Annotated in this window: 127 protein-coding genes (2 of these 127 running past the window's edge); 77 read left to right on the top strand and 50 right to left on the bottom strand. The window is 61.5% G+C overall.

Going from position 1 to position 108,400, the window contains the following annotated elements; all coding sequences use genetic code 11:
- Together ACSQ3G_RS22695 and ACSQ3G_RS22690 are read left to right on the top strand one after the other, a co-directional pair.
- Positions 1-666 carry the final stretch of a hypothetical protein gene (locus ACSQ3G_RS22695; protein WP_436111638.1) on the top strand. 681 nt of this gene lie to the left of the window's left edge, so the window shows 666 of its 1,347 coding nt (coding positions 682-1,347); its start codon lies off the left edge, out of view; the stop codon is at positions 664-666.
- Positions 653-1,429, top strand: a complete 777-nt coding sequence (locus tag ACSQ3G_RS22690; protein ID WP_436111637.1) for a COG3904 family protein — start codon at positions 653-655, stop codon at positions 1,427-1,429. Before ACSQ3G_RS22695 ends, ACSQ3G_RS22690 begins: the two co-directional genes overlap by 14 nt.
- 33 nt (positions 1,430-1,462) lie before the next feature.
- Here the strand turns inward: ACSQ3G_RS22690 and ACSQ3G_RS22685 are convergent, their stop codons facing one another.
- From ACSQ3G_RS22685 to ACSQ3G_RS22675, 3 genes are read right to left on the bottom strand one after another with little or no spacing between them, the layout of a single operon-like run.
- A complete protein-coding gene (locus ACSQ3G_RS22685; RefSeq protein ID WP_436111636.1) occupies positions 1,463-2,017 on the bottom strand; it encodes a glyoxalase superfamily protein in 555 nt (184 codons plus the stop codon).
- A gap of 43 nt (positions 2,018-2,060) precedes the next feature.
- Positions 2,061-2,219 carry a hypothetical protein gene (locus tag ACSQ3G_RS22680; RefSeq protein WP_436111635.1) on the bottom strand — a complete coding sequence of 53 codons (159 nt, stop codon included), beginning with the start codon at positions 2,217-2,219 and terminating at the stop codon, positions 2,061-2,063.
- A gap of 21 nt (positions 2,220-2,240) precedes the next feature.
- Positions 2,241-2,600: a hypothetical protein gene (locus ACSQ3G_RS22675; RefSeq protein ID WP_436111634.1), complete on the bottom strand. Its 360-nt coding sequence runs from the start codon at positions 2,598-2,600 to the stop codon at positions 2,241-2,243.
- A gap of 127 nt (positions 2,601-2,727) precedes the next feature.
- Here ACSQ3G_RS22675 and coaBC point away from each other — a divergent pair, with 127 nt between their 5' ends.
- On the top strand, positions 2,728-3,933 hold the full coding sequence (gene coaBC / locus ACSQ3G_RS22670) for a bifunctional phosphopantothenoylcysteine decarboxylase/phosphopantothenate--cysteine ligase CoaBC (RefSeq protein WP_436111633.1): 1,206 nt from the start codon (positions 2,728-2,730) through the stop codon (positions 3,931-3,933).
- A 3-nt stretch (positions 3,934-3,936) separates the two neighbouring features.
- Here coaBC and ACSQ3G_RS22665 read toward each other — a convergent pair whose 3' ends face one another.
- Positions 3,937-4,731 (bottom strand): class II glutamine amidotransferase, encoded by a 795-nt coding sequence (locus ACSQ3G_RS22665; protein ID WP_046630369.1) that lies wholly within the window; start codon positions 4,729-4,731, stop codon positions 3,937-3,939.
- A 195-nt stretch (positions 4,732-4,926) separates the two neighbouring features.
- Here ACSQ3G_RS22665 and otsB point away from each other — a divergent pair, with 195 nt between their 5' ends.
- On the top strand, positions 4,927-5,742 hold the full coding sequence (gene otsB / locus ACSQ3G_RS22660; protein ID WP_436111632.1) for a trehalose-phosphatase: 816 nt from the start codon (positions 4,927-4,929) through the stop codon (positions 5,740-5,742).
- 17 nt (positions 5,743-5,759) lie between these two features.
- Complete coding sequence (gene otsA / locus ACSQ3G_RS22655; protein WP_436111631.1) at positions 5,760-7,136, top strand: alpha,alpha-trehalose-phosphate synthase (UDP-forming); 1,377 nt, start codon at positions 5,760-5,762, stop codon at positions 7,134-7,136.
- Between the two features lie 100 nt (positions 7,137-7,236).
- Here the strand turns inward: otsA and ACSQ3G_RS22650 are convergent, their stop codons facing one another.
- Complete coding sequence (locus ACSQ3G_RS22650; RefSeq protein ID WP_436111630.1) at positions 7,237-7,944, bottom strand: glutathione S-transferase family protein; 708 nt, start codon at positions 7,942-7,944, stop codon at positions 7,237-7,239.
- A 110-nt stretch (positions 7,945-8,054) separates the two neighbouring features.
- Here ACSQ3G_RS22650 and ACSQ3G_RS22645 point away from each other — a divergent pair, with 110 nt between their 5' ends.
- Positions 8,055-8,948 carry a LysR substrate-binding domain-containing protein gene (locus ACSQ3G_RS22645; RefSeq protein ID WP_436111629.1) on the top strand — a complete coding sequence of 298 codons (894 nt, stop codon included), beginning with the start codon at positions 8,055-8,057 and terminating at the stop codon, positions 8,946-8,948.
- 62 nt (positions 8,949-9,010) lie between these two features.
- Entirely contained in the window at positions 9,011-9,955 is a 945-nt protein-coding gene (locus tag ACSQ3G_RS22640; RefSeq protein ID WP_436111628.1) for a threonine/serine dehydratase, read from the top strand.
- On the opposite strand, the gene ACSQ3G_RS22635 is transcribed toward ACSQ3G_RS22640, so the two are convergent.
- Entirely contained in the window at positions 9,956-10,483 is a 528-nt protein-coding gene (locus tag ACSQ3G_RS22635; protein ID WP_436111627.1) for an Lrp/AsnC family transcriptional regulator, read from the bottom strand.
- An 81-nt stretch (positions 10,484-10,564) separates the two neighbouring features.
- Between ACSQ3G_RS22635 and ACSQ3G_RS22630 the strand changes: the two genes are divergently transcribed.
- The gene (locus ACSQ3G_RS22630) at positions 10,565-10,951 is read left to right on the top strand and encodes a RidA family protein (RefSeq protein ID WP_436111626.1); all 387 of its coding nucleotides are present in this window, start codon (positions 10,565-10,567) and stop codon (positions 10,949-10,951) included.
- Positions 10,952-10,957: 6 nt separating this feature from the next.
- On the opposite strand, the gene ACSQ3G_RS22625 is transcribed toward ACSQ3G_RS22630, so the two are convergent.
- A complete protein-coding gene (locus tag ACSQ3G_RS22625; RefSeq protein ID WP_436111625.1) occupies positions 10,958-12,541 on the bottom strand; it encodes a peptide chain release factor 3 in 1,584 nt (527 codons plus the stop codon).
- A 98-nt stretch (positions 12,542-12,639) separates the two neighbouring features.
- Between ACSQ3G_RS22625 and dut the strand changes: the two genes are divergently transcribed.
- Both dut and cysK read left to right on the top strand, forming a co-directional pair.
- Entirely contained in the window at positions 12,640-13,110 is a 471-nt protein-coding gene (gene dut, locus ACSQ3G_RS22620) for a dUTP diphosphatase (RefSeq protein ID WP_436111765.1), read from the top strand.
- 129 nt (positions 13,111-13,239) lie between these two features.
- Positions 13,240-14,208: a cysteine synthase A gene (gene cysK, locus ACSQ3G_RS22615; RefSeq protein WP_436111624.1), complete on the top strand. Its 969-nt coding sequence runs from the start codon at positions 13,240-13,242 to the stop codon at positions 14,206-14,208.
- 99 nt (positions 14,209-14,307) lie between these two features.
- Here the strand turns inward: cysK and ACSQ3G_RS22610 are convergent, their stop codons facing one another.
- The 9 genes from ACSQ3G_RS22610 to rsmI form a co-directional block, all read right to left on the bottom strand.
- Positions 14,308-15,843, bottom strand: coding sequence for a YifB family Mg chelatase-like AAA ATPase (locus ACSQ3G_RS22610; protein WP_436111623.1), 1,536 nt, complete (start codon positions 15,841-15,843; stop codon positions 14,308-14,310).
- A gap of 195 nt (positions 15,844-16,038) precedes the next feature.
- Positions 16,039-16,989: a glutathione synthase gene (gene gshB / locus ACSQ3G_RS22605; RefSeq protein WP_436111622.1), complete on the bottom strand. Its 951-nt coding sequence runs from the start codon at positions 16,987-16,989 to the stop codon at positions 16,039-16,041.
- 75 nt (positions 16,990-17,064) lie between these two features.
- A complete protein-coding gene (locus ACSQ3G_RS22600) occupies positions 17,065-17,568 on the bottom strand; it encodes a cupin domain-containing protein (protein WP_046667352.1) in 504 nt (167 codons plus the stop codon).
- A gap of 109 nt (positions 17,569-17,677) precedes the next feature.
- The gene (locus tag ACSQ3G_RS22595) at positions 17,678-18,778 is read right to left on the bottom strand and encodes a sn-glycerol-3-phosphate import ATP-binding protein UgpC (RefSeq protein ID WP_436111621.1); all 1,101 of its coding nucleotides are present in this window, start codon (positions 18,776-18,778) and stop codon (positions 17,678-17,680) included.
- A 1-nt stretch (position 18,779) separates the two neighbouring features.
- Positions 18,780-19,628 (bottom strand): sn-glycerol-3-phosphate ABC transporter permease UgpE, encoded by an 849-nt coding sequence (gene ugpE / locus ACSQ3G_RS22590; protein WP_105417290.1) that lies wholly within the window; start codon positions 19,626-19,628, stop codon positions 18,780-18,782.
- A gap of 9 nt (positions 19,629-19,637) precedes the next feature.
- Positions 19,638-20,522: a sn-glycerol-3-phosphate ABC transporter permease UgpA gene (gene ugpA, locus ACSQ3G_RS22585; RefSeq protein WP_105402466.1), complete on the bottom strand. Its 885-nt coding sequence runs from the start codon at positions 20,520-20,522 to the stop codon at positions 19,638-19,640.
- 77 nt (positions 20,523-20,599) lie between these two features.
- Positions 20,600-21,922: a sn-glycerol-3-phosphate ABC transporter substrate-binding protein UgpB gene (ugpB, locus tag ACSQ3G_RS22580; RefSeq protein WP_436111620.1), complete on the bottom strand. Its 1,323-nt coding sequence runs from the start codon at positions 21,920-21,922 to the stop codon at positions 20,600-20,602.
- A gap of 123 nt (positions 21,923-22,045) precedes the next feature.
- Complete coding sequence (locus ACSQ3G_RS22575; RefSeq protein WP_105402464.1) at positions 22,046-22,444, bottom strand: YraN family protein; 399 nt, start codon at positions 22,442-22,444, stop codon at positions 22,046-22,048.
- Positions 22,431-23,348 carry a 16S rRNA (cytidine(1402)-2'-O)-methyltransferase gene (gene rsmI, locus ACSQ3G_RS22570; RefSeq protein ID WP_105402463.1) on the bottom strand — a complete coding sequence of 306 codons (918 nt, stop codon included), beginning with the start codon at positions 23,346-23,348 and terminating at the stop codon, positions 22,431-22,433. Before rsmI ends, ACSQ3G_RS22575 begins: the two co-directional genes overlap by 14 nt.
- 270 nt (positions 23,349-23,618) lie before the next feature.
- On the opposite strand from rsmI, the gene dnaN reads away from it, so the two are divergent.
- From dnaN to ACSQ3G_RS22535, 7 genes are all read left to right on the top strand, one after another.
- Positions 23,619-24,737, top strand: a complete 1,119-nt coding sequence (gene dnaN / locus ACSQ3G_RS22565) for a DNA polymerase III subunit beta (protein WP_046630337.1) — start codon at positions 23,619-23,621, stop codon at positions 24,735-24,737.
- A gap of 121 nt (positions 24,738-24,858) precedes the next feature.
- Positions 24,859-25,452 carry a phospholipid N-methyltransferase PmtA gene (gene pmtA / locus ACSQ3G_RS22560; RefSeq protein WP_046667346.1) on the top strand — a complete coding sequence of 198 codons (594 nt, stop codon included), beginning with the start codon at positions 24,859-24,861 and terminating at the stop codon, positions 25,450-25,452.
- A 2-nt stretch (positions 25,453-25,454) separates the two neighbouring features.
- Positions 25,455-26,048, top strand: a complete 594-nt coding sequence (locus ACSQ3G_RS22555; protein WP_436111619.1) for a histidine phosphatase family protein — start codon at positions 25,455-25,457, stop codon at positions 26,046-26,048.
- A complete protein-coding gene (gene pyrF, locus ACSQ3G_RS22550) occupies positions 26,045-26,737 on the top strand; it encodes an orotidine-5'-phosphate decarboxylase (protein ID WP_436111618.1) in 693 nt (230 codons plus the stop codon). Before ACSQ3G_RS22555 ends, pyrF begins: the two co-directional genes overlap by 4 nt.
- A 148-nt stretch (positions 26,738-26,885) precedes the next feature.
- The gene (locus tag ACSQ3G_RS22545) at positions 26,886-27,173 is read left to right on the top strand and encodes a DUF1330 domain-containing protein (RefSeq protein WP_037079589.1); all 288 of its coding nucleotides are present in this window, start codon (positions 26,886-26,888) and stop codon (positions 27,171-27,173) included.
- A 102-nt stretch (positions 27,174-27,275) separates the two neighbouring features.
- Positions 27,276-28,256: a complex I NDUFA9 subunit family protein gene (locus tag ACSQ3G_RS22540; protein ID WP_436111617.1), complete on the top strand. Its 981-nt coding sequence runs from the start codon at positions 27,276-27,278 to the stop codon at positions 28,254-28,256.
- A 260-nt stretch (positions 28,257-28,516) separates the two neighbouring features.
- Positions 28,517-28,669 (top strand): hypothetical protein, encoded by a 153-nt coding sequence (locus ACSQ3G_RS22535; protein WP_007763306.1) that lies wholly within the window; start codon positions 28,517-28,519, stop codon positions 28,667-28,669.
- 40 nt (positions 28,670-28,709) lie between these two features.
- Here ACSQ3G_RS22535 and ACSQ3G_RS22530 read toward each other — a convergent pair whose 3' ends face one another.
- Positions 28,710-29,516 (bottom strand): undecaprenyl-diphosphate phosphatase, encoded by an 807-nt coding sequence (locus ACSQ3G_RS22530; RefSeq protein WP_436111616.1) that lies wholly within the window; start codon positions 29,514-29,516, stop codon positions 28,710-28,712.
- A 156-nt stretch (positions 29,517-29,672) separates the two neighbouring features.
- On the opposite strand from ACSQ3G_RS22530, the gene ACSQ3G_RS22525 reads away from it, so the two are divergent.
- The 13 genes from ACSQ3G_RS22525 (at position 29,673) to guaA (ending at position 43,066) form a co-directional block, all read left to right on the top strand.
- Entirely contained in the window at positions 29,673-30,365 is a 693-nt protein-coding gene (locus ACSQ3G_RS22525) for a glutathione S-transferase family protein (RefSeq protein WP_046667341.1), read from the top strand.
- Positions 30,346-31,521, top strand: coding sequence for a tRNA epoxyqueuosine(34) reductase QueG (gene queG / locus ACSQ3G_RS22520; protein ID WP_436111615.1), 1,176 nt, complete (start codon positions 30,346-30,348; stop codon positions 31,519-31,521). The genes ACSQ3G_RS22525 and queG overlap by 20 nt, the downstream gene beginning before the upstream one ends.
- Positions 31,521-32,393 carry an SDR family oxidoreductase gene (locus ACSQ3G_RS22515; RefSeq protein ID WP_436111614.1) on the top strand — a complete coding sequence of 291 codons (873 nt, stop codon included), beginning with the start codon at positions 31,521-31,523 and terminating at the stop codon, positions 32,391-32,393. Before queG ends, ACSQ3G_RS22515 begins: the two co-directional genes overlap by 1 nt.
- Before the next feature lie 382 nt (positions 32,394-32,775).
- On the top strand, positions 32,776-33,186 hold the full coding sequence (locus tag ACSQ3G_RS22510; RefSeq protein ID WP_046630324.1) for a septal ring lytic transglycosylase RlpA family protein: 411 nt from the start codon (positions 32,776-32,778) through the stop codon (positions 33,184-33,186).
- Between the two features lie 97 nt (positions 33,187-33,283).
- Complete coding sequence (locus ACSQ3G_RS22505) at positions 33,284-34,573, top strand: RsmB/NOP family class I SAM-dependent RNA methyltransferase (RefSeq protein ID WP_436111613.1); 1,290 nt, start codon at positions 33,284-33,286, stop codon at positions 34,571-34,573.
- A gap of 134 nt (positions 34,574-34,707) precedes the next feature.
- On the top strand, positions 34,708-35,985 hold the full coding sequence (locus ACSQ3G_RS22500) for an imelysin family protein (protein ID WP_436111612.1): 1,278 nt from the start codon (positions 34,708-34,710) through the stop codon (positions 35,983-35,985).
- 52 nt (positions 35,986-36,037) lie between these two features.
- Positions 36,038-37,576 carry a di-heme oxidoreductase family protein gene (locus ACSQ3G_RS22495; protein WP_436111611.1) on the top strand — a complete coding sequence of 513 codons (1,539 nt, stop codon included), beginning with the start codon at positions 36,038-36,040 and terminating at the stop codon, positions 37,574-37,576.
- On the top strand, positions 37,576-38,679 hold the full coding sequence (locus ACSQ3G_RS22490; RefSeq protein WP_436111610.1) for an imelysin family protein: 1,104 nt from the start codon (positions 37,576-37,578) through the stop codon (positions 38,677-38,679). The genes ACSQ3G_RS22495 and ACSQ3G_RS22490 overlap by 1 nt, the downstream gene beginning before the upstream one ends.
- Before the next feature lie 4 nt (positions 38,680-38,683).
- A complete protein-coding gene (locus ACSQ3G_RS22485; protein ID WP_436111609.1) occupies positions 38,684-39,766 on the top strand; it encodes a DUF1513 domain-containing protein in 1,083 nt (360 codons plus the stop codon).
- 37 nt (positions 39,767-39,803) lie between these two features.
- A complete protein-coding gene (locus tag ACSQ3G_RS22480) occupies positions 39,804-40,256 on the top strand; it encodes a TspO/MBR family protein (protein WP_436111608.1) in 453 nt (150 codons plus the stop codon).
- 71 nt (positions 40,257-40,327) lie between these two features.
- Positions 40,328-40,777, top strand: a complete 450-nt coding sequence (locus ACSQ3G_RS22475; RefSeq protein WP_105402451.1) for a PaaI family thioesterase — start codon at positions 40,328-40,330, stop codon at positions 40,775-40,777.
- The gene (locus ACSQ3G_RS22470) at positions 40,774-41,427 is read left to right on the top strand and encodes a 5'-methylthioadenosine/S-adenosylhomocysteine nucleosidase (protein WP_436111607.1); all 654 of its coding nucleotides are present in this window, start codon (positions 40,774-40,776) and stop codon (positions 41,425-41,427) included. Before ACSQ3G_RS22475 ends, ACSQ3G_RS22470 begins: the two co-directional genes overlap by 4 nt.
- 61 nt (positions 41,428-41,488) lie before the next feature.
- Complete coding sequence (guaA, locus tag ACSQ3G_RS22465; RefSeq protein WP_436111606.1) at positions 41,489-43,066, top strand: glutamine-hydrolyzing GMP synthase; 1,578 nt, start codon at positions 41,489-41,491, stop codon at positions 43,064-43,066.
- A gap of 435 nt (positions 43,067-43,501) precedes the next feature.
- On the opposite strand, the gene ACSQ3G_RS22460 is transcribed toward guaA, so the two are convergent.
- Positions 43,502-43,933, bottom strand: a complete 432-nt coding sequence (locus ACSQ3G_RS22460; protein WP_436111605.1) for a LysR substrate-binding domain-containing protein — start codon at positions 43,931-43,933, stop codon at positions 43,502-43,504.
- 162 nt (positions 43,934-44,095) lie between these two features.
- Here ACSQ3G_RS22460 and ACSQ3G_RS22455 point away from each other — a divergent pair, with 162 nt between their 5' ends.
- Together ACSQ3G_RS22455 and ACSQ3G_RS22450 are read left to right on the top strand one after the other, a co-directional pair.
- Positions 44,096-45,235, top strand: coding sequence for an epoxide hydrolase family protein (locus tag ACSQ3G_RS22455; protein WP_436111604.1), 1,140 nt, complete (start codon positions 44,096-44,098; stop codon positions 45,233-45,235).
- Positions 45,236-45,835: 600 nt separating this feature from the next.
- Entirely contained in the window at positions 45,836-46,468 is a 633-nt protein-coding gene (locus ACSQ3G_RS22450) for a tyrosine-type recombinase/integrase (protein WP_436111603.1), read from the top strand.
- Positions 46,469-46,628: 160 nt separating this feature from the next.
- On the opposite strand, the gene ACSQ3G_RS22445 is transcribed toward ACSQ3G_RS22450, so the two are convergent.
- The 6 genes from ACSQ3G_RS22445 to ACSQ3G_RS22420 all read right to left on the bottom strand — a co-directional run bounded on the left by ACSQ3G_RS22445 (position 46,629) and on the right by ACSQ3G_RS22420 (position 50,544).
- Positions 46,629-47,036 carry an alpha-hydroxy-acid oxidizing protein gene (locus ACSQ3G_RS22445; protein WP_436111602.1) on the bottom strand — a complete coding sequence of 136 codons (408 nt, stop codon included), beginning with the start codon at positions 47,034-47,036 and terminating at the stop codon, positions 46,629-46,631.
- A 94-nt stretch (positions 47,037-47,130) separates the two neighbouring features.
- Positions 47,131-48,144 carry a zinc-dependent alcohol dehydrogenase family protein gene (locus ACSQ3G_RS22440; RefSeq protein WP_436111601.1) on the bottom strand — a complete coding sequence of 338 codons (1,014 nt, stop codon included), beginning with the start codon at positions 48,142-48,144 and terminating at the stop codon, positions 47,131-47,133.
- Entirely contained in the window at positions 48,141-48,302 is a 162-nt protein-coding gene (locus ACSQ3G_RS22435) for a hypothetical protein (RefSeq protein ID WP_436111600.1), read from the bottom strand. Before ACSQ3G_RS22435 ends, ACSQ3G_RS22440 begins: the two co-directional genes overlap by 4 nt.
- Positions 48,303-48,342: 40 nt before the next feature.
- Positions 48,343-49,344 carry an MFS transporter gene (locus ACSQ3G_RS22430; protein WP_436111599.1) on the bottom strand — a complete coding sequence of 334 codons (1,002 nt, stop codon included), beginning with the start codon at positions 49,342-49,344 and terminating at the stop codon, positions 48,343-48,345.
- Positions 49,345-49,356: 12 nt separating this feature from the next.
- The gene (locus tag ACSQ3G_RS22425; RefSeq protein WP_436111598.1) at positions 49,357-50,160 is read right to left on the bottom strand and encodes an NAD(P)H-dependent oxidoreductase; all 804 of its coding nucleotides are present in this window, start codon (positions 50,158-50,160) and stop codon (positions 49,357-49,359) included.
- A 72-nt stretch (positions 50,161-50,232) separates the two neighbouring features.
- Entirely contained in the window at positions 50,233-50,544 is a 312-nt protein-coding gene (locus ACSQ3G_RS22420) for an EthD family reductase (RefSeq protein ID WP_436111597.1), read from the bottom strand.
- Between the two features lie 176 nt (positions 50,545-50,720).
- On the opposite strand from ACSQ3G_RS22420, the gene ACSQ3G_RS22415 reads away from it, so the two are divergent.
- Positions 50,721-51,644: a LysR family transcriptional regulator gene (locus ACSQ3G_RS22415; protein WP_038548460.1), complete on the top strand. Its 924-nt coding sequence runs from the start codon at positions 50,721-50,723 to the stop codon at positions 51,642-51,644.
- Between the two features lie 527 nt (positions 51,645-52,171).
- Here the strand turns inward: ACSQ3G_RS22415 and ACSQ3G_RS22410 are convergent.
- The 3 genes from ACSQ3G_RS22410 to ACSQ3G_RS22400 are packed head-to-tail and all read right to left on the bottom strand — an operon-like array spanning position 52,172 to position 53,721.
- Complete coding sequence (locus ACSQ3G_RS22410; protein ID WP_436111596.1) at positions 52,172-53,011, bottom strand: protein NO VEIN domain-containing protein; 840 nt, start codon at positions 53,009-53,011, stop codon at positions 52,172-52,174.
- A 42-nt stretch (positions 53,012-53,053) separates the two neighbouring features.
- A complete protein-coding gene (locus tag ACSQ3G_RS22405) occupies positions 53,054-53,479 on the bottom strand; it encodes a type II toxin-antitoxin system VapC family toxin (protein ID WP_436111595.1) in 426 nt (141 codons plus the stop codon).
- Complete coding sequence (locus ACSQ3G_RS22400; protein ID WP_436111594.1) at positions 53,479-53,721, bottom strand: type II toxin-antitoxin system Phd/YefM family antitoxin; 243 nt, start codon at positions 53,719-53,721, stop codon at positions 53,479-53,481. Before ACSQ3G_RS22400 ends, ACSQ3G_RS22405 begins: the two co-directional genes overlap by 1 nt.
- A 195-nt stretch (positions 53,722-53,916) precedes the next feature.
- Here ACSQ3G_RS22400 and ACSQ3G_RS22395 point away from each other — a divergent pair, with 195 nt between their 5' ends.
- The 5 genes from ACSQ3G_RS22395 to ACSQ3G_RS22375 all read left to right on the top strand — a co-directional run bounded on the left by ACSQ3G_RS22395 (position 53,917) and on the right by ACSQ3G_RS22375 (position 57,599).
- Entirely contained in the window at positions 53,917-54,534 is a 618-nt protein-coding gene (locus ACSQ3G_RS22395) for a hypothetical protein (RefSeq protein ID WP_436111593.1), read from the top strand.
- 454 nt (positions 54,535-54,988) lie between these two features.
- Complete coding sequence (locus tag ACSQ3G_RS22390; protein WP_436111592.1) at positions 54,989-55,798, top strand: CE1 family esterase; 810 nt, start codon at positions 54,989-54,991, stop codon at positions 55,796-55,798.
- Positions 55,799-55,931: 133 nt separating this feature from the next.
- A complete protein-coding gene (locus ACSQ3G_RS22385; protein ID WP_436111591.1) occupies positions 55,932-56,486 on the top strand; it encodes a hypothetical protein in 555 nt (184 codons plus the stop codon).
- Positions 56,487-56,548: 62 nt separating this feature from the next.
- A complete protein-coding gene (locus ACSQ3G_RS22380) occupies positions 56,549-56,971 on the top strand; it encodes a DoxX family protein (protein ID WP_436111590.1) in 423 nt (140 codons plus the stop codon).
- Between the two features lie 169 nt (positions 56,972-57,140).
- The gene (locus ACSQ3G_RS22375; RefSeq protein WP_436111589.1) at positions 57,141-57,599 is read left to right on the top strand and encodes a YHS domain-containing (seleno)protein; all 459 of its coding nucleotides are present in this window, start codon (positions 57,141-57,143) and stop codon (positions 57,597-57,599) included.
- 158 nt (positions 57,600-57,757) lie between these two features.
- Here ACSQ3G_RS22375 and ACSQ3G_RS22370 read toward each other — a convergent pair whose 3' ends face one another.
- From ACSQ3G_RS22370 to ACSQ3G_RS22350, 5 genes are all read right to left on the bottom strand, one after another.
- Positions 57,758-58,969, bottom strand: a complete 1,212-nt coding sequence (locus ACSQ3G_RS22370) for a CaiB/BaiF CoA transferase family protein (protein ID WP_436111588.1) — start codon at positions 58,967-58,969, stop codon at positions 57,758-57,760.
- Between the two features lie 9 nt (positions 58,970-58,978).
- The gene (locus ACSQ3G_RS22365) at positions 58,979-60,187 is read right to left on the bottom strand and encodes an OpgC family protein (protein ID WP_436111764.1); all 1,209 of its coding nucleotides are present in this window, start codon (positions 60,185-60,187) and stop codon (positions 58,979-58,981) included.
- Positions 60,108-61,739 (bottom strand): thiamine pyrophosphate-binding protein, encoded by a 1,632-nt coding sequence (locus ACSQ3G_RS22360; RefSeq protein WP_436111587.1) that lies wholly within the window; start codon positions 61,737-61,739, stop codon positions 60,108-60,110. The genes ACSQ3G_RS22365 and ACSQ3G_RS22360 overlap by 80 nt, the downstream gene beginning before the upstream one ends.
- A 124-nt stretch (positions 61,740-61,863) precedes the next feature.
- Positions 61,864-62,346 carry a hypothetical protein gene (locus ACSQ3G_RS22355; RefSeq protein ID WP_038548437.1) on the bottom strand — a complete coding sequence of 161 codons (483 nt, stop codon included), beginning with the start codon at positions 62,344-62,346 and terminating at the stop codon, positions 61,864-61,866.
- 27 nt (positions 62,347-62,373) lie between these two features.
- Positions 62,374-63,702: a tetratricopeptide repeat protein gene (locus ACSQ3G_RS22350; protein ID WP_436111586.1), complete on the bottom strand. Its 1,329-nt coding sequence runs from the start codon at positions 63,700-63,702 to the stop codon at positions 62,374-62,376.
- A gap of 254 nt (positions 63,703-63,956) precedes the next feature.
- On the opposite strand from ACSQ3G_RS22350, the gene ACSQ3G_RS22345 reads away from it, so the two are divergent.
- From ACSQ3G_RS22345 to ACSQ3G_RS22295, 11 genes are all read left to right on the top strand, one after another.
- Entirely contained in the window at positions 63,957-64,676 is a 720-nt protein-coding gene (locus ACSQ3G_RS22345; protein WP_436111585.1) for an SDR family NAD(P)-dependent oxidoreductase, read from the top strand.
- A 9-nt stretch (positions 64,677-64,685) separates the two neighbouring features.
- On the top strand, positions 64,686-64,901 hold the full coding sequence (locus ACSQ3G_RS22340; protein ID WP_436111584.1) for a hypothetical protein: 216 nt from the start codon (positions 64,686-64,688) through the stop codon (positions 64,899-64,901).
- Position 64,902: 1 nt separating this feature from the next.
- Positions 64,903-65,067, top strand: a complete 165-nt coding sequence (locus ACSQ3G_RS22335; protein ID WP_436111583.1) for a hypothetical protein — start codon at positions 64,903-64,905, stop codon at positions 65,065-65,067.
- A complete protein-coding gene (locus ACSQ3G_RS22330; protein ID WP_436111582.1) occupies positions 65,064-66,161 on the top strand; it encodes a Rieske 2Fe-2S domain-containing protein in 1,098 nt (365 codons plus the stop codon). The genes ACSQ3G_RS22335 and ACSQ3G_RS22330 overlap by 4 nt, the downstream gene beginning before the upstream one ends.
- Positions 66,161-66,931: a hypothetical protein gene (locus ACSQ3G_RS22325; protein WP_436111581.1), complete on the top strand. Its 771-nt coding sequence runs from the start codon at positions 66,161-66,163 to the stop codon at positions 66,929-66,931. Before ACSQ3G_RS22330 ends, ACSQ3G_RS22325 begins: the two co-directional genes overlap by 1 nt.
- The gene (locus tag ACSQ3G_RS22320) at positions 66,928-67,137 is read left to right on the top strand and encodes a hypothetical protein (protein ID WP_436111580.1); all 210 of its coding nucleotides are present in this window, start codon (positions 66,928-66,930) and stop codon (positions 67,135-67,137) included. The genes ACSQ3G_RS22325 and ACSQ3G_RS22320 overlap by 4 nt, the downstream gene beginning before the upstream one ends.
- A 118-nt stretch (positions 67,138-67,255) precedes the next feature.
- Positions 67,256-67,864 carry a TetR/AcrR family transcriptional regulator gene (locus ACSQ3G_RS22315; protein WP_105402431.1) on the top strand — a complete coding sequence of 203 codons (609 nt, stop codon included), beginning with the start codon at positions 67,256-67,258 and terminating at the stop codon, positions 67,862-67,864.
- 115 nt (positions 67,865-67,979) lie between these two features.
- Complete coding sequence (locus ACSQ3G_RS22310; RefSeq protein WP_436111579.1) at positions 67,980-68,534, top strand: sigma-70 family RNA polymerase sigma factor; 555 nt, start codon at positions 67,980-67,982, stop codon at positions 68,532-68,534.
- The gene (locus ACSQ3G_RS22305) at positions 68,531-69,166 is read left to right on the top strand and encodes an NrsF family protein (RefSeq protein ID WP_436111578.1); all 636 of its coding nucleotides are present in this window, start codon (positions 68,531-68,533) and stop codon (positions 69,164-69,166) included. Before ACSQ3G_RS22310 ends, ACSQ3G_RS22305 begins: the two co-directional genes overlap by 4 nt.
- A 6-nt stretch (positions 69,167-69,172) precedes the next feature.
- Positions 69,173-69,730, top strand: coding sequence for a chlorite dismutase family protein (locus tag ACSQ3G_RS22300; protein ID WP_436111577.1), 558 nt, complete (start codon positions 69,173-69,175; stop codon positions 69,728-69,730).
- A gap of 85 nt (positions 69,731-69,815) precedes the next feature.
- On the top strand, positions 69,816-70,451 hold the full coding sequence (locus tag ACSQ3G_RS22295) for an NrsF family protein (protein WP_436111576.1): 636 nt from the start codon (positions 69,816-69,818) through the stop codon (positions 70,449-70,451).
- 191 nt (positions 70,452-70,642) lie between these two features.
- On the opposite strand, the gene ACSQ3G_RS22290 is transcribed toward ACSQ3G_RS22295, so the two are convergent.
- Positions 70,643-71,272, bottom strand: a complete 630-nt coding sequence (locus ACSQ3G_RS22290) for an NADPH-dependent F420 reductase (RefSeq protein ID WP_436111575.1) — start codon at positions 71,270-71,272, stop codon at positions 70,643-70,645.
- Positions 71,273-71,362: 90 nt separating this feature from the next.
- Complete coding sequence (locus ACSQ3G_RS22285; protein ID WP_105402425.1) at positions 71,363-72,097, bottom strand: SDR family NAD(P)-dependent oxidoreductase; 735 nt, start codon at positions 72,095-72,097, stop codon at positions 71,363-71,365.
- 264 nt (positions 72,098-72,361) lie between these two features.
- On the opposite strand from ACSQ3G_RS22285, the gene ACSQ3G_RS22280 reads away from it, so the two are divergent.
- On the top strand, positions 72,362-73,258 hold the full coding sequence (locus ACSQ3G_RS22280) for a LysR family transcriptional regulator (protein ID WP_436111574.1): 897 nt from the start codon (positions 72,362-72,364) through the stop codon (positions 73,256-73,258).
- Between the two features lie 68 nt (positions 73,259-73,326).
- On the opposite strand, the gene ACSQ3G_RS22275 is transcribed toward ACSQ3G_RS22280, so the two are convergent.
- Together ACSQ3G_RS22275 and ACSQ3G_RS22270 are read right to left on the bottom strand one after the other, a co-directional pair.
- Positions 73,327-73,788, bottom strand: coding sequence for a GFA family protein (locus ACSQ3G_RS22275; protein WP_436111573.1), 462 nt, complete (start codon positions 73,786-73,788; stop codon positions 73,327-73,329).
- 41 nt (positions 73,789-73,829) lie between these two features.
- The gene (locus ACSQ3G_RS22270) at positions 73,830-75,257 is read right to left on the bottom strand and encodes a coniferyl aldehyde dehydrogenase (RefSeq protein WP_436111572.1); all 1,428 of its coding nucleotides are present in this window, start codon (positions 75,255-75,257) and stop codon (positions 73,830-73,832) included.
- A 97-nt stretch (positions 75,258-75,354) separates the two neighbouring features.
- Here ACSQ3G_RS22270 and ACSQ3G_RS22265 point away from each other — a divergent pair, with 97 nt between their 5' ends.
- A complete protein-coding gene (locus ACSQ3G_RS22265; protein WP_436111571.1) occupies positions 75,355-75,966 on the top strand; it encodes a TetR/AcrR family transcriptional regulator in 612 nt (203 codons plus the stop codon).
- Between the two features lie 54 nt (positions 75,967-76,020).
- Here the strand turns inward: ACSQ3G_RS22265 and ACSQ3G_RS22260 are convergent, their stop codons facing one another.
- Positions 76,021-76,578, bottom strand: coding sequence for a methylated-DNA--[protein]-cysteine S-methyltransferase (locus ACSQ3G_RS22260; protein ID WP_436111570.1), 558 nt, complete (start codon positions 76,576-76,578; stop codon positions 76,021-76,023).
- Positions 76,579-76,714: 136 nt separating this feature from the next.
- Between ACSQ3G_RS22260 and ACSQ3G_RS22255 the strand changes: the two genes are divergently transcribed.
- From ACSQ3G_RS22255 to ACSQ3G_RS22235, 5 genes are all read left to right on the top strand, one after another.
- Complete coding sequence (locus ACSQ3G_RS22255) at positions 76,715-77,491, top strand: helix-turn-helix domain-containing protein (RefSeq protein WP_436111569.1); 777 nt, start codon at positions 76,715-76,717, stop codon at positions 77,489-77,491.
- 96 nt (positions 77,492-77,587) lie between these two features.
- Complete coding sequence (locus tag ACSQ3G_RS22250) at positions 77,588-79,006, top strand: nuclear transport factor 2 family protein (protein ID WP_436111568.1); 1,419 nt, start codon at positions 77,588-77,590, stop codon at positions 79,004-79,006.
- A gap of 18 nt (positions 79,007-79,024) precedes the next feature.
- Positions 79,025-79,519: a nuclear transport factor 2 family protein gene (locus ACSQ3G_RS22245; RefSeq protein ID WP_436111567.1), complete on the top strand. Its 495-nt coding sequence runs from the start codon at positions 79,025-79,027 to the stop codon at positions 79,517-79,519.
- A 196-nt stretch (positions 79,520-79,715) separates the two neighbouring features.
- Entirely contained in the window at positions 79,716-80,279 is a 564-nt protein-coding gene (locus ACSQ3G_RS22240) for a 2'-5' RNA ligase family protein (protein WP_436111566.1), read from the top strand.
- A gap of 76 nt (positions 80,280-80,355) precedes the next feature.
- The gene (locus tag ACSQ3G_RS22235) at positions 80,356-80,838 is read left to right on the top strand and encodes a VOC family protein (protein ID WP_436111565.1); all 483 of its coding nucleotides are present in this window, start codon (positions 80,356-80,358) and stop codon (positions 80,836-80,838) included.
- An 18-nt stretch (positions 80,839-80,856) separates the two neighbouring features.
- Here the strand turns inward: ACSQ3G_RS22235 and ACSQ3G_RS22230 are convergent, their stop codons facing one another.
- Both ACSQ3G_RS22230 and ACSQ3G_RS22225 read right to left on the bottom strand, forming a co-directional pair.
- Positions 80,857-82,299: a methyl-accepting chemotaxis protein gene (locus ACSQ3G_RS22230; RefSeq protein ID WP_436111564.1), complete on the bottom strand. Its 1,443-nt coding sequence runs from the start codon at positions 82,297-82,299 to the stop codon at positions 80,857-80,859.
- 128 nt (positions 82,300-82,427) lie between these two features.
- Positions 82,428-82,592 carry a hypothetical protein gene (locus ACSQ3G_RS22225; protein WP_167336294.1) on the bottom strand — a complete coding sequence of 55 codons (165 nt, stop codon included), beginning with the start codon at positions 82,590-82,592 and terminating at the stop codon, positions 82,428-82,430.
- A 174-nt stretch (positions 82,593-82,766) separates the two neighbouring features.
- On the opposite strand from ACSQ3G_RS22225, the gene ACSQ3G_RS22220 reads away from it, so the two are divergent.
- From ACSQ3G_RS22220 to ACSQ3G_RS22200, 5 genes are read left to right on the top strand one after another with little or no spacing between them, the layout of a single operon-like run.
- Positions 82,767-83,114 (top strand): ArsC family reductase, encoded by a 348-nt coding sequence (locus tag ACSQ3G_RS22220; protein WP_436111563.1) that lies wholly within the window; start codon positions 82,767-82,769, stop codon positions 83,112-83,114.
- Positions 83,115-83,154: 40 nt separating this feature from the next.
- A complete protein-coding gene (locus tag ACSQ3G_RS22215) occupies positions 83,155-83,583 on the top strand; it encodes a putative toxin-antitoxin system toxin component, PIN family (RefSeq protein WP_105438711.1) in 429 nt (142 codons plus the stop codon).
- Complete coding sequence (locus tag ACSQ3G_RS22210) at positions 83,580-83,810, top strand: ribbon-helix-helix protein, CopG family (RefSeq protein WP_436111562.1); 231 nt, start codon at positions 83,580-83,582, stop codon at positions 83,808-83,810. Before ACSQ3G_RS22215 ends, ACSQ3G_RS22210 begins: the two co-directional genes overlap by 4 nt.
- Before the next feature lie 6 nt (positions 83,811-83,816).
- Positions 83,817-84,290, top strand: a complete 474-nt coding sequence (ybaK, locus tag ACSQ3G_RS22205) for a Cys-tRNA(Pro) deacylase (protein ID WP_436111561.1) — start codon at positions 83,817-83,819, stop codon at positions 84,288-84,290.
- 8 nt (positions 84,291-84,298) lie between these two features.
- Complete coding sequence (locus tag ACSQ3G_RS22200) at positions 84,299-85,186, top strand: MBL fold metallo-hydrolase (protein ID WP_436111560.1); 888 nt, start codon at positions 84,299-84,301, stop codon at positions 85,184-85,186.
- Positions 85,187-85,204: 18 nt separating this feature from the next.
- Here the strand turns inward: ACSQ3G_RS22200 and ACSQ3G_RS22195 are convergent, their stop codons facing one another.
- Entirely contained in the window at positions 85,205-86,014 is an 810-nt protein-coding gene (locus ACSQ3G_RS22195) for an Ivy family c-type lysozyme inhibitor (RefSeq protein ID WP_436111559.1), read from the bottom strand.
- A gap of 79 nt (positions 86,015-86,093) precedes the next feature.
- Here ACSQ3G_RS22195 and ACSQ3G_RS22190 point away from each other — a divergent pair, with 79 nt between their 5' ends.
- From ACSQ3G_RS22190 to ACSQ3G_RS22180, 3 genes are all read left to right on the top strand, one after another.
- Positions 86,094-87,347, top strand: coding sequence for an aminopeptidase (locus tag ACSQ3G_RS22190; RefSeq protein WP_436111558.1), 1,254 nt, complete (start codon positions 86,094-86,096; stop codon positions 87,345-87,347).
- A 62-nt stretch (positions 87,348-87,409) separates the two neighbouring features.
- Complete coding sequence (locus tag ACSQ3G_RS22185; protein WP_105402410.1) at positions 87,410-87,697, top strand: addiction module antidote protein; 288 nt, start codon at positions 87,410-87,412, stop codon at positions 87,695-87,697.
- A gap of 110 nt (positions 87,698-87,807) precedes the next feature.
- The gene (locus ACSQ3G_RS22180; RefSeq protein ID WP_436111557.1) at positions 87,808-88,749 is read left to right on the top strand and encodes a cyclase family protein; all 942 of its coding nucleotides are present in this window, start codon (positions 87,808-87,810) and stop codon (positions 88,747-88,749) included.
- On the opposite strand, the gene ACSQ3G_RS22175 is transcribed toward ACSQ3G_RS22180, so the two are convergent.
- Together ACSQ3G_RS22175 and xseA are read right to left on the bottom strand one after the other, a co-directional pair.
- Positions 88,750-89,343 (bottom strand): NAD(P)H-dependent oxidoreductase, encoded by a 594-nt coding sequence (locus ACSQ3G_RS22175; RefSeq protein WP_436111556.1) that lies wholly within the window; start codon positions 89,341-89,343, stop codon positions 88,750-88,752. It lies immediately after the preceding gene.
- The gene (gene xseA, locus ACSQ3G_RS22170) at positions 89,343-90,950 is read right to left on the bottom strand and encodes an exodeoxyribonuclease VII large subunit (RefSeq protein WP_436111555.1); all 1,608 of its coding nucleotides are present in this window, start codon (positions 90,948-90,950) and stop codon (positions 89,343-89,345) included. Before xseA ends, ACSQ3G_RS22175 begins: the two co-directional genes overlap by 1 nt.
- A gap of 302 nt (positions 90,951-91,252) precedes the next feature.
- On the opposite strand from xseA, the gene ACSQ3G_RS22165 reads away from it, so the two are divergent.
- The 3 genes from ACSQ3G_RS22165 to ACSQ3G_RS22155 all read left to right on the top strand — a co-directional run bounded on the left by ACSQ3G_RS22165 (position 91,253) and on the right by ACSQ3G_RS22155 (position 92,178).
- Complete coding sequence (locus tag ACSQ3G_RS22165; protein WP_046603024.1) at positions 91,253-91,516, top strand: spike base protein, RCAP_Rcc01079 family; 264 nt, start codon at positions 91,253-91,255, stop codon at positions 91,514-91,516.
- Between the two features lie 18 nt (positions 91,517-91,534).
- Positions 91,535-91,807: a hypothetical protein gene (locus tag ACSQ3G_RS22160; RefSeq protein ID WP_436111554.1), complete on the top strand. Its 273-nt coding sequence runs from the start codon at positions 91,535-91,537 to the stop codon at positions 91,805-91,807.
- Between the two features lie 140 nt (positions 91,808-91,947).
- Positions 91,948-92,178, top strand: a complete 231-nt coding sequence (locus ACSQ3G_RS22155) for a hypothetical protein (protein ID WP_436111553.1) — start codon at positions 91,948-91,950, stop codon at positions 92,176-92,178.
- 19 nt (positions 92,179-92,197) lie between these two features.
- On the opposite strand, the gene ACSQ3G_RS22150 is transcribed toward ACSQ3G_RS22155, so the two are convergent.
- The gene (locus tag ACSQ3G_RS22150; RefSeq protein ID WP_436111552.1) at positions 92,198-94,039 is read right to left on the bottom strand and encodes a hypothetical protein; all 1,842 of its coding nucleotides are present in this window, start codon (positions 94,037-94,039) and stop codon (positions 92,198-92,200) included.
- Positions 94,040-94,176: 137 nt separating this feature from the next.
- On the opposite strand from ACSQ3G_RS22150, the gene ACSQ3G_RS22145 reads away from it, so the two are divergent.
- From ACSQ3G_RS22145 to ACSQ3G_RS22130, 4 genes are read left to right on the top strand one after another with little or no spacing between them, the layout of a single operon-like run.
- A complete protein-coding gene (locus tag ACSQ3G_RS22145) occupies positions 94,177-95,184 on the top strand; it encodes a glycosyltransferase (RefSeq protein ID WP_436111551.1) in 1,008 nt (335 codons plus the stop codon).
- Positions 95,181-95,879, top strand: a complete 699-nt coding sequence (locus tag ACSQ3G_RS22140; RefSeq protein ID WP_436111550.1) for a class I SAM-dependent methyltransferase — start codon at positions 95,181-95,183, stop codon at positions 95,877-95,879. Before ACSQ3G_RS22145 ends, ACSQ3G_RS22140 begins: the two co-directional genes overlap by 4 nt.
- A 9-nt stretch (positions 95,880-95,888) precedes the next feature.
- Positions 95,889-96,251 carry an EamA family transporter gene (locus ACSQ3G_RS22135; RefSeq protein ID WP_105424632.1) on the top strand — a complete coding sequence of 121 codons (363 nt, stop codon included), beginning with the start codon at positions 95,889-95,891 and terminating at the stop codon, positions 96,249-96,251.
- Positions 96,252-96,258: 7 nt separating this feature from the next.
- Positions 96,259-96,624 carry a hypothetical protein gene (locus ACSQ3G_RS22130; protein WP_105424633.1) on the top strand — a complete coding sequence of 122 codons (366 nt, stop codon included), beginning with the start codon at positions 96,259-96,261 and terminating at the stop codon, positions 96,622-96,624.
- Here ACSQ3G_RS22130 and ACSQ3G_RS22125 read toward each other — a convergent pair.
- The gene (locus ACSQ3G_RS22125; protein WP_436111549.1) at positions 96,621-97,607 is read right to left on the bottom strand and encodes a Gfo/Idh/MocA family protein; all 987 of its coding nucleotides are present in this window, start codon (positions 97,605-97,607) and stop codon (positions 96,621-96,623) included. The genes ACSQ3G_RS22130 and ACSQ3G_RS22125 overlap by 4 nt on opposite strands.
- A gap of 192 nt (positions 97,608-97,799) precedes the next feature.
- On the opposite strand from ACSQ3G_RS22125, the gene ACSQ3G_RS22120 reads away from it, so the two are divergent.
- The 3 genes from ACSQ3G_RS22120 to ACSQ3G_RS22110 all read left to right on the top strand — a co-directional run bounded on the left by ACSQ3G_RS22120 (position 97,800) and on the right by ACSQ3G_RS22110 (position 100,243).
- Positions 97,800-98,750 (top strand): aldo/keto reductase, encoded by a 951-nt coding sequence (locus tag ACSQ3G_RS22120; protein WP_436111548.1) that lies wholly within the window; start codon positions 97,800-97,802, stop codon positions 98,748-98,750.
- Positions 98,751-98,811: 61 nt separating this feature from the next.
- Positions 98,812-99,807, top strand: a complete 996-nt coding sequence (locus tag ACSQ3G_RS22115) for an aldo/keto reductase (protein ID WP_436111547.1) — start codon at positions 98,812-98,814, stop codon at positions 99,805-99,807.
- Positions 99,808-99,883: 76 nt separating this feature from the next.
- On the top strand, positions 99,884-100,243 hold the full coding sequence (locus ACSQ3G_RS22110; protein WP_046630269.1) for a nuclear transport factor 2 family protein: 360 nt from the start codon (positions 99,884-99,886) through the stop codon (positions 100,241-100,243).
- Positions 100,244-100,258: 15 nt separating this feature from the next.
- On the opposite strand, the gene ACSQ3G_RS22105 is transcribed toward ACSQ3G_RS22110, so the two are convergent.
- The 6 genes from ACSQ3G_RS22105 to infC all read right to left on the bottom strand — a co-directional run bounded on the left by ACSQ3G_RS22105 (position 100,259) and on the right by infC (position 106,014).
- Positions 100,259-100,876 (bottom strand): hypothetical protein, encoded by a 618-nt coding sequence (locus tag ACSQ3G_RS22105; protein WP_436111546.1) that lies wholly within the window; start codon positions 100,874-100,876, stop codon positions 100,259-100,261.
- Positions 100,877-100,954: 78 nt separating this feature from the next.
- Complete coding sequence (gene pheT / locus ACSQ3G_RS22100; RefSeq protein ID WP_436111545.1) at positions 100,955-103,378, bottom strand: phenylalanine--tRNA ligase subunit beta; 2,424 nt, start codon at positions 103,376-103,378, stop codon at positions 100,955-100,957.
- 13 nt (positions 103,379-103,391) lie between these two features.
- Complete coding sequence (pheS, locus tag ACSQ3G_RS22095) at positions 103,392-104,474, bottom strand: phenylalanine--tRNA ligase subunit alpha (protein ID WP_436111544.1); 1,083 nt, start codon at positions 104,472-104,474, stop codon at positions 103,392-103,394.
- Between the two features lie 157 nt (positions 104,475-104,631).
- Positions 104,632-105,036, bottom strand: coding sequence for a 50S ribosomal protein L20 (gene rplT / locus ACSQ3G_RS22090; RefSeq protein WP_046627769.1), 405 nt, complete (start codon positions 105,034-105,036; stop codon positions 104,632-104,634).
- Positions 105,037-105,075: 39 nt separating this feature from the next.
- Positions 105,076-105,279 (bottom strand): 50S ribosomal protein L35, encoded by a 204-nt coding sequence (gene rpmI, locus ACSQ3G_RS22085; protein WP_007751830.1) that lies wholly within the window; start codon positions 105,277-105,279, stop codon positions 105,076-105,078.
- Between the two features lie 198 nt (positions 105,280-105,477).
- Positions 105,478-106,014 carry a translation initiation factor IF-3 gene (gene infC / locus ACSQ3G_RS22080; protein ID WP_038548290.1) on the bottom strand — a complete coding sequence of 179 codons (537 nt, stop codon included), beginning with the start codon at positions 106,012-106,014 and terminating at the stop codon, positions 105,478-105,480.
- 182 nt (positions 106,015-106,196) lie between these two features.
- Here infC and ACSQ3G_RS22075 point away from each other — a divergent pair, with 182 nt between their 5' ends.
- The 3 genes from ACSQ3G_RS22075 to ACSQ3G_RS22065 all read left to right on the top strand — a co-directional run.
- Positions 106,197-107,000, top strand: coding sequence for an alpha/beta hydrolase (locus ACSQ3G_RS22075; protein ID WP_436111543.1), 804 nt, complete (start codon positions 106,197-106,199; stop codon positions 106,998-107,000).
- A 130-nt stretch (positions 107,001-107,130) separates the two neighbouring features.
- Positions 107,131-107,745: a transglutaminase-like cysteine peptidase gene (locus ACSQ3G_RS22070; RefSeq protein ID WP_436111542.1), complete on the top strand. Its 615-nt coding sequence runs from the start codon at positions 107,131-107,133 to the stop codon at positions 107,743-107,745.
- A gap of 139 nt (positions 107,746-107,884) precedes the next feature.
- Positions 107,885-108,400 carry the 5' portion of a sensor histidine kinase gene (locus ACSQ3G_RS22065; protein WP_436111541.1) on the top strand. The gene runs 1,065 nt beyond the window's last position, so only the first 516 of its 1,581 coding nucleotides appear in the window; it begins with the start codon at positions 107,885-107,887; the stop codon falls past the right edge of the window.

Here is a 108,400-nt window from a genome sequence, read left to right as displayed (position 1 = left end):
GAGCCGCGTGCCGACCAGTTCTCCACGGAAGCCGTAGCACTGACCGGCGTCATCACCTCGCTCGCCCAGACCTCGATCGCACCGTCGATCCGCCGCGCGGCAGACGACCTGTCGCTCGGCTTCATTGCACCGGTTCCGGATGGCGGCGCTGCCGATCTCGTCAACCGGCAGAACCAGGTGATGGATACCGTCCGCACCTCGGTCACGGCGCAATCCAAGGCGCTCGCCAAGGCCGCCGACGAAATCCTCGCCCGGCCGCCGGTGCAGGAGCGTCGCTTCGTGCCGCTCTCCTCCGCCGAAGCCGTGCTGCATTATGCGCAGGACTTCATTCCCGCCTGGGCCGGCGCTATTTCCATCGACCTGCTGCCCGGTGTGATGGTGTTCATTCTCGCCACCGTGCATGGTGCGATCCGCCGCCAGGAGGAAAACCTGCCCTTTGCGGAGCGGATCACGGCGGCCGAGCTTCTGAGAGCGCTGGAAGTCCAACGTGCCGTCAGGGCGAGCGGGGTGAACGTCGAGCAAATCGCCAAGGCGGAAGCCGACGACAGGACATCGGGGAAAGAGCCGGAATTGGCACCGGAACCAACGTCTGAAGCCGAACCGAACAACATCACCGCCATCGACCTCAAGTCACGTAGCCGGGACCGGTCGCATGAGGATCGGTGAGGCGATCAGCAAACTCGATGAAGGCGTGCTGATGCGCGGCGCCTTCTATATTCTTCTCTCGGCTGCCGCGGTTTTCCTCGTCGTCGATATTCGCGACATGACGATGATGAACGCCGCCTTGCCCGGCTTCGATCCGATGCACGAAGATCAGCCCGTACTGCCGCCGGCCTTGACCGAAGGCGTGCCCGCCGCACCGCCGGTGCAGCCTGCCAGCCCCAAGGAAGTGCTGAGAAAGCCAATCACCTTCGAGCTCACCACGGGCGGCGTGCTGCTCGCCGAAGGGACGATCGACCCAGGCGCCGCCGCCCGCTTCTCAAAGGAGATCGAAACGCGCGGGGAATATGTGAAGACGGTGACGCTCAACTCCCCCGGCGGCTCGGTTGACGATGCTCTCGCCATGTCGAAGCTGATCCGCGACAGGAAGCTCGACACGAAGGTCGCGTCGAAAGCGCTCTGCGCCTCTTCCTGCCCGATCGTATTTGCCGGCGGCGTCGGGCGTTTGGCGGAGAAGGATGCGGTGATCGGCGTGCACCAGGTGTTCAACGGAGCCAAGGACCGGCCGTCGGCGGAACAGGCGATGGCCGCCGCGCAGGCGACCACCGCGCGGGTCGCCCGCCATCTGAACCAGATGGGCATCGGCGCGGGCCTCTGGATCCACGCGCTCGAAACGCCTCCGGACCGGCTCTATTACCTGACGCCGAAGGAAATGACGGATTTCAAGCTGACGACCGAGCCGCTCGCGACAGCCAGGAAGAAGATCTAGCATCCCGTTGAGCCTTGAGGGGCCAAGTCAGGCTTAGGGCTTGATCTCCCGCTCGCAGAAGGTGATGCGGTTGCTGAACGGGTCGGTGACCGTCACTTCCAGTCCCCAATCCGCCTGTTCGAGCCCTGGCTTCATATAGGGGTAGTTCTTGCCGATCAGCTCCTGCTGGAAGGCGCGGGCGCCCGTCATCGGCACGAAGACCCTGGCTGCCGGCGACGCATCGCCCGCATGTTCGGAGAGGTGCATCAGCATGCCGCTTCGCGAGATCTGGCAATAGAGCGGGAAGTTTTCGCCGAAGCGATGCTCCCAGTCCACGGTGAAGCCTAAGAAATCGCGGTAGAATTCCATCGCCTTGTCGACGGAGAAGATCCGGAAGATCGGGATTGCCGGCTGGATCGACACCGCATCCGGCTTCCGTTGCTGCGGCTCCGACGCGTCGATCTTTGCAGCAAGGATATTCCAGTTGTCGTAGCCGAACTGCGCCGCAACCAGTTCCAGGACCTGGCTATGCGTCAGCTCGACCTTACGTTCGGCAAGCGCCTCACGCAGGCTTTTGGCCATCAGTTTTGCATCGCGGAAATCGCGCATCTCATCATCCTTTCAACAGACGAACAAGGACCGGCAGGTCCCCTCAATCAGCGCCCGCATTGCTGATCCGTTCGTCATCGCTGGCCGGATTGGCAAAGGATGAGAGGCGGTGGATGCGTTCACCTTGGCGCTTGAAGGCGCCGCGGGCGGCTGGCCGCATCCGGCCGCAAACAGGAGTAACGCAGTCCAGAAATTCGCGCAAGATGTTCGGATTGCTCCCGCGTCAGTGCGTGACCGGTTCCGGGAAAATCCGGCCCTCCTTCGCCTTGGCGCTTGCCTTGAAGAGCGGGCGCGTCGGACTGGTGACGACATCGATGGCTGCGGCAGTCGCGCTCTCGATCGCCTCACCGGCCACGCTTGCGGCAAGGGCCTGCCTGCGGCCGCTTGCCTTGCCGGGCTTACGGACATCGGCCCGCTCGTCGGTCAGGGCGGTGGCGGCAGCATTGGCACCGGCGACGAGCGCTCTCGCCAAGATCTGCCGGCCGGTGCGGCTCGCCAGCATGTTGCGCAGCAATGACGACCTGCGCACGGATTTCGGCACCTTGAACCCTGCTATCTTCTTCGGAATAAAATTCTTTTTCATGACGGCTCTCCTTTGCAGCCGAACTCCCGTCAGCTGCAACTGTTCCGTGGCGCCGTCAGTGGGGAAGGCAATTGCAACTCGGCGGCCAAAGGCTTAGCTTCCCGCCATTCTGGCATCGGGTAATGGCATGGAACTCTCCGGCAAGCGCATTCTTCTGATCATCTCCGGCGGCATCGCGGCCTATAAGAGCCTCGATCTGATCCGCCGGCTTCGCGAGCGGGGCGCATCGGTTCGTCCGATCATGACCAGGGCGGCCCAGGAATTCATCACACCGCTCGCGGTCGGCGCGCTATCCGCCAGCCATGTCTATATCGATCTGTTTTCCCGCGAGGACGAGCAGGATGTCGGCCATATCAGGCTCGCCCGCGACAACGACCTCGTGATCGTCGCACCCGCCAGCGCCGATCTGATGGCCAAGATGGCGCATGGGCTGGCGGACGATCTTGCAAGTGCCGTGCTGCTTGCCACCGACCGGCCGGTTCTTGTTGCGCCCGCCATGAACCCGAAAATGTGGGCAGCGCCCGCGACCAGGCGCAATGTCGGGACGCTGGCGGCTGACGGCATCCATTTTATAGGCCCGATGGCCGGTGAGATGGCCGAAAGTAACGAGAGCGGCACCGGCCGCATGGCCGAACCGCTGGAAATCGTCGCGGCAGCCGTCCAACTGCTGGACGGCGCACCGAAACCGCTCGCCGGCAAAAAGGTGATCGTTACATCAGGCCCGACGCATGAGCCGATCGACCCGGTGCGTTATATCGCCAACCGCTCCTCCGGCCGCCAGGGCCATGCGATTGCCGCGGCACTCGCAAAGCTCGGCGCAGACGTGACGCTCGTCTCCGGACCGGTGACCATACCCGATCCGGTCGGCGTGAAGACCGTACATGTGGAACGCGCCGAGGAAATGCTGGAGGCGGTGATCTCCCGCCTGCCGGCCGATATCGCCGTCATGGTGGCGGCGGTCGCCGACTGGCGCGTCGCATCGTCGGCCGGCCAGAAGATCAAGAAGCAGCCCGGCGAGGCCCCGCCTCCCCTGTTGCTGACCGAAAACCCGGATATCCTGAAGACCGTGGGGCATCACGAAAAGCGGCCCAAGATCGTGGTCGGCTTTGCTGCAGAGACCCAGGACGTCGAAAAGAACGGCCGCTCGAAATTGGAACGCAAGGGCGCCGACCTGATCGTCGCCAACGACGTGTCGCCGGAAACCGGCATTATGGGTGGCACCCGCAACCGGGTGAAGATCATCAGCGCCAAGAGCGTCGATGAATGGCCCGATCTCGACAAGGACGAGGTGGCGGAGCGCCTTGCGGCACTGATCGCCTCGAAGCTCGGATAGATTTCAAGCCGCTTCGGACAGGGCCTTCGGCCGGAAGAGCGCGACCTGCATGCCATCGGCATCCACGACGACGGCGCTGCCGTCCGGGATTTCCACCCAGGTATCGACCTCGTCGTTCAGCGGTTCGGACACCAGGCAATAACCCGTTTCGCCGCCCATCGGCGCCGCGTAGAGCGTTGGCGGCTTGTGGTCGGTGGCGTAACGCACCGCGTAGAGTTCCCGGCCGTTGGAATAGGCGGCGGTGAAGCGCACCAATGCCTCACCCGATTTTTCGATCGACAGGTCCTCGACCGTGGCGATCGCCTTTTCCATGGCCTGGAACGGATCGGTATCCAGGCCGAACTGCAAGGCGAGCAGGAAGAGAAGTTCGGAATCCGTCGTGCCGTTGCGGGCATCGAACAGCGCGTCCGAGAGCATGCCTTCCATATGCCGACGGATGCGCTCGAAGCCGGAGATCTGGCCATTATGCATGAAAGACCAGTGGCCCTGGACGAACGGATGGCAGTTGTCGCGCCGCGTCGCGCCATGGGTTGCCGCCCGCACATGGGCGAGGAAGAGCGGCGAACGAATCTGCCGCGCCAGGCTCTTCAGATTGCAGTCGGACCAGGCAGGAAGGATGTCGCGGTAACGGCCGGGTTCCGGCCGGTCTCCATACCAGGCAATGCCGAAACCATCACCATTCGTCGCGGTCTTGGCGCGAGTGGCGCAATGAGACTGCTCGATCAGGGAATGGGCCGGCGAGGAGACGAGTTCTTCGAGATAAAGAGGTTCGCCGCGATAGGCTGCCCAACGACACATGGGGTCTTTCTGCTCCGACATTGCCGCCCGTCCGCGGCCCGAAAATCCAGGAACTTCAAGGTCTCTACAAAGGCTTAATGAAACATGAATTCGAGGGTTACATGCCGGTTTCTTGCTAAAGAATGTATCACTTTTTGCGACAAGGCGTGATCTTTCGAGGTTGCCGCCGGAATTTGGCGGCCTAGATAGAGGCTCATGTCGCGTAAAGAACAGTCGAGCCCAGCTACAGCAGAAGCGCCCCTTCCGGGGGATCCCGTTCTCGCCAGGCTCATGCTCGAACCCGAGCGATGGGCGCTGTTTCTCGATATCGACGGCACGCTGATTGAGCTTGCCGAAACACCGGACGGGATCGTCGTACCGGCGGAGTTGCCTGACAACCTGCATCGTCTTTCCATGAGGCTTGGCGGCGCTCTGGCGCTGGTCACAGGCCGGGCACTTCCCTATGCCGACCAGCTTTTCACCCCGTATCAATTCCCGATCGCCGGCCTGCATGGCTCCGAGCGCCGCGATCCCTCCGGGGCGATAAGCCGCGTCGAGATCAGCGCCGCGTTCGAGGATCTGAAGGCGGCTCTTGTCCGCGAAGCCCGCCAATGGCCGGGCGTTCTGGTGGAGGACAAGGGTGCGGCCGTCGCCGCGCATTATCGCCAGGCGCCGGAGCAACGGGAGGCTGTCGAGGCGGCCATGCCCCGCTACCTCGATATGGCGGGGCCGGACTTCACGCTCCAGCACGGCAAGATGGTGATGGAAATCCGGCCGGCCCAGGCAAGCAAGGGCCACGCCTTGCGGGCCTTCCTCGATCAACCGCCCTTCAAGGGCCGCAAGCCGGTCGCGATCGGCGACGACGTGACCGACGAGGCGATGTTCCGCACCGCCAACGAACTCGGCGGCCATTCTATTCGTATCACCGAGACACCAGGTGACACGCAAGCCAAATCCATCCTCCCCTCGACCGCTGCCTTGCGCGCGGCAATCAAAGCGCTTGCGAGTGGCGTCAAGCCCGACGCCGCGTGAGCTGAAAGGACAATACCTTGAGCCGACTTGTCGTCGTTTCGAACCGTGTCTCCCTGCCGCAGAAAAGTGGCGATGCTCCAGCCGGCGGGCTGGCTGTCGCGCTACAGGCCGCCCTGGAAGAGCACGGCGGCATCTGGATGGGATGGTCCGGCAAATCCAGCGGCGCGAAGGAACCGGCCCCGCTCGACATGCAGCAGCATGGCAACATCACCTATGCGCTCACCGATCTCACCAAGACGGACGTCGAAGAATATTACCATGGGTTTGCCAACCGCGTGCTCTGGCCGATCTGTCATTACCGGATGGATCTTGCGGAGTATGGGCGCAAGGAGATGGCCGGTTACTTCCGCGTCAATCGCTTCTTCGCCCATAAGCTGGCGCCGCTCATCCAGGAAGACGACGTCATCTGGATACACGACTACCACCTGATCCCGCTGGCCGCGGAACTGCGCCAGATGGGCCTCAAGAACAAGATCGGCTTCTTCCTGCACATTCCCTGGCCGCCGGCTGACGTGCTTTTCACCATGCCCGTTCACGAGGAGATCATGAAAGGGCTGTCGTATTACGATCTGGTCGGGTTCCAGACGGATCACGATCTTGCGAATTTCGCGGGCGGGCTGGTGCGCGAGGGCATCGGCGAGGCGCTTGAGGGCGGAAAGCTTACCTCATACGGACGCACCTTCAAGGGCGGTTTCTATTCGATCAGTATCGAAACTGCCGCCTTTGCGGAATACGCAAAGAAAGCGGCGAGCAATATCATCGTGCGGAAGGCCAAGCAGAGTATCGAAGGGCGCGACCTGATCATCGGCGTCGATCGGCTAGATTACTCGAAGGGCATCACCCAGCGGATCGACGCCTTCGAGCACTTCGTCAAATCCAACCCCGCCCACCACAACCGTGTCACCTACCTGCAGATCACCCCGAAATCCCGCTCCGAAGTGCCGGAATACGAGCAGATGCAGCGCATGGTGGCCGAGCAGGCAGGCCGCGTGAACGGTGCGATCGGCACGGTCGACTGGGTGCCGATCCGCTATATCAACCGCTCGATCGGCAGGCCTGTTCTGGCAGGCCTTTATCGGCTCGCCAAAATCGGGCTCGTGACGCCGCTACGCGACGGCATGAACCTGGTCGCCAAGGAATATGTCGCGGCACAGGATCCGGAAAATCCGGGCGTCCTGGTGCTCTCGCGTTTTGCGGGTGCGGCGCGGGAACTGCGCGGGGCGCTGCTGGTCAATCCCTATGACATCGAGGGAACGGCAAACGCGATCGCGCGCGGCATCAACATGCCGATCGAGGAGCGCAAGGAGCGCTGGGGCCGCATGATGGAACATCTTCTCAAACACGACGTGACGCGCTGGTGCGACGACTTCCTCAAGGATCTCACGGCGGCGTAAGCTCCTCAAAACCCTGAAGGTCAACCCCGGCGTCATGTCCGGCAAGTGCATTAGTCATGGCGTTCTCAAGGACGCCATGACTGTGCATGAAGATAGGCGATCACGCCGCCTGCTTCAGAGATCCGAGCGCTTCGTCGAGGCTCACATGGCCGAGGAACTGTCCGCTCGTCAGCGCTTCTTCCTGATGTTCGATGGCCCAGGCGAACCGCACCGCCGGGTCCTGCTGCAGACGCTCGTAGAGCGCATTGAGCCCCGGAAACTGCCTCCGGTCGACGACCTGGTGGAAATCGTTCCAGCGGGCGATGCCGGCGAAATAGGCATCCGCAAAGCTCTTCTCGTCGCCGAGCAGCCATTCGCGGCCACCAAGGAGCGTTTCGAGCTGCGCATGCGCCTTCTCGACCTTGGCGATACCATAGGTGCGAAGCGCCTGCTTGGCCTGCGGGTCGAGTTCATGCTCCACCGTGTGCCAGAGCGGACCGAAGGCGTTGAAAAAGGCGGTATTGAGGAAAGCCAGCATCTGGTTCAGCCGGTCGAATTTTTCCGATTTCGGATCGAAACCCCAGCCCTTCCCCACCGTGCGCGCGGCGATGTGATTGAGGATCGCCATGCTTTCGCTCATCACCCGGCCATCCGGCAACATCAGCGACGGTGTTTCGCCGATTGGATTGACTGGCTTGTAGGCCTCGCTCGAAACCACGGCCGGCATTTCGACGCGGCATAGCCGATAAGGCGCGCCGGTCCATTCGAGCGCAACGATCGAACCGAAGGAACATCCTTCCGGAACGCCGTAAAACAGGATCGGTGTCATTTCATACTCCCTGGATTGAAACTTTGAGACACTGTCAATATGATTTCGTGGACGCCGGCTCGGTAGACGTCAATTTTCCGCCTTTAAGTCTACAAGCATGGAAGCTGAGGATGACTTTGCCCAACCTCAACGATCTCTATCTCTTCGTGCAGGCAGTGGAGCACGGCGGCTTTTCCGCGGCAGGGCGCCGGCTCGGCGTGCCGAAATCCACCGTCAGCAAACGCGTGGCGGAACTCGAGGACCGGCTCGGCGTGCGGCTGATCCAGCGGACGTCCCGCAGTTTCTCGCTGACCGATCTCGGCCGGGATTTCTTCCGGCACGCGCAGGCATCGGTGATCGAGGCAGAGATGGCGGAAACCATCGTGCGTACCCATCTCGGGGAGCCGAGCGGCATCGTGCGGATGACGGCGGCGGTGCCGACCGCGCAATTCATCCTCGCCGATCATCTGGCAGAGCTTTCGGCACGATATCCGAAACTGCATCTTTCGCTGCATGTCAGCGACCGGTTCGTCGATATCGTTCAGGAAGGTTTCGACATCGCCGTACGCAGCCACCAGGCGCCGCTGCCGGATTCGACGCTGCTACAGAAGAAGCTTGCGACCGACCCTTTTTTCGTGGTCGCCTCACCGGATTATGTTCGCATCCATGGTGAACCCTTTCGGCCGGAGGATCTCGCCGGGCATAGGGCGGTCACCGCCGGCCCGACGGACATGGTCTGGAAGTTGGCCTCCGAGGATGGCGAAGCGGTCGTCGTGACACCCAGATCCGTGCTTTCCGCCGACGAGCCGTTGGTGATCATGAAGGCAACGATGGCAGGCCTTGGCCTGACCTGCCTACCGACTTCCGTCTGCCGCGGGGCGCTTGCCGAAGGCAGGCTGATCCGCCTGTTGCCCGATTGGACGGCCGGCAGCATCACCACGACGATCCTGATGCCGCATCGACGCGGGCAGCTTCCAGCGGTGCGCGCCGTCGTCGACTTTCTCAGCGAACGGATCGGCGCCTAAAAGGACTTTCATTTCGGCGGCCTGGCGGCTACCCATGACCGTTCCATTCCCAAGAGGTCATCATGTCGATCGAACGCACCGTCACGCCCGAACGCATCGCGGAAACCGAAACGCTCATCCGTCCGCATATCCGCCGCACGCCGGTCATGCGCGTCGACATGCGGGATTTCGGCGGGACACTGTTGCCGATCGACCTGAAACTCGAGCTGCTGCAGCATTCCGGCTCGTTCAAGGCTCGCGGCGCCTTCACCAATCTTTTGACGCGCAATGTCCCGGCGGCCGGCGTCGTCGCCGCGTCCGGCGGCAATCATGGAGCGGCCGTCGCCTACGCAGCGATGCGGCTCGGCGTTCCTGCGCATATTTTCGTGCCGAGCGTGGCCTCGCAGGCGAAGATCGACCTCATTCGTTCCTATGGCGCGGAACTGGTGGTCGGCGGCGACCGATATAATGATGCACTGGCGGCGAGCCAGACCTATGTGGCGACGAGCGGTGCAATCGCGGCCCATGCTTATGACCAGGTGGAAACCCTGCTCGGCCAGGGCACGCTTGGCAAGGAGATCGAGGACGACCTGCCGGAGATGACGACGCTGATCGTTGCCGTCGGCGGCGGCGGGCTGATCGGCGGTATTGCCTCCTGGTTCCGCGGCCGGGTGAAGATCGTGGCGGTGGAATCCGACGGTGCGCCGACCCTTTACGAAGCCTTCAAGGCCGGCCGGCCGGTGGATGCGCCGGCCGGCGGCATCGCGGCCGATTCGCTGGCGCCGAAGCAGGTTGGCGAGCTGATGTTCCCCGTTGCCCAGAAATTCCTCCAGCCGCCGATCCTGGTGACCGACGACGAGATTCTCGCCGCTCAGAAGGCACTGTGGGCCGGCGCCCGTATCGTTGCCGAACCCGGCGGTGCCGCAGCCTTCGCCGCCCTCCTTTCTGGCAAATATGTTCCCGGCCCGGATGAACGCGTCTGCGTGCTGGTCTGCGGTTCCAACACGACGGCGGTCAAGTTCGACTGATCATTCCGGCGGCAGGGGCACGTTCGGCCATTCCGTCGTGACCTCCGCCTGAACCGGTCGGTCGAGATAGGTGGAAAGTGCGATATAGCTGCGGGTGCCGCGCACGCCGGGCAGCGAATGGATCTGGCCGAGCAGGAATTCCAGCGCCTGCGGATTTTCCATCCGCACCTTAAGGATCACGCTCGCGTCGCCGGCAACGGAATGCAGCTCCTCCACTTCCGGAAAACGGGCGATCTGCATGAGCCGCTCGCTCTTGCCCCAGCCCGCCGCCTCCACATGCACGAAGGCTGTGAGAGGCTTGCCGACCGCCGTGCCATCCAGCCGCGCTACCGTATCGCGGATCACGCCCGAGCGCTTCAATCGCTTGACGCGCTCATGCACCGCTGGCGGTGACAGGCCCACCGTTTCTCCCAGCGCCGCGTAGCTCCGGTCCGCATCGGCGGCGAGTGCTGCTAATATCCTTCGGTCAAAAGCGTCCAGCGGGGCAGGCCCCCGCCGCTTTGGCCGAACATCCTCTGTATTTTCCATCCCATCGCCTCTTCAGCTTTTCTGCCGAATAGTATTCGGCAAGAATGCGGCATTACCAGATGAAATTCCAAAGGAAGCAAGATGAAGATGATCGCCCATAACCCAAAGGATGACATCTATGCCGCGACGCCTGACTATGTGCACGCCATGGAAGTGCGCAGCCCCGACCGCTTTCTTTTCGTCAGCGGCACGATGGGCCTCGACGAAAACGGAGCGACCGGCGCCGACCTGGAAAGCCAGCTCCGCCTGATCTGGTCGAACCTCAACCGGATTCTGGCCGAAGCACGTATGACGACCGACAATATCGTGCGGCTGACCAGCTATCTGCGGCATGCCTCCTATGTGGAGGCAAACCAGAATGCGCGGCTTTCAGCACTCGGCGGCCGCCTCGTGCCGACGACCGCCATCGTCGTCGAGACCCTGCGCGACGACTGGCTGGTGGAGATCGAGATCATTGCCGCGGCGTGAGCAGTCTCACGCCGCCTTGGCAACCTGATATTCCTTGATCGCGACCATCTTGATGGCCGGATAACGCTCCGACTCATAGCGCAGCGAGAAACTGTCCTGCGCCAGGAAAACCGGATCGCCATCGAGATCGCGGGCGATATCGCCGCGCTTTACCGTCAGGAACTTGTCGAGATCGACCTGATTTTCGGCCGAGATCCAGCGGCAGATCGAAAAGCGCGACATTTCGAAGGAAACCGGCAGGCCGTATTCGCCCTGCAGCCGTTCCTTCAAGACGTCGAGCTGCAGCGCGCCGACGACCCCGACGATGGCCGGCGAGCCGTCTTCCGGCGAGAAGAGCTGCACGACGCCCTCTTCCGCCATCTGCTGCAGCGCTTCCTTGAGCTTCTTCGCCTTCATGGCATCCTCCAGCCGCACGCGGCGGAGGATTTCCGGCGAGAAGTTCGGCACGCCCTGGAACACCAGTTGTTCGCCTTCGGTCAGCGTATCGCCGATGCGCAGCGTGCCGTGGTTCGGGATGCCGACCACGTCACCCGCGTAGGCGGTATCGGCCAACTGGCGCTGGGACGCGAAGAAGAACTGCGGCGCGGTCAGCCCGAGCTGCTTGCCCGTGCGCGACAGCCGCGCCTTCATGCCACGCTCCAGCTTGCCCGAGCAGATGCGCGCAAACGCGATGCGGTCGCGGTGGTTCGGGTCCATGTTCGCCTGGATCTTGAAGACGAAGGCCGTCATCTTGTCGTCGGTCGCGTGCACGGTGCGGATGTCCGCCACCTGGTCTCGCGGCGGCGGGGCGAAATCGCCCAGCGCATCGATGAGGTCGCGCACGCCGTAATTCCGCAGTGCCGAGCCGAAGAAGACCGGCGTCATGTGGCCTTCGAGGAAAGCCTTACGATCGAAGGGCCGGCAAGCCTCGATCGCCAGCTCGGTTTCCTCGACGAAGGCCGCGCGTTCGTTTTCCGGCAGGCGGTCGGCAACGCTCTGCGGGCCGTTGACCGGGGTCGCCTTGACGTCCGTATCCGAGCCGCGGACGGTATTGTCCGCCAGGTTATAGGAACCGCAAAAACTCTTCGAACGGCCGATCGGCCAGGTGACTGGGGCGGTGTCGAGCGCCAGTTTCTCCTCGACTTCATCGAGGATCTCGAAGGGATCGCGGCTTTCACGGTCCATCTTGTTGACGAAGGTGATGATCGGGATATCGCGCATGCGGCAGACTTCGAACAGTTTCAGCGTCCGCGGCTCGATGCCTTTTGCGGCGTCGAGGACCATGACCGCGGCATCAACCGCCGTCAGCGTGCGATAGGTGTCGTCTGCGAAGTCTTCGTGACCGGGCGTATCGAGGATGTTGAAGACGTTGCCGTCATATTCGAAAGTCATCACCGAGGTGACGACCGAGATGCCGCGTTCGCGCTCGATCTTCATCCAGTCGGACCGCGTCTGGATACGGTCCTTCTTGGCTTTCACTTCGCCGGCGAGCTGGATCGCGCCGCCGAACAGCAGCAGTTTTTCGGTCAGCGTCGTCTTGCCCGCGTCCGGATGGGCAATAATTGCGAATGTGCGGCGGCGGGAAACCGCCTCGGCAATCGTTTCGGGCATTTTTTCTAGATCCTTTACGTTGCCGCGTATCTAACGACTCCGTGGATAACTTTCAATTCGTGTTTGACCGGAGCGACCGTGGGTCGACAAATGACATGATGAACATTCACGCCCCCTCCTCGCCGAAGCTCAATCTCGTCCGTCTCCCGCACGGCGCCGGCATCGATCTGCCGGCCTATGAAACCGCGGGCGCTGCCGGCATGGACCTGCGCGCCGCCGTCGAGGACGGCATGCCGCTGACGATCGCACCCGGCAAACGGGCACTGGTGCCGACCGGCCTCATCTTCGAAATTCCTGAAGGGTTCGAGGCACAGGTGCGGCCGCGCTCAGGCCTTGCCTTCAAGAACGGCATCACCTGCCTCAACACGCCGGGCACGATCGACAGCGATTATCGCGGCGAGGTGAAGGTGCTGTTGATCAATCTCGGCGACGAGGATTTCGTCATCACCCGCGGCATGCGGATCGCGCAGATGGTGATCGCGCCGGTGACACAGGCTCGGGTGACCGAGATTACGGAAACCTCCACGACCGCCCGCGGTGCCGGCGGCTTCGGCTCGACCGGTCTTTGAACGCAAAGGCGTTTTCGTTCCCGACCACTTCCGGGAACAAAATTTCCATTTCTCTTTCCGTCCGGTTCCGCCTTGCTGGCATTCGTGGGGAACACGCCCTAACTTCTCTCCAAACTTAGGGAGAGCACCATGCCAGAGACCAGAAAGCCGGGCCGCGGCCGAATCTATTCCTCGATCACCGAAACCATCGGCGACACGCCGATCGTGCGCCTCGACAAGCTGGCCAAGGAAAAGGGCGTGAAGGCCAATCTTTTGGCCAAGCTCGAATTCTTCAACCCGATCGCTTCAGTCAAGGACCGTATCGGGGTGGCGATGATCGAAAGCCTGGAGGCCGAGGGCAAGATCGCGCCTGGCAGGACGACGCTGGTTGAGCCCACGTCCGGCAATACCGGCATCGCGCTCGCCTTTGCGGCAGCCGCCAAGGGCTACAAGCTGATCCTCACCATGCCGGAAACCATGTCGATCGAGCGCCGCAAGATGCTGGCCCTGCTCGGCGCCGAACTGGTGCTGACCGAAGGTCCGAAAGGCATGAAGGGTGCGATCGCCAAGGCGGAAGAACTCGCCGCTTCGCTTCCGGATGCAATCATCCCGCAGCAGTTCGAAAATCCGGCCAACCCCGAAATTCATCGCAAGACGACGGCCGAGGAAATCTGGAACGATACCGATGGCAAGATCGACATCTTCGTCTCCGGCATCGGCACCGGCGGCACGATCACCGGTGCCGGCCAGGTGCTGAAGGAGCGCAACCCGGCACTCAAGATCATTGCCGTCGAACCGGAAGAATCACCTGTCCTCTCCGGCGGACAGCCCGGGCCGCACAAGATCCAGGGCATTGGTGCAGGTTTCGCTCCGAAAATCCTGGACACGCACATCTATGACGAGATCATCACCGTCAACAGCGGTGAGGCCATGGAAATGGCCCGCCTGGTGGCCAGGCTCGAAGGCGTACCGGTTGGCATCTCCTCCGGTGCGGCGCTGCAGGCCGCCATCGAAGTCGGCAGCCGCGCGGAAAATGCCGGCAAGACCATCGTCGTCATCATCCCTTCCTTCGCAGAGCGCTATCTGTCGACGGCGCTGTTTGAAGGGTTGGGGAATTAATGGGTAGTGGGTAGTGGGTAGTGGGTAGTGTCGGGCAAAGCCGGCGGCATACAGCTGCCGAAAGCTCCATCCACTACTCACAATCACTGCTCACTTCCTTCACGCCGCGGCCGTCGCCAGCCGCTCGCCGACCATGCGATAGGAAATGGCCTCGGCGAGATGAATGCGGCCGACCGTGTCCTTGCCGTCGAGATCGGCGAGCGTGCGGGCGACTTTCAATATCCGATGGTATCCGCGGGCCGAGAACTTGAGCTTTTCGGCCGCATCCCTGAGCAGCTGGAGACCGCCGGGATCGGGTTCGGCGATCTTCTCGATCAGGGCCGTCGAGCAGCGGGCATTGGTGAGCACGCGCGGATAACCGGCCTGTTCGAACCGCTCCCGCTGTCTGTCACGCGCAGCCGCCACGCGCCTGGCGACATCCGCGCTGCTTTCCGCCGGCCTCGGGCGAATGAGATCGGCGGCCGAGACTGCCGGCACGTCGATACGGATATCGATACGGTCCATCAGCGGCCCAGAAATCCGCCCCTGGTAGTCCGACATGCATTTTGGCCCGCGTGCGCAGGTATGGCCGGGTTCGCCCGCCATGCCGCAGCGGCAGGGGTTCATGGCGGCAACCAGTTGGATGCTGGCGGGATAGGAAACCCGATGATTGGCGCGGGCGATAATGCACTCGCCGGTCTCCAGCGGCTGACGGAGCGCGTCCAGCGCCTGTGGCGAGAATTCCGGGAATTCGTCGAGGAACAGCACGCCATGATGGGCAAGCGATGCCTCCCCCGGCCTTGCGCGCAGGCCGCCGCCCACCAGCGCTGCCATGGTGGCCGAATGATGCGGCGTGCGGTAAGGCCGGCGGTCGGAGAGCTTGCCGCCCGAAAGCTGGCCGGCGATCGAATGGATCATCGAAACTTCCAGCAGTTCGGCGGCTGAAAGCGGCGGCAGGATGGACGGTAGCCGGGCGGCAAGCATGGATTTGCCGGAGCCGGGAGGGCCGACCATCAAAAGATTATGTCCACCGGCGGCGGCGACTTCCAGTGCGCGCTTGGCCGATTCCTGGCCTTTGATGTCGACGAGATCGGGCAAATTGGCAGGCAAGGCGCGAATTGCCGGCTGCGGCCGGGAGATGACCTGGGTGCCGCGGAAATGGTTTGCGAGCGCGATCAGGCTTCGTGGTGCGACGATATCGATCTCGGCCCCTGCCCAGGCGGCTTCCGCGCCGCTGTCGGCCGGGCAGATCAGCCCCTTTCCCAAAGCGTTGGCGGCGATTGCCGCCGGAAGTGCGCCGGCCACCGGCGCAAGCGTGCCGTCGAGGTTCAGTTCCCCAAGCACCACATAACCGGTGAGTGCATCGCCGGGAACGGCGCCCAGCGCCGCCATCAGTGCCAGTGCGATCGGCAGGTCGAAATGAGAACCTTCTTTCGGAAGGTCGGCCGGCGCCAGATTGACGGTGATCTTCTTCGGCGGCATGGCAAGACCGGAGGCGTGCAATGCCGCCTGCACCCGCTCGCGGCTCTCGGCCACCGCCTTGTCCGGCAGGCCGACGATATGCATGTTGATCTTGCCCGGCCCGACCATGACCTGAACGTCGACCGGAACGCCTTCTATGCCCTGGAATGCGACTGTGCTGACGCGCGAAACCATATCCACCCCGCCCCTAACTTCATGTCCGGGACGCCAGCGATACACGCTTTCCGTGCCAGGAATTGCAATCTGGCATAGAAATCAGAATGAAACAAGAACATTAACCGAACAATTTCACGCATCCGCTGCAAATGGGTTGCTGGCGGTTGTATCGTGAGAACAAAGGCGATCCGTATCCGAAACGCCTTGCCTTCATCAGGCGCATTTTGCCTCGATTGCGTCCCAAAGGAGGCCTGCGACGTCGGCGCCGCCGAACTTCTTGACTTCGCGGATGCCCGTCGGGGATGTGACGTTGATCTCGGTCATGTAATCGCCGATGACATCGATGCCGACGAAGATGAAGCCGCGCTCGCGCAGGGCGGGTCCGATGCGGGAGCAGATTTCCTTCTCGCGCGGCGTGATCTCGGTCGCCTCGGCGCGGCCGCCGACATGCATGTTGGAGCGGCTGTCGTGTTCGGCGGGAACCCGGTTGATCGCGCCGACCGGCTCGCCGTCCACCAGCAGGATGCGCTTGTCGCCCTTGCGCACGGCCGGCAGATAGGCCTGGGCGATATAGGGCTCTCCGCGATACATCTGGCCGAACATTTCGAGCAGCGACGTGAAATTGCGGTCGTCGCGGGCGGAATGGAAAACCCCGGCGCCGCCATTGCCGTAGAGCGGCTTCAGGATGATATCGCCCATCTCTTCCCGGAAACGGGCGATTTCGCCCGGATCGCGGCTGATCAGCGTTGCCGGCATCAGATCGGCGAATTCGGTGACGAAAATCTTCTCCGGCGAGTTCCGCACCCAGGCGGGGTCGTTGACGACAAGCGTTTTCGGGTGGATGCGCTCGAGCAGATGCGTCGAGGTGATATAGCCCATGTCGAAGGGCGGATCCTGGCGCAGATGGACGACGCCCATCGCCGACAGATCGACGCGCTCCTTGTCGCCGAGCGTGAAATGATCGCCCTTGACGTCGCGCACCTGCAGCGGTTCGACAGCGGCGAAGATCTTGCCGTCACGCATGGTCAGGCGGTCGGGAGTGTAGTGAAACAGCTCGAAGCCACGCGCCTGCGCTTCGAGCGCCATGGCGAAGGTGGAATCGCCGGCAATGCTGATGCCGGAAATATGGTCCATCTGGAACGCGACCTTGCGGATTTTCGCCATGACTTCAGCCCCCTAGGATTGGCCCGCCTGATGTAGGATGGCGGGCCGTCAAAGGCAACTGCAATCGGGCCGATATCACGCGGAGATGCCGACCTGCGTCTTTGCCCGCAACATGTTGCGCAGGCGGAAAAGCATGGCGATCGGCTTCGGGAAAGGCCGGCGGATGAAGGCGACCTTCTTCAGATATTTGTCGATGCGCCAGGTGGCCCAGGTCCGTCCCTTGAAATAGGCGACATCGCCCGCCTGGAGAACGCGCTGCGTGCCGTCTTCGGCAGTCACATGCACTTCGCCCTCAAGGATCACCACCGTTTCGTCCCAGTGGAAGTACCAGCGGAACTCGCCCGCCGTGCATTCCCATACACCGGTCGTGGCGCAATCGTCCTCGGCGGTGGAATGAGAACCGGCGCGCGCCTGCGGATCGCCGGCGATGACCCAGGTGGGCTCGATCGGCATCGGCTTCATTTCGAGAGAATGCGGACAGGCGCCGACAAACGGCTTCACCTTCGGCTTCTCAGGTGCGTAGGATTTGGACCGAAATGCAATTGCCGCTGCGGTCGCGGCGAGGACGTGCCAACTCATGTTTCCCCCGGAAGCTGTCAATTCCGGGAGATGCTAACGGCAAAGAGTAAGCCCGCTCTTCAGGCCGATGTTAGAATTTTAACGATCCGCCCCAATTTTCGAGTTGAGCTCAGATAACCGGCTCGACCGGCGCGAGCTTTGCCTCCGCCGGAACGTTGCCCGGCAGCCGCTTGCCCGTTTCGATCGAGAAGAAGTGCAGGCGCTTGGCATCGACGGCAACGCGCATTTCCGGCGATAGCACAATCTCCGGCGAAACGGCGGCGGTGATCTGCTGGTCGCCGACGGTGCCGTGGATCAGGCGCTGGGCACCAAGCTCCTCGGTATATTCGAGACGGAAGGGCAGAGCCTCCTCGTCGTCGCGGGCGATGCGCAGATCCTCGGCGCGGACGCCGACGGTGACGGCACCGGAGGTCGGCGCGAAACCGTTGAGGGCGATCATCGCCGGGCCGATCGCCAGCTTGTCGCCATGCAGCTCGCCCTTGACGAGGTTCATGGCCGGCGAGCCGATGAAGCTTGCAACGAAGGTGGAGGCCGGCGCGTGGTAGACTTCCAGCGGTGCACCGATCTGCTCGATCTGGCCGCCGTTCAGAACGACGAGGCGGTCGGCTAGCGTCATGGCTTCGAGCTGGTCGTGGGTGACGTAGATCGACGTGGTACCAAGCCGGCGCTGCAGGCGCTTGATCTCGCCGCGCATGGAAACACGCAGCTTCGCATCGAGGTTGGAGAGCGGCTCGTCGAACAGGAAGGCTGCCGGCTTGCGGACGATGGCGCGGCCCATGGCGACACGCTGGCGCTGGCCGCCGGACAGCTGGCGGGGCTTACGCTCCAGATACTGGGTGATCTCCAGCATGCGGGCGGCTTCGGCGACACGGGCGTCGATCTCGGCCTTCGGCGTGCCGCGGTTCTTCAGACCGTAGGCGAGGTTGTTGTAGACCGTCATATGCGGATAGAGCGCATAGTTCTGGAACACCATGGCGATATCGCGTTCGGCCGGCTCGATCTGGTTGACGACTCGTCCGGCGATCTTCACTTCCCCTGAAGAAATAGCTTCCAGCCCTGCAACCATGCGCAGCAGCGTGGACTTGCCGCAGCCCGAAGGGCCGACGAGGACGATGAACTCGCCGTCGACGATATCAATAGAGACGGAACTTACCGCCTTCACGCCGCCCGTATAAATCTTCGAAACTTCTGAAATGTGAATTCCAGCCATGTTATTTCTCCGTTTCAGTGAGCCCGCGGATGAACAACCGCTGCATGAAAACCACGACGAGGATGGGGGGAAGCATGGCGAGAACGGAACCTGCCATGACCAGCTGCCACTCGATGACACCGTCCTGCACGGTGACCATGCGCTTCATCCCCATCATCAGCGTGTAATAGCCGGGGTCGGTGGTCACCAGGAGCGGCCAGAGGTACTGAACCCAGCCATAGATGAAGAGGATGACGCATAGCGCGCCGATATTGGTGCGCGAGAGCGGCAGCAGGATGTCCCGGAAGAACTTCATGGGGCCTGCCCCGTCCACCCGGGCCGCTTCCAGAAGCTCGTCGGGGACCGTCATGAAGAACTGGCGGAACAGGAAGGTCGCCGTGGCCGATGCGATCAGCGGGACGGTCAGACCGGCCCACGAATTCAGCATGCCGAGGTCGGCGACGATCTTGTATGTCGGCATGATGCGCACCTCGACCGGCAGCATCAGGGTCACGAAGATGATCCAGAAGGCCAGCAGCCGGAACGGAAACCGGAAGTAGACGATGGCGAAGGCGGAAAGGATCGAGATCGAGATTTTTCCGATCGTGATCGCCAGTGCCATGATCAGAGAGTTCAGCGCCATGTGCGAATAATTGGGCAGGCCGTGAGCCGCGGAGGCGCTCGTCAGAATGGTCGAATAGTTCTCGATGAGATGCGATCCCGGCAGAAGCGGGACAGGTCCGCTCATCAGCGTCGAGACGTCATGGGTCGATGCCACGATCGCGACATAGACCGGTAGCGCGACCATCAGAAATCCGAGGATCAGGAAAGCGTGGGTGAGGAAGGTCAGGAAGGGGCGATTTTCAACCATGATCGTTCCTCAATACTGGACGCGGCGTTCGACGAAGCGGAACTGGACGAAGGTCAGCAACATCACGATCAACATCAGCAATACCGACTGCGCCGAGGACGAACCGATGTTGAGACCAACGTAGCCGTCCTGATAGACCTTGTAGACGAGCGTGGTCGTCGCCTGGGCGGGCCCGCCGCCCGTCGTGGCATCGACGATCGGGAAGGTATCGAACATCGTGTAGTTCACGTTGATGATGAACAGGAAAAACGTCGTCGGCGACAGAAGCGGCAGAGAGATGGTGAAGAAACGCCTCACCGGGCCCGAACCGTCGATGGCGGCAGCCTCGATCAGCGACTGTGGCACCGACTGCAACCCGGCCAGGAAGAAAAGGAAGTTGTAGGAGATCTGCTTCCAGGCTGCCGCGATGATGATCAGGATCATGGCATGCGTGCCATTGAGATCATGGTCCCAGCGAATGCCCAGGCGCTCCAGGAAGAAGGGCAGCAGGCCAGTGGATGTATTGAAGAGAAACCACCACAGGACCCCCGCCACGACAGGTGCGACGGCGTAAGGCCAGACAAGCAGGGTGGTATAGACTTTTGCGGACCGCGCCAGGCGATCGACCGCGGCCGCGAATGCGAGGCCGAGCATCATCGAAAGAACGGTGACGGATACCGCGAATACGGCGGTGCGCCAGAGCGCATCCAGATAATTTGGGTCCGCAAACAACTGCCGATAGTGGGTCAACCCTACGAAAACGGTCGAGAAGCCAAACGGGTCCTCCCGCTCGAAGGAGGATTTCACTGCCTGCGCTGCAGGCCAGATGAAGAAGACGAGCGTGATAGCGAGCTGGGGCGCGAGCAGCAGATAGGGCAGCAGGCGGTTGTTGAAGGTTGTTCTTTTGGTATCCACCGGTCCCTCACCACAACGTAACAAGCAAGCAAGGGAGGGCCGGCGACAGCCGGTCCTCCCCGCAGCGATCTGAACAATCAGTTCGAGTTGGCAGCCTCGAATTCACGTAGAAGCGCATTGCCGCGCTGCACCGCGCTGTCGAGCGACTGCTTGGCGTCCTTCTTGTTGGCGAGGAGTGCCTGGAACTCTTCGTCGACAATGGTGCGGACCTGGGTGAAGTTGCCGAACCGCACGCCCTTCGAATTTTCCGAGGGAGTACCGCGGGTGATCTGCTTGATGGCGATGTCGGAACCCGGGTTCTTTGCGTAGTAGCCCTGCTTCTGGCCGAGATCGTACGCCGCATTGGTGATCGGCAGGTAGCCGGTGAACTGGTGCCAATCGGCCTGGACTTCCGGCTTGGAAAGATAGCTGAAGAACTTGGCTACGCCCTTGTAGGTCGCCTTTTCCTTGCCGTTCAGCACCCAGAGGGTGGCGCCGCCGATGATGGAGTTCTTCGGCTCCTTGATCTCGTCGTCGTAGTAAGGCAGCGGGGCGAAGCCTGGTGTGAAGGTCTTGGCGTTGTTGATGACGCCTGCGCGACCTGCGGAGGAGTTCATCGTGATGGCGCATTCCTGGGAATAGAACATGGTCGCCGCCTGGTCGCCACCGACCGGACCGCCATACTTGAACAGGCCTTCGTCCTGCCACTTCTTCAGGTTTGCCCAGTGCTTGGTCTGCAGAGGACCGTTGAAGCTGAATTCAGACTTCACACCGCCGAAACCGTTCTGCAGAGTGCCGAAAGGCTTGTCATGCAGCGCCGAAAGGTTTTCGGTCTGGACCCAGGTGATCCAGGCCGAGGTGAGGCCGCACTTGGCAGCGCCGGAGGAAACGATCTTCCTCGAGAATTCCTCGACTTCCTTCCAGGTCTTCGGGGCAACCTCAGGATCAAGGCCGGCCTTTTTGAAGACGTCCTTGTTATAGTACATGATCGGCGTGGAGGAATTGAAGGGCAGCGACAGGATGTTGCCCTGGGTATCGGAATAGTAACCGGTGACCGGAGACAGGAATGTCTTCGTGTCGAAGGGTTCGCCTTCATCGGCCATCAGCTTGTAGACCGGGTAGACGGCGCCCTTGGCGGCCATCATCGTGCCGGTACCAACTTCGAAGACCTGAACGATGGCGGGCTGCTGGCCGGCACGGAACGCGGCGATCGCGGCGGTCAACGTTTCCGGATAACTTCCCTTGTAGACCGGAACGACCTTGTAGTCGCTCTGGCTCTCGTTGAACTTCTGAGCGATCTCTTCGAGCTTCTTACCGAGCTCGCCGCCCATGGCATGCCACCAGGTGACCTCGGTCGCAGCAAGCGACGAGGTCGCGGACAGTGCGACCGCGATCGCGGCCATCGAAAGCTTTTTGAACATTTTAAGGTCCTCTCCACCTTTGTTGGGGTGAGGACCGCAATAGGGCCAGGCTGTGACAGGCCCTTAACAGTTTTATGTCAGGAATATTACATTGCACACCTATGCAATAATTTCACATCAGCGTCAGAAAGCGTTCGCAAAATGCCGCGGCAGACGGCCGGGAAGCACCGCGATCACGTCGTAACGCCGAGACAATCTGGCGGCATCCTGTCGCTTTGAAAGCCAGACATCGCTTGCTGCGCGAATTCGGCTCTGAGTGACGTAACCGACGGCGTCAATCGCCTCCTGTTCGCCGACCCGCGCCTTGACCTCGACAAAGGCCACCAGATCGCCTTTGCGGACGATCAGATCGATCTCCCCGAGCTTGGTACGGTAACGGATCGCCAGAACTCGATAGCCCTTGACCAGGAGATAAAGCGCAGCGAGATATTCCGAGACATGGCCCCATCGCTGAGCCTTTTGCCGCTGAGCTTTCTGCCGCTCGACCTTGCGGCGCCTTAAGCCTGGGTCAATCTCCGCCACCCGCCTCGCCTTTCAGGTTCAGAAGCCGCTGATAAAGATCCTTGCGCGGAAGTCCGGTGACGCGGGCAGCTTCGGCGGCAGCCTTGGCGGCTGGCATGGAGGTTGAAAGCTCGCGCAGCAGCGCGTCCACCTCGATTTCTCCGGGCGGTTCCTCAGCTTCAGGCGGCGCCAGGAGCAGCACGATCTCGCCCTTCACGACGCGGTCGTCATTGTAATAGGCGGCAAGCTCCTCCAACGTGCCGCGGCGAAACTCCTCGAACGTCTTCGTCAATTCGCGGCAGACCGCAGCGCGTCGGCCCGCCCCGAGCACTTCGGCGGCAGCGCCAAGCGTTGCGCCGATGCGATGCGGCGATTCAAAGAAGATCAAAGTCGCCGGCACTTTCGAAAGCTCGGCCAGCCGGTCCCGCCGGCCCTTGTCCTTGACCGGCAGGAAGCCGGCAAACAGGAACGCATCGGACGGCATGCCGGAGCCGACGAGGGCTGCAAGCGGCGCCGAGGCGCCGGGGATCGGCACGACCTTATGGCCGGCCTCGATCGCCATCTGACCGAGCCGGTAACCGGGATCGGAGACGAGCGGCGTGCCGGCATCGGAGACCAGCGCCACCGATTTCCCCTCCTGCAGCGCCGCGATGAGCTTCGGCCCGACCTCGTCGGAATTATGCTCGTGATAGGCGTAGGGACGGTTGACGATGCCGTAGCGGTCGAGCAGCACGCGGGTCACCCGGGTATCCTCGCATGCGAGCACATCGGCACCTGAGAGCGTTTCGAGCGCCCGCAGCGTGATGTCGCCGAGATTGCCGATCGGGGTTGCGACCAGATAAAGCGCCGGCTCCAGCGGTCGCGCGGGCACGAAAGTATTGGCGACGCGATAGCCGCGCTGGCTGCTCTTCGGTTCATCGGTCAAGGGGTATCACGCGCAGATGGATGGTCATGAGCCTTTATGGGCAAGCCGGCCGGCTTCGGCAAGTAACGGGCAAGCTGTTGAGAACGCATATTTTCTGTGTGCAGTGCGTGAGACAGATGTGAAATGACTTGCTAACGCCTTGTTCACCTCTTGCTTTTCGAACGGGTTGTCTGCCATTTTGCCGGTCCACATCATCCGGCTGGTCCAAAGCCGGCAGAATATCAGGGGTCCGGCCCTGCCGGATCGCCACGGTCGAAAGCGATTGCGTCCATGCGTATTACTCTTGAGCGGTCCAACCTTCTGAAGTCGCTGAACCACGTGCATCGCGTGGTGGAGCGGCGGAACACGATCCCGATCCTTTCCAACGTGCTGATGCGCGCGTCCGGCGCCAGCCTCGACCTGAAGGCGACCGACCTCGATCTCGAAATCACCGAGGTCCTGCCGGCCATGGTCGAGACTGCCGGAGCCACGACGGTGCCGGCGCACCTGCTTTATGAAATCGTCCGCAAGCTGCCGGACGGTTCCGAGGTGCTGCTCGCCACCAACCCGGACGGCGGCTCGATGACAGTGCAATCCGGCCGCTCGAAGTTCTCTCTGCAGTGCCTGCCGGAATCGGACTTCCCGGACCTTACCGCCGGCAGCTTCACGCATACGTTCAAGCTGAAGGCGACCGATCTGAAAATGCTGATCGACCGCACCCAGTTCGCGATCTCCACCGAGGAGACCCGCTATTACCTGAACGGCATCTTCTTCCACACGATCGAAGCCGACGGGGACCTGAAGCTTCGCGCGGTCGCGACCGACGGTCACCGTCTGGCGCGCGCCGATGTGCAGGCACCGTCGGGCTCGGAAGGAATGCCGGGCATCATCATTCCCCGCAAGACGGTCGGCGAGCTGCAGAAACTGGTCGACGATCCGGAGGCGGCTGTCACGATCGAGGTTTCGGACGCCAAGATCCGCGTCACAATGGGCTCGGTGGTGATGACCTCGAAGCTGATCGACGGCACTTTCCCGGATTACCAGCGGGTCATCCCGACCGGCAACGACAAGGAAATGCGCGTCGATTGCCAGAGCTTTACCAGGGCCGTCGACCGCGTCTCGACCATTTCTTCCGAGCGCGGCCGCGCCGTAAAACTGTCGCTGACCGACGGCCAGCTGATGCTGACCGTCAACAATCCGGATTCCGGCAGCGCCACGGAAGAGGTTGCGGTCGGTTACGACAACGACCCGATGGAAATCGGCTTCAACGCCAAATACCTGCTCGACATTACCGCCCAGCTTTCGGGCGACGACGCGATCTTCATGCTGGCGGATGCCGGTTCCCCGACACTGGTGCGCGACACGGCGGGCGACGACGCGCTCTATGTGCTGATGCCGATGCGCGTTTAAATCATGAAGGCGGCCGGAAACCCCGGCCGCCTTTTTCATACGGGTTTCCCAAGTGCGACATTTTTCCTTGCTTTTGCGGCATTGGGGTTCCACATGGGGCAAAATGGGAGAGGATAAGAAAATGGAACTGCGCTTGAAGGAGCGGCTCGGCCGCAAGTTCGATGATGAGATCCGGTTCTTCAAGGGCTGGATCGATGGCCCGAAACGGGTCGGCGCGATCTGCCCCACCTCTTCCGTTACCGCCAAACGCATGGCAAGCGTCATCGACACGGCCTCGGGCCTGCCCGTCCTGGAACTCGGACCCGGCACCGGCATCATTACCAAGGCGATCCTGAAGCACGGCGTCTCGCCGGAAAACCTGGTCTCCATCGAATATTCGACCGATTTCTTCCAGCATCTCGTCCGCACCTATCCCGGGGTCAAGTTCGTCAACGGCGACGCTTTCGATCTCAACCGCACGCTCGGTGCCTTGAAGGACAAGACCTTCGACAGCGTTATTTCGGCAATCCCGCTTTTGAGCTTCCCGATGGAGCGCCGCATCGCGCTGCTCGAAGACCTGCTCAACCGCATCCCGGCCGGCCGGCCGGTGATGCAGATCACCTACGGTCCCGTCTCGCCGATCATCGCCCAACCCGACCGTTACCGGATCAAGCACTACGATTTCGTCGTCAGGAACATCCCGCCGGCGCAGCTCTGGACCTATAGCCGCGGCTGACCATGACGTTCGGCCTCTACATCACTCATCCGCAGGTCCGGATCGATCCCAACGTTCCAGTGCCCCGTTGGGGGCTTTCGGATGTCGGCGCCGCCCGCGCCCGCGAGGCCGCCAAATCCGATTGGGCGAGGAAATTGGGCCGGATCGTCTCCAGCGACGAGGTGAAGGCGATCGAGACTGCGGAAATCCTTGGCCTCGCCTCGGGCATTTCGATCGAGATCGCGGAAGATACCCACGAGAACGACCGGTCGGCGACGGGCTTTCTGCCGCCGCCGCAGTTCGAGGATGCGGCCAACTGGTTCTTCGCCCACCCGGAAGAGAGCTTCAAAGGCTGGGAGCGCGCCGTGGACGCCCAGAGACGCATCGTTTCGGCGGTCGCCAGAATTCTCGCCGATCACGATCCAAGCGTGCCGATCGCCTTCGTCGGCCATGGCGGTGTTGGAACGCTGTTGAAATGCCACCTCACCGGCTCGCCGATCGCCCGCGACCGGGACCAGCCGGGTGGCGGCGGAAATCTCTTCTGCTTCACCCTTGCGGATCGGACGCTCTCATGCGACTGGACGCCCATCGAAAAATGGGAAGGGTTCCAGGCATGAACGCTCGTGATCGCCTCATCGTAGGCCTCGATATTCCGACCATCGGCGAAGCCGAAAAGATGGTCGCCACGCTCGGTGACACCGTTTCCTTCTATAAGATCGGCTATCAGCTCGTATTCGCCGGCGGTCTCGAACTTGCACGCGATCTCGCAAAGGATGGCAAAAAAGTCTTCCTCGACATGAAGCTGCTCGACATCGACAACACGGTCGCGAAGGGCGTCGAGAACATCGTCAAGATGGGCATGACCATGCTCACCCTGCACGCCTATCCGAAGGCGATGCGCGCCGCGGTCGAGGCAGCAAAAGGTTCCGACCTCTGCCTGCTCGCGGTTACCGTCCTGACCTCGATGGACGAGACGGACCTCGTCGATGCCGGTTACGAATACGATCCGCATACGCTGGTTCTGCGACGTTCCGAACAGGCGCTGGTCGCTGGCATGGGCGGCATCGTCTGCTCGGCAGAGGAATCGGCTGCGGTGCGCAAGATCGTCGGCCCCGACATGGCGATCATTACGCCGGGCATCCGCCCTGCGGGCTCGGAAGCGGGCGACCAAAAGCGGGTCATGACGCCTTCGGACGCATTGCGGGCAGGGTCGAGCCACCTCGTCGTCGCCCGCCCGATCGTCAAGGCGCCGGATCCGAAGGCTGCGGCACAGGCAATTCTCGCCGAGATGCAGGGCGTGCTCTGACGACTATTCGTTGCCGGAGACGATTCTCCCTGCCGTGATCCGAGATGAGTTCCGGCGGACCGCAGGATAGGCGCAAAGCCCGTCATATTGACTCGCCCCGGAATTTGCCTGAAGTCATCGCAACCGAAAACACGCTGGAGGAAATACCATGGCCAAGGGATATTGGGTTGCCCGCGTCGATGTCCGCGATCCGGAACGCTACAAGGATTATATCGCAGCCGCCACGCCCGCCTTCGAGAAATACGGCGCCAATTTCCTCGCCCGCGGTGGTGCGATGGCGGCGATGGAAGGCAAATCCCGCGCCCGCAACGTCATCATCGAGTTCCCGTCGATGCAGGCTGCCATCGACTGCTACAATTCCCCCGAATATGCGATCGCCATCAAGATCCGCCAAGAAGTGGCGGATGGCGAAATCGTCGTCCTCGACGGCCTTTAAGAACCGGTTGTCGCGGGCGGTGCGGCAGTGGAGACACTTCCACCCGTGCCGCGATTCGGTTAAACAGCACTCATCTCGTCCCACAGGCTCCCGGAGCACGCCATGACCATCAACAACCTTCCGCCGCTCGTCACCGTTTTCGGAGGGTCGGGCTTCGTCGGCAGGCATGTGGTTCGTACGCTCGCCAAGCGCGGTTATCGCGTCCGGGTTGCCGTCCGCCGCCCGGATCTCGCAGGCTTCCTACTGCCGGCCGGCTATGTCGGCCAGATCTCGCTGGTCCAGGCGAACCTTCGCTACCGCCAGTCGGTCCTGAAGGCCGCCGAAGGCGCTTCGCATGTGGTCAACTGCGTCGGCATCATGTTCGAGAGCGGCCGCAACACGTTCGATGCGGTCCAGGATTTTGGTGCTCGGGCGGTTGTCGATGCGGCACGTGCGGCCGGTGCCAAGCTTACCCATATTTCCGCGATCGGCGCCGATGCCAACTCGGAATCGTCCTATGCCCGCAGCAAGGGCCGCGCCGAGGCGACGATCCTTTCGACGCTGCCGGATGCGGTGATCCTGCGGCCGTCGATCATGTTCGGGCCGGAAGACAGCTTCTTCAACAAGTTCGCCTCCATGGCCCGCACCTTCCCCGCCCTGCCGCTGATCGGCGGCGGCAAGACGAAGTTCCAGCCGGTCTATGTGGAGGACGTCGCCGAAACCGTCGCACGCTCCGTCGACGGCACGATCGCAACGGGAAAAATCTATGAGCTGGGCGGCGGCGAGGTCATGACCTTCCGCCAGTGTCTCGAGACGATGTTGCGCGTCACCAATCGCAGCAATGCGCTCGTCTCGCTGCCCTTCGGCATCGCCTCGCTGATCGGCAGCATCGCGTCTCTGATCCCCTTCGTCCAGCCGCCGATCACCAGCGACCAGGTGAAGTTGTTGAAGATCGACAACGTGGTTTCCGATGCCGCCGTCACGGAAGGCCGCACGCTGCAGGGGATAGGCATCCGCCCGACGCTCGCCTCTTCGATCCTGCCATCCTACCTTGTGCAGTACCGCCCGCAGGGGCAATACACCGGTTCCGGCCGCGCCGCCTGACATTCGTTAACCATATCACGCGATTGATTTCGCTCCGGCATGCCGGCAGTGCCCGCTGAAAATTCGGGCACCCCTTTGTTGTCGCTCATGTTTCGGGCAAGGATTGTGGCACAAAGGTCGCAGTGGCCGATGCAGTCGCGTTAACGGCCGGTTCAGCAAAATCCTTTATTGAATTCTTCTAATCCAACCCATAGATCCTCCCTCACCAAACAAGCGGCGCAACCGTGACGATAAAATCTTCCATCGAAAGGCATTCCTCCATGGGCAAGCCCATCGCCCTCTTTTTTGCATGCGCAGCGCTGATCATCCTCGCGGGCTCCTTCATGGCCCCGACGACGGGCGCAGCCGGCAAGAGCGAATGCACGCCCGCATACGGCGTCGACCCGTGCAGCACGGCATCCATCCATCACTGACATGATCGGGAAGTCGGCGGCCTTTTGAGCCGCCTTCTTTTTACGCTCCCAGCAGCAGGGCGATCAGGCCCGCGGCACCGATGGCGATTCGCCAGTAGGCGAACGGCGCATAGCCCCGGCTCGATACGAAATCGAGCAGCGATCGCACCACCACGATGGCGGTGACGAAGGCGGCGACGAAACCGACAGCGATCACGGCGCCGTCGTCGAAACTTAACGCATTGCGGTTTTTATAAAGATCGAGCACGAAGGCGCCGAGCATGGTCGGCATGGCGAGGAAGAACGAAAATTCCGCCGCCGAGCGCTTGTCCGCGCCGAGCAGAAGCGCGCCGACGATCGTCGCGCCGGAACGCGAGGTCCCGGGGATCATCGCCACGCATTGGAACAGCCCGATCTTGAACGCGAGCGACGGCGGATAATCCATCACGTCGTGGTATTTGGGCTGGAACTTGATCCTGTCGACCACAAGCAGCACGAAGCCGCCGAGGATCAGCATGACACAGATCAGCATGGGTGTTTCGAATAGCACGGCCTTGATGAAGCTGTGGGCCAAAGCGCCGATCACCGCCGCGGGCAGGAACGCGATCAGCACCGTTGCCACGAACCTGCGCGCCTTGGGACTGGTCGGCAGATCGGCCGCGATCTGCAGCAGCTTGCGGGCATAAACGAGCAGGATGGCGAGGATCGCACCGAGCTGGATCAGGACCGCGAAAGTGTTGCCGGGAGATTGGAAACCGAGGAAATGACCAGCCAAAAGAACGTGGGCGGTCGAGGAAACGGGAAGAAATTCAGTGAGCCCCTCGATCAAACCGAGGATGAGCGCACTGATGATGGACTGATCCGCCATTCTTAATCCTTTATTGAGCAGATAAGGGCAGTTTTAAGCAGTTTATGAGCCGTTGCTTGTCTTGGGACTACCAAATCCATATAGCTGCCATATGTCAGGCGGGCGCGCGAGGCGCCCCTGCCCCTCCTATACGAAGTTCGTGAAGTTCAAGTATCCATGCCCACGCTCTATCATCATTCCATGTCTTCGGCCTCCCGGTTCGTCCGGCTGATTCTCGCCGAATACGGCTTTCAGGCGGACTTGCTCGAGGAGCAGCCGTGGGAAAAGCGGCGGGAATTCCTGACGCTCAATCCTGCGGGCACGCTCCCGGTCTATGTCGACGACAGCATGAGAGTGCTTTGTGGCCCTTCCGTGCTCCTGGAATTCCTCGACGAAACCCATGGCGTGCTGAAGCGTGACCGCCGGCTGCTTGCCGAAGACCCGTGGCAACGCGCCGAGATCCGGCGCCTGACGGAATGGTTCCTGCAGAAGATGGAGCAGGATGTCACCCGGCCGCTGACCCGGGAGCGGGTCTACAAGCTGCAGATGACGACCGCCCAGGGCGGCGGCGCGCCGGACTCGAAGGTGCTGCGCACATCCCGCGCCAACATCCGCCAGCATATGAAATATCTCTCCTGGCTTGCCGGATCACGGCCATGGCTCGCGGGCGACCGCCTGAGCTATGCCGATCTCGCCGCTGCCGCTTCGATTTCGATTCTCGATTATCTTGGCGAGATCGACTGGTCGGAGACGCCGGTCGCCAAGGACTGGTATCAGCGGCTGAAATCGCGACCCTCCTTCCGGCCGATGCTTGCCGAACGCATCCGCGGCCTCACCCCGGTATCTCATTATGCGGACCTTGATTTCTGACGCGACCTCGCGGGAGGAAGAAAAGACGCTCCGGCGGCGAGAGAAGCTGACCGCCTTCATCCGCGAGGAGGCGAAGGCGCAGGGCTTCGATCTCTGCCATGTTACCGGCCCGGACAGCATCCCGCGGGCGCCGGAGCGGCTGGAGGTTTTCCTGGCCGACGGCCATCACGGCAGCATGGACTGGATGGCGGAGACGAGGCTGCGCCGCGCCGATCCGAAGGTGTTGTGGGAGCAGGTGCGTTCGATCGTGATGTTCGGGCTGAACTACGGGCCGGACGAAGATCCGCGCGGCGTTCTCGAAAAGCCCGACAAGGCGGCGATCTCGGTCTATGCGCGCAACCGCGATTATCACGACGTCATCAAGGGCCGGCTGAAGGAGATCGCGACGCGCTTTGCCGCGCGCGCCGGCGAGGACGTGAAGGTCTTCGTCGATACCGCACCGGTGATGGAAAAGCCGCTGGCGGAGGCGGCCGGTCTCGGCTGGCAGGGCAAACATACCAATCTCGTCAGCCGCACCCATGGTTCCTGGCTTTTCCTCGGCAGCCTGTTCACCACGGCAGACCTTATTATAGACGCGCCCGAGACCGATCATTGCGGCTCCTGCCGGGCCTGTCTCGACGCCTGTCCGACGGCTGCCTTTCCGGCTCCCTATCGGCTCGACGCGCGCCGCTGCATTTCATACCTCACGATCGAACACAAAGGTCCGATCGATCCGGAATTTCGGCCGCTGATCGGCAACCGCATCTATGGTTGCGACGACTGTCTTGCCGCCTGTCCCTGGAACAAGTTTGCGGCGAGCGCCTCGGAAATGAAACTGCAGGCGCGCGAGGACCTGAAGGAGCCGTCGATCGCGTTTCTGCTGACCTTGGACGATGCGACTTTTCGAACCTTCTTCAGCGGCTCGCCTGTCAAACGCATCGGCCGCGACCGGTTTATCCGGAACGTGCTGATCGCAGCGGGCAATTCCGGTGATGCCAGCCTCATCGGGCAATGTCTCGAGCTTGCGGGCGACCCCTCGCCCGCGGTGCGCGGCATGGCTATATGGGCCCTGAAGCGCCTGATGACGGATATGGACTTCGCGCGGTTTGCAGAGGCACGCGGCGCCGAAGAGGATACGGAAGTGCTGGAAGAATGGCGATTGGCGGGAGCGGCCTGATGAATGTGATGATCTTCGGATGCGGCTATTCGGGCCAGGCAATCGCCGAGGCCTTCAAATCCGAAGGCCATCAGGTCTCCGGCACGGTCAGAACGGCCCATAAGGCACTGGAGCTCGCGGCCCGTGACATCAAGGCCTTCGTGTTCGACGGCAGCCCGTTCAGCGAAGAACTGCTGACAGAGCTTCGGGAGACGACGCACCTGGTGCAGTCGATCCCGCCCGGCACCGAGGGCGACCCGCTGCTGAAGCTCATCTCCGGACGGCTACGCGCGCTTTGCCCGAAACTCGAATGGGTGGGCTATCTCTCGACCGTCGGGGTTTATGGCGACCATGGCGGCGGCTGGGTCACCGAGGAGACCCCGGGCAGCCCGATCCACGGCCGGTCGATCGAACGGGTCGATACGGAAGATACCTGGGCTGCCAAAGGGCGGGCCGCCGGTCTGCCTGTGGCGAGCCTGCGCCTCGCCGGCATCTACGGGCCCGGCCGCAACGCTTTCGTCAATCTCGCACGCGGCACTGCGCGACGTATCATAAAGAAAGAGCAGGTCTTCAATCGCATCCGCGTCGAAGACATCGGCGGCGCGGCGCTCTTCCTCGCCAAGGGCAATGTCGGCGGAATATATAATGTCACCGACGACGAGCCCGGCCCGCCCCAGGATGTCATCGTCGAAGCGGCCCGGCTGATGGGTGTCGAGCCGCCACCGGAACTGGACTTCGAGACCGCTGACATGACGCCGATGGCGCGTTCGTTCTACGGCGCCAACAAGCGGGTTTCGAATGCCAAGATCCGCGCTGCGGGGTTCCAGTTCCAGTTCCCCAATTACCGCATGTCGCTCGCCGAAATGTGGGCCTCGGGCCGTTGGCGAGGATAAAATTCCCATTTTGAAACGGTTGAAATTTCCATCTTCTGGCGCCTTTCCGGTTATAATTTCTTAATACCTGAGGCTTGAGATCACAAAATTTGCCCAAATGAGGCAAGGAATCTCGCAAAGCAACAAATTTTTTTCTGCGATTTACGTGATCGCAGACTCTCTCCGAGTCTTACCGGAACCATATTCCTCTTTCTGACTGTTTTTAAAGGTTTTCTTCCTCAGAAGCTTAGCTGGCTTCTTAAAAATATCGACGGCAATCTAATCACAAATGTTACAGAGTGTAACGTTCCGTGATCGAGAGTCCCACTTTTTCGCCACTTTTCGCCCCGCTTAGCCATTTTGCACGCAACGTGCAGGGACAAAACGAACGGGGACGACCGACTTGACAACAATTCGACGCTCGACTTTCGCCGCGGCCTCCATTGCTGCTTTTGCAACTCTCGGCGCCGCGCAAGCCAATGCTGCGCCTGGATGCGGTCACGCATCCTGGTATGCCCTCGGATCCAAGACGGCATCCGGGGAGCGAATGAACCCCTCTCTGATGACGGCGGCCCACCGGACGCTGCCATTCGGCACCAAGGTTGTCGTGACCAACAAGCGCAACGGCAAAAGCGTCGTCGTTCGCATCAACGACCGCGGGCCATTCATCCGCGGCCGGGTGATCGACGTTTCCAAGGCCGCCGCCAAGAACATCGGCATGATCAGCTCCGGCACCGCCCAGGTCTGTTACCAGATCGTCGACGCCGGCGATCAGAAGGTCCCGGGCAAGGGCCTGAAAGCGATCGAAGGCTGAGGCTGGCCGGAGAGACGGTTTAGACCGACCTATTGCCCTATCGCGCGATCACGGTTACGACCCGTGCCACACGGGTGCAACCGACACGGAGAGCGACATGCGATTGGGCGGACGAATTGCCGGAGCCATTGAGGTGCTGGCCGATATCGAGACGCGCAGGCGCCCTGTCGCCGACGCTCTCAAAGACTGGGGCCTTGCCCATCGTTTCGCCGGTTCCGGCGATCGTGCCGCAATCGGCAACATCGTCTACGACGCATTGCGCATGCGTCTGTCGCATGCCTGGCTCATGGACGACGAAAGCCCGGCGGCCCTCGCCTACGCGGTCCTGATCCGGCAATGGGGCTTCACACCCGAGGCGCTCCAGGCCGAGTTTACCGACGACCGTTTCGCGCCGCCGGCTCTGACCGACGCGAACCTCTCGTCGCTCGCTTCCCGCAATCTCGGGGACGCGCCCCTGCATGTGCAGGGCGACATACCCGACTGGATCCAGCCGTCCTTCGAAGCCAATTTCGGCGAGGACTGGCTCGTTGAGGCCAAGGCATTGGCCGACCGCCCGACCCTCGATCTGCGCGCCAACACGCTGAAGGCGTCTCGCGAGAAGGTCGTCAAGGCGTTGGAACGCTCGAACGCAAAGGCTTCGCGCATCGCCCGCAACGGCATCCGGATTGCAGCCGGCGAAGGGGCGTCCCGCCTGCCCAACGTCACCGCCGAGCTTTCGTTCCAGAAAGGCTGGTTCGAAGTCCAGGACGAAGGCTCGCAGATCGTCGCCGAGCTCGTGCAGCCGGGCGAACACGACCAGGTTCTCGATTACTGCGCCGGCGGCGGCGGCAAGACGCTCGCCATGGCGGCCGCCATGCACAACAAAGGCCAGATCCACGCCTATGACGCCGACCGCAAGCGACTGGCGCCGATCATCGAGCGGCTGCGGCGCGCAGGCACCCGCAATGTGCAGGTGCATGACGACGCGCGCCAGCTCAACGCCCTGAAAGGCAAGCTGGATGCGGTCCTGGTCGATGCGCCCTGCACCGGCACCGGCACGTGGCGCCGCCGACCGGACACCAAATGGCGGCTCACGCCCAAAAACCTCGACGAGCGCATTGCCCAGCAGCAGGAGGCGCTTGCCGAAGCCGCCGTCTTCGTGAAGCCGGGCGGTGCACTTCTCTATGTCACCTGCTCGATCCTGCCGGAGGAGAACGATGCCCAAGTCTCGCGCTTCTGCGCCGAGAATCTGGAGTTTTCCATCGCACCCGCAGCGGAGCATTGGGACGGCATTTTCGGAAAGGACGCGCCGCGGCCTCGCTCGAAAGATGCACTGACCGTAACTTTGACGCCCGCAAGTACCGATACGGACGGATTCTTTTTCTGTCGCATGCAACGCAAAGTTTGAGTGCGACAGGATCAAAGTCAAAGTCGAGTTCTACTTTCAAATTATTCTAAACTAGATAGTTTGACACCAGTTTCCAATTGCGCGATGAACCCCTTGACGGCCGGGGAGAGATCCGGGCCGTGAAGGAGAGGGACATGATCCGCAAGACCGTTCTCGGCGCCGCCCTGGCGCTTTTCGCCGCCTCCGCGGCGTTCGTCGTGACAGAGGCGCAGGCCGCCACCACATCCGCCGCCGTCCTCAAGCATTATGCCGAGCTGGCGCATGCGAAATACGAGGACTCGCTGACAACAGCGCAGGCCCTCGACAAGGCAATCAACGCATTCCTCGCCAAGCCCGGCGAAGAGACGCTGAAGGCTGCCAAGGACGCATGGATCGCCGCCCGCGCTCCCTACCAGCAGACGGAAGTCTACCGTTTCGGCAACCCGATCGTCGACGATTGGGAAGGCAAGGTGAATGCCTGGCCGCTCGATGAAGGCCTGATCGACTATGTCGACGCCTCCTACGGCAAGGAGAGCGACGAGAACGCGCTCTATACCGCTAACGTCATTGCCAACCCGAAGATCAAGGTCAACGGCAAGACGCTCAACCTTTCGAAATTCGACGCCAAGACGCTGCGCAGCCTGAACGAGGCCGGCGAGATCGAGGCGAACGTCGCGACCGGCTACCATGTCATCGAATTCCTGCTCTGGGGCCAGGACCTGAACGGCACCGGGCCGGGTGCCGGCAAGCGTCCCTATACGGACTACGACAAGGCAAATTGCACCAACGGACATTGCGACCGCCGCGCCGAATACCTGAAAGCCGCGTCTGCGCTGCTCGTCTCCGATCTCAAGGACATGGTCACCGCCTGGGGGCCGAAGGGCAAGGCGACCAAGAACGTCGAGGCCAATTCCAAGAAAGGCCTGACCGCCATCCTGACCGGCATGGGCTCGCTCTCCTATGGCGAGCTTGCCGGCGAGCGCATGAAGCTCGGCCTGCTGCTGCACGACCCGGAAGAAGAGCATGATTGCTTCTCCGACAACACCTACAACTCGCATCTCTACGATGCGATCGGCATCAAGTCGGCCTATACGGGCGAATATATCCGCGTCGACGGCACCAAGATGACCGGCCCGTCGCTCTCCGAGCTGGTTGCCGCGACCGACAAGGCGCTCGATACCGAAATGCTCGGCAAGCTGGATGCGACGCTCGCGGCCATGAACGCCATGGCTGACCGGGCGAAGAAGGTCGAGGCCTACGACCAGATGATCGGCGAAGGCAATGCCGAGGGCAATGCGGTCGTCCAGAAGGCGATCGATGGCCTGATCGACCAGAGCAAGAGCGTCGAGCGCGTCATTGCGTCGCTGAAGCTGGGCAAAGTAGAGCTTGAAGGTTCCGACAGCCTCGATAATCCTGACGCCGTCTTCAAATAAGCAATGAAAAGGCGGGCCGCGGCTGACCTTCAGCCTGCGGCCCGGTATCCCAATGAGAACGCCCAAGCCTTTCGTCTTCCTGCTGCCGATCCTTTCGGGCGCTCTCTTTCTCATGCCGCTGATCGCGACCGGCGGCGATACGCTTTTTCCGACCGCCCGCACGGATCTCAATCCGAAGGACCAGAAACGCGTCGAGAGCGTCACGCGGCCGACGACGGATTTTTCCAAGCCCGAGCAGTTCGAGACCATGTCGGGCGGGGCCGCGACCAGCCGCGCCGATGTCAATGGCGATGCCTTCTCGCATTTCTCCGCCAACATCACCTTCGAGGAAGAAGGGACGTTCAAGCTCGGCAATGCGCTGTTCACCAAGCTCTGGGTCTCGGCGCCGTCCTCGACCCAGGCGTCCGACGGGCTGGGGCCGCTCTTCAACGCCCGCGCCTGCCAGAGTTGCCACCTGAAGGATGGCCGCGGCCACCCGCCGGAAGGCGGTGCCGACGCGACCTCGATGTTCTTCCGACTCGCCCGCCCGGCGCGCACCGACGATGAGCGCGAAGCTGTTGCCGATTACAGGAAGCTCAATTTCCCCGACGCGATCTATGGCGAGCAGTTGCAGGACCTCGCCGTGTCCGGCCTCGCCTCCGAAGGCCGGATGCAGGTTTCCTACGAGGAAATCCCGGTCAAGCTTGGCGACGGCGAAGTGGTCAACCTGCGCAAGCCGAGCTATTCGGTCGCAGACCTCGGCTACGGTGCCATGGAAGGCGACGTGACGCTTTCGCCGCGGATCGCGCCGCCGATGATCGGCATGGGTCTGATCCAGGCTATCCACGATGCCGACATTCTCGGCCGAGCCGACCCGGACGACAAGGACGGCGACGGGATTTCCGGCAAGCCGGCCATGGTGCGCGACCACAAGACCGGCGAACTGAAGCTCGGCCGCTTCGGCTTCAAGGCACAGAATGCCTCGGTCCGCGACCAGAGCTCGTCCGCCTTCGCCGGCGACCTCGGCATCTCCACTCCCGACAATCCGTTCGACCACGGCGACTGCACGAAGGCGGAGGCTGCGTGCCTCGCCATGCCGACCGGCGTACAGCAGCGGCTCGGGCCGGTCGAAGCACCCGATCCTGTCCTGCCGCTCGTCACCTTCTATTCCGAAAACCTTGCGGTGCCGGCCCGCCGCGATATCGCCGACAAAACGGTCCTGAAGGGCAAGGAACTGTTCTATCAGGCCGGCTGCACCGCCTGCCACACGCCGAAATTCGTGACCAGCCGCGATGCCGGCAACAAGGCGCAGGCTTTCCAGCTGATCTGGCCCTATTCGGATTTCCTGCTGCACGACATGGGCGAAGGCCTTGCCGACGGCCAGCCGGTGGGCGTCGCGAGCGGCAGCGAGTGGCGCACACAACCGCTCTGGGGCATCGGCCTTACCGAAACCGTCAATGCCCACACGTTCTTCCTGCATGACGGCCGGGCAAGAAACCTGACGGAGGCTGTCCTCTGGCATGGCGGCGAGGCGCAGAAGGCCCGCGATGCCTTCGCCGCGCTCGGAAGACAAGACCGTGCCGCCCTCCTCAAATTCCTGGAGTCGCTCTGATGCGCAAGATTCTTTTTGCAGGCCTCGTCTCGCTGCTTCCCGCCGCCGCCTTCGCGCAGGAAGGTGAACCTGCTCCCTCGGTGGACCTGCCGATGGCTGACGTCACCAAGGTGATGACGGCGGCGGTGGACGGGTTCATCCGACCCGGATACGACGCCTTCCACGAGTCCGCGGGCAAGATGACGACGGCGATGAAGGCGCTCTGCGAGGCACCCTCCAGGACGAACTACGATGCCGCGAAAAGCGCCTTCCGCGATGCGGCGGTCAGCTGGGCGCATATCGAGGTGGTACGTGTCGGTCCTGTCATCGAGCAGAACCGCTTCGAGCGCATCCTGTTTTATCCCGACCGCAAGAGCACCGGGTTGAAGCAGGTCCAATCGGTCCTCTCCAAGGTCGACGAGACCGCCACCGATCCCGCCACGCTCGGCACCAAGAGTGTCGCCATGCAGGGTTTCGGGGCGCTGGAATACGTGCTTGCCGGCACTGGCTCCGACGAACTTCTGAACGTGAAAAACAGTTACCGCTGCCGCTATGGCACGGCCGTCGCCGGCAATATCACCAATGTCGCCAAGGAGCTTTCCGATATCTGGGACGCGCCCGACGGCATACAGAAGACGTGGGAACAGCCGGGGCCTGACAACCTCAATTTCCGCACCGGCGGCGAGGCGATCACGGCGCTACTCGGCATTCTCGTGCATGGCGCCGAAGCGGTGCGCGACCAGCGGATCGAGACCTTCTACAAGGGCGCCGACAAGGCGAAATTCCCGAAACAGGCACTGTTCTGGCGCTCGGAGAACACCTGGACGGCCATCAAGGGCAATCTCGAAGGCCTTTCGACCCTGCTCGAAAAATCCGGGATGGTGGAACTGCTGAAGGAAAAGGACCGGCCGATCGTCGCCGCGACCCAGGCGAAGCTGACGTCGATGATCGAGCTTTCGGCGAAGATCACGCCGGACCTCGAAAAGGCGGTCGAGAGCGCTGCCGAGCGCAAGAAGCTCGACACGCTGCTGGCGGACGGAAAGGACGTGATCACCAAGCTGAACGACGGTTATGGCGGCGCGATCGGGCTCAGCTCCGGCTTCTCGTTTGCGGACGGCGACTAAGACCATGTGGCGCGGCGAGGCCATCGACCGGCGGGGTTTCCTGAAGGCGGCGGGGACCGCCTTCACGACCGCGCTAGCGCCCCGCTCGCTGATGGCCCTCGAACGTGCGGATGCGGTCTATGCCTCGGGTTTTCGCGCGCCGGACGGCTCGTTCGGCGTCGCCACCGTTTCGGAGCGCGGCGAGATCATCGACCGCGTCGCGCTTCCCGCCCGCGCCCACGGCATGGCCTATAGCACCGCCACTGGCCGCACCGTCGCCTTCGCCCGCCGTCCCGGCACGTTCGCCATGGTGTTCGATCCGTCGCGGCAGGCCGAACCGGTGATGATCACCTCCCCGGAAGGCCGGCATTTCTACGGGCATGGCCATTTTTCACCAGACGGAACCCGGCTCTATGCCAGCGAGAACGATTTCGACGGCAATCGCGGCACGATCGGCGTCTACGACGCCCGAGACAAATTCCGCCGCATCGCAGAGTTCGACGCCCACGGCATCGGCACCCATGACATGACCGTCTCCGACGACGGCAAGCTGTTGGTCATCGCCAATGGCGGCATCGAGACTCATCCGGCTTTCGGGCGCACCAAGCTCAATGTCGATCGCATGGAACCGTCGCTGGTTCTGCTTGAGGCGAAGACCGGCCACCTCATCCAGCGGCACCGCCTGCCCGCTTCGCTCAAACAGCTTTCGACCCGCCATCTCGATATCGCGGAAAACGGCCGCATCTGGTTCGCCTGCCAGTGGGAAGGGGCGCGCAACGCGCTGCCGCCGCTTGCCGGCTGGTTTGCCAAGGGCGAGGACCTGTCCTTCGTCTCGCTGCCGGAGGAAACAACGGTCCGGCTTGGCAACTATGTCGGCGCCATCGCCGTCAACCGTCGTGACAACGTCGTTGGCCTCACCTCCCCGGTCGGCGGGGCCGCGGTCACGCTCGACGCGAAAACCGGGGTCGTGGTGAAGGAAGAAACCATCCGCGATGCCGCCGGCGTCGCGCCCGCAGATCATGGCATTGCCGTTTCGTCCTATGATGGACGGTTCAACGAGAGGCATAGCCAGGTCGCCTGGGACCAGCACATCGTCCGGCTGGGCTGACCTTTACCCGCTACGGAAGCGCCCTAGTTGCGGCGGGATGAGCAAAACCGTCGTTATGATCCTCTTCATCATCGCCTGCGTCGCACTCGGCGCCTTGAGCGGCGCAAGCAACCAGCCTGGCGAGTGGTACCAGTCGCTCGACAAACCCTTCTTCAATCCGCCGAGCTGGATTTTCGCTCCCGTCTGGACGATCCTTTACGTCCTGATCGGCGTCGCACTTTCCGAGACATGGTATGACGAGAACAACAGCCGCCGCCTCGTTCTCTTTGCCGTTCAGGCTGCGCTCAACCTTCTGTGGTCGCCGGTTTTCTTCGGCCTGCAGAGCCCTGTTCTCGGCCTCGTCGTCATCGTGCCGCTGCTGGTCTCGATCCTGCTGTTCATCGTCGCCAGTTGGCGGGAAAACCGCAGGGCTGCATGGCTTTTCGTGCCCTATGCGCTCTGGGTCGCGTTCGCCACGCTCCTCAACCTGTCGATCGTCCTCATGAATTAAGCACGCTCCATCGTACGACTTGCCGAACATCGCCCGCCATGCCAATTTCGCATCTGCGAAAGGGACGGGACATGGACGGGAGAGACACGGGCGATTTCCGCGAACGGGTGCGCCAGAGTTTTGGTCGACAGGGCGCGATGGCGATGCTTGGCGCCGAGCTGACACGCGTCGAACAGGCGATCGTCGAGATCGAGCTGCCTTTCGACATCAAGCTCACCCAGCAGCACGGTTTCCTGCATGCCGGCGTGATTTCCGCGGCACTTGATGCCGCCTGCGGTTATGCCGCCTATACCGTCATCGAACCGGAAGCCTCGATCCTCACCATCGAGTTCAAGGTGAATCTGATGTCGCCCGGCCGCGGCGATCGTTTTCTGTTCCGTGGCGAAATCACCAAGCCGGGCTCGACGATAATAGTCGCCGACGGCCGCGCCTATGCGATCGGCGACGGCCCCGCCAAACTCATCGCTTCCATGACCGGCACCATGATGGTGATACGGGGCCGAGAGGACGTAACTGGATGACTTCTCCCCTTCCCCTCGGCGAGCCGAGCCTTGCCGGCGGTAAATCCATTCTCTTCGTGATGGCGGTCGATGCCGAGTACGGCCCGGCGCTGAAATCCCGCATCAAGCCGCTGATGACCGGCGTCGGCCCGGTCGAGGCGGCTGTCGTGCTATCCCATGCGCTGACACGCCTGGAAGCGACGGACGATCTGCCCAATCTCGTTGTCTCGCTCGGCTCGGCCGGTTCCCGCAATCTCGAACAGACGGAAATCTATCAGGCCTCGTCGGTCGCCTATCGGGACATGGACGCCTCGCCGCTCGGGTTCGAGAAAGGCCGCACGCCCTTCCTCGACCATCCGGCGATCATGCCGCTTCCCTTGCGCATCCCCGGCGTCAGGGAAGCCTCGCTATCGACCGGGGGCAACATCGTCTCCGGTGCCGCCTATGATCTCGTCGGCGCCGACATGGTCGATATGGAGACGTTCGCGGTGCTGCGCTGCTGCCAGCTTTTCGGCCTGCCGCTGATCGGCCTGCGCGGCATTTCCGACGGCAAGGAAGAGCTGAAGCATGTCGGCGACTGGACCGAATACCTGCATGTGATCGACAAAAAGCTGGCGGATGCGGTCGACAGCCTGTTCGAGGGGTTGGAGGATGGCGCCATCGTCCTCTGAAGGCGCGATTTTCGCCGCGTTCCCCGTTGCCAGAAAGGCGAAGTTTCTTTAAAGGCTCGCCATGACCCAGATAGCTCATCCCGACAGCATCCTCATCATCGATTTCGGCAGCCAGGTGACGCAGCTCATCGCGCGTCGCATCCGTGAAGCGGGCGTCTACTGCGAAATCCACCCCTTCCAGAACGCGGGCGCCGCGTTCGAGAGGCTCCAGCCCAAGGGCGTGATTTTCTCCGGCGGCCCGGCATCGGTCACCACCGAAGGCAGCCCCCGCGCACCGCAGGCGGTGTTCGACAGCGGGGTTCCGATCCTCGGCATCTGTTACGGCCAGCAGACGCTTGCAACCCAGCTCGGCGGTGTCGTCGAAGGCGGGCATGCCGCGGAATTCGGCCGCGCCGACGTGGAGATCAAGGCGAAGAGCCCGCTGTTCGAAGGTTTCTGGGAAGTCGGCGGCCGCTATCCCGTCTGGATGAGCCATGGCGACCGCGTCACGCAGCTTCCGGACGGTTTCGAAGTCATCGCGACTTCGGAGAATGCGCCTTTTGCGATCGCAGCCGACGAAAGCCGGCACTACTACACCACCATGTTCCACCCGGAAGTGGTGCATACGCCCGACGGCGCCAAGCTGCTCTCCAACTTCGTGCACAAGATCGTCGGGTTGAAGTCCGACTGGACGATGTCGGCCTATCGCGCCGAGATGATCCGCAAGATCCGCGAACAGGTCGGCAAGGAACGGGTCATCTGCGGGCTCTCCGGCGGCGTCGATTCCTCGGTTGCGGCGGTCCTGATCCACGAAGCGGTCGGCGACCAGCTGACCTGCATCTATGTCGACCACGGCCTGATGCGCCAGGGCGAGACCGAGCAGGTCGTCGGCATGTTCCGCGACAACTACAATATTCCGCTCGTCCATGTGGACGCGTCCGACCTGTTCCTGACCCAGCTTGCCGGCGTTTCCGACCCGGAAGTGAAGCGCAAGACGATCGGCCGCCTGTTCATCGAGGTGTTCGAGGCGGAAGCCGCCAAGATCGCTTCCGATGGCAAGGGTTCTCCGGCCTTCCTGGCCCAGGGCACGCTCTATCCGGACGTGATCGAAAGCGTCTCCTTCTCGGGCGGACCTTCGGTGACGATCAAGAGCCACCACAATGTCGGCGGCCTTCCCGAGCGCATGAACATGAAGCTGGTCGAGCCGCTGCGCGAGCTCTTCAAGGACGAAGTGCGCGCGCTCGGCCGCGAGCTCGGCCTGCCGGAGAGCTTCATCGGCCGCCATCCCTTCCCGGGTCCGGGCCTTGCGATCCGTTGCCCCGGCGGCGTCACCCGCGAAAAGCTCGACATCCTGCGCAAGGCCGATGCGATCTATCTCGACGAAATCCGCAAGGCCGGCCTCTACGACACGATCTGGCAGGCGTTCGCGGTGCTTCTGCCAGTGCAGACAGTCGGTGTCATGGGCGACTACCGCACCTACGATTTCGTCTGCGCATTGCGCGCCGTCACCTCAGTCGACGGCATGACTGCGGACTTCTATCCCTACGACATGAATTTCCTCGGCCGCACGGCCACCCGCATCATCAACGAAGTCCGCGGCATCAACCGCGTCGTTTACGACGTGACCAGCAAGCCCCCCGGCACGATCGAGTGGGAATGACGGATACAAACGGCGGCAATAGCGTAGTTTCGGCGGTGGTTTTCGCCTTCGCTTGACTGCCGTTCGCGTCCGTCTTTCACTCGCATCGAGCTGGCCTACTCCATTTCTGTCTCACGGCACCGATCTGTGCGCACTATCAGGATGATGTAAATCCGCTTCGATGGGTGGAAGTGCTCTGGCGTAGAATAGCGTGCACAAAGGCGGGTCAGCTTTGCGCCCAATTGCTGCCGTCGCGCCTGCCGGCCAGTCATTCCGAAACCGGTCGTTCGTTCACCTTGCTCGCCGCTCGCATATAACGGCTCATATTGGGGACTTTTCTGCCAGGCGGCTATCAGGAGCCTCGCAGCGAATAGCTGCCGCTCGCTACCCCGGCAGTTGTCTCGAAAACGATGGCGTTTCGGGAAACGTCGTGCGCAGCCTTCAGTTCAGTCGGAATTACCCTTCGGCGGCCAACATCGTCAGCCGTTCACGCAGCCAGCGTTTTGCCGGATGGTTGGTGGTCCGGTCGTGCCAGACACTCGCGATAGTAAAGCCAGGAATGGTGAGTGGCGGTTCCACCACCTGCACCTGATCCGACCAGCCATCGGCGATCCGCCGTGGGATCAAAGCGATCATGTCGGACTGTGACACGACCTCTGGCACGATCAGAAAGCCCGACGTGGACAGGGCTACTGTGCGGCGGCGGCCGACGGCCTCAAGTGCTGCATCGGCAGGCCCTGAGAACCCGCCGCCCTTGGGAGACACGACAACGTGCTCCAAAGCGCAGAACACATCTAGGCTGAGACGGCCTTGCACGGCCGGGTGTCCCTGCCGAGCGATCACCGCGAGCGTGACGAGCAGGCCGAGATCGAGGTTTCTGGTATCCATTCGTTGGATAACAACATGCAGAAGGTTCGATTTCAACCTCGGCGACGTACCGAGTAGTATGCCGAGCGGCCTTCGGCTCTCAAACATTCATCGATAATACGGATAGCCGATTGGTGGACGCCCTCTCCCTCGAACCGCATCCCAGCTTAAGCGGAAAACATCATGATTTCACCCTACACGATCAACATCCCTGACGAACGGCTCGCCACGATCAGAGCCAAGGTCGAGGCTTATGACTGGAGCCAGCTGCCGGATGCGGGGGGCTGGTCAGCGGGGGTCGGGGTTGATGACCTCAAGCGGCTCGCCGCGTATTGGCGGGACAGCTACGACTGGCGTGCGGTCGAACGGCGCCTCAACGCACTCCCCAACTTCACGGCCGACGTGGAAGGCGAGCACCTCCACTTCGTTCATGTGAAAGGCGACGGCTCCAAGCCGCCCGTCCTGCTTCTCCACGGCTGGCCGGGCTCGTATCTCGAGTTCGAGCGGCTGTTGGAGCCGCTCGCGGCGGACGGGCACGATGTTGTCGTCCCCTCGCTTCCTGGCTTCGCGTTCTCCAACCCGATCACGCGCCCGATTGGCCCGCGGCGGGCTGCTGTGCTCGTGCATGGGCTGATGATCCAACTGTTCGGCGACGCGCGGTATTTCATTCAAGGGGGCGATTGGGGCCACGGCATCGCGGCCTGGGCAGCGCATGATCGACCGGACGCTCTGCTTGGCATCCATATCAACATGATGACCGTGCGTGCGGAGGACGCCGCTCCCACGACCGGCGAGGAGAAGTCCTTCGCCGCCAAGCGCGCCGCGATTGCCGACCGGGAGAGCGCCTACTTTCACGAGCAGGCGACCCGTCCGCAAACGCTCGGCGTCGCGATGGCCGACAGCCCGGTCGGAGCGGCGGGCTGGATACTCGAAAAGTTCGGCAAGTGGGCCGATTTTCCGACAACCGCCGATGGCAACCCCGACGTCTGGAGCAAGTTTTCCGAGGAGGAACTCCTCACCAACATCATGCTCTACATCGCGCCGGCATCGTTCGTGACTGCAACCTGGATCTACTACGGCAGCCGGCTTGAGGAGTCGCTGATGCTTCCGGCCGGCACCCGCATCCAGGTGCCGACCGGCGTTGCGGCCTTCCCCGATCCGGTGTTCTTGCCGCCGCCGCGCTCGTTCGCGGAGAAGACCTACAACATCGTGCATTGGACCGACATGCCGCGGGGCGGCCATTTCGCCGCGCTGGAAGAGCCGGAACTGATGCTGGCCGACCTGCGCGCCTTTATCGCGACGGTGTCGGGAGCGCGCTCCTGAAGGTGGAGCTCTCCGTTTCCGAAGCGCGGCGCGTGGCGCTGGCGGCGCAGGGCTTCAATGCTCTGCGTCGTCACGACCGCATCGGCGCGGGCTATGGCTGACCGGCCGTGGCAGCCTGATCCCCTGCATCAGGCTGCATGGGCTGGTGAACGCCGTTGGCGGAATGGCCTTTGACCGCAGCCTGTGGACGAGCCACTGGTCGCCGGAAGCCAGTACGCGCCATTTCGCTATCACCGCAGCTCTCCCCGCCGCCTTCCTGTTCTGGGTTACACGGTCGAAACCACAATACTGAGATACCAGTGCGAGGGCTTCCCGATTGGGAAGGCCTAGCGGGACAGGCACGGCAGAATTGGTCGTCCGGTGCCTCCGGGTTGGGCCGTTTTCCCGAAACCTGTTCCCGTTTGCGTTTTCCCGAAATGGTCCGTCGGACATGGAGAAACGGGACTGCTGCGAGTTGCCGGAACGGCCGGTTTCGGGACGCCACGCCGATTTATCTAACGGCCGGGAATGGGTCGGAAGCGGCGGTTGCCGGTTTTCCCCGGAATCCAAACACATTAGCGCGACCCTCTTCGCGGCCAATCGTGGACGAGGAGAAGAACAATGGGACATTCGCGATACGATCCTGCGATGCAGGCGCGGCCGGCGTGGAACGCTGGCAAAATGGTCGGCACCAAACGACCGCTGACGCAGAAGCAGATTTGGGCCGTCCGTTTCTTTCTCGAGCGCGAGGGACGACTTCGCGACCGGGCGTTGTTCGACCTCGCGATCGACAGCAAGCTGCGCGGCTGTGACTTGGTCAAAATCAAGATCGGCGACCTCGTATCGGGCGCTGAGATCAGATCCCGCGCGATCGTCGTCCAACAAAAGACCGGTCGGCCGGTGCAATTTGAACTGACTGCTGATGTCCGGGCTAGCCTGTTGACCTGGCTGGAGCGACGCGGCGGCACGATTAACGATTACGCCTTCCCGAGCAGAGTCGATCACGCCGGCCATCTAAGTACCAGGCAATACGCCCGCTTGGTACACGAATGGGTGACGGCGATCGGACTGAGGTGCGCCGAATATGGTACGCATTCGATGCGCCGAACCAAGGCCTCAATGATCTATAAGGCGACCGGCAATCTCCGAGCGATCCAGATTTTGCTCGGTCACACCAAAATCGAAAACACGGTCAGGTACCTCGGTGTCGATATTGAAGATGCGCTGACACTTGCAGAGCGAACGGAAATCTAAACGGAGCGGCCTGTCCGTAAATGGATGGGCCGCATTCGAGCGAGGCAGCAAAGCGCCCCATAATCGGCCGTTCAGTCGGATTGTGTGCGTTCCTGGAAGCAGTCGTCGTTTAGATAGTCAGTGAACAGCGCTTTGGATGCGGTTTGCGCCTGCTTAGTCATCAGTCGTAGCGGGGCGTCATCATTAGAGCGAATGCGCTGGTCGCGAACGTCACAGCGGATGCGGTAGACGACCCCGAATTGATGAAGGAGACGATCGCGAAGGAGGACGCAGCATCGCTGCCGCTCGCTTCGATGTTCGTCGTGCCCACGGTCGACAGGCCATAGGGAACGTTCGCTGCCCGCGCCGCCGCCGCCAGCATGTTATCAGCGCCGGGCCACAGCGCGTTGACAATACCAACGGGCGAGATGCCGATCGGCAGGTTATAATCGCCGCCGAACAGTGCGGCGCGGTCGAGCGGCCGCTGGTATCGCGCATGTAGCGCGGTGCGAGCGTGATCGCGTCGAGCGCGGCGCGGTTGCGCCCGAGCGCCAGCTCGGCGCCGGTCCCGCTTTCGAGATAGCCGCATGCGATCGCCGGCATGCGCCGCCGTGCGATCCACGCCAGAGCCTCGATCGTCGCCGCGTTCGCGAGCCCGAGCCGAATCATGGATCAGTCTCCGCCTACCATTCGGCGCATATCTTGCCGAAATGCGCGCCGCTTAGTTGGTAGCGAAAGGCGTCGGCCAGCTCTTCGAAGGCAAAGCTCCTGTCGATGACCGGGCGGATGCCGGTCACCTCCAGCGCCGTCACATAATCCTGCTGATCGCGCCGGCTGCCGACGATCAGCCCCTGGAGCCGCGCCTGCTTACGCATCAGCTCCATTGTCGGCACCTGCCCCTCGCGCCCGGTGAGGACACCGATGAGCGCGATATGCCCGCCGACGCGCACCGCCGCGATCGATTGCGGCAGCGTGCCCGGTCCGCCGATCTCGACGACATGATCGACGCCGAGACCGCCGGTCAGATCACGCACCGCGGGGCTCCATTCGGGCATCTCGCGGTAGTCGAGGGTATGATCGGCACCGAGCGCTGTGAGGCGTTCGCGCTTCGCGCCCGAGGACGAGGTAGCGATCACCGTCGCGCCCATCGCTTTGGCGATCTGAAGCGCGGCGATCGAGACGCCACCGGCGCCCATGATCAGCACTGTCGCGCCCGCGCGCAGCCCGCCGTCGACGACGAGCGCGCGCCACGCGGTGAGACCTGCCGTAGTGATCGTCGCCGCCTCGGCATGGCTCCACCCGGCTGGCGCACGGGTGAAGGCGGTGGCGGCGCGCACGACATGGGTTGTTGCCATACCGTCGATGCCATCACCCGGTGTGCCCGCGAAATTCCCGACCGCATCGAACGGCGCGCCTGCCGGCCAGTGCGGGAAGAAGGTCGACACAGCGTGATCGCCGGGCGCGAATTCGGTGACACCCAAGCCGACCGCCTCGACGACACCCGCACCGTCAGCCATCAGCACGCGGCCGTCGGCGGCCGGAATGCCGCCATTGGCAACGAGCAGATCGTGGAAATTGAGCGAGGTGGCGTGGATCGCGACACGGATCTCACCCGGGGCAGGGACGCCGGGATCATCGCGCTCGACGATTTCCAGGCGGTCGAACCCACCGGGCGCGCGGACTACCCAAGCTTTCATACGATTTCCTTTCCCTTGATCGGCAGAAGAGCAGGCGCGCTTTCAGCCATGCCGACAGCACCAACGAATGGGGTGATGGCGAGAGCGGTTGCGGCGGCGGCGATAGCTGCAAACGGCGTCACCATCACGCCCGGCCCGGCGAGGATCACTCCGCCCAAAGCCGAAGCGCCAGCAATGCCTAGATTGAAGGCGGCGATGTTAAACCCTGAAGCGGTGGCGACCGCATCGGGTGCCCTCTTTCTCCGCCACAGCAATCACGCCTGCCTGTACGATCGGTCCGGTGCAGAAGCAGAAGACCGACCAGAAGAAGATATTGACGAACATCACGCCGGCGTGCGGCGCAGTATAAGGCAGCGCCGCAAGCGCCAATAGAAGGCCGATGAGCGCAAAGGCGAGGCCACGCCGCGTCCCGAGCGCGTCCCCCAATTGTCCGCCGACCAGATTGCCCACCACCGCGGCGGCGCCGAATACCATCAGCGCCAGGCTCACGCTCGTCTCGGACACATGCGTGACTGTGGTCATGAGCGGCGACAGAAAGGTGAAGACCGCGAACGATCCGCCGTATCCTAGCGCCGCGATGGCATACAGCGTGAGCAACTTGGGTTGTTGCAACAGCCTGAACTGAGAGAGCAAGCCCGCCGACGGCTCAAAGGAAATCTGGCGCGGCAGCAAAATGTGCAGAAACGTCGCCGCCAGCGCGCCCAGCCCGGCGATGACAAAGAAGGGCGCGCGCCAATCAAGTCGCTGGCCGATGAATGTTCCTGACGGAACGCCGACCACCATGGCGACGGTGAGGCCGGCGAACATCAGTGCGACGGCACGGGCCCCGCGTGACCGTTCCACCAACGACATCGCGATTGTGGCGCCGATGGAGAAAAAGACGCCGTGCGCCACGCCAGTGATGATGCGTCCCGCCAGCATCGCGCCATAGCCGGACGCGAAGCCGCTCAGGAGATTGCCGAGCGCGAACAGCAGCATCAATCCAACCGCTAGCGGCCGGCGCGGCAGATGCCCGACTAACGCCGTGACCGTGGGGGCACCGATGGTCACGGCGAGGGCGTAGCCGGAAACGAGCAGACCAGCCGCCGGGAGCGTTGTCCCGAGATCGCGCGCGATCCCGGGAACCAGGCCAATGATCACGAACTCAGTCGTGCCAATGGCAAATGCTCCGGCGGCCAGCGCGATCAGCGCAGGCTTCATAATCGTCGTGCCTCACGCGTCAACCATCTCGACCACCCTTTCGGCGACATGCGCGACGATGCCGGTCTGGCCCGGCGCGACGTCATCCGCCATGGTGTGGCGATCGGGGAAATCGCCTCCGTTCTGCGCACGGAACGGGATTGGCGCGTCGGTGAACAGCCCGGCGAGTCGCGCGCGCCAGCCCGCCTTGATCGCCTCGACCTCTTCGGCGGTGGAGACATGGCCGGCGCTGTAGACAGCGTGCGTGGGCAGCACATCCATGCCCGGATAGAAGAGCGCGCCGTGGGTCAGCGGAAAGAGCAGCTGCTCAATCGGCGCGTTGATCCCGCGCGGGCCATAGTCCGCCACAGGTCCACCGGCCTGAACATTTACCAGCGCGCGCTTGCCCTTCAGGATGCCGTCCCCGAAGCGAAACTCGTTGGTGCCGTTCTGGTAGCCATAAGCGAAACCAAAGGCATAGACGCGTTCGATCCAGCCCTTCAGGATCGCGGGCACGCCATACCACCACAGCGGGAACTGCAGGATGACCGCGTCCGCGGCAAAGAGTTTGGCCTGTTCGGCGACAACATCCGGCGTCTGGTTGCCGGTCGCATAGGCATGGCCCGATTCCATGATGAACGACAGCCGGTCGGGATTGGTGCGGACGGGAAAGTCGTCGGCGTCGAACACTGCTTTCCACTTCATACCGTAAAGTTCGGATTGCACGATCTCGTGTCCGGCGGCGCCAAGCGTCTCGACAGTAACATCGACCAACTGCCGGGTGAGCGAGGTTGCTTCGGGGTGCGCAGATACAATAAGGATATTCTTCTTCATCATGCTTCTCTGGTCTCTATCGTGGAGTGTGGGGGGCGCTTCAGCGCTCGCTGGGATGTACCCAAGCCAGCGGCTTCACCGGATCATCAAGCTCGGTATGGGCAGCGCGTTGGTGAAGTTGGAGATGATCTTTGCGTCGGCCATCAACGTCGCGACGCTCACATTCCCGAGCTGAACGACCGGCGCGATGTCGGTGTAGTTCGGTACGTCGCCGTGAATTTCGGCCGCGTGCGCGTGGAATGCTTTTTGGAAGCTGTCCGGCGACTCGAACAGCGCGTGAAACGCGGCGATGTAGGGCGCGGGGGCACCCGGCTGTGCGCCGCCAAGGCCGGTTTCGACGATCACCCCTCTGACGGCGTCGCCAAGCAGGCCCAGGGCCAAGGGCACATGTTTCTCGAGGCGGCATCGAAGCGTGCCTGCTCAGTATTGGGATAAAGAAAACTGACGATGACATCCTTGCCTCCCGCGGGAGGGATTGGTGAAGCTCCCGCGTCGAGGCTTGCAGGATGAAGGCTTTTCAGCGATATTTGAAATCGATTATATTTTATTCGGAAATAAATGTGGTGGATACCAGCCGCATCGACCTCAACCTTCTGGCAACGCTCGAAGTGCTGCTCGCCGAACGGAACGTCACCAAGGCGGCGGCGAAGCTGCATCTCAGCCAGCCGGCAGTCAGTGCGCAACTCGCGCGGCTGCGGGATTTGTTCGACGATCCGTTGCTTCTTCCTGCCCAGCGCGGAATGACCCCGACCGCCAAGGCAACAGAACTTGCCCCACAATTGCGCGAGGCGTTGGATCGGGTGCGCTCGACACTGCAGTCCCACAGGGACTTCGATCCCGAAACGGCGCAACTCGCTGTGTCGATCGCTTGCTCGGATTATGTCCAGGCAGCCGTTGTGATGCCGCTCGTCTTGGCGCTCCGGCGGATAGCACCAGGCGTGCGCGTGGCGGTTTGGCACCTGTCCCCCGCCCTCATGGAACAGCAGTTGGCGAACGGCGATATCGATTTGGTGATCGCCACACCCGATCCCTCAATGCCGCATCTACGTGCATGTGATCTTTACGAGGAAACATATGTCCTCATCGGCAGGCAAGGCCACCCGGATCTGAAGCCTGGTCTGACGATCGAGAACTATGTCAGGCTGGAACATATCGTCGTCTCACGGCGAGGCGGCAACTTCGAGACACCAGTTGACGACGCCTTGGGAGTTCTCGGTTATCGGCGCAATGTCGTCATGTCAGCGGGCTCGTTCTTGTTCATTCCCGAAATTGTTTCCAGCAGCGATCTTGTCGCTCTCGTACCCAGGCGGCTGTTTCGTGCCCAATCGGAAAGGCTGATGATCATCGATCTGCCCTGGCTGAGCGAACGGTTCGATATCGGCTTGATCTGGCACGAGCGTTGTCACGGCCATGCCGGGCAGCGCTGGGTTCGCGAATTGATCCGAAAGCTGATGGTCGAGGGCGAAGACGACGCGCCGCGCGCCTAGACTAATCGGGCGGCGACAGGTTTCCGCAATCGCCGAGGGCTATCGAGTTCGCCGCTGCTTCACAACCTGCGCCGGTCCGAAGAACGCCCGCACTAGCTCGGCTCCTCGGAAAATCGGGTTGTTGAGCTGAGCCAACGAACCCGGTCCTCAGTTTCCTCAGCGCGGCCCTAGACCGCGAGAAGGGGCCAGAGCGCGTCGACCTAATGGTCGAGGTGAGGCTGCCCGGTGGCTGGATCGCCTCCGCTCGCCGCGAGCGCAAGCCCCCGCCGCAGGATGTGTCTGGCGGCGTTGCCGCTGCCGTCGAGGAGGGGGTTGAGGTAGGAAAGGGCCTACGAGACTTCTTCCAACGGTCGGACGGGTAGTAAGTTCTAGTTGTAACGAGCGGCTGAACAAGCGTCCGCTTCCGGGAAGCGCAATGAGCGCGCTCAGTTTCGTCTTCCGAGCCTTCCTGGCGCGGTCAGCTCTGTGAACGAACGACTGCTTCGCACATTGGGCCGCCCAAAACCTGCCCGTCCGTAACCGGCCCACTATAAGAAGTTCGCCTGATAGCTGGTCGCCATCAGCGACACATGCGCCTCCAACGGCGGACGCAGCTCGAACGCCTTTGGCTCCCGCGCAAAATTCCACAATCGCACCAGCCGCCAATCGCTGCGCCGCTCCTCGGCGACGGCCATCTCATTGCGCGTGATGTGAAACGGCGTGCGCTCCCAGCCGTTGGTCGTCTTCACCTCGATCAGCCGATCGCTGCCATTGGTGTCGAAGCTCAAGATGTCATAGCCGGCACCGTCACCATCGACATGGGACACCCAGCGGATGCGCTCGGCGAGATCGGTCCGGCCGGCGGCGAGCAGGCTGGCTCGCTCATGGGCGAGGACGCGCTCCTCGCCAGCGCGGCCCAGAAACCGATTGCGGGCATCGCGCTCCGCCACATCGTACTTCCGGGCGATGGCGGTCATCTGCTCGAGCTCGGCGGGCGGCGGCGCATTGCTGTGCGTCGGCGGCGGGCCGATCCACAGCATCGCTTCTTCGCGAAGCGCTGATGGCGACGGCCCCATTGCCATCCGCGCGGTCGGTGCGAGCCAATCCGGATGACGCCGTAGCCAGCGCACCACCGCATCGACGAGCGAGGCCTGGAAATTGAAGGCTGGCTTGTAGCCAGGGATCCAGTCCTCACCGAGGCCCTTGAGCACGGCGCTGATGTTCTGATGTTTGTATTCGATCGAGCCGCGTGGCCGATCGATCACCGCCTGCAGCAGCCGGTTATGCTCGGCCTTGCTATAGGGCTGCCCGGCGATGTCGTCGCCAAGCATCGCGAAATAGTCCGCCACGATCGCGTCGTTCTGCTCGTCGGACCAGTCACCGGCCATGGCGGCTCCCGAGCGGGCGGGCCAAGCTGGAGAAGCTCCGGATCATCCCAGCAACCGCGCCGGCACACCTAGCGCTGGCCCGGCCTCGGCGAGCCGCTGGTCGAGCGTATGCACCGTCGCGCCATGCTCCGACGCGATGGCGAGATGCAGCGCGTCGCCAGCACGGAGGCCAAGGGCGTGCTGATCGGCAAACCTCGCCGCCGCCCGGAACTGCCCGCCCGTCACGGGCAGCACCGTGAAGCTCTCGGCGACGAGCCTGTTGAACATGGCGAGTGCCGCCGCGCGCTGCTCCAGGCTGATCTGCCCGGTCCGCAGCTTGATCGCCATGGCCGACGACATCTCGGTGACGGTCCAGTCGCTGATCAGAAGCTGCGCGGGGTCCTGCTCGGCCAGCCAGGTCTGAATACGCGCCGTCATCGCTTCATTGGAGAGCGCCGCAACGATCAGCGACGTGTCGAGATAGAGCATCAGTAGCGATCGCCATCCCGCATCGACCGCACAAGATCGGCGGCACTCTGGGACTGCAGCGGCATCGCTGCCGTCAGTGATTGAAGCAGCGTGGCATCGATCGGCTTGCGCGGCCTAGCGGCGGCAGTGAGCCGCGCAACCGGCTTGCCGCGACGGGTGATATCGATCGAGTCGCCCGCCTCGACCCGGTCGACCAGTTCGCTCAGGTGGGCTTTGGCGTCCGCCAGATTGATCGCATCCATGTCACGCTCCTGACCATGTAGATGGTCATATAACGCAGTCGGCCTGAGAATTCCAGCGCTGCCTCTTCACGTCGGTCCTTCTGGCGAACGCTCTTCGGGCCGGAGGCAGTGCAAAGCCATCCAGATTGCACGTTCGGAAGGCACGTCCTGATCGCTCGCCGGCACGATGCTCGCGAGCCTTTCAGGAGATGTACCATGATACTCCAACAAACTCCCTGTCAGCTCGGCGATGTACGCAACTGGATCAACGACGGGTCCTCGATCCCGGATTGGGTGCGGATGCAGATGTCCGGCGAAATCGCATCCAACGGCACCTTTCTCATCGTTACACCGGTTGGCACCGCACGGATGCATCCGGGCGATGTGGTGATTGAGCATCAGGGCCAACTCTGGTCGCGCTCACCCGACGAAGTCCTGCAACTGATCGATGGGTTCGGCGCAGAGGCTGCACTGCCGATCGCTGCCATCGGTCCTGGCAAGGACGCTCAGTTCGGCACGAAGAGCAAAGCCGGGAAGGGAAGAAGGCGCGGGGGTGAGCGCAAGATCGGATTTCGGCCGCCGATCGGAAAAATGCCCAGCATCGAATGGGTGCATACCGCCGAACTGACCGTGGACCAGTCCTATCAGCGTTCGATCGATAATGAAGGCTCCCGACGTTTGATCGCGAGCATCGCCGCCAATTTCGACTGGCGGCTCTGCGCGCCGCTCGTGGTTTCAAGACGCCCGGACGGATCGAAGGTCATCATAGACGGAATGATTCAAGCCCATCCGGACGCCGCCAAAATCAATCTGCATTGCGACGTAAGCCACTGAAAACAAAATTAAATCATGTCGATAACTATCGACATCTATCGGCGGGTAGAGTTTGGCGCTGACGGCCCGCCTGACGGACCTCGGGCATATTGCTTAGCCGCATTTTTAAAAGTACCGTCAGGGGCAACGAGGCTCGTGACGGTACTTTTTGCATTAAGCCATTGAATACGATAGTGAATATGCAGTCGATAGTGGCCCCGCGCAAAGTCCTCATTATTTTTCGCCGTCGAATGTAACGCTCAGCGACCCATGCGCGAATATCTGCTGTGACCGGACTTTCTACCTCCTTCCCGATCACCGCCCGGCCCGGAGCCGACTTTCCCTCCAGCGCCGGCACGCCACACCAGAATTGAAGACGCGGCCCCGCACGCTATTGCAACATGCCTCGCGCAAACTGCTCGCCACTCATCAGGACTCTGACAGACTTATCATTATAAGCACCGGTGATATCTTCATGCGCACATGCCCACTTGCTGCTCTCCTCCTCATCGCCGTCATGCCTCTTACTGTTTCTTCCGCAATGCTTTGCGGAGCGCAGGCTGCTTGTCCCGTCAAGGACGGAAACTACCGGATCGAGTTGCCGCAAGATGGCGACATTCGCGGCGTCTTTGTCTATTTCCATGGTTTCAAAAGCTCCGCCAGGTTGCAGATGCAGCAACGCTCCCTGGTCGAGATGACGCTCGCGCATCATCTGGCCTATGTAGCCGCCGATGGCATCGAGGGGAGTTGGTCGTTTCCTCATGGTCCCAGCCAGGCTCGGGATGAAAAAGCGTTCATCGCGAATGTCTTTGATGACCTGCGGCAACGCTACGGTTTTACCCCGGACAAGACGGTGATCGGGGGTTTTTCCATCGGCGCATCGATGGCTTGGTACACCGCCTGCCAGCAGGGGGAGAAAGCCGCGGCGATGGTGACTTTCTCCGGCGTGTTCTGGAATCCTCTTCCAAAACCGGATGACTGCGTCGCCGATCTTCCTCCAATGGTCCATTTTCATGGGACCGCTGATCAGACATTTCCGCTCGCCGGTCGCGCGATTGGCACCAAATTCCATCAGGGCGATGCGCTCAAAAGCTTGGCCATTCTGCGTGAGCGCGCCAAATGCGACATGAAGGCTGCGAAGAAAGTCACGCTGGATAACATCGAGTGCGACGATGTCCCGGACTGCATTCGGGGCGACAGTGTCATGTGCATCCATAACGACGGCCATGAGGCACGGGCCGATATGCTTGATGCTGGCCTGACAGCGGTGGGCTTTCCCAAATGAACACTGGGCTGCAAAAAAACGAAGATCCTTTGTAACAACTGCCTGCATTCCCACGAATTAGCAGGCAGCAAGGTCGCAAACCTGATCCGACGCGATGCTGACGGATCGTTCGAGGATGACAAAGGAATCCCTCATGCTGCAGTCAATCACATGTCCAAACATCGGCCATGCCATCGTTCATCATTTCGGAGAAGGTGCGGCCATCTGGGGGCAGGCGATCACGCCGAGCATTGCTCATCTGATTCAGGCGCAGCGGGCGTTAGCGATCGATTTTTCCCGGATACGCCACGGTATCGTGTTCGAGACCGTCTCGAGTGTTGCGATGCTTCCCCATGTCATCGATGGATCCACGTTTCGCATACACGTCGAAAGCACGGCGTTTCGCCGCACCGTTGTCCGACGCGAAGCAGCGGTGGAGGCCTTCGTTCGCTGCGATACAGGCGCCGGTTGCACTCTCCATATTTGGGGCCGTGTCGCGACGGAAAGTCCATCGCAGCAGTCAGATCAACTGGCAGCTATCGACGATAAAACTGCCGCCACCGTACCTGTGATTTTCACCGTGACATTCTGGGAGATATCGCGTGCGCCGGACGCCCGCATGGAGCAGATGATCAGGCAAGTGTCCGAGAAGGACCGCAAAATCCGGGAGCTGGAATTGAAGGTGGCGCTCTTGATGTGTTCGCAATGAACTCATGTTCAGACAGACGCATGCGCAGCCGTAGAATTGATTGTTCCATACCAGGAGTTACCATGCAGAATTCAGACAGCCCGGCGACAAAGAATGAAGCAGCGCCGCGCTGGCGTCAAATCGGACTGTGGAGCGTCAAGCTTCTCCTTGCTGCGGCCTTCATCGCCGCCGGCAGCGCCAACCTCTACGGCCTGCCGATATTGGTTCAGAACTTCGAGCAGATCGGGCTCGGGCAGTGGTTTCGGTATTTCACCGGAACACTCGAGCTGATCGGCGCGGCCGCGCTACTCGTCCCGGCTGTGGCCTCGCTCGGTGCGCTTCTGCTCGCCGCGATCATGGTCGGCGCCACCTTGACCCATCTCTTCGTGCTGCCGGGCTCGCCCGTCCCCGCGATCGTGCTCTTCGCGCTGAGCGTGATGATAGCCTGGGCGCATCGCGACCAGATCGCCGTGCTGGCCAGCAGGATCCTCGTCGACCGCGACTGAGGACACGAAGGTCGTCAACGCCCTCACGGGCGGCAAAGCATGCGTTGCGACGTGGCGTAAGCTGCCTGGGGGTGGGCCATTTCTGGTTATGGCGGAAGCGCGAATGTAACGTCTACGCATCCCGTGACGAGCAAGACAGGCCACTTTCGTTCAACAGGAGGATAACATCATGACGATCTCATTGCGCGCCATTCTGCCGCTTGCAGCGGCTCTCACACTTTCCTTCGTCTCTGTCGGCTATTCCGCGGAGATTTTTACGACGAATGGTGTGGCCATCAACGGCTATGATCCCGTCGCCTATTTCACCGATCATAAGCCGGTGAAAGGGTCGGATAAATACAAGGCGACCTACGAAGGAGCGACGTTCCACTTTGCATCCGCCTCACATCGTGATGCATTCACCGCCAATCCAGGACATTTTGCTCCGCAGTATGGCGGCTATTGCGCCTTTGGAACGGCACAAGGCTACAAGGCGTCGACCGAACCCCAGGCCTTTACCGTGGTCGATAACAAGCTCTACCTTAACTACAATGACAGCGTCCTCAAGACGTGGAGAGAGGATGTCAGCGGGTATATCAAAAAGGCCGACGCAAACTGGGGTAAGGTCAGGGTGCAACCTGATCCGTAAGTCCCGATGCCGACATGAATCACCTATCCGACCCATTGCGGATAGGGACCTTTTCAGGTTGATGACGGCGACGCCCGCCGGCGCTTGCCCTCAACTTTGTCGGCACGTCGCTCTTCGTCATCGGCAAGACAATTTGCGCGACGCGATCAAGCGACAGTTTAAGTCCGGCGAGCAGCTTCGAGCATCGTGAGTTCGCGAAGGATAGCGTCCTTATCCTGATCGACATGCGGCGGTGCCCGATCGAAACGAACCGGGGTTGCGGACATTTTGAGCGGGTTGCCGAGCAGGCGGACGATTTGTCCGTCCACTGTTTCCATGGTCATCACCATTTCGCGCGCCAAGGTATGCGGATTGGCCACGACCTGATCGATCGTGGCGACCCGGCCTGCGGGGATTTCGGCAGCGACAAGCCGCTGCTCCCAGCGTTCGGCGGTATCGGCTTTTAGGGCCTCGGTCACAAGCGGGTCCAGTGCATCGATATTTACAACGCGATCACGGTTATGGCGAAACCGCTCGTCGTCCGCCAGATCAGGACGGCCGATCGCCGTACAGAAGCGGGCGAACTGCTGATCGTTTCCGACTGCGATGGCGATTTCGCCAGCAGCTGTTGTAAAGGTCTGGTAGGGAGCGATGTTGGGATGCCGGTTGCCGATCCGCCCTGGCACCTTTCCCGAAACCAGATGGTTCGTCGCGGCATTGATAAGCCAGGCAACTTGGCTGTCATAAAGCGCCAGATCGATATACTGGCCTTCGCCCGTGCGGTCGCGATGGCGCAAAGCGGCGAGGATGCCGACGGTCGCATACATGCCGCACATGACATCGGCAATGCCGAGGCCGACCTTGAGGGGCCGGCCACCGGCCGTATCGCTTTCGCCGGTGATGCTCATGATGCCGCCCATCGCCTGGACAAGAAAATCATAGCCGGTTCTCTCGGCATAGGGTCCTGTCTGGCCGAAACCGGATATCGCACACCAGACGATATCCGGTTTGATCTTGCGAATATCCTCATAGCCCAGTCCGCGCCGGTCGAGATCGCCCGGCTTGTAGTTTTCGATCACCACGTCCGAGACAGCCGCCAGCCGCTTGACAAGCGTAACGCCTTCATCGCTGCCGAGATCGATGGCTATCGATCGCTTGTTGCGGTTAGCGGACAGGAAATAGGCGCTGAGATCACTGTCGCTGCCATTGGCATCCGGCACGAAGGGCGGTCCCCAGCTGCGCGTGTCGTCGCCAGTATCAGGGCGCTCGACCTTGATGACATCGGCCCCGAGATCGGCGAGCAACTGCGTGCAGGTCGGTCCGGCGAGAATCCGCGACAGGTCGAGGATGCGCAGACCTTCGAGGCTGGCGGGTTTTTGATGGTCAGACATTCGGGATTCTCACGATTTCCAGGGCGAACTCTTGAACCAGCGTACGAGATAGGCGGTTCCTATCAGCACGCCGAAGCCAATCAGGTTTCCAATTGCCTCTGCAGAAGAGGTGCGACCGGCATGATCAAGCGCGACACCGATCGGCTGGGCAATCACAATACCGGTGATGAAGACGGCGAGCGATTGCTGGCCAACGACCGTCAGAACGCGCACGGCAGGGCCACGCAGCCGGGAGCCTTTCTTACCGACGAGATGCACGGCGATGTAGCAGAGCGCCATGAAATGAACGAAGCGCAACAGGCCGAAGTCGGTCTTGTCGGTCAGCGGAGCGATCCGCGCAGCGGTCATCTGGAAAAACGGATGCATCTCCTGAAACCGTACCCAGGCAAAAGGAATTGTTGCTATCAAGGTGATGACGGCCAGCCCCATCAGGCGGCGATCGAAACGGGGCGCTGGCAGGGTGCCGCGCATCAGGAAAAACCCGGTGAAGAACAGGAGCTGCCAGCCGAACGGATCGAAGAACCAGGGGCGATCCGACCATGGCTCGGCCGGGAGCTGTGTCAGCTCGAATTGCGTGGCGAGCCACAGGGTGATCATGGCGGCAAACGGCAGGAAGCGGTGGATTTTTGACGCAAGGATCATCGCCGGCATCAATGCCAGAATGACGATATACATCGGCAGAATGTCGAAATAGTTCGGCACGTAGGTCAGGGTCAGCAGACCGACCAGCAGCTGGCCCGGGTTCTGCATGAACGGCACGAGGTTCAGGCTTTCGACGTAGGTAACGCCATCGTATCGTGTCCCCGCGACGACCATGATGGCTGTGACGGTAATGAAGACGGCGATGTGAGCCCAGAAGATCTGCCAGATGCGTTGCGCCACGCGCGCTATGAGGGCGACCGGACCGTTGCGGTCGAAAGTCGATCCGAAAGCGACGGCAGAAGCCATCCCTGATTGGAAGACGAACATCTCGGTCGCGTCTGAAAAGCCGAAGCGGGCCGGAATCCAGAGCGCCCAATTATTGTTAGGGATATGAGCGAGCAGGATGATGAGCATGCCGACGCCGCGAAAGAAATCGAGGCGCGGATCCCGCGGACGCTTTGTCCTGTGACCGGCCGGCGATGCCGCCTGGGCGGGATCAGAAGGCGCCGTTGTAGGCGCTTGCGTCGAACCTGCAGGCGATGAGACTGAAGGCTGGGCGTTTACCGGCTGCCTCAAGCTCGTTACGGAAGTCATCACAATTCTCCACATTGACGCCATAGCCGCCGAACCCTCGTGCGACGGCTGCAAAGTCAGTTTCGCCGAGCGTGACGCCGGCCGATTTCAGACCGGCGGATGCCTGCTTCAGCGCAATCAGCGCCAGGCTGCGATCCTGAAAAAGCACGATGGTGATAGGCAGATTAAGATCGCGTAGCGTGGCTAGTTCGCCGATTCCCATCTCAAGACCGCCGTCGCCCATCACGGCGAAAACCGGACGTGATGGATCGGCGACCTTGGCACCGATCGCAAGCGGCAAGGCCGCGTTCATGGTGCAAAAGCCCGCCGATTGCAGCAAAGACATCGCCCGTGGCGCAACCCATTTTTGCGACAGGAGAATGCGATGCGCTCCGCTGTCGACGGTGACGATTGCTTCCTGACCGGCGACGGCGTTGAGGGCCTCGATAATTGCGTGCGGTCCCCAACTGCCATTGCTTGCGAATAAACGGGCAAGTTCGTTTTTCACGGCGGCGGGTTCGCCAGCCGTCCAGGTCTTGTGACCCGCGTAAATATCGGCCAGCGCCTGTAGAAAAGAGCGAGGTGCAGCCTGGATTCTGGTGCCGGCATGATGCATGCCGTGGTCCAGGGCAGTGTCGGAAATCTCCACAAGCTTTGCTGGATCTGCTACGAAATCCAGCCAGCCGAGCCGCATTTCGATTGGGTCATATCCAACTGACAGGACCAGATCCGAATCCCGGACTAGGTTCAGAAGAACTTGATCCGCCAGCGGTGACAATCCGGCGGCGCCAAGCGACAGCGGGTGGTTCTCGGGGATGATGCCCTTGGCCTTATATGTCGTGATGACCGGCGCGCCAATTTTTTCGACCAGATGCTGGAGTGCCGGACCGGCATGATCTCGCACGGCGTCAAGACCAGCGATAAAAAGCGGTCGTTGCGCCCGGCCAATCCTCTCGGAAAGTGTGTGAACGGCCGGATCCGTCATTGTTACCGAGGGCTTCAGAAGCTTCGGAGGCGAAATGACGTTCAAGGTTGGCGAGACCGCGGCAGCCGTCGCTGGAGACAGGTCGAGATGGACGGGACCCATCGGCTGCGTCATGGCAAGCGCGAGTGCACGAGCGACCGTGGAAGCAGCGCTCTCGGGCTCGATTTCGAAAGAAGCCTTGACCAGCGGTCGCAGCAACTGCGCATGGTCGATCACCTGATGGGTGTAACGCGCGCGGGTCGAACGGTCGACAATGCCGGATATGACGATCAAAGGCACGCGCTCCTGGGCAGCGTCGGCGATGCCGTTGACCGCATTGGCAAGGCCCGGCCCAACGGTCGTCACGAGAAGTTCCGGGTTTTGCGTCATCGCGCTTGCGCCTGCCGCCATGATCGCCGCCGCGGTTTCATGACGCGCAAGATGAAAGGCAATACCCGAGGCCTCCAGGCCGTCTATCAGCGTGACCACTTCTCCGCCGGGCATGCCAAAGGCATGACGGACGCCGTGGGCATGAAGCGTGCTGGCGACGATGTCGGCAACTCTCGGCGTTAAGAAGCTTTCGGCGGTCACTATCAATCTCTCGAATCAGGTGAAATGGGCAGTGCTCAGCGCTCACTGGCAACTGGACCCTTGCACGGTTAGAAAACCTGCCCGGTGGCTCACGGAACCGGGCAGGCCTAGTCCCACAACGGGTCTAATGTTCCATGCGGCGGACGACGAACGCGACGACCGTACCAAACAGCATGTGGCCGATCAGCGATGCCCAGGTGAGAGTAACAAAACCGAGAAATGCCGGTTGGCCGCCAAACAGGTGTGCCATGACGTAAAGGGCAAAGATCCAAAGACCGATGCCGAAGCCGATACCCGTCAATAGTAACGGCAGCTTGGGGACGATCAGCCGCTGCAACGGGCGGGCGATGAACAGGTAGCCGATCGGATAAAAAACGATGCCCACGATCGCGTGGATCGCTTCGGCCAGAAACAAATTGTTGAACCCGAACACCGATTGAACGAGAGCAGCCGGCTCCAGTGGCCCGCCAACCCACAGTGGGGTGATCAGCCGTGCCCAGATTTCCCAGGTAATATTGGCGGCAAGTCCGGAAAGAATAATCGTCCGGCCGAGGCTTGGTTGAATTTCAGGGAAGACGCTCGTCTTTTGCATTTCCATCATGGACATCGTGTTTTTCCTTTCTTTGAGGTGAGATCAGGCAGACAAACGCATGCCAACCGAATGTTCGATGGACTTGAACAATCGGTCGTCGGCCTTCAGCCGCTGGCGAATTTGGCCGATACGCGAAACACCGACATTATTGCCATCGGTCGCCATCGCCCTGGCGAGCGCGAGGACGAAGAAGTCGCGCTGTGCGTTGCTGCCGCCGATCTTTGGCAGGTTCGCCACCATGCGTTCGAGCATGTGGCGGTCCGCCGGAGCATCGAGACCCGTGAGAACGCGCGCCATCGGTACACCGATCTCGGCGGCGACGCGGCCCTGGTCATCCATGCCAAGCGCCTTGGCTTCTATATGCGATACAAGCTCCACAGTTCCATCGCGGTCGCCAACGGCAACCATGGCGGCGAGATTGTGCAGAGCCGCAAAAATCAAGGTCGTGTCTGTCTTTCGACGATGGGCCATTTCTGCCAGATCGGTCCAGCGATCACCGACATGAGCTCCCGATTGCTCCATCCGCCACAGGAGCGAGACAGCATTCGCCATGTCTCGGAAATCATCGGTTTGCTGTGGGCGAACGTCGTCGTCGTAGATCTGCAGCACCCGATCATGATCGCCGCGTTCCAAGTGTAGCAGACCGAGATGCCAAGCCATATGAAAAGAGAAATTGTTGCAGCGCGACCAGGCTTTGCGGTTCGCCTCGAGCCAGTCAATGCCTTCTTCCGTATCCCCTCGCATCTCGAAGACATGCGAGACGGCGTGAAGGCCCCAGGAATCATCGGGCTGCAGAGCAACCGCGAGCTGTCCCGCGGCAAGCGCCTCGGCATACCGACCATGCTCTTCAAGCGAAAACGCATGACAACCAAGTATAAAGCCCCTCGCCGTCGTGCCGGCCTCAAGGCGCGCGACTGCACGTGTGCTGGCCCGTAGCATGCCGCGGGCATCTCCAAGCATGAAACGCAGAGCCTGCGAAATCTTAAAGGGCAAGAACGTCACCGGCCGATCCTCGAAACCGTCGTCGAGAATGTCCGTCGCACGCGAAAACGAGCCTTCGACGGCGGCCTCCAGTGCTTTCACAAGGGTGCGCTCGTCACCGGTTCCTCCGCCTCTGACCACCAGCGCCGCCTGCGCATCAACGAGTGCCTTGGCAGCCGGTTCGTCGAGCTCCGACCGCGCCAATATCAGATTTGCAAAGCCCTTCAGCGCATGGCCGGCAACATGATGGGGGTCGGCTGCCAATGTGGACTGGATGGCCACGCCAGTACTTGGCCGATGCGCCGCCAGACCAAAGACGGCATTCTCGAATGCCCGTTGTGCCTCGTTGCTGTCAGTGCTGGTCATGAGACCGTAAGCATCGCGCTTCATTCGTTTGCTCCTTCAGGAAGACGCCGATCGGAACCCTCGAGATCCCATTACCCTTCGTCCGACAGAGACCTTTACGGTCGCGTCAGGTGGTTCGTTACAGCCGGTCCTGAATTTTTCGCAGCCGCATCAAAATTTCTTCGCGTCGCATAGCGGGCGGGAATTTTTTAAAAACACATGTAACAAAACCATGTGCTGCCGCGAATTACGGGGGCTGGCCTTTGCAGGCGGCCTCAACTCGAAAGGGCGGGACCATCATGAGTGAAGCAACAGGAACAAGCCCCGTTGTCATGGTTACGGGCGCGGCAGGAAACCTTGGAAGCGCCGTCATCAGGGAGCTTGCGGCAAACGGTACGCGGCTCGTCTGCGTTGAGCACAATTCGGAAGCCTTGGAAAAATTGGCAGAGAGCCTGCCCGAGAGTAACGAAATCCTGCTGATCGGCGGCGCGGATCTCGCCGATTTGACGTCATGCCAGGAAGCCGTCGAAAAAACGCTCGCGAGATTTGGCCGGCTCGACGCGCTCGCCAATACCGTCGGCGGCTTCCAGACAGGACCGGTCGACGAGACGGGCATGCACCAGTGGGATCAGTTGTTTCACATGAATGCCAGAACGGCTTATGCAATTAGTGCGGCGGCCCTGAAACCGATGCAGCAGGCAGGCTACGGCCGCATCGTCCATGTCGCGGCAGCGCCGGGACTAAAGGCCGGCGCCAATCAAGCCGCCTATGCCGCATCGAAGGGGGCGGTGATCCGGCTTACGGAAGCGATCGCGGCGGAAAACCGCGACAAGCGCATTACCGCCAACTGCATTTTGCCGGGCACGATCGACACGCCGCAAAACCGGTCGGCGATGCCGAATGCGAAGAGGGACAGTTGGGTTCAACCAACGGATATCGCCAAGCTCATCGGGTTCCTCATTTCGCCTGCAGCAGGCATCGTCACCGGTGCGGCCATACCGGCGACCGGCCGCACCTGAGAGGGTCCCATGGTTTCGATTTCCGATCCCCTCTCCGCAGGATTGATGCTTTGGGCCGGCATCGGTCTTGCCGTCGCCGTCGCCTTTCTGCTGTTCGGATTCGACAAGGTCGATCCGGGAGCGCGTGACGCCTATGCGGTCCGGCCGCTCCTTATCCCCGGGCTCGTTCTCCTCTGGCCGCTGGTCGTCTGGCGGTGGACCAGACTTTCCAAGGGAGAACGCTAGCATGCAACGCCGTCACCGTCGCGCGCACACAGTGATCTGGACAGGCATCGCGGTCGTTATCCCGATCATGCTTATTGTTATCTTTGCTAGCGTTCCGAAACTGCCGACCGATGCGCAGGCTGTGCGCCTGGATGCCACCGCAACACAGAGGGATAAGCAACCGTGAGCCTATCCTACAAGCCAGTCATCTGGAACAAGACCAAGGTCATCTATGACGCGGTCATGCTGGCCGGGATCTTCATCTACATCCTTATTTTCCTGCGGCTGGGACCAGTCATATCCTCCGCACTCCGGGATACCGACCTGCCGATCCAGCGGATGCGTGCCTTCGGGTCTCTGGCCTTGCTGATGCTGACCATCGTCCTCGTAATCGGGCCACTGGCGCGGATCGATGCGCGTTTCGTTCCGCTCCTCTACAATCGCCGCCATTTTGGCGTGATGACCGCGATCATCGCAGCCACGCACGCCTACTATGTGCTCGGATGGTATTTCTCCTTTAGCCCAACACCACAGCTCACGGCGCTCTTCACCAGCAATACCAGCTTCACGAGCATCGCCGGCTTTCCTTTCGAACTCTTCGGCGTCTTCGCGCTCGTCATTCTGGCGATCCTTGCGGTAACCAGCCACGATTTCTGGCTCTCCTTCCTGACGCCGCCGGTGTGGAAGGCGATTCACATGAGCGTCTACTTCGCCTATGCTGCGGTCATCCTGCATGTGGCGCTCGGCGCTCTGATCGATCGCCGGGATCTTGCTTTGGCATTTTTGTCGCTCGGCGGATTGGCTACGCTGTGCGTCCTGCACCTCATCGCAGGTCGGCGAGAGACATCGGCTGACGCGGCTGCGTCGAAAAAGGCCCCCGAGGCGCCTTGGGTGATCGTCGGTGACGTCAACGAGATTGCCGAAGGCAGGGCGATCATCGGGATGGCACCGGGCGGCGAACGCATTGCCGTCTTCCGTTCAAAGGGTGGTCTTTCAGCCGTATCCAATATCTGCTCGCACCAGAACGGCCCCATCGGCGAAGGCAAGGTCGTCATCGGCTTTATCACCTGCCCATGGCATGGCTATCAGTATCGGCCCGAGGACGGTTGTTCGCCACCGCCGTTCCGGGAGCGGATCCGTAAATATCGCCTTCGCCTGGAGGGATCGAGCATTCTGGTTGATCCGGAACCTTTGCCGCTTGGCACAAAGCTTGAGCCGTTGGCCATCCCCGCGGAGTTGCTTCCCGCGGCTGCCGCGCCGAAGAATGGAGGAACGGTTTGATGCTGAGGCCCGTCGAATGCGGATTTTTTGTCGGTTACTTCAAGAAAGTCCCATCCGATGTCAGGGTGCTGATGATCGGGTTCATCGTGTTCTTCATTGCCGCTATGGCGACGACTTCGGCGTTGCTGTCCCTGAATACCGAAAGTCCAGGCGCGGGCAGCTATGCCGACGATCTCTCCGGCGAGCATTTGATCGGCACCATGGAGGTAAAGCCCTATCCGATTCTTCGTGTTCCCTCCGACGGCACAAAGCCCGCGCGCGCTATCATGCTGGCGGGCGCGGGCAAGTTCGGGGTGGACGACAGGGCGCTGCCGCTTGCGGGCAAAGCCGCCCAGGCCGGTGGCATCTTCGTTAAGCGCGGAGACCTGGTCATGCTGCTGATCGGCGGCGAAGACGACCTGAAAGCAGCCAAACCGCCAATGCCGGCCCTGCCAGTCACGTCCGCGGTGGAGAATCTCGGTCGGTGGCGTTTGACGGGCGAGATCTGCGACGGAAAATGCAGTGCTGGCGCCATGAAGCCGGGAACGGGCCTCGCGCACAAGGCCTGCGCCAATCTGTGTATTTCTGGAGGCGTTCCACCGGTCTTCGTTTCCACTGCACCCGTGGACGGCCACATCTTCTTTCTTCTCGCTTCAAAGGACGGAGGACCGATGCCGGCCGCCTTGCTCGACAAGACCGGTTTACCGGTGGTGCTTGAAGGCAATATCGAACGCCGCGATAATCTGCTGATCTTCAAGGTCGACAGTTTTCGCGAGGAGCCTGGTGCATGACCCAGGGCGTGAAAGGAGCCTGGCGCCATCTGTCCGGCCTATTGCTGGCGCTGATTGCTACCATCCTGATCATCCTCGCATGGCTGTATGGTCTGGACTATCTGAGCGGCACCCCATTCGAAGAGCTGCAATACGTGATCTTCGGGGTTGCCGTTGTCGGGCTGCTCTCCGGCTTTAACAGGCTGACGTCGAGATTTTTTAATTAAAAAGTCGCCAAAGGCTGAATCACATAGGGTTGAGTTTTAGATCGTATGTTCTAAAATGGATTGGCAATAACCTTGGGCATGTCGCCTGTTCCGATCAATGCTCTGGGAGACAGGATATATGGCCAGACCCAGAGAGTTTGATGAAGAAAATGTGTTGCTGCTGGCTGTCGAGCGGTTTTGGGAACACGGCTACGAGGCAACGTCAATCCGTGATCTGGCCCAGGCAATCGGGCTGACCACCGCGAGCATCTACAATACCTTTGGCGACAAGCACGCATTTTATCGCAAAGCCCTCGATTTTTATGTCGAACGGAGCTTCGGCGACCGTGTCGGCCGGTTCGAAACGAAGCCGCCGCGCGAGGCGATCAGCGCATTTTTCAACGAAATTATTGAGCGGTCGTTGAGCGATACCAAGCGGAAAGGCTGCATGTTGGTCAATTCCGCGCTTGAGGTCGCGCCACATGATGATGAGTTTCAGCGTGTGGTGGCTCAAGTCCTGGTGCAGGTTGAGGCTTTCTTCAGGCGCTGCGTCGAAAGGGGCCAGGAAGACGGATCGATCAATCGTTGCCAAAAAGCATCGGACATGGCCGGCACGCTCCTCGGCACACTGCTTGGTATTCGTGTGCTTGCGCGCACGCGTCCTGAAAGAGACCTTCTGGAAGGTCTTATCCGGCCCATTTTTGCACTGCTGGAACCCCAATCACAGTCAGACAATCTTATCTCATGATCGATGACATGAACGTTCAAACCCTTGCACGCTTTGGCCCGATATCCCACACGCAAAAAAATCTGGCTGGTCTCTGTAACAATTGCACGAGAACCACCGAAGAAGGATATGTCGGATGACAGATCTGGCGCGTGAAAAGGAATGGGCATCCTGGCTGCGTTTAGCGATTGCGGGCGACAGCCACGCCTATCACAAATTCCTGACGGCCTTCACACCACATTTACGGGTGATGGCGCGGAAGCGTTGTGACCAGCTCGGTGCGCCGGCCAGCGAGGCTGAGGACGTGGTTCAGGAAGTACTGCTTACTATCCATCTCAAGCGCGGGACATGGGATCCGTCACGGCCATTGGGGCCATGGCTATCGGCAATCGTTCGCAACAAGGTGGTCGATAGCCTGCGGCGCCGTGGCAGGCAGTCAGTACCGCTTGAGGACGTCATTGCTACACTCAAAACAGACGAACGCATCGCAGCCTCCGATCGCATCGATATCGAACAGATTCTGGGCAAGCTCAAGGACCCGCAACGAACGATCGTTCAATCGATATCGATTGAAGGGTCGAGTGTTCGGGAAACCGCCGATCGCCTGGAAATGACAGAGGTGGCGGTACGTGTTTCCCTACATAGGGCATTGAAGGGGTTGGCTGCTCTCTATTCGGGGCGGGCGACATGAAGACTGAGGAGTTGATCGAACTGCTCGTGCAGGATACGCCGGTTCGACTGAATCTTGATCATGCCCTGATGCATGCTGCCACTGCCGCCACTTTGATCGCCGCCATTTCATTTTTCGCGGTCATCGGCTTGCGTGCGGACTTCGGTACGGCCATCGAGACGAGCCGCTTCCTGTTCAAATTCATGATCACGGGATCTCTCACCCTGACCGGTGGGATGGTCATGTTCCGGATTGGAAAACCGGGGGTCCCCGTTCAGTTGACGGCATTCGGTCTATTGGTTCCCGCTCTGTTGATGAGTGCAGCGGCGATCCTTGAACTGTTGGTCATGCCGTCTGAGACATGGGTGACGCGCATGATCGGGCACAATTCCAGCCTCTGCCTGACGATTATCCCCTTCTTATCGGTGGGTCCTCTTGCTTGTTTTCTCTACGCGCTTCGATACGCTGCCCCCACCCGACCGGCGGTCGCGGGAGCTGTTGCCGGGCTCGCAGCGGCAGGGATCGCGGCGACATTCTACGCAGCCAATTGCGATGACGACAGCCCGCTCTTTGTAATGCTCTGGTATCCGATTGCCATTTCGATAGTTGCCGGGACCGGTGCTTTGCTTGGCCACCGACTGTTGCGCTGGTAGGTCACGATGGTAAAACCGACATACTTCGTGGCTGGTGAAGATGGTCAATGGCAGGTAGAGGCAACGCGCGCCATTGCTGGCAAGGGTCTGGATGTTGCGCCTCGTCTTAGTGTCATGGACACCAATCAGGTCATATTACCCGATCCAGTGGCCTGGGTTCTGCGCGGAACAGCTGGCAGCGCGCGATACACGACCCGTGTCGAGCTCGATCGGCTTGCAGAACGCCAACCACCGCTGGGCCGCGTAACGGCGTGCCTCGCGGTCTTGATCCCGATCCGCAAGTCGGATCTTTGGTGGTCTCTTGCGCAGGACGAGCGCCGGGCCATCATTCAGGAGAGGTCGGCGCATTTTCAGATCGGGATGGACTATTTGCCTGCGGTCGCTCGACGCCTCTATCACAGTCGAGATCTTGGCGAGCCTTTCGATTTTCTCACCTGGTTTGAATTCGCGGAGGAAAGTGCCCCTCAATTCGATGCCATGCTCTTTCGATTGCGGGCGACCGAAGAATGGCGTTATGTCGAACGTGAGGTCGAAATCCGCTTGCGGATATGGCGCCATCGTTGATCATGCTAGGATTGCCAATCCTGTGCAAGATCGCTTGACAAAATGGGACCGTCCTCGTCAGGCCAGCCGCAGACGGAGTATTTAAGTGAACACGGAAGACCTGATCAATCTGATATCGGAGGACACACGGCGGCCCGTCAACCTCTCGAGGGCGCTTGCTCTGGCTGCAGCTGCTGGCGCATTGGTGGCGGGATTGGTGTTCTTTTCGGTCTTGGGTGTTCGACCTGATTTTGCTCAAGCCATCCTGACTGCGCGCTTCGCATTCAAGTTCATTGCCACCTTGGCGCTGTTTTTTGTGGCGGCATCGCTGCTGGAGAGCCTTATCCGTCCAGGGGAGAGCGCAACGGCTCGGCGCTGGTTATTGCTGCTGGCACCAGCGCTGTTGATCGCCGCCGCTACCATCGAAATGATCGTCACCCCGGCCGATCTTTGGGGAACCAGACTGTTGGGCCACAATGCGTTGCATTGCCTGACGGTCATCCCGATCCTCTCGTTAGCGCCGACCATGTTCCTCTTTCTGGTGATGCGCCATGGTGCGCCGGATCACCCCGGTCAAGCCGGGGCAATCGCGGCATTGGCATCCGCCGGCATTGCAGCCACCCTTTATGCCTCCAATTGCCCCGACGACAGTCCGTTGTTCGTCGCAACCTGGTATCCAATCGCCATACTGATTGTGGCCGTTGCGGGGTATTTTGCCGGCCGACGCTTTCTAAGGTGGTAGCTGCGACGAAGCAGTTCACGATGTCGGGCTCTATTGGCGTTTGTAGTGCACAATCGACTGGATCAGGATCGCTGGTTGCGAGCTGACAGCTTTAGCCGCCCCTGTTTATGAAGCCATTCGCGAGAAGCCGTCTACAACTTTTCAGCCGCGCCCGACTAGTTCTCGGCGCCGATCACACGGTCGTAGATCGATCACTGCTCCTTCTTGAACAAATCCTGGAAGATGAGCTGGCCCCAGGTGCGGCCGCGTGCGTGTACCAGCGCGCCACCCTCATTGAGCTTTCCGAGCTTGACGGGAGCGAACCCGAGCTGTTTGGCCAAGGCTGCCACTGGAGCGATCGCGTCCTCGTCGTCACCAGACAGAAAGACGACCCGGTGGCCGCCCTCGACGACCGGATCGGTAGCCAGAGTGGCTGCGATCAGGTGATTGAAGCCTTTCACGAACTTGGCGCTGGTGAACGACTTCGCGACGAAGGCGGAGGACGGGAGGCCGTCCAGCTCTTCAGGGGGAACTCCAAACGTATTCGTCGCGTCGATGACTGTCTTGCCTTTCCAGCTCGGCAGAGCCTTCGCAACCTCGCGATGCTCCCCGAACGGGACCGCCAGGATGATCATATTAGCCTCGAGTGCTTCCCGCAGCGACTTAGCGACGACCGTGGGTCCAATCGCCCGAGCCTGCGGCGCCAACGCCTCGGGCGGACGGCGGCTCGCGACGGCCACCTCAATGTTTTTACGGGCGAAGGCGTGGGCGAGAGCCTGGCCTACCTTGCCGAATCCTACAATCGCATAGCTCATAATGTTTCTCCGATGTTGTATTGACATTGATTCCCCGGCCCTCAACGGCGCCGGGCTATTTGCCGAGCCATGCGGCGCTCCCTATAATCGAATGGAGCCCCGCAGAGCGTAGGTGCGTCAGAGTTGCGCAATGCCGCCGTCAACGGCGACCTCGCTGGCGGTCATGAAGCTGCTGTCCGGCGACGCGAGAAAGGCGGCCGCCGCTCCGATCTCCGCCGGATCGGCCATGCGCTGGAGCGGAGCCATCGAGGCGAAGGCCTTCATGCCCTCCTCGCCTACCGCTTCCTTCGCGAGTTCGGTCGCCGTCGGCCCAGGCGACAATACATTTACCCGGATGCCGGTGCCCTTCAGGTCCTCCGCCCAGCTCCGCGCGAGGTTGCGCACTGCCGCCTTACTGGCGCTGTAGGCGCTGAATGCCGGGGCGCCCGTGGTGCCGGCGCTCGATCCGGTCAGGATGATCGAACCGCCTTCGCTCATCAGCGGCAGCGCCTTCTGGACAGTGAAGATCGTACCCTTCACATTGGTGTCGAAGATTTCGTCAATGTGCTCGGCGGTGATCTTGCCGAGCGCGAGGAGGCTTCCCGCCCCGGCATTGGCGAAGACGATATCGAGGCTTCCTCGCTCGGCCTTCACCGCGGCGTAGAGCCGGTCGAGGTCGGCCTGATCGAAGACCGAGCCCTTGACCGCGCGGGCGTTGGGCCCGAGGTCGGCCACAGCGGCGTCGAGCGCTTCCTGCCGACGGCCGAAAATGAAGACGAAGGCGCCCTCCTCGATGAAGCGCTTCGCTGCGGCGAGGCCGATGCCGGTAGCGCCGCCGGTGATCACGGCGGTTTTTCCATTCAGTCTGTTCATGTCATGCATCCTTTGGTCGTTCGGGGACGCCCCCGAGACCCTCGAAATAGGTTTGCCAGCATCAGTTTCTGAGTGTGGAAACGCGCACATCGGTGGTGCAAAATCGATCCGGCTGGAAGACTGACGCCAGCCGCGACGATCAATGTCCGCCGTTCGGAACTGGGCCGTGCTGATCGACAATAGCTATGATAGCCGCCCGCATTGCTGTACGAAGCGTCGGATAGGGACTTTGGGAAGACGCACCGCGCGGTGCCGGATTGCACCATGATCGACTGGGATGACATTCGGTACTTTCTTGCCGTGGCGCGCGGAGGCTCAGTGCGGGCTGCCGCCGAAGGCCTCGGGGTCAATCACTCGACCGTGCTGCGACGCATCGCACAGTTCGAGGAACGCCTCGGGGCGCAGATGTTCGAAAAGCTGCCTTCGGGCTACCGCATGACGGCTGCGGGAGAGGAGGTCCTCGAGCTCGCGAACCAGATGGAAGCGTCGTCGCACCAACTGGAGACGCGCATCTTCGGGCGCGACCAGAGCGTACGCGGGCTTCTACGGGTGACGCTGGCTCCGCCGCTTGCGACACACCTGCTCATGCCGGACTTCGCCGATTTCGCGCGTCTGCATCCGGACATCGAGATGGAAATCCTGTCGTCCGGCGATCTCGCGAATCTGACCAACCGAGAGGCCGACGTGGCGATCCGCGTCGTCTACGACCGCAAGACCCTGCCACTCAATCTTCACGGCCTGAAGGGACCGGAGGTGTTCGGCGGCGTCTACATGTCCCGCGATCGACTGGCCGCATGGCGTGCGGGCGCGCCTGATCCCATCCGGTGGATCGTCATCAGCATTCACGGAATTCCGGATTGGGCGAGCGAGGGTGAGGTTCGAACCACAGGGGTTCCATTCAGGACCACGGACGCAGAGGCGCAGGTCGTTGCTGTACGGCAGGGGCTCGGGATCACGACGCTGCCGTGCTTCGTCGGAGATGCCGACCCCCACCTGGTGAGGGTGCCGGGCACCGACCTGCACATGTACGGAACGCTCTGGCTTCTCACACAGGGTGAGACACGCAAGACGAAGCGCGTGCAACTCTTCACGGAGTTCGTATCCCGCAGGCTCGCCGCGCACGCTCCGCTTCTCGCGGGGCTGTCCATATCGCGCGACTGACGCCCGGCAGGTCGCCGGCGGCGTTTTGGTATCCGGTCGCAAGACGAGCTGCGATCGCTGCCGGCCCGCTACAAGCCACTCATGAGCATTTTCCCGACTGCGAGCTCGCTCGCGAAATAGCCGCTGTACTTGGGCAAGCTATCGGGCATGTCCAGCACCCGACGGTGATAGAATATATCCATCCTAACTGGCGGCAGACGGGCCTCAGGCTCGAAATTGCTAGCCGGGATGAACATCACCTTGAGCGGCCCGGCGCCCGCAACCTCCACAACGGGCTTGCCGCACGTCCGGCAGACCCCGCGATTGAAGTTGGGCGGTGAACGATATTTCCTGAATGAGATATTGGCGGCGTTTTTCAGCACTACGTTACTGGCACGAACAGCGACCACATCCGCGAAGGGCTTATCGTTGAACCCCTGGCAGATCAGGCAGTGGCACCGGAACCTGGCTTTCGGCAACGTGTGCACCTCGAACGAGCAGGCGCCGCATTCGCATGAGCCGCGTAGCGATAGCGGTGTGTGGGTGGTCATGTGCTGATGCTCCCGGGATTGATCGGATGACGGCATGCTGGTCACCGAAGCATCATGTTGAGGATGATATCGATCGGCTGCCTGAACGGGGCGTGGAGCAGGTTTGAGAGGTTCCAGCGGCCCTGCTCGTAGATCCCCTTGGCATGGCTGAGCGTACGGAAGCCCTCGACGCCATGGTAAGCGCCCATGCCGCTGGCGCCGACACCGCCGAAGGGCAAGTCATCCTGGGCGATGTGCATGATCGCCCCGTTGATAGTGACGTTGCCTGAGGTTGTTCGGCTCAGCACCCTCCGTCGGTCTAGATCGTCGGCACCGAAATAGTAGAGCGCGAGCGGCCGAGGCCGGGCATTCACATAGGCAATCGCATCGTCGATATCGCGGTAGGGAAAGATCGGCAGGACCGGACCGAAGATCTCCTCATGAGCGATGCGCATCGTGTCCGTGACGCCAAGCACCACGGTTGGCGCCAGCGTGTTGGGGCGACGGGATGCATCGCCGGGCCGGTTGCCGACTTCGACGATCCGCGCTCCTTTGGCGCTCGCATCCTCCAGAAGGCTCCGGAGTCGGGCAAGGTGCCGCTCGTTGATGATGGAAGTATAGTGTTCGCTCGTCGGCCCGTCCGTATAGAAGGACGCCACTTTCCGGTCATACACCTCGACGAACGACTCGACGTCGTCTTCGTGGACGAGTGCGTAATCGGGAGCGATGCACGTCTGGCCGGCGTTGAGCAGCTTGCCGAAAGCAATGGACGCCGCCGCCTGATCGAGGGAATGGCCTTTGGCGACCATGACCGGCGATTTGCCTCCCAGTTCGAGGGTGACCGGGACAAGGTTGTCGCTGGCAGCCTTCATCACCGCCCGCCCCACTGCGGTGCTGCCGGTGAAGACGAGATGGTCGAACGGCAGGGCCGTGAATGCGGCCCCGACAGTCGCATCACCGGTCACGATCGCGAACTGATCCTCGGAGAATATCTCGCCGAACATTTTTGCGAGTAACGTGTTGGTGGCGGGCGTGAACTCCGAGGGTTTCAGCATCACCCGGTTTCCGGCCGCGATGGCGGTTGCGGCCGGCATCAGCGCGAGGTTCACCGGATAGTTCCACGGCGACATTACGCCGACGACGCCAAGCGGCTGATATTCGATCCGGGCCTTGCCCATCCGCATGTGCAGAGCAACGTGGCGGCGGGTCGGCGCCATGAACTTGCGAAGGTTGCGGATCAGATATTTCGTGCCCTCCGCGACCCCTCCAACCTCCATGATCGCCGTCTCATACCTCGAGCGATGCCCGAAATCGGCGTTGATGGCATCTTCGATCGCCTTGCGGTGCCCAATTAAGGTGGCCCTGAACCTGACCAGATCAGCGCGTCGCTGCGCCAGAGAGGGCGCCCCGTCACGCAGGAACGCCGCGCGCTGGGCCGCGAGGAGACTGCTCAACCGATCAGCGTCGGTGGCATTTGCGGTTGCGTTCATGACCCACTCCAATGTAGACAGGGGAAACTTATGCCATTGACATAGGCGCTTAAGTAGTCACCGTCAACAATGTAGTCGCAAGAAACTTCGAGGTGCCATGCACGACACACCCAGCCGCCCCTATCACCACGGTGATCTCCGTCGTGCGATTATCGAGACGGCGTTGGATATGCTTGCGGAGGAGAAGGGCTGGCAATTCACGCTGCGGGAAGTCGCCCGCCGGGCTGGCGTAAGCCATGCGGCACCTTACAAGCACTTCCCCGACAAGGCCGCGCTGCTGGCAGAACTCGCCATGATCGGGTTCGACCGGCTGCGCGAATCCCTGTCGGCTGCGAAGCCTGAGGCGCCCGAAACTCTGCGCGACGAAATCACTCCGATAGCTCGGGCCTACCTCGCGTTCGGAACGGAGAACCCGGCTCTCTACCGCCTGATGTTTAGCGCGGAGGAGGGAAAAGCGGTGGGAATGCATCTCAATGAGCGGGCGCTGGCGGTATTCGATATTCTCCGCGAAATCCTCCGGCTCGGCCAAGCCGCGGGCAGCATTCGCAAGCGGCCCATAGAAGGTCAGGCGGCAGCCGGCTGGGGGCTCATCCACGGCTTGACCATGCTGGCAATCGATGGGCTGCTGGTGCCAGAGAAGGTGGGATTGGCCCCCTTGGATGCGGCCTTGAGCGCGCTGGTGGAGGGGCTGGGGAGCCCGGCAACATGACACGAACTGGGGTGCCGTCGCGGAGAGATGCCTGTTGTCTTGTCGTTTAGGGTTTCAGAACCCCAGGGATTGCTGTGCCGGCTCCGGCGGCGCCAGGCGTACGCCCTCGAGTTCCAGCATGCGGGTCTTCGACGTCGAGCCACCCGGAGCCGAGAACCCGCCGATCTTGCCGCCGGCGGCAAGCACGCGGTGGCATGGGATGATCAGCGCCACGGGGTTTTTCGCCATCGCCTGGCCGACATCGCGAGCGGCCTCGGGACCGGCGCCGAGTTCCCTGGCGATCGCGCCATAGGTCGTCGTATGCCCCCAGCCGATCCGGCGGGCGGCGGCATAGATCTGCTTGAAGAAATCGTCCTGGCCTTCGAGATCGAGTTTGACCTTCGAGAAATCGACTTCCTCGCCCGCAAAATAACGCCTCACGGCGTCGACAGCCTCCAGAACCTCGGCCGGCGGCGTGCCCAGCTCGGCTTCAGGCAGCCGGCGCAGCAGCAGCTTCTCGGTCGAATCCTCGCTTTTGGTGGGCAGTTGGAAACGAGTGATACCGACCTCATTCCAGGCGATGCCGCAGAAGCCAGCTGCGGTTTGAAAAATCAGGTATTGATGCGTTGTCATGAGGAAACCTCCGCATTGCGATTGATCTTAAAATCGTGCCTTAGGCTCAAGGATTCAACCCGTTTCTTGCCTGCAAAGGCGAAGTTCTCACAGAACTGTTGGTTGAAGTTCCCTTGCCGCTCCTTAAATTTTCCCCATGAGCGGATCGCAAGCATTGGCGCGACTGACGGCGGAGAGGCTGCATACGCCTCCCGGCGGCGGACGCTTTGCGATATCGCGCCTGGCGCTCGGGCTTTTTCTCGTCGATCAGGAGCGCCACCGGATCGCCATCGGCTCTGACAAACGGCTACATGTGCCGCTGAAAGCCGGCGAAGGCTGGATCCTGCCGGCCGGTGCGACGGGCATCTGCGAATACGACGAGGCCCTGTCTTTCCTGAGACTTGAAGTGCCGGAAAACCTGCTCGCCGATGTAGGCTTCGAATATTCGGACTTCCGGCCGGTCGTCGGCGCCTTCGACCCGTTGCTGGCGCAGCTTGCTCACCAAACGGTCTCGGTCGCCGACCATGCATCGGCGCTCTATCGCGAGACGATGCAATTGGCGCTCGCGGCCCACCTCGCCCAGATTCTGGCTCCCACCCAGCCGAGGCTTGTCGGCATCGACGACCGGCGGCTGCACCGCGCGCTCGACTACATTCACGACAACCTCGCGGCCAATCTGTCGCTGGAAGACATGGCAGCCGAAGCGGCGATGAGCCGTTTTCATTTCGTGCGTGCATTTACCAGGGCGCTCGGAAGATCGCCGCTTCAATATGTCATTCGTGAACGGATGGAGCTGGCGAAACTGTTCCTGAAGACCACCCGCCTGCCGATCTCCTCCGTGGCCGCCCGCGTCGGTTATGAAGACGTCTCGCGGTTCGGCCAGCATTTCCGTCGCCAGACGGGCACGACGCCCGCTGCCTTCAGAGCCAATTGAAGCAATAATCGCATAAAGAACGCCAAGAACCGCCCCTGTGCCGCCGCGGCAAAGCTGCCAACCTCCCGTCATTCGACATGAGACAGGAGAAACGCCATGAAAGCCGCAGCTGTTTCAACCTTCTGCATCGCGGTGATGGGCTCTGCCGCCATCGCGGAGGATATCCAGACCCGTAGGGTTTCCTTCGAGAACCGAGGCGCGACGCTCGCGGGGACGCTCTATCTGCCGCCGGACTACCAGCCCGGAGAAAGGCGTCCGGGTGTGGTCGTCAGTGGTGCCTGGACCTCGATCAAGGAGCAGATGTCCGGCCTCTACGCCCGCGAAATGGCGGAACGCGGTTTTGCCGCACTCGCCTTCGATCACCGCGGCTGGGGACAGTCCGGCGGTGAGATTCGCTTCAAGGAGGATCCAGCCGAAAAGACCCGCGACATCGCTGCGGCCGCCGCGTTCATGGCGACACTGCCGGAAGTGGACGCGGTGAACATCAACGGGCTCGGCATCTGCGCGTCGGCGGGATACATGGCAGCGGCGGCGACCGACAACGCAAATTTCGCCGCCGTCGCCCTGGTCGCGCCGTGGCTGCACAACCGGCAGATCGTCGAGCAGGTCTATGGCGGACGGGAAGGTGTTTCCAAGCTGATCGCCACGTCACGCGAGGCGGAGGCCTCCGAGGGTCGAGGCCAGCCGAGGACCATCACCGCCGCCAGCATGAGCGACCAGACTTCGCTCATGTATCGGATCCCTTACTACACAGAGGCGGATCGTGGCCTTGTCCCGCAATATGACAACCGGTTCAATCTCGCCTCCTGGGAGCCGTGGCTGACCTACGATTCCGTCTCGCTCGGGGCGAAGCTCGACAAGCCCACCTTGATCGTCCATTCGGAGGGAGCCGCCGTGCCGCAGGGCGCGCATGCATTTTACGCACTGCTACCGGGTGAAAAATCGGAGCTCTGGCTCGACGATGTCAGCCAATTCGATTTCTACGATCGGGCGGAGCCGGTGACGATCGCGGCGGACGCAGCGGCAGCGCATTTCACCCGCGCCAACGCGTCTCGGCTGATCGCCCCCCAAGACCGTACGGCGATCATGGACACGATCACCGACATCGCGGCCGGCGCCGACCGGCATCAATGGGACCGGGTACGCCGCGCCTTCGCAGACGAGGTGACGCTCGATTACACGAGCCTCTGGGGAGGCACGCCGACGACCCAGGCGGCCGACGACGTAATCCGGCAATGGTCCGGTTTCCTGCCGGGTTTCGACGAGACGCGGCACCTCGTGACCAATCACACGATCACCAACCTTGAAGGCGCGAAAGCAACCGCCGAGGCCGATTTCCAGGCCACCCATCGTATCGGGACCGACCTTTGGGTGCTGACGGGCCATTACCGGTACGAACTGGTCAAGGTTAACGCCGCCTGGAAAGTGTCCGCGCTGACCATGACTGCGACGCACGAAAACGGCGACCGAGGGTTGGTTGCACGTGCGGCCGAACGCGCCCCGAAAATTCGCTGAGCCTTGAAGGAGGACCCTATGTTCAAAACCAGCTTCCGAGCGCTGCTCGTCACCGCCACCCTCTTTTCAGGAGTGCCCGCCATGGCCGCCAGCCCCGAACAGAACCGCAAGGTCATCACCGACTATTATGCCGCCTACGGCAGCGGCGACATGACAAGGGTCGCATCCTTTTTCGCCGAAGACATCGAATGGCATATTCCGGGCCACCACCCGCTCGCAGGCACGAAACGCGGCAAGGCGGAAGTCGCCGCGTTCTTCCAGCAACTCGGAAAGGCCGGCTTTCGCGCGGAGCTGATCGCACTGATGGCCGACGAAAACTGGGTGATCGACATGCATCGGGGCTGGTCGAACCGTGACGGCGCCAATGTCGATACGGTCTGGGTGCTCGCCTTCCGCATCGAGGACGGCAAGATCAAGGAAGCCCGCAACTTCTCCTACGACCAGGCTGCCGCCGACAGCTTCTTCTGGCAGGCCTATCCGCTAAAGCCGTTGCCGGACCGGCTCGCGAATTAACCATGATTGCAATTGTTCCGCATTTGTTCTTTACTCATCCAGGGAGTCCCGCTAGATTTCGTTCAACGGCATGAGGTCGCATTACTATGACGGTAGCAAGATGAGCTTGCGCAAGCACGCTGGCCAGCCTTCGCTCCCCTTTGGCGAAGGCTGGCTTTCTAAACCGGCCCCGCCTGCTCGGCGCAAGAGCAAGCTCATGTTCGTGCTGAAGCCGTCCAATCCCCTCGGTCTCATCATGCATGGCGACGCAATGATCCACGCCGCGAACGAGAATACCCGCGATGCCTATCCAGCCGACCTTCTCCATATGAGCCTGCTCTGCATGGAACAGTTCGAAGAGCCGCCCATGCCGCTTATCGAAGCAACCAAAATGGTCGCAGCCAGCCTCCAGGCGAGACCTGTCCCGATCACGCTCGACAGCAGCGCCCTGTTCGGAGGCAAGCGTCATCTCGCCCTCTATCGCTCCAGGGGCAATCCGGTGGTCGTCCAGTTCGCGCAGATGCTGCGCCGCGCTCTCGCCCGCCACAACCTTCCGAACGACTGGATGGCGGACACTACTCCGCATGTAACGCTGATCTATGGCTGCGGGCGCATAGAGCCCATGCCCATCGAGCGGAATTATGCCTGGATCGCCGGCGAGTTCATGCTGGTCTACAGCCATTACGGCGAGACGCGGCACGAGGAATTCGGGAGATGGAGCTTCGATCCGAATGCTCCTGCCTATCCGACGCGGCCGGAACAACTCCGCATGATGATCTGAAAGAATTCTGCCAGGCGAGTCGGATCGGCGGGCGCCTGAGCGTCCTATGGACGGTCGCCCTTTTGAGGAGAGAACAATGGCCATCCAGAAGCATAAGATCGTTCCGCATCTCTGGTTCGATAACAACGCGGAAGAAGCGGTCAATTTCTACGTCTCGGTATTCGAGAACTCGAGGATCACCGATGTCTCGCGTTTTGGGGATGCCGGTCCCGGGCTCAAGGGTTCGGTGATGGCGATGGGCTTCGAGCTCGAGGGTCAGAATTTCGCGGCGATCAACGGCGGACCTTGGGCGAAGTTCAACGGCGCGGTTTCCTTCCTTGTCCATTGCGAGACGCAGGACGAGATCGATCACTATTACGACAAGCTCGTCGAGGGTGGCCAGCAACAGCCCTGCGGCTGGCTGACGGATCGTTTCGGGCTGGTCTGGCAGGTCACTTACGCGAGGATGCCGAAAATGCTGACGGATAGCGATAGCGCCCGCGCCTATCGCGTCATGCAGGCCATGTTCTCGATGAAGAAGATCTTTATTGCAGCGCTGGACGCGGCCTACGCGGGATGACCGACCCGCCTCCCGATATCAAACCTTGATCGCGAGACGCAGGCCGCCCCAATGGCGCCCGTTGACGGTAATCGGGGCGGAAATGTCCTTCATCAGCACAAACTCACCGCCGCCCATGTCGCGGCGGTAGGTCTGCAGCAGGAAAGGCTCCTTGTTGCGGCCGGCCGCCAGGCCCACGCGATCGTTGAAGATGCGCCGGTTGCGGCAGTTGGCAGTATTCCAGGTCACGTCGCCCGGACGCTGGCGCTGCGAGAATTTTCGATTGTGGGTCGGCAGGTAGCCGTTTTCATCTATGGCAGCGCAGAACGCGACCTGCGCGTCGCCTTCCGCCGCCCGTTCCTGGATAGGCGGCAGCACGGTATCGGTGAACTCCGTAAAACGCGTCATGTACTGGACAGGATCGCTACCGGGGATCGCGACATATTGCCGGTCGAACAATGCGCCAAGATCGATGCGGCCGAATTTCACGCCTGCCTCGAAGGCGGAGGAAACCTCGGCGGCGTAGGCCATGACGGCACGGATATGGGGAGTGTCCGGGGTTTCGATGCCCGCGCTCGCCGTCGTCTGGATCATCCGCTCGGAGATCGTCACCACCTCTCCCACGCGGGACGAGGTCTGCTGCAACTGATCATTGGATTTCAGGATCGCGCTTGCCGCGGAAGCAATCGACGAGGCGAATTCGCCGCATTGCCTGTCGACCGTTTCGGTCGTTCCGGCGAGCGAGGACGCCTTGTCGAGGATCTGAGTCATGACGCCTTCGACGCCCTTGAATGACCCCTGAACCTTCATCGCGGTCGTCTTGACGCCCTCGGCCGACTGGCTGGCACCTTCGCCGGCCGTTACCAGCTTGTCGATGCGGCTGTTCAACTGATCGAGCGTGGCCTGGATCGAACTCGTGGTCTGGGAGGTTTGCAGCGACAGCGCGCGTACCTCCGCGGCGACTACGGCAAAACCCTTGCCGGCTTCGCCCGCACGCGCCGCTTCGATCGCGGCATTCAATGCCAGAAGGTTCGTCTGCCGGGCGATCATGCCGATCGCATCTGCCAAACGTCCGACGTCTCCGAGCGCCGTGGAAAACAGCTTGATCTCGGCGCCGATTTCCTGGGACGCATGGACCATGTGATCGATCGCGGTGATCGATCCGGAAAGCTGTTCAGCCTGCTCACCGAGCACCTTGCGCGCGTTCGCCGTCAGCTTGTCGGATTCCTGAAGGGAGCGGGCAACGTGGCCGTTGGCGTCCGCGATCGATTGAGCGGACTGCGTCAGGCGGCCAAGCAATGTCGCATGTGCGGAGGATTGCGCAGCCGTATCCTGGATAGCACCGGCAATATCGACCAGATGAAGGCCGAGCGCGGAAGCCTCGTTCGCCAGCTTGGCGACGGACCTCTTCAACACATCGCCGTCGACAGGCACAGGCCCCGACGGCGCTTCTTCCCTGACAACCTGCCCGACCAAATCCACATCTCCCGGAATATTAGGAGAATATAGGATGGCATGGTTAACGGACGGTTTCCGCGGGTATTCGGCAAAGCCTTATACTTAAGGCTGAGATGCAAAGCCCCTTCCCAGCCAAGGCCGGGAAAGACAGATCAGCCGAGACGATCGAAAGCCTTCGGGTCGATGCCGAGGGTGGTCAGGTCGCGGTTGCTCGGGCGGCGGTGGTTTTCAACGGCAGCCGAAACCGAGATTGCGGCGCTCATGACTGCGAAGGCGCGGCCAATGGCGCTGCCACGGATTTTTTTCTGTACGGACATGTGAAACTCTCCTTTTTCGTTCTGCTAAAATATGATGCCTGTGCTGTTTTTGTGCAATGCACAACGGAACAGGGGAGCCATGCAACTGTCACATAACAACCGTTAACCACGGCGAAAGGCTTGCACGGCAAGGGGTGCCCTTGGTATCGGTCGAGCCTGAATGAAGAGGCTTCGATGGCAATCACGATCTACGGCATCAAGAACTGCGACACGATGAAAAAGGCGCGCGACTGGCTCGACCGCAAGGGCGTCACCTACACTTTTCACGACTACAAGGCCGAGGGCATCGACCGTGCTCATCTCGATACCTGGACGGACCGCGCCGGCTGGGAGATCGTGCTCAACCGGGCCGGCACCACGTTCAAGAAAATCGATGACGCCGACAAGGCAGACCTCGATCGCGAGAAGGCGATTACCCTGATGCTTGCCCAGCCTTCGATGATCAAGCGGCCGGTCCTGGAAGCCGACGGTAAGCTGATCGTCGGTTTCAAGCCAGAGGTTTATGAAGAGGAAATCGGCTGATCCGTTGACAGAGAGATGATAGCATATATGCTATCATTCCATGAAGGTCGTCATCGACACGAACATATTCGTATCTGCCATCATGAATGCGGAGGGCAGCCCCCGTCAGGTCGTCAGGCTTTGCTTGCTTGAACAGATTACTCCGTTGATGGCGAATGCGCTTTTTTCCGAATATGAAGATGTCTGTCATCGCGACCACCTTTTCGGCCGTGCACCACTTTCCGCTGAGGAGAGAACCGAACTGTTGGATGCCTTTTTGTCATGCTGCCAATGGGTGCCTATCTATTTTCTCTGGCGGCCCAACCTTCGTGATGAGGCGGACAACCATGTCATGGAACTGGCGGTCGGCGGCGGTGCGGAGGTCATCATAACAGCGAACAAGCGGGACTTCGCCCAGGCAGAGCTCGCGTTTCCGAAACTGAAGATCTTCACCGCTGGTGAGTTCCTGGCTTGGAGAAAGAAAACATGAGCACTTTGACTATCCGGCTTCCTTCCGATCAGCATGAACGCCTCAAAGCACTGGCCGCAGCACGGGGGACCAGCATCAATAAGCTTTTCGAGGAATTCTCCTCGAGGGCGCTTGCTGAATTCGATATTGAGACCCGTTTTCGCCTGCGTGCTGCGAAAGGGGACAAGAAACGCGGACTCGCCCTTCTGGACAAGCTCGACCGTGCCCATTCGCAGCCCGATCGGTAACCAGCCATGTCCAAGACAACCCGCGCTACGCAGATGCTCGAAAAGGCAGGCGTCGCCTTTGCCACCGTCACCTATGAATACGATCCGAATGCGGACCGGATCGGGATGCAGGCGGCGGAGGCGATCGGCGAGGAGCCACGTCGTGTCTTGAAGACGCTGATGGCGGAGGTGGACGGCAAGGCGGTCTGCGTCGTGGTGCCGTCGGACCACGAGGTTTCGATGAAGAAGCTCGCGGCCGCATTCGGTGGCAAATCTGCGACCATGATGAAGCCCGCCGATGCGGAACGGGCAACCGGCTATCATGTCGGCGGCATCAGCCCCTTCGGTCAAAAGAAGCTCGTGCCGACCGCGATCGAGATCACCGCGCTCGACGAGCCGCATGTCTTCATCAATGGCGGCCAGCGTGGATTGCAGGTGCGGCTGGATCCGAAGGCGGCCTGCGATGCACTGAAGGCGGTCGCTGCGCCGCTGGTGGCGTGAATGCGATCATGAGTGAAATGACCTCGACCCTTCGAATTCTCGAGCCCTATCCGGGGATCTTTGCCTATTACGATGGGCGGGTGCCTGGCAAACGGCTGCATGCGAAAACCGCGAACTGGCTGGACGACGGCGCCTACTCGCTCGGCGTCGCCTCCTATGCGATCGTCGATCAAGGCGAGGCGCTGGTCTATGACACGCATATCTCGCTCGACCACGCCGAGGCGATCCGCACCCATCTCGAGGGGCTCGGCGTCACGAAGATCCGCGTCGTGCTCAGTCACTGGCACAAGGATCACATTGCCGGGAACGCGATCTTTCCCGATTGCGAAATCATCGCGCTGACGCTGACGGCCGAAAAACTCAAAGAGAACCGCGAGAAGATCGAAAGCGCCAATCCACCGATCTCGCCGCTTGTCATGCCGAGCACCCTGTTCGATGGCCGGCTGGACCTGACGGTCGGCACCCGCCGGATCGAACTGCACCATTTCGCCATCCACAGCGCCGACGGCAACGTGATCTGGATGCCGGACGAACGGCTTCTGCTTGCCGGCGACACCCTCGAAGACACCGTCACCTATATTTCGGAAGCCGCCGAGATCGGCACGCATATCGCCGAACTCGCCCGCATGGCCTCCTGGCCGATCACAAAAATCCTGCCGGCCCATGGCGATGCGGAGCGGATTGCGTCGGGCGGTTATGAGCCGGATCTGATCGATGCCAACCGCGCCTATCTGCGCCACATGGCAGGCGCAATCGCCGCAGGTCAGGATATCGATCCCCACTTGAAATCCTTCGTCGAGGAGGAAATCGCCTCGGGCGCCGTGCTCTATTTCGCGCCCTACGAGGAGGTTCATGCCAGCAACATCGCCGCAGTCAGAGCCGCGCTGTCGCGTTGAAAAGGCATCGCCCCGCTGTCACGGCCACTTTGCCGACCACTCCTTGAGAGCGGCGAGCGCCGGGGCCGGCCATCTGCGCACCGCTGGACGCAGGATGATCTTCTTCCCCTCGGGCTTCCAGGCGAGATAGAGCTTTCTGGCGGAAATATCCGCCGCGATCAATGCCTCGGCCTCGGTGCACATATGCGGCATGCAGGCCTCGCCGATATAAAAACCGTTCTTGTAGGCGCCGCTGCCCGGCCCGGTGATGGAATTCTCGAACTCCTGCTTATGCTCGCCGAGCATTGCATCTGCCGCCTCGGCAATCGGCCCGATGCCGAGGAGGTCGGACGGGTGCTCCGCCTTTTTCATGTCATCCCACCCCATCGTCGCGCTCGGCTGGAAGGCGACCTTGCCGGCCTCGGCGAAACCTTTTTCGGGCGTCCAGGTCCAGCGCAGGCTCGGCTGGCCGGCAACCGCCTGCGTCGCAAGCAGAAGGTGATCGTCCTCTATGGTGATCGAGGCGGCGGCGCGGCAATCGTCTATCGGTTCATCGACACGCGGCTCCTCATCCTGCGGGAACGAGACGACCAGGGGCGAACCCGGGCAGGCGTTGCCGCCGTCCGAACTCACCACCACGACGAACGGTACACCCGCGACCAGACCGACATTGTCGATCAGCAGGAACCGGTTGGAATGGACCTGCCGGTCGTCGATCGTCAGTTTCTCCTCATCGTCATCGGATGCGATGGCCACCTGATGCTCGAACATGGTCGCCGCAAAGTCGGCCGAGAGACCGGGAAAAGCCGAAGCGCCGAAGAGGACGGCACACAGCAAGGCGGTTTTCATGAACATGGATTCCTCAGCTTCAATTTTGCCCCAAACCTCTTTAAGTCTCTTCGATCACAGAAATCAGGTGAGGTCTAACATGACAATCGTGCCGAATTTTCAAACAGTCGTCGATCCTCAAAAGCTCGAAAAGCTGGCGGAAGTCGCCATCAAGGTGGGCTTGCGCCTCGAGAAGGGCCAGGATCTGGTGATCACGGCACCGCTCGCCGCCCTGCCGCTCGTGCGGCTCCTCACCAAACACGCGTATATCGCCGGCGCCGGCATCGTCTCGACCTTCTATTCCGACGAAGAAACGACACTCGCGCGCTACGAATACGCCTCCGATGCAAGCTTCGACAAGGCGTCCAACTGGCTCTACGACGGCATGGCCAAGGCTTATGCCAACGGCGCCGCGCGACTTGCCATCTCCGGCGACAACCCGATGATGCTCTCCGGCCAGGACCCCGCCAAAGTGGCGCGCGCCAACAAGGCCAATTCCATGGCCTACAAGCCAGCGCTCGAAAAGATCGCCAATTTCGACATCAACTGGAACATCGTTTCCTATCCCAACCCCTCCTGGGCGCGCCAGGTATTCCCGGACGTCCCGGAAGACGTCGCGGTCGGCAAGCTGGCGGACGCGATCTTCGCCGCCTCGCGCGTGGATCTCGTCGATCCGATCGCGGCCTGGGCCGAACACAACGGCAATCTCAAGAAGCGCTCCACATGGCTCAATGGCGAGCGCTTTTCCGCACTCCACTTTACTGGCCCTGGCACCGACCTGACGGTCGGGCTTGCCGACGGCCACGAATGGCATGGCGGCGCCTCGACAGCCAAGAACGGCATTACCTGCAACCCGAACATCCCGACCGAAGAGGTCTTCACCACGCCGCATGCGCTGAAGGTCGAAGGCCATGTTTCCAGCACCAAGCCGCTCTCCCACCAAGGCACGCTGATCGACAATATCCAGGTGAAGTTCGAAGGCGGCCGGATCGTCGAGGCGAAGGCTTCGAAGGGCGAGGAAGTGCTGAACAAGGTGCTCGACACCGACGAAGGCGCCCGCCGGCTGGGCGAAGTGGCGCTGGTGCCGCATTCCTCGCCGATCTCCAAAAGCGGCATCCTGTTCTACAACACCCTGTTCGACGAAAACGCCTCCTGCCACATCGCGCTCGGCCAGTGCTACTCGAAGTGCTTCCTCGATGGTGCGTCGCTCAGCCAGGAACAGGTCAATGCCCAGGGCGGCAATTCGAGCCTGATCCACATCGACTGGATGATCGGCTCCGACAAGGTCGACATCGATGGCCTGCGCGCCGACGGCTCGAAGGTGCCGGTAATGCGCAAGGGCGAGTGGGCCTGATAAGCTCATGATCCGTTGACCACATGTAGTTTTTAAACTACATGTGGTCCGTGGAGTGAGTGATGGCTGAAAAACTGACCGCTTATGATCCAGCCGAAGACTTGGGTTCCGATCAGGCGATTGCGGCATTTATGGCCGAAGCTTTCGAAACGGAGGACGCGGCCTACATTGCGCATGCCCTGGGGGTGGTCGCCCGAGCCAAGGGGATGATGCAGATTGCCAAGGACACCGGCCTTTCCCGAGAGCAGCTCTACCGTTCCTTCAGCGCCACCGGCAACCCGACGCTCAAGACGACGATTGCGGTGATGAAATCGTTGGGGATCGAGTTGACCGCCAAGGTCCATTCCTGATTTCCCGGCAGAGTTGACTTTCCCTCTTTTACGGCAGGAAACTGATCGCGCCGGCACGTTCGATGTGTCGGCTCACGCTGATCAGGACAATCCGAAAAGAGGGAAACAGCATGCCCATTTCTCTTATGCGTCTGGCTGCACCGCTCGGGGCGGCACTTCTCGCCATTGCGCCCGCCACCAGCGTCTCCGCCCAGGAGCCCGGTCTATGGAAGGTCTATAACGAGACGCTGAAGGGCGCCAGATATGTGGACCTCACCCACACGATCACGCCGAATATCCCGGTATGGGCGGGCTTCGGCAAATCGGCCTTCGGTCAGGCCACGGCCGGGGTCGATCTGGAAGGTTATGCCAAGAAGGGCGACACCTTCACCTATGAGAAGCATGGTTTCGCGGCATCCACCTACAATCTCGCCACCGACCAGCTCGGTACGCAGCTCGATCCGCCGGCCCATTGGGCGCCGGAATATGCGGCGATCGACGAACTTCCCGCCACCTATGCCGTGCGGCCGCTCGTCGTCATCAATATCGAGGACAAAGTGAAGACCGATGCCGGCTATCACCTGCAGGTCTCCGACATCGCCGATTTCGAAAAGAAGAACGGCAGGATCCCGGAAGGCTCCGTCGTGTTCGTCCGCTCCGGCTGGTACAAGAAATGGCCGGATCCCTCGCTTTCCACGACGAAGCCGTTTCCCGGCGTCAGCCTCGATGCATTGAAATTCCTGCATCTGGAGCGAAAGATCCTGTTTCACGGCCACGAGCCGCTCGATACCGATACGACACCGAATCTCGAAGGCGAATACTGGCTGATGCACAACGGGTTCGCGCAGGCGGAAGGCGTGGCGAACCTCGACAAGGTGCCGGAAACGGGTGCGCTGGTGGCAATCGGCTATCCGAAATTTGGCGGCGGTGTCGGCGGATATGCCCGCTATATCGCAATATGCCCGCCGGACTGGCAATTCGGCGTGACGATCGGTTCGGTGCCGGAGGCGCCACTTCAGAAATTCGACAAGCCGCTGCATTTCGACGAGAAGGCCGGCATGCGGGTGCGCTGACTATCGCAAGGACTGGAGCGCGGCCTTGACGCGCTCCAGATGCCGCCCGCGCTTTTCTGCCGTGGCGCGGTCCATGTCGTGCAGCGCCAGCATGCGGAACTCGGCTTTTCTGTTGCAGAAGACAGCGATGCCGCGCTTGAGCTGGCGGCGCACGGGATCGCCCATGTAGAACTTCACCACCCACCAAGGCGAACCCGTGGTCGTGAAGACCCAGAAATGGCGGATGTTGGTGAGCAGCGGGACGATCCTTCCGCCGGCCTTGTCGTGACGGAAGGCGATGCCCGGCGCAAAGACCCGGTCGAAGAAACCCTTCAGCACCGCCGGCAGGTTGAACCACCATTGCGGGAAGACCAATATCAGCGCCTCGGCCTTCTGCAGCCGCGCCACCAGGTCCGCCACCTCAGACGTGTCGTAGGGCACATCGAAATAACCGCGCCGTTCGCGTTCCGTCAGCCGCGGATCGAAGCTCTCCGCATAAAGATCGAGCAGATCGACCGTGTGGCCGTTCGCCTCCAGGGTCTCGCGCGCCAGACGGGCAACCGAATGCGCAAAACTTTCCGGCAGGGGATGGGCAAGCACCAGGAGAACATGCATCAGAAGAGCGTGCCCTGTTTCGGCGCGTCTCCGCCCGGCTCCGATTTCGACGGCCGCTTTTTGGGCTGAGACGGCACGGCGGACGGAACCGCAGGATCGCCACCCTCGCCCGTCACCGCCGTAATCCGCCCATCGGCGAATTCCACCGAGATACCCTGCCCCTCGCCGATGCCGGCGGCCCGCGTCAGTGGCCGATCGTCCTCACCCCGCACTACGGCAAAGCCGCGCTTCAGCACGTTCTTGTAGGAGAGCGATTGCAGAACACGATCCTGTGCGGTGATTGCCGCGCGGCTGCGTATCAGCGTGTGCGAGATCGCCGTATCCGCATGACGGACCATCGACGTGAGGTGTTGGCGCTCGCGCTGCAGATGACCCAGCAGCCTTGCGGGAAGCGCCGAAAGCGAAGCGCCGGCCTTGGCGACGCGGTTGTTCTCCTTCAGCAATTGCCGCTCCAGGCAACGGTCGCTGCGCGTCAGCCGGTCGGCCAGCAATTGCCGCTGCTGGACAAGACGGTTGGTCAAAAGTTCAAGACGCAGTCCCGACGATGCCCGCTCGAAACTGCGGCGCTTGACCACCGTCGTGCGCTCCAGCCCGCGGCCGAGACCAGCCGCCGCCTCGTCGAAACGACGGCGCGGCAAAGCCAGCAACTGGTCGATGGACGGCAGCGCGCGGACCAGCGCCCGCACCGATTGGCGGCGCAGGTCCATCTGCCGGCTGGCGGCACCCCGCAGGCGGGCCGTCAGATTGGCGAGCTGCGCTTCCATGTCCGCCTTGACCGGCACCGCCATTTCGGCGGCACCTGTCGGCGTCGGCGCACGGACGTCGGCGGCGTGGTCGATCAGCGTCCAATCGGTCTCGTGGCCGACGGCCGATATCAGCGGGATTTGGCTGTCCGCCGCAGCGCGCACGACCGCCTCGTCGTTGAAACTCCAGAGGTCTTCGAGACTGCCGCCGCCGCGCGCGACGATCAGCACGTCCGGCCGCCTGATCGGTCCGCCAGGCACGATCGCGTTGAAACCGCGGATCGCGGCCGCCACCTCGTCGCCAGACCCTTCGCCCTGCACCTTGACCGGCCAGACGATGACATGCACCGGAAAACGGTCGGCGATGCGGTGCAGGATATCACGGATGACAGCACCGGTCGGCGAGGTCACCACGCCGATGACCCGCGGCAGGAAGGGCAACTGCCGCTTGCGCGCCTGGTCGAACAGGCCCTCCGCGCCAAGCCTGCGCCGACGTTCTTCGAGCAGCGCCATCAGCGCGCCGGCACCCGCCGGCTCCAGGTTCTCGATGACGATCTGGTATTTCGAGGAGCCCGGGAAGGTGGTGATCTTGCCCGTCGCAATCACTTCCATCCCTTCTTCGGGGCGGAACTTGATCCGTGGGAAGGTGCCCTTCCAGATCACGGCGTCGATCCGGGCGCGATCGTCCTTCAGCGAAAAATAAGCGTGGCCCGACGAATGCTGGCCGCGATAACCGGAGATCTCGCCGCGCACCCGCACATGGTCGAACGCGTTCTCTACCGTGCGCTTGATCGAGCCGGACAGTTCCGACACCGAAAACTCGGTGAGGTTCGTGGGCGAATCGTTGTCGAGCAAACTGGTCATCCTTTTCTTCTAAAGGAAGAGCGCGGCGATTTCACCATTCCCGGACGGCAGAAACGGGGATGATGCGGCCGGCAAACGGCCGCTTCGAAAGGCCCGCCCGACAACGCGTTGGCGCCTGGCCGTTCGTTCCTTTGCAGCCAAGCATTTGACGCTGCACCTTTTCTTTTGCCGGGTACACCACATTTCCTTTTCTGTGAGAAACAGAAAAACTCCGGTACAGCGCTTTTTAAAGCCTCGCATTTTCCCCGCTGGAGAGAGGAGAGCGACAATGAAGGCGAACGATATTCAAGGAGATTTCGTCCATGCCAGACCGTTTCGCCAATACTCAAGCCTCGCTCTCCGGCCCCGCCGCCTCCGGATTTGCGATCACGCCCAGCGACAGCGCCGACCTGCCGGAGACAACGCGCGCGCTCTATGTGGGGACCGGCGGCCATCTGTCCGTCCGCATGCTGTCCGGCGAGACACTGACGCTCTCGAATGTACCGGCTGGCGGCCTGCTTCCGCTGCGGGTGACCCGCGTGTTTGCGACCGGCACGACGGCGGTGGCGATCGCCGGCCTCGTTTGAGAAAAGCGGTGGGCGGCAATGCGGTGTGAAATCCTGCTGCTCCGCTTCGAGGACAGGCCGCAGGCAATGTCCGTGCTCGGCGAGATCGGCATCGCGTTCGATCCCGTCTCGGGTGACGGCATCATCCGCAAGCCGACCGGAGAAACGGCCGAATTCGAGGGCGAGGTCGTCGCGCTCACCTGTCCGGTCTCCGGTTACCACGTCCGGCTTGTCTGCCGAGGAAAACTGCCAAGCTCATTGACGCCATATCTTGTGGACCGCGGCGCTTCAGGCAAAGACCAGAGCCACTGAACATGGCTTGGCTGCAACGAATCAGATCGTATCGAAATCGTCGTCGGGTGCATTGACCCCGCCACGCATTGGGGCGAAAGCATTTATTAGCAGATTGCTAATACGTTCGTTTCCCTTGAGGCCGATGAGGAGATATCCGAGTGCTTTTCCTGACCGCTGCATCGATTGGCGTTTGCGTCGGCACGATGCGGTCCGCGTTCTCGATTGCTTTTATCGCTGTTATGATCACCGCGACATTTGCGCTCGCGACCGCCATATCACCCGGCCCCACGTCCTATTTCAATCTGCTGATTGCCATCCTCGGCTACAATGCCGGCCTGATCGGGTTCCTCACCGGCCTTTTCGCCCTGAATACCCGCCGCACGGCGTGAGCGCATTTCATCCCCGCAATCAATTCTTGTCCGGCAGCACCCTGTAGAGACGGAAACCGCTTTTGCTTGGTTGTCCCAAGGGCTGCAGATAATCGGGCACCTGACCACGGGCGAGGTTGGCATAGAGCCCGTCCGGCTTGCGCCTGACCAGGCCATCCGTCTGCGGATCGGTCTTGCAGAAGGCGAGCGCCGTCACCCCGGCCCCTCTCATGAAGGCCTTCGCCTCGCCCGGCTGGGCAAGACCGATATAAAGTTCGGTCAGCATGCCCTTTTGGTTGCGATGGTAGGGTGCGGTCAGGACCCTGTGAGGGGTCCAGCGCAGGATATCCGCTCCGCTGTTCGAGGGCGCGGCTATGACGCCCGCAGGCAATGTGTTCAACACGGCCATATCCACCGCATCACCGCATTCGCCGCTTTCGCCATCGAACATGCCGGCACTCGAAAGCGCCCGCATGTCGGCCGCCTGTTTCCAGCCATGCACCGCAAGGACGCCGCCCAGGGCCCAGACAACCGGCACGGACATCAGCACCGCGCTGATATAGGCAAAGGCGGCACCGGGATTTTTCGGATCGGCCGCGGAGGTGCGCCGCAGATCGGTGATCAGCAACGACAACGGCAGGATGGCCAACATGTTGGAAAAGAAAGCGCCGCGCACCTGCAGCAGCGCGATCCCCCATGACGCCCCGATCAGCGCCAGAAGCACGAGATGGAGTTCCGTCTTCTCCCGTCTCACGCTGCGGACAAGACAGACCACGATCGCAAAAAGCCCGACCGCGTAGAATCCGCCGACCATTTCCGGCTCGGTCCTGGCCTCGGCCAGAAACGAACGCGCCTCCGTCACGCCGTTCAACCAAAGCTCGACCAATAGCGGGTCGAGCGTGCTCAACGGATCGGAGAGGCATTGCGGCGCGATGATGTGAGTGGTCAGAAGAAGGAGACCGGCGGTGCCACCGGCCAGGGCGATGCGGACGATGCGACCTGGCTGTCTCGGCAGGCTCGCGAGGAGAAACAGCGCCGCTCCTCCGAGAGCGGAAAGGGCATAGAAGCCAAGTGAGAAGTTGTCGCAGGTGACGATCGCATAGGCGCGCGGCGGGATCGTCAGGAAGAAGGCCGCCGAGACGGACAGCGCAAGCGACAGGCCGAAAAAACGGGCCGGTTGGGAAAATGCCTGGCCGTGCCAGACCCACTGAAGCGCGACGCAGACACAGACGACGGCAACAAAAGGCGTCGTTTCGGCACCGATCGCCAGTGCCAGCGCACAGGCGACGGCAGCGACGATATAGCTCGATGCCCGCCTCTGCGGATCGACCAGCATGGCGGCGATCCACATGACGAGCATGAGCTGGACATTGTGATGGTCGATGGAACCGGGCTTGAAGCGGACGCAGCCGAGGGCGAAGAGCGCACCGAGACCCAGTGCGACATGCATGGCCGCGACGCCCGCCAGCCGGCGGACAGCCAAGCCGAGCGGCAGAAGCATAAGCGGTACCAGAAGAAGAGGCCAGATCGTGACAACGACGGCTTCGGCCTTATCCGGGGTGAGGAAGAGCGAAAACAGCCGGATCAGCAGCGCCATCGGCAGGTCGATCAACCGCGACCAGTGCATCAGCGTGCCGCCCTCGAGACCGAGCCGGTACTGGGTCAGATCGAACCAGTTCTGGCCGCCGAGAAAATCCCTGACCTCGACGAGCCGCATGACGTCGTCATTGTCGGCCCCGACGTAATCCTTGGCGTCCGAGAGAAAAAACGCGAGGGCTATCGCGGCGGTGACGACCGCATAAAGAGCCACCGCAGGCAGGAGCCGCGACAATAGCGGCACAGCAGGCTGGCCTGCCGCCCTCGATAAGGATCTGTCTGCCATGTTTTCCGTCATCTTGGTGCGGACTTTTCGCCTGTTTCCAGGGTCGAGGAAACCTAGCCTTAACCTTCCCAAGAAATAGTAAAGTCCGCGGCACGGGAAACTCCCGCGTTCGGTTTTCAGTGTATCGAGTGAACAACATGACCGACGCCCTGACCGGCCATTTCGACATCGCAATCCTGCTGCCCTGTTATAACGAAGCCATGACCATCGCCGGCGTGGTGCGCGGTTTCCGCGAGGCGCTTCCGGGCGCCCGGATCTTTGTCTACGACAACAATTCCACGGACGGCACGGCGCTTCAGGCCATGCTTGCCGGCGCCCTGGTGATGCGCGAGCGGCGGCAGGGCAAGGGCCACGTGGTGCGCCGGATGTTCGCCGATATCGATGCGGATATCTACATCATGGCCGACGGAGACGGCACCTATGCGCCGCAGGATGCGGAAGAACTGGTCCGCACGCTTTTGACCGAGCGCGCCGACATGGTGGTCGGCACCCGCCGCGGGGTGCACGCGGATGCCGGGCGGCAGGGTCATGCGGCCGGCAACCGGCTGTTCAACTTCCTCTACCGGACGATGTTCGCGCCTGACTTCACCGATATCTTCTCCGGTTATCGCGCCTTCTCGCGCCGGTTCGTGAAAAGCTTTCCGGCGGTCTCGGGCGGGTTCGAGATCGAGACCGAAATGTCGGTGCATGCCTCGCTGCTCAAGCTGCCGGTCTGCGAAATCGAACTCGATTACGGAAGGCGCCCGGAAGGGTCGCATTCCAAGCTCTCGACCTTCAAGGACGGCGCCAAGATCCTCTGGATGTTCGCCATGCTGATGAAGGAGACACGGCCCTTCGCGTTCTTCGGCCTGATCAGCGGCGCCTTCATGACGGCGTGCCTGATCTTCATGGCGCCGGTGCTGGTCGCCTATTTCCAGACTGGCCTGGTGGAGCGCATGCCCACCTGGATCTTCTCACTGGTGCTGATGCTAGTGTCGCTATTGATCTTCACCGCCGGGCTGATCCTCGATTCCGTCTCGCGCGCCCGGGCCGAGCAATTGCGCATCCATTATATGAGCCTGCCGGCCAGTGCCCATGCCGCCGATCCTGCGTCAATCGCGGCCCAGCCCGCCAAGCCCGAGCGGCGCAGGACCAAAGCGGCATGAACAGAGAAACCACCAACCGCATCCGCTTCGTCATCGAGGACCTGCTGCCGCCGATCCTCAGGGACTCGCCGCTTTTTCTCTGGCTCGCCAAGCGCGTCTGGGGCGACCATATCAGCCATCTCGCCAGTTTTCGCGAACGGGCGCCGTTCCTGAGCGCCGAAGAATATGCGGAACTCTACCGCAACCATCCGCGCGTCCATGAGGGCACGGACAATTCGGCGGCCTGTATCCGGCGCATCAATTCGATGATCACTGGCACCAGCGTCTGCGACGTCGGCTGTGGCACCGGTGCCCTGCTCACCCATATCCGCGCCGCCCATCCCGAACTCACGCGCCTCGTCGGCGTGGATTTCGTCGTGGAGGATGCGGCCGCCATCGAGGGTGTCGAATATGTCGCCGCCAAGATCGAGGACCTGCCGTTTGCCGACGGCGAATTCGACACCGTGGTCTGCACCCATGTCATCGAGCATGTGCTGGAATATCAAAAAGCGATCGCGGAACTCAGGCGGATCGCCAAAAAGCGGCTGATCATCGTCGTGCCGCGCGAACGGGAATCCCGCTACACGTTCAATCCGCATTTCAACTTCTTCGCCTATACCCACTCTTTCCTGCGCGCCGCCCATCCGGTGCCGGAGGTCCATGCCTGCGAAGATATCGGCCGGGACATCTTCTACAGCGAAGACCGGCCGGACTGAGGACGCTTCATGTTCGTTTCGCTTTCCCCCATCACCTGGCTCGGGCTTCTCGGAACGCCGCTGCTGATTGCCATGGGGCAGGTTCTCTTCAAGATGACCAGCTCCACCGCCGGCGACTTTTCGTTGCGCGGGCTCGCGGCGCTCGCCGCCAACCCGGTGCTGATCGCGGCATTGGCGCTTTACGGTTTCGGCACGATCGTCTGGATCTATGTGCTGAAATCCGTGCCGCTGACGCTCGCCTATTCGTTCATGGGGCTGACGTTCTGCTTCGTGCCGCTGCTGGCGCAGTTTTTCTTCGGCGAACCGCTGACGTTTCGATATGCGCTTGGGACCGTGCTGATCTTTGCCGGTCTGCTGGCCATCAACGGCTGACCGCACGATGACCAGCCGCGCCCGGTTTGCCATTCTCCTCGCGCTGCTGATCATCGTCGATGCGCTGCTATTGCAGGTCCTCACGACGGAGACCGAGGCTGTCACCCTTGTCGACCGCCTGCTCTCGTTGAGCGCCGGCTTGGTCGCCGCACTGACCTTGCACAGGGTACTCCCCGCGGCTTCGGATCACAGGCGCCAGCCAGGCTTCTGGCCGCTCGTCACGATCGGCCTTGTCCTTAACTACGGGATTTTTGCAGCACTGGCATCGCGCGCACCGCATGTGCAGCCGCTCGTGCATCTCGGTTTTTGCTGGGCCGGCACACTGCTGTTCGGCGGATTCGGCCTATACCGCATCCGCCGCTGGCGGAACTAGACCGCTTCCCAGCCGTCGTGTCCGCCGGCGCGATAGATGGCGCCGATGAACCTCTGGTTCTTCAGCGAATTCTCGAGCGTCACGATTTCGACCGGATCGCCCTTGGCGGCCTTTGCGAAGGCCTCCGCCTGGCGCTTGTATTGCCGGCTGTCCGGGAAACGGAAGATCTGCGACACCGCGTGGTTCTGATTGGTGAGTTCGATTTCCTCCGCACCCCAGCGGCCGGCATTGAACGGCGACTTGACCTCGATGTAACCCTCGGTACCGTGGAAGACCATCAGCTGCCGGGCCGCCATCTGGGTGGCGATGTAGAAGGTCATTTCAAACGAACCGAAATCCGCCTTGACGCTGGAATAGATATCCGTGCCGAAGCCCGGATCGCGTTCCACCCGCGCCTGCACCCGCTGCGGTTCCTGGCCGGTGACGAAACGTGTCGTGATCGTCGGATAGACGCCGATATCCGGCAGCGCTCCGCCGCCGAGTTCCGGGATGTTGCGCATGTTGGATGGGTCGCGGTTGAAATAGCTGAACGAGCCCTGCACGTGCTTCAGCTCGCCGATCGCCTTTTGGCTGAGGAGCTCGCGCACCTTCAGCCAGACCGGCGCGTAAGTGACCATGAACGCTTCGCAGATCAGCTTGCCGGTGCGGTCGCGCACCTTGATCAGGTCCTCGATCTCGCTCGCCTTGATGGCGATCGGCTTTTCGGAGAGGACGTGCTTTCCGGCCTCGGCGGCCTTGATCGACCACTCGACATGCTGGCTGGACGGGAGCGGAATATAGACCGCGTCGATGACGTCGGAGGCCAGCATCTCGTCGTAGGAACCGAACGCGTGGGGAGCGCCGAAACGGTCGGCGAGCGCCCGCGCCTTTGCGAAATCGCGGCTGGCAAAGGCGGTGACGACGCAGTTCTCCGCATCCTGGATCGCCGGCACCACCTGTTCGTGGCCGATCCTGGCAGTCGACAAGATTCCGAAACGCAGCATGTTGAGCCTCCCTATGGTATTGTTGCCGCACCTTATTGGCCTGCCGACACCCACGCAACGGCAGGCCGGATGCGGCGCTTGAAAAAGTGATCGTCCGCCCAAAATAGGGACTGGTCGGCGGCGGAACATCGGCTAATCTCAGGCTCCTTTCCCAGGCTCATCCACTCACTTAAAAAATTTTGGAGGAATATCATGGAGCTGCGCGCACTCGGCCGGACCGGCCTTTCCATTGCGCCCGTCGTTCTCGGCGGCAACGTATTCGGCTGGACCGCCGACGAGAGGACGTCGTTCGATATCCTTGATCGGTTCTTCGACGCCGGCTTCAACACGATCGATACGGCCGACAGCTACAATCGCTGGGTGCCCGGCCATGTCGGCGGCGAGTCCGAGGCGATCATCGGCAAATGGCTGAAGAGCGGCGGCATCGCCCGCGACAAGGCCGTCATCGTCACCAAGGTCGGCTCCGACATGGGCCAGGGCAAGAAGGACCTGTCGGCCAAGTGGATCCTCGAAGAGGTCGAAAGTTCGCTGCGACGCCTGCAGACCGACCATATCGACCTCTATCTCGCCCACTGGCCGGACGAGACCGTGCCTTACGAGGAAACGCTCGGCGCCTTTGCCAAGCTGAAGGAACAGGGCAAGATCCGGGCGATCGGCTGCTCCAATCTCGACGCCAAGATGATGCAGGATAGCTTCGACGCTGCCAGGAAAGCCGGCCTGCCGCGCTATGACGTGCTGCAGCCGCAATACAATCTCTATGACCGCGACACGTTCGAGGGTCCGCTTGCCGACCTTTGCGTCAGCCAAGAGATCGGCGTCATCAACTATTACGGCCTCGCTTCCGGCTTCCTGACCGGCAAATACCGCGACAAGGCCGATACCGAAGGCAAGGCACGCGGCGGCAGGGCGCTCGGTTATCTCAACGACAAGGGTCTGCGCATCCTCGCAGCCCTCGACGAGATCTCGGTCGAAACCAATGCCGAGCCCGCCTCGATCGCGCTCGCCTGGCTGATCCAGACCCGCGGCGTCACCGCGCCGATCGCCAGCGCCACCAGCGTCGGCCAGCTCGACGCGATCATCGCCGCCGGTAACCTGACACTCTCGGCCGACCAGATGAAGCTGCTCAACGAAGCCGGCGCCTGATCAATTCGGCGGGCGCCGCGAGACGCCCGTCAGTTTTCTGCGATTACAAAAGGAGGCTCTCATGAAAATGAGGAAGCTCGGAAAAGAACTGACCGTTTCCGCCGTCGGCCTCGGCTGCATGGGCATGAGCCACGGCTACGGCGGCCAGGACGAACAGGAAGCGATCAGGACGCTGCACCGCGCCGTCGATCTCGGCGTCAATTTCTTCGATACGGCGGAAGTCTACGGTCCCTTCAAGAACGAGGAACTGCTCGGCAAAGGCCTGAAGACGTTCCGCGACAAGGTCGTCATCGCCACCAAATTCGGCTTCAGGATCGACCCAAATGCCTCCGACGCCCGGGCCATGTCCGGTCTCGACAGCCGGCCGGAACATGTGCGCGAGGTGGCTGAGGCCTCGCTGAAGCGCCTCGGGGTCGAGGTGATCGACCTTTTCTACCAGCACCGCGTCGACCCGAACGTGCCAATCGAGGATACGGTGGGCGCGATGGCCGAACTGGTGAAGGAAGGCAAGGTACGTGCGCTCGGCCTTTCCGAAGCGGGTGCCGCCGCCATCCGCCGCGCCCACGCGGTCCATCCGATCACGGCCCTACAGAGCGAATATTCGCTCTGGACCCGGGAGCCGGAAGGCGAAATCCTCGACACTTGCCGCGAACTCGATATCGGTTTCGTGCCGTTCAGCCCGCTCGGCCGCGGTTTCCTCACCGGCAAGATCCAGAAGCCGGAGGATTTCGGTCCGGACGACTTCCGTAACACGCTGCCGCGCTTCAGCGCCGAGAACATGGCCGCCAATACCGCCTTGGTGAAGATGCTGGAGGACATGGCAGTCCAGAAGGGCGTCACCGCCGCGCAGTTGGCGCTGGCCTGGGTTCTCGCACAGGGGGATTTCATCGTGCCCATTCCTGGTGCCAGAAAAATCCCGCATCTGGAACAGAATGTTGCCGCCACGGAAATTTCGCTCTCGGCGGACGAGCTGAAGACGCTCGGTGATCTGCTGGCGCCGGAAAAATTCTCCGGGACCCGTTATGCGGCACAGGCCATGGCCTGGACCAATCGCTAAATTTGCACTTGCTAACGCAATCTCGGACTTCCATCTTTTTGTGTTAGTATGCTGGCGCTAACACGGGAGAAGATCGATGTCCGAGGAGCGCGCCGTTCAGGCGGTGATCCATCTCTATGTGGACGGAATGACGTTTGCGCATGAGGCGGCGCTTCGAAAGGCGTTCCATCCCAAGGCGTGTATCATCGGCAATTACGACGGGGCGGTCGAATGGCTGTCGCTCGACGACTTCATCGGGGCGGTCACATCGGAAGGTGCAGCACCCGCCGATACCCAGCCGCTGATCCAGATCGAAGCGCTCGACGTCACCGGCGACGCCGCGACGGTGAAGGTCGTCGATCAGTTCGCCGGCATGCGGTTCTCGGACTATCTCTCGCTTCTGAAGATCGACGGCCGCTGGGTGATCGTCAACAAGCTCTATCACCTGCATTCCTGAACGGTCCGCCGTCGCTTACCGTTCAAGCGCCGGAAACCCGATGTAATGCTCGGAATGATCGCCTTCGTTGTTGGGCATCCCGATCTTGGTCAGTACGCCCCGCGGTTCGGCGAAGCTGCGGATACGCCGGGCGGGCTTTTCGTGCCACTGGATGTTCATCGCCCAGAGTTTCGGAAAGACCATGATCGACGAGTAAGGCAGGTGGTCGTGGATCCACCAAGCCATCTTCTGCCAGTCGCCGTCGTCGTGATAGGTGTCGACCAGCCAGGGGAAAACGACGCAGGCGGTGGCGCCCATGAAGCCCTTGGCATCGCGCCGATCCCAGATGTGGTCGGCGGCGGTATTGGCATTGGAGGAGCAATTGAGATTGTTCTTGTTGCCGAATTCGTTGACCTTAGCGCAGCGATAACCGGAGCGCAGATGCAATCGCCCGAACGTCGCCTGCAGCGGCTCCAGCAGTTCCTCGCAAAGGTGCCGGCCCGCCTCGATCGCCAGATCCGGGTCTTCGGGAATGTTCGGAATGGCGTAGAAATTGGCGATCTCCGAAAACAGGAAATCGCGGAAGAAGAAGTTCTTCGACAGCCGCACCCGGCCGAGTTCCTCCAGTCCTTTCATCGATCCCGGTGTGCGCATCATTCCTCCGACAAAAAAGCCTGCCTCACATCATCCGCGAGGCAGGCTATCTTTCAGCGGTGATTGAGGCCACCCGTTTCAGGCGCGCAAGGTACCGCCAGTGGTCTTTTCAACATTGGCGACGATCTTGGCGGTCAGCGTATCGAAATCCTCGTCGGTCAGCGTGCGCTCGACCGGCTGGATCAGCACTTCGACCGCAATCGACTTCCTACCCTCGCCAAGCGACGCCCCTTCGAACACGTCGAAGACGTTGACGCCGGTGATCAGCTTACGGTCGGCGGTCGATGCCGCCTTGACGATCGCGCCGGCCTCGACATCGCTTGAAACCACGAACGCGAAGTCGCGCTTGACCACCTGGAATAGCGAAAGCTCAAGCGGCGGCTTGGTGCGCGTCGCCTTCTTCTTCGGCTCAGGCATGGCGTCGAGGAAAACCTCGAAGCCACTGAGTGCGCCCGAAACATCAAGAGCGCCGAGCGTCTTCGGGTGGAATTCGCCGAAATAACCGAGCACGACTTTCGGACCCATCTTGATGGTGCCGGAGCGGCCCGGATGATACCATTCCGGTGCGCCCTTCTCGACCTGGACGTTACCCATCGGCAGGCCGCAGGCTTCGAGCACCGCCAGTGCATCGGCCTTGGCGTCGAAAACGTCGACCGGCTTGCCGCCGCCCTTGGCAGCGTTCGACCAGAGGCGGCCGGTGCCGTTGATCGTAGCCGTGCCGCGACGAATGCCGCCGGCGACGCGGCGCTGGCCTTCCGGCCTGTCGCTTTCGTAAGTGCCGGACACCTCGAAGATCGCCACGTCACCAAAGCCCTTGTCGGCATTGCGCTGTGCCGCGGACAGCAGGCCCGGCAGCAGCGACGGCCGCATGTCGGACATGTCGGATGCAATCGGGTTGGCAAGCTTCAGCGCCCGGGCGCCGCCGCCGAAGAGCTTTGCCTGATCTTCCGGAATGAAGGACCAGGTGACGGCTTCCAGCATGCCGCGCGAGGCAAGCGCCCGCTTGGCGGTGCGGGTGCGGATCTGCAGGGTTGTCAGGATCTTGGCATTGACGCTCGAGAGTTTCTCGATCGGCTCCGGCTTGATCTGGTCGACGCCATGAATGCGCATGACTTCTTCGACGAGGTCGGCCTTGCCGTCGACATCCGGACGCCAGGACGGCACGGTGACGGAAACGCGTTCTCCGGAACCTTCGACCGCGAAACCAAGTCGCGTCAGGATATGACGGCTTTCCTCGGTCGACACTTCAAGACCAGTCAGGCGTTTCACTTCCGTATAGGGGAAATCGACGATCTTCGGCTGATGGCCCTTGTAACCGACGACTTTCGCTTCGGCGGCCACGCCGCCGCAGAGTTCTAGCACCAGTTGGGTGGTGCGGTCGAGGCCGGGAACCATGTATTCCGGATCGACGCCGCGCTCGAACCGGTAGCGCGCGTCAGTGATGATGCCGAGCGCGCGGCCGGATTTGGCGATGTTGATCGGATCCCAGAGCGCGGATTCGATCAGCACCTCGACGGTGTTCTCGTCGCAGCCGGAATGTTCGCCGCCCATGATGCCGCCGATCGATTCCACGCCGTTTTCATCTGATATAACGACGTTGCTGGGGTTCAGCTTGTATTCGCGGGTATCCAGCGCCAGCACCGTCTCACCGTCCAACGCGCGGCGAACCGTAAGGTCGCCCTTCACCTTGGCGGCATCGAAGACGTGCATCGGCCGGCCGTGGTCGAAGGTCATGAAGTTTGTGATATCGACCAGCGCGTTAATCGGGCGAAGGCCGATCGCCTTCAGCCGCTGCTGCATCCACAGCGGGCTCGGGCCGTTCCTGACGCCGCGCACCAGGCGCAGGCCGAAACCGGGGCAGAGCCGCTCGTCGTCGAGAATGATCTTCAGGCCGACGGAGGTCTGGCCTTCGGTCTTGAAGTCCGGCTTTGCCTGAGGTTTCAGCGTGCCGAGGCCCGAGGCCGCCAGATCGCGGGCGATGCCGTGGATCGAGGTGCAGTCCGGACGGTTCGGCGTCAGGTTGATCTCGATGACCGGATCGTCGAGGCCGGCATAGAAGGCGAACGGCGTGCCTACCGGCGCATCCTCGGCCAAGTCGATGATGCCGTCGTGGTTGTCGGACATGTCGAGCTCTTTTTCCGAGCACATCATGCCGTGGCTTTCGACGCCGCGGATATTGCCGACGGCGAGCGTGACATCGATCCCCGGAACGTAAGTTCCAGGTTTCGCGAAGGCGCCGATCATGCCGGCGCGTGCGTTGGGGGCGCCGCAGACGACCTGCACCGGCTTGCCGTCGCCTGCATCCACCATCAGCACCTTGAGACGATCGGCGGACGGATGCTTCTCGGCCGAGAGAACCTTGGCGATGACGAACGGCTTGTAGGCGGCCTTGTCGTCGACGTCCTCGACTTCGAGACCGATTGCGGTCAGTCGCTCGCAAATTTCATTGAGGGTCGCATCCGTTTCCAGATGATCCTTCAGCCAGGAGAGTGTGAATTTCATCGTCGTTTCTCCCTTACACGCTCAGGCCGCCGAACAAAGTCGGCATGTCGAGCGGGCGGAAACCGTAGTGGTTCATCCAGCGGACGTCGGCGTTGAAGAAGTCGCGCAGGTCCGGCATGCCGTATTTCAGCATGGCGATGCGGTCGAGGCCCATGCCCCAGGCAAAACCCTGGAACTCGTCCGGATCGAGACCGCCGGCGCGCAGCACGTTCGGGTGCACCATGCCGCAGCCAAGGATTTCCATCCAATCGGTGCCCTCGCCGAACTTGACGATCGGGCCGGAGCGGTCGCACTGGATGTCCACTTCGAAGCTCGGCTCGGTGAACGGGAAGAAGGACGGGCGGAAGCGCATGGTGACGCTTTCGACCTCGAAGAAGGCCTTGCAGAATTCTTCGAGTATCCAGCGCATGTTGCCGACATGCGACTTGCGGTCGACCACCAGGCCTTCGACCTGATGGAACATCGGCGAGTGGGTCGCGTCACTGTCCTGGCGATAGGTCTTGCCGGGAATGATGATGCGGATCGGTGGCTTCTGCGCTTCCATCGTGCGGATCTGCACCGGCGAAGTATGGGTGCGCAGGACCTTACGCTCGCCATTCTCGTCGGGCTGGAAAAAGAAGGTGTCGTGCATCTCGCGGGCCGGATGGCCCTCGGGGAAGTTGAGCGCCGTGAAATTGTAGTAGTCGGTCTCGACATCCGGGCCCTCGGCGATCGAGAAACCCATGTCGCCGAAGATGGCGGTGATCTCGTCGACGATCTGGCTGATCGGATGAATGCGGCCGCGCTCAGCCGGCGAGGAACGCACTGGCAGCGAGATGTCGACCGTCTCGGCCTTGAGACGCGCCTCGATCGCCGCGTCCCTCAGCACCGTCTTGCGCTCGGCGATGGCGTCGGTGATCTCGTTCTTCAGCGCGTTGATCGCCGCGCCGCGGGTCTGACGTTCTTCCGCCGACATCGAGCCCAGCGTCTTCAGGAGCTCGGAGACGGAGCCTTTCTTGCCGAGAGCGCCGACGCGCACGGCCTCGATCGCCGCCTCGTCACTGGTGCCGGCGATTTCCGCCAAAAGCGAAGTTTTCAGGTTTTCCAGATCGGACATGGTTTCTTCCGTTTGATGCTCGGCGAGATGCATGGCGAGGTCGTGACGGCTGTTTGGGGAATGACGTGTGGGAATGCCAAAAGAAAAACCCGCGCCAGCCGTAACCAGCGCGGGTTTCCCAAAATCAGTAAAGCTAATTAAGCTTGGGAAGCGCTGGTTAACGAACCGCGCTTTCAAACTCGTTGGTGGTGCCGGCGTCCTTGAGGTACTCAAGAGCCTTCTTCGAAGCGGCAACCAGAGCACCGAATGCTTCCGGCTCATGGATTGCCATGTCGGAGAGAACCTTGCGGTCGACTTCGATACCGGCCTTGTTGAGACCATCGATGAAGCGACCGTAGGTCAGGCCGGATTCGCGGACGGCAGCGTTGATACGCTGGATCCACAGGGCGCGGAAATTGCGCTTCTTGACGCGACGGTCGCGCGTGGCGAACTGACGCGAACGATCGACGGCAGCCTTGGCGGCCCGGATCGTATTCTTGCGGCGGCCGTAGAAGCCCTTGGCTGCCTTCAAAGTCTTGGTGTGCTTGGCGCGGGAAGTGACGCCCCGTTTTACGCGTGCCATGTCATGATCTCCTTAACTGATCCAAAAGTGACGAGGGTCTCAGAGACCGTTCGGCAGGTAGTTCTTGATAACCTTCTTGCCATCGGGTTCGGCAAGGATCATCGTTCCGCGCGCATCGCGGATGAACTTGTTGGACCGCTTGATCATGCCGTGGCGCTTACCAGCGGCGGCTGCAACGACTTTGCCGGTGGCGGTGATCTTGAACCGCTTCTTGGCAGCCGATTTCGTCTTCATCTTGGGCATTTTGCTACTCCAGTTTTGTATCGAAACCACAGACGATGCTGGTTTCAAGCATTTAGAACAGCCACGGCATGCCCTGCCGGACCGTTCGGAACGCGCGCTTATAACCGCAGTCGGTCAAAAGCGCAATGGGAAAGAAGACATGACGAAAATCCGGCGGCCAAGCCAGCCGGTCCGTCGAAAAGGCATCCGGTGCGGCGCTTATTTCGGCGCCAGCACCATCATCATCTGGCGGCCTTCGAGCTTCGGCTCGGCTTCCACCTTGGCGATTTCCAAAGTATCGTCCTTCACCTGAAGCAAAAGCTTCATGCCGAGTTCCTGGTGGGCCATTTCGCGGCCGCGGAACTTCAGCGTCACCTTGACCTTGTCGCCCTCTTCAAAGAAACGGTTCATCGCCTTCATCTTCACGTCATAGTCATGCGTGTCGATGTTGGGCCGCATCTTGATTTCTTTGATTTCGACGATCTTCTGCTTCTTGCGGGCTTCTGCCGCTTTCTTCTGGTTCGCATATTTCAGCTTGCCCAGGTCGAGGATCTTGCACACCGGCGGCTCGGTGTTCGGCGAGATCTCGACGAGATCGAGGCCGGCGTCCTCAGCCATCTTGAGAGCCTGCTCGGTCGGAACGATACCAAGGTTCAAGCCTTCGGCATCGATAAGCTGGACCTTGGGAATGCGAATTTCCCGGTTGGAGCGCGGCCCGTCCTTAACAGGGGCATCGGTTTTGAATGGTCTGCGGATGGTCGTATTCTCCTAGATTGTTTCGGCACCGCAGCGACACATCGAGGGCGTCCGGCTTGCGGCCGACGGCAATGTCGTGATCGCTACGGCGAAGTCAATAGCATAGCCGCGTGAAAAAATCACCTGCTGTCCTATGCCTAAGAATCTGTTTTATAAGCGCGGCAAAACCTCAGGATTCCACCATGACCGACGCAGCCAACCTCACCCGCAAAACGATCACCGTCGGCTCCGGAGCGTTTGCGCGGGAGATCGCAATCATCCACCGGTCCGCGAGCAAAAAGAAGCCGGGGCCTGCCTTCGTCTGGCTCGGCGGCTACCGGTCGGACATGACAGGCACCAAGGCCGTCGAACTCGACGCGCTTGCCGGCGAACTCGGGCTCGCGGCGATCCGGTTCGACTATTCGGGCCATGGCATTTCCGGCGGCGCCTTCCGCGAGGGCACGATCTCGCGCTGGCTGGAAGAGGCAATCGCCGTCCTTGACGATATCAAGCCGAAACGGGTCATCCTGGTCGGCTCGTCGATGGGCGGCTGGATCGCGCTGCGCCTCGTGCAGGAATTGAAGAAGCGCAAGAAGGCTGCGAAGGTCGACGGCATCGTGCTGATCGCGCCGGCGCCGGATTTCACGGCGGAACTCATCGAGCCGAATCTCACCGAAGCCGAACGGCAGTCGCTTGCGGAGCGCGGTTATCTCGAGGAGCGGTCCGAATACAGCCCGGAGCCCAATATCTATACGCGTGACCTCATAGAGGACGGCCGCAGCAATCGGGTCATGACCGGCATTATAGAGACGGGCTGCCCGGTCCACATCCTGCAGGGCATGAAGGACCCGGACGTGCCTTACGCCCACGCATTGAAGCTCGTCGAGTTCCTGCCGGCCGACGACGTCGTCCTGACGCTGATCCGCGACGGAGATCACCGGCTCTCCAGGCCCCAGGACATCGAAAAATTGCGGGCCGCGGTCTCGGCCCTAATATTTAATGATTAAATTTTGGGCTGATACAAAAATGTTGCAGCCTTAACCATAATGCGAGCGATGAGCCGTTAACAAAACTCACCGATTGACTCTCTCTCCCGTCCGCCCTTAACGTTTCATTAGGATTTGAAGGGACGGGTCCATGATGATAGCCTTGCAGGCGCGGCGTATAGCCGTGATCCTAGTTAGCGTACTTGTACCAGTGAGTGCTGCAGTTCCGGCTCCAAGGCCAATGGCCGCGATGGTCACCGGTGCCGTTACCTCCCAGCCAATCGGCCATTACGAATTCTGTCATAAATATGCGACGGAATGCTCTATCAAGAGCCGCTCCGCTCCCTCCCCCAAGGTCAGCGCCAAAGGCTGGGCTGCCGTCCGCCAGATCAACCGGGCCGTCAACGCGCGTTACATCGCCAAGACGGACAAGGAAGTCTTCGGCCGCGAAGAGGTCTGGAGCTATCCAAGCAATTTCGCCGATTGCGAGGACTTTGCGCTCGAGAAGCGCAAGGAACTCGCGGCGCAGGGCTTCGCCCTTTCCGATCTCCTGATGACCGTCGTCCGCAAGCCGGACGGCGAAGGCCATGCGGTCCTGACGTTGCGCACGTCGGACGGGGATTTCATCCTCGACAACCTCGATAACGAGGTGAAGCCCTGGTTTGCGACGCCCTACACCTTCTTGAAGCGTCAGGCCTCGTTCAACACGGGACGCTGGGTCACCATCGAAAACGGCCGCGACCTGCTGGTCGGTGCATTGAAATAACCTGCACCCTTGAGTACAGATTGACATTCGCCCGCATCATCCAGGTTGCGGGCGAATGTTTTTGGTGTCGCCTTGTCGGAAGACATTTCCCCGATGCATCCAACCTGCTAGGAGGGAATCTCTGAAACCGGAGCGGGTTGTGCGTGACGATGTGAAACCAGGCTTGCCACACGCGGCCCGTGCAACGAGGCCCACCCTCCCGATCCTGCTGACCGGCTTGTTCGCCCTCGCCCTGCTGGCGGTCGCCGGCCTTATCATCCTCGAAAACTACCGAACTGCCCTGAAGGAAGGCGAAGCTCGCGCGCTCTCGTCTGCGCATGTGGTCGCGGCTCACCTGGAGTGGATGATCGAGGCAAGCGACCAGGCCCTGCGGCGTATCGGAACCGAGGTGGGAGACAGGCCGATCGATGGTTCGCCCGGTCTTGCAGCCGACCTGTCGCGGGCTGTCGGACAACTGCCGGCGGGTTTTCAATATTCACTTCTGGATGACACCGGCGTGGTCCGCTTTTCCAGTGCCGGCGGGAATGCACCTGAAAATGCATCCGACGATCACAGCGCGCGTGCATATTTCAGCAGGCTGAGGGATGGCCAGGAGCTGACTTTCACCCGGCTGCTCGAAAACGAAACTGCCGGCAAGCCATCCTTCACCGTCGCG

The sequence above is a fragment of the Neorhizobium tomejilense genome, from assembly GCF_964254135.1.
GTDB classification, from domain to species: Bacteria; Pseudomonadota; Alphaproteobacteria; order Rhizobiales; family Rhizobiaceae; genus Neorhizobium; species Neorhizobium tomejilense.
Note: the sequence above shows the minus strand (reverse complement) of the source record. Positions and strands in the feature narration are given on the sequence as shown.

Coding starts and splice junctions, on each gene's coding strand:
- ACSQ3G_RS22400 (WP_436111594.1), bottom strand. CDS start 53,721: ATGGATGCGATCAATCTGGCGGACGCCAAAGCCCACCTGAGCGAACTG.
- ACSQ3G_RS22410 (WP_436111596.1), bottom strand. CDS start 53,011: ATGGCCGGTGACTGGTCCGACGAGCAGAACGACGCGATCGTGGCGGAC.
- gshB (WP_436111622.1), bottom strand. CDS start 16,989: ATGGCGAAAATCCGCAAGGTCGCGTTCCAGATGGACCATATTTCCGGC.
- ACSQ3G_RS22255 (WP_436111569.1), top strand. CDS start 76,715: ATGAGCGGATCGCAAGCATTGGCGCGACTGACGGCGGAGAGGCTGCAT.
- ybaK (WP_436111561.1), top strand. CDS start 83,817: ATGTCCAAGACAACCCGCGCTACGCAGATGCTCGAAAAGGCAGGCGTC.
- ACSQ3G_RS22555 (WP_436111619.1), top strand. CDS start 25,455: ATGACGTTCGGCCTCTACATCACTCATCCGCAGGTCCGGATCGATCCC.
- ACSQ3G_RS22290 (WP_436111575.1), bottom strand. CDS start 71,272: ATGTCAATACAACATCGGAGAAACATTATGAGCTATGCGATTGTAGGA.
- ACSQ3G_RS22130 (WP_105424633.1), top strand. CDS start 96,259: ATGACCAGCCGCGCCCGGTTTGCCATTCTCCTCGCGCTGCTGATCATC.
- ACSQ3G_RS22145 (WP_436111551.1), top strand. CDS start 94,177: ATGACCGACGCCCTGACCGGCCATTTCGACATCGCAATCCTGCTGCCC.
- ACSQ3G_RS22265 (WP_436111571.1), top strand. CDS start 75,355: ATGCACGACACACCCAGCCGCCCCTATCACCACGGTGATCTCCGTCGT.
- ACSQ3G_RS22200 (WP_436111560.1), top strand. CDS start 84,299: ATGAGTGAAATGACCTCGACCCTTCGAATTCTCGAGCCCTATCCGGGG.
- ACSQ3G_RS22485 (WP_436111609.1), top strand. CDS start 38,684: ATGTGGCGCGGCGAGGCCATCGACCGGCGGGGTTTCCTGAAGGCGGCG.
- ACSQ3G_RS22320 (WP_436111580.1), top strand. CDS start 66,928: ATGACCCAGGGCGTGAAAGGAGCCTGGCGCCATCTGTCCGGCCTATTG.
- ACSQ3G_RS22450 (WP_436111603.1), top strand. CDS start 45,836: ATGGGACATTCGCGATACGATCCTGCGATGCAGGCGCGGCCGGCGTGG.
- ACSQ3G_RS22640 (WP_436111628.1), top strand. CDS start 9,011: ATGTCGATCGAACGCACCGTCACGCCCGAACGCATCGCGGAAACCGAA.
- ACSQ3G_RS22310 (WP_436111579.1), top strand. CDS start 67,980: ATGACAGATCTGGCGCGTGAAAAGGAATGGGCATCCTGGCTGCGTTTA.
- ACSQ3G_RS22210 (WP_436111562.1), top strand. CDS start 83,580: ATGAGCACTTTGACTATCCGGCTTCCTTCCGATCAGCATGAACGCCTC.
- ACSQ3G_RS22690 (WP_436111637.1), top strand. CDS start 653: ATGAGGATCGGTGAGGCGATCAGCAAACTCGATGAAGGCGTGCTGATG.
- dnaN (WP_046630337.1), top strand. CDS start 23,619: ATGCGTATTACTCTTGAGCGGTCCAACCTTCTGAAGTCGCTGAACCAC.
- ACSQ3G_RS22490 (WP_436111610.1), top strand. CDS start 37,576: ATGCGCAAGATTCTTTTTGCAGGCCTCGTCTCGCTGCTTCCCGCCGCC.
- otsB (WP_436111632.1), top strand. CDS start 4,927: ATGTCGCGTAAAGAACAGTCGAGCCCAGCTACAGCAGAAGCGCCCCTT.
- rplT (WP_046627769.1), bottom strand. CDS start 105,036: ATGGCACGCGTAAAACGGGGCGTCACTTCCCGCGCCAAGCACACCAAG.
- dut (WP_436111765.1), top strand. CDS start 12,640: ATGAACATTCACGCCCCCTCCTCGCCGAAGCTCAATCTCGTCCGTCTC.
- ACSQ3G_RS22280 (WP_436111574.1), top strand. CDS start 72,362: ATGATCGACTGGGATGACATTCGGTACTTTCTTGCCGTGGCGCGCGGA.
- ACSQ3G_RS22350 (WP_436111586.1), bottom strand. CDS start 63,702: ATGAAGCGCGATGCTTACGGTCTCATGACCAGCACTGACAGCAACGAG.
- ACSQ3G_RS22545 (WP_037079589.1), top strand. CDS start 26,886: ATGGCCAAGGGATATTGGGTTGCCCGCGTCGATGTCCGCGATCCGGAA.
- ugpE (WP_105417290.1), bottom strand. CDS start 19,628: ATGGTTGAAAATCGCCCCTTCCTGACCTTCCTCACCCACGCTTTCCTG.
- ACSQ3G_RS22235 (WP_436111565.1), top strand. CDS start 80,356: ATGGCCATCCAGAAGCATAAGATCGTTCCGCATCTCTGGTTCGATAAC.
- ACSQ3G_RS22505 (WP_436111613.1), top strand. CDS start 33,284: ATGCGATTGGGCGGACGAATTGCCGGAGCCATTGAGGTGCTGGCCGAT.
- ACSQ3G_RS22445 (WP_436111602.1), bottom strand. CDS start 47,036: ATGCGGCTATCTCGAAAGCGGGACCGGCGCCGAGCTGGCGCTCGGGCG.
- ACSQ3G_RS22480 (WP_436111608.1), top strand. CDS start 39,804: ATGAGCAAAACCGTCGTTATGATCCTCTTCATCATCGCCTGCGTCGCA.
- ACSQ3G_RS22600 (WP_046667352.1), bottom strand. CDS start 17,568: ATGAGTTGGCACGTCCTCGCCGCGACCGCAGCGGCAATTGCATTTCGG.
- ACSQ3G_RS22635 (WP_436111627.1), bottom strand. CDS start 10,483: ATGGAAAATACAGAGGATGTTCGGCCAAAGCGGCGGGGGCCTGCCCCG.
- ACSQ3G_RS22125 (WP_436111549.1), bottom strand. CDS start 97,607: ATGCTGCGTTTCGGAATCTTGTCGACTGCCAGGATCGGCCACGAACAG.
- pmtA (WP_046667346.1), top strand. CDS start 24,859: ATGGAACTGCGCTTGAAGGAGCGGCTCGGCCGCAAGTTCGATGATGAG.
- ACSQ3G_RS22645 (WP_436111629.1), top strand. CDS start 8,055: ATGACTTTGCCCAACCTCAACGATCTCTATCTCTTCGTGCAGGCAGTG.
- ACSQ3G_RS22425 (WP_436111598.1), bottom strand. CDS start 50,160: ATGATGAAGAAGAATATCCTTATTGTATCTGCGCACCCCGAAGCAACC.
- ACSQ3G_RS22345 (WP_436111585.1), top strand. CDS start 63,957: ATGAGTGAAGCAACAGGAACAAGCCCCGTTGTCATGGTTACGGGCGCG.
- ACSQ3G_RS22430 (WP_436111599.1), bottom strand. CDS start 49,344: ATGAAGCCTGCGCTGATCGCGCTGGCCGCCGGAGCATTTGCCATTGGC.
- ACSQ3G_RS22675 (WP_436111634.1), bottom strand. CDS start 2,600: ATGAAAAAGAATTTTATTCCGAAGAAGATAGCAGGGTTCAAGGTGCCG.
- ACSQ3G_RS22315 (WP_105402431.1), top strand. CDS start 67,256: ATGGCCAGACCCAGAGAGTTTGATGAAGAAAATGTGTTGCTGCTGGCT.
- ACSQ3G_RS22395 (WP_436111593.1), top strand. CDS start 53,917: ATGATACTCCAACAAACTCCCTGTCAGCTCGGCGATGTACGCAACTGG.
- pheS (WP_436111544.1), bottom strand. CDS start 104,474: ATGTCCGATCTGGAAAACCTGAAAACTTCGCTTTTGGCGGAAATCGCC.
- ACSQ3G_RS22455 (WP_436111604.1), top strand. CDS start 44,096: ATGATTTCACCCTACACGATCAACATCCCTGACGAACGGCTCGCCACG.
- ACSQ3G_RS22180 (WP_436111557.1), top strand. CDS start 87,808: ATGCCCATTTCTCTTATGCGTCTGGCTGCACCGCTCGGGGCGGCACTT.
- pheT (WP_436111545.1), bottom strand. CDS start 103,378: ATGAAATTCACACTCTCCTGGCTGAAGGATCATCTGGAAACGGATGCG.
- ACSQ3G_RS22270 (WP_436111572.1), bottom strand. CDS start 75,257: ATGAACGCAACCGCAAATGCCACCGACGCTGATCGGTTGAGCAGTCTC.
- ACSQ3G_RS22530 (WP_436111616.1), bottom strand. CDS start 29,516: ATGGCGGATCAGTCCATCATCAGTGCGCTCATCCTCGGTTTGATCGAG.
- ACSQ3G_RS22110 (WP_046630269.1), top strand. CDS start 99,884: ATGTCCGAGGAGCGCGCCGTTCAGGCGGTGATCCATCTCTATGTGGAC.
- ACSQ3G_RS22325 (WP_436111581.1), top strand. CDS start 66,161: ATGCTGAGGCCCGTCGAATGCGGATTTTTTGTCGGTTACTTCAAGAAA.
- ACSQ3G_RS22120 (WP_436111548.1), top strand. CDS start 97,800: ATGGAGCTGCGCGCACTCGGCCGGACCGGCCTTTCCATTGCGCCCGTC.
- ACSQ3G_RS22515 (WP_436111614.1), top strand. CDS start 31,521: ATGAATGTGATGATCTTCGGATGCGGCTATTCGGGCCAGGCAATCGCC.
- ACSQ3G_RS22075 (WP_436111543.1), top strand. CDS start 106,197: ATGACCGACGCAGCCAACCTCACCCGCAAAACGATCACCGTCGGCTCC.
- ACSQ3G_RS22650 (WP_436111630.1), bottom strand. CDS start 7,944: ATGACACCGATCCTGTTTTACGGCGTTCCGGAAGGATGTTCCTTCGGT.
- ACSQ3G_RS22190 (WP_436111558.1), top strand. CDS start 86,094: ATGACAATCGTGCCGAATTTTCAAACAGTCGTCGATCCTCAAAAGCTC.
- ACSQ3G_RS22275 (WP_436111573.1), bottom strand. CDS start 73,788: ATGACCACCCACACACCGCTATCGCTACGCGGCTCATGCGAATGCGGC.
- ACSQ3G_RS22665 (WP_046630369.1), bottom strand. CDS start 4,731: ATGTGTCGTTGGGCAGCCTATCGCGGCGAACCTCTTTATCTCGAAGAA.
- ACSQ3G_RS22390 (WP_436111592.1), top strand. CDS start 54,989: ATGCGCACATGCCCACTTGCTGCTCTCCTCCTCATCGCCGTCATGCCT.
- ACSQ3G_RS22185 (WP_105402410.1), top strand. CDS start 87,410: ATGGCTGAAAAACTGACCGCTTATGATCCAGCCGAAGACTTGGGTTCC.
- ugpB (WP_436111620.1), bottom strand. CDS start 21,922: ATGTTCAAAAAGCTTTCGATGGCCGCGATCGCGGTCGCACTGTCCGCG.
- ACSQ3G_RS22495 (WP_436111611.1), top strand. CDS start 36,038: ATGAGAACGCCCAAGCCTTTCGTCTTCCTGCTGCCGATCCTTTCGGGC.
- queG (WP_436111615.1), top strand. CDS start 30,346: ATGCGGACCTTGATTTCTGACGCGACCTCGCGGGAGGAAGAAAAGACG.
- ACSQ3G_RS22500 (WP_436111612.1), top strand. CDS start 34,708: ATGATCCGCAAGACCGTTCTCGGCGCCGCCCTGGCGCTTTTCGCCGCC.
- ACSQ3G_RS22260 (WP_436111570.1), bottom strand. CDS start 76,578: ATGACAACGCATCAATACCTGATTTTTCAAACCGCAGCTGGCTTCTGC.
- ACSQ3G_RS22245 (WP_436111567.1), top strand. CDS start 79,025: ATGTTCAAAACCAGCTTCCGAGCGCTGCTCGTCACCGCCACCCTCTTT.
- ACSQ3G_RS22385 (WP_436111591.1), top strand. CDS start 55,932: ATGCTGCAGTCAATCACATGTCCAAACATCGGCCATGCCATCGTTCAT.
- ACSQ3G_RS22525 (WP_046667341.1), top strand. CDS start 29,673: ATGCCCACGCTCTATCATCATTCCATGTCTTCGGCCTCCCGGTTCGTC.
- xseA (WP_436111555.1), bottom strand. CDS start 90,950: ATGACCAGTTTGCTCGACAACGATTCGCCCACGAACCTCACCGAGTTT.
- pyrF (WP_436111618.1), top strand. CDS start 26,045: ATGAACGCTCGTGATCGCCTCATCGTAGGCCTCGATATTCCGACCATC.
- ACSQ3G_RS22475 (WP_105402451.1), top strand. CDS start 40,328: ATGGACGGGAGAGACACGGGCGATTTCCGCGAACGGGTGCGCCAGAGT.
- ACSQ3G_RS22285 (WP_105402425.1), bottom strand. CDS start 72,097: ATGAACAGACTGAATGGAAAAACCGCCGTGATCACCGGCGGCGCTACC.
- ACSQ3G_RS22625 (WP_436111625.1), bottom strand. CDS start 12,541: ATGCCCGAAACGATTGCCGAGGCGGTTTCCCGCCGCCGCACATTCGCA.
- ACSQ3G_RS22305 (WP_436111578.1), top strand. CDS start 68,531: ATGAAGACTGAGGAGTTGATCGAACTGCTCGTGCAGGATACGCCGGTT.
- ACSQ3G_RS22535 (WP_007763306.1), top strand. CDS start 28,517: ATGGGCAAGCCCATCGCCCTCTTTTTTGCATGCGCAGCGCTGATCATC.
- ACSQ3G_RS22240 (WP_436111566.1), top strand. CDS start 79,716: ATGTTCGTGCTGAAGCCGTCCAATCCCCTCGGTCTCATCATGCATGGC.
- ACSQ3G_RS22215 (WP_105438711.1), top strand. CDS start 83,155: ATGAAGGTCGTCATCGACACGAACATATTCGTATCTGCCATCATGAAT.
- guaA (WP_436111606.1), top strand. CDS start 41,489: ATGACCCAGATAGCTCATCCCGACAGCATCCTCATCATCGATTTCGGC.
- ACSQ3G_RS22540 (WP_436111617.1), top strand. CDS start 27,276: ATGACCATCAACAACCTTCCGCCGCTCGTCACCGTTTTCGGAGGGTCG.
- ACSQ3G_RS22135 (WP_105424632.1), top strand. CDS start 95,889: ATGTTCGTTTCGCTTTCCCCCATCACCTGGCTCGGGCTTCTCGGAACG.
- ACSQ3G_RS22150 (WP_436111552.1), bottom strand. CDS start 94,039: ATGGCAGACAGATCCTTATCGAGGGCGGCAGGCCAGCCTGCTGTGCCG.
- ACSQ3G_RS22160 (WP_436111554.1), top strand. CDS start 91,535: ATGCGGTGTGAAATCCTGCTGCTCCGCTTCGAGGACAGGCCGCAGGCA.
- ACSQ3G_RS22370 (WP_436111588.1), bottom strand. CDS start 58,969: ATGTCTGACCATCAAAAACCCGCCAGCCTCGAAGGTCTGCGCATCCTC.
- ACSQ3G_RS22685 (WP_436111636.1), bottom strand. CDS start 2,017: ATGCGCGATTTCCGCGATGCAAAACTGATGGCCAAAAGCCTGCGTGAG.
- ACSQ3G_RS22105 (WP_436111546.1), bottom strand. CDS start 100,876: ATGCGCACACCGGGATCGATGAAAGGACTGGAGGAACTCGGCCGGGTG.
- ACSQ3G_RS22470 (WP_436111607.1), top strand. CDS start 40,774: ATGACTTCTCCCCTTCCCCTCGGCGAGCCGAGCCTTGCCGGCGGTAAA.
- rpmI (WP_007751830.1), bottom strand. CDS start 105,279: ATGCCCAAGATGAAGACGAAATCGGCTGCCAAGAAGCGGTTCAAGATC.
- ACSQ3G_RS22440 (WP_436111601.1), bottom strand. CDS start 48,144: ATGAAAGCTTGGGTAGTCCGCGCGCCCGGTGGGTTCGACCGCCTGGAA.
- ACSQ3G_RS22405 (WP_436111595.1), bottom strand. CDS start 53,479: ATGCTCTATCTCGACACGTCGCTGATCGTTGCGGCGCTCTCCAATGAA.
- ACSQ3G_RS22595 (WP_436111621.1), bottom strand. CDS start 18,778: ATGGCTGGAATTCACATTTCAGAAGTTTCGAAGATTTATACGGGCGGC.
- ACSQ3G_RS22630 (WP_436111626.1), top strand. CDS start 10,565: ATGAAGATGATCGCCCATAACCCAAAGGATGACATCTATGCCGCGACG.
- ACSQ3G_RS22070 (WP_436111542.1), top strand. CDS start 107,131: ATGATGATAGCCTTGCAGGCGCGGCGTATAGCCGTGATCCTAGTTAGC.
- ACSQ3G_RS22195 (WP_436111559.1), bottom strand. CDS start 86,014: ATGAAAACCGCCTTGCTGTGTGCCGTCCTCTTCGGCGCTTCGGCTTTT.
- cysK (WP_436111624.1), top strand. CDS start 13,240: ATGCCAGAGACCAGAAAGCCGGGCCGCGGCCGAATCTATTCCTCGATC.
- ACSQ3G_RS22335 (WP_436111583.1), top strand. CDS start 64,903: ATGCAACGCCGTCACCGTCGCGCGCACACAGTGATCTGGACAGGCATC.
- ACSQ3G_RS22140 (WP_436111550.1), top strand. CDS start 95,181: ATGAACAGAGAAACCACCAACCGCATCCGCTTCGTCATCGAGGACCTG.
- ACSQ3G_RS22165 (WP_046603024.1), top strand. CDS start 91,253: ATGCCAGACCGTTTCGCCAATACTCAAGCCTCGCTCTCCGGCCCCGCC.
- coaBC (WP_436111633.1), top strand. CDS start 2,728: ATGGAACTCTCCGGCAAGCGCATTCTTCTGATCATCTCCGGCGGCATC.
- ACSQ3G_RS22610 (WP_436111623.1), bottom strand. CDS start 15,843: ATGGTTTCGCGCGTCAGCACAGTCGCATTCCAGGGCATAGAAGGCGTT.
- ACSQ3G_RS22175 (WP_436111556.1), bottom strand. CDS start 89,343: ATGCATGTTCTCCTGGTGCTTGCCCATCCCCTGCCGGAAAGTTTTGCG.
- ACSQ3G_RS22225 (WP_167336294.1), bottom strand. CDS start 82,592: ATGTCCGTACAGAAAAAAATCCGTGGCAGCGCCATTGGCCGCGCCTTC.
- ACSQ3G_RS22300 (WP_436111577.1), top strand. CDS start 69,173: ATGGTAAAACCGACATACTTCGTGGCTGGTGAAGATGGTCAATGGCAG.
- ACSQ3G_RS22340 (WP_436111584.1), top strand. CDS start 64,686: ATGGTTTCGATTTCCGATCCCCTCTCCGCAGGATTGATGCTTTGGGCC.
- ACSQ3G_RS22460 (WP_436111605.1), bottom strand. CDS start 43,933: ATGGATACCAGAAACCTCGATCTCGGCCTGCTCGTCACGCTCGCGGTG.
- ACSQ3G_RS22380 (WP_436111590.1), top strand. CDS start 56,549: ATGCAGAATTCAGACAGCCCGGCGACAAAGAATGAAGCAGCGCCGCGC.
- ACSQ3G_RS22115 (WP_436111547.1), top strand. CDS start 98,812: ATGAAAATGAGGAAGCTCGGAAAAGAACTGACCGTTTCCGCCGTCGGC.
- ACSQ3G_RS22375 (WP_436111589.1), top strand. CDS start 57,141: ATGACGATCTCATTGCGCGCCATTCTGCCGCTTGCAGCGGCTCTCACA.
- ACSQ3G_RS22250 (WP_436111568.1), top strand. CDS start 77,588: ATGAAAGCCGCAGCTGTTTCAACCTTCTGCATCGCGGTGATGGGCTCT.
- ACSQ3G_RS22355 (WP_038548437.1), bottom strand. CDS start 62,346: ATGTCCATGATGGAAATGCAAAAGACGAGCGTCTTCCCTGAAATTCAA.
- ACSQ3G_RS22220 (WP_436111563.1), top strand. CDS start 82,767: ATGGCAATCACGATCTACGGCATCAAGAACTGCGACACGATGAAAAAG.